Annotated in this window: 109 protein-coding genes and 6 pseudogenes (1 of these 115 running past the window's edge); 57 read left to right on the top strand and 58 right to left on the bottom strand. The window is 69.4% G+C overall.

Going from position 1 to position 107877, the window contains the following annotated elements; all coding sequences use genetic code 11:
- A partial coding sequence (locus KLK06_RS48655) for a hypothetical protein (RefSeq protein WP_374197200.1) occupies positions 1-296 on the bottom strand: 296 nt, incomplete at its 3' end.
- 439 nt (positions 297-735) lie between these two features.
- Here KLK06_RS48655 and KLK06_RS48650 point away from each other — a divergent pair.
- Together KLK06_RS48650 and KLK06_RS48645 are read left to right on the top strand one after the other, a co-directional pair.
- Positions 736-1602 (top strand): universal stress protein, encoded by an 867-nt coding sequence (locus KLK06_RS48650; protein WP_214642562.1) that lies wholly within the window; start codon positions 736-738, stop codon positions 1600-1602.
- A complete protein-coding gene (locus KLK06_RS48645; protein WP_214642561.1) occupies positions 1599-2372 on the top strand; it encodes a DUF6544 family protein in 774 nt (257 codons plus the stop codon). Before KLK06_RS48650 ends, KLK06_RS48645 begins: the two co-directional genes overlap by 4 nt.
- A 37-nt stretch (positions 2373-2409) precedes the next feature.
- Here the strand turns inward: KLK06_RS48645 and KLK06_RS48640 are convergent, their stop codons facing one another.
- The 3 genes from KLK06_RS48640 to KLK06_RS62005 all read right to left on the bottom strand — a co-directional run bounded on the left by KLK06_RS48640 (position 2410) and on the right by KLK06_RS62005 (position 3912).
- Positions 2410-3000: a CBS domain-containing protein gene (locus KLK06_RS48640; protein ID WP_214642560.1), complete on the bottom strand. Its 591-nt coding sequence runs from the start codon at positions 2998-3000 to the stop codon at positions 2410-2412.
- An 8-nt stretch (positions 3001-3008) separates the two neighbouring features.
- Complete coding sequence (locus tag KLK06_RS48635; protein WP_308168777.1) at positions 3009-3692, bottom strand: CBS domain-containing protein; 684 nt, start codon at positions 3690-3692, stop codon at positions 3009-3011.
- A gap of 97 nt (positions 3693-3789) precedes the next feature.
- Positions 3790-3912, bottom strand: coding sequence for a hypothetical protein (locus tag KLK06_RS62005; RefSeq protein WP_284735354.1), 123 nt, complete (start codon positions 3910-3912; stop codon positions 3790-3792).
- 128 nt (positions 3913-4040) lie between these two features.
- Between KLK06_RS62005 and KLK06_RS48630 the strand changes: the two genes are divergently transcribed.
- Complete coding sequence (locus tag KLK06_RS48630; protein ID WP_214642559.1) at positions 4041-5729, top strand: GAF domain-containing sensor histidine kinase; 1689 nt, start codon at positions 4041-4043, stop codon at positions 5727-5729.
- Between the two features lie 31 nt (positions 5730-5760).
- Here the strand turns inward: KLK06_RS48630 and KLK06_RS48625 are convergent, their stop codons facing one another.
- The gene (locus KLK06_RS48625) at positions 5761-6402 is read right to left on the bottom strand and encodes a response regulator transcription factor (RefSeq protein ID WP_214642558.1); all 642 of its coding nucleotides are present in this window, start codon (positions 6400-6402) and stop codon (positions 5761-5763) included.
- A 197-nt stretch (positions 6403-6599) separates the two neighbouring features.
- Positions 6600-7055 carry a MarR family winged helix-turn-helix transcriptional regulator gene (locus tag KLK06_RS48620; RefSeq protein ID WP_214642557.1) on the bottom strand — a complete coding sequence of 152 codons (456 nt, stop codon included), beginning with the start codon at positions 7053-7055 and terminating at the stop codon, positions 6600-6602.
- Positions 7056-7164: 109 nt separating this feature from the next.
- On the opposite strand from KLK06_RS48620, the gene KLK06_RS48615 reads away from it, so the two are divergent.
- The 3 genes and pseudogenes from KLK06_RS48615 (at position 7165) to KLK06_RS48605 (ending at position 9214) form a co-directional block, all read left to right on the top strand.
- On the top strand, positions 7165-8019 hold the full coding sequence (locus KLK06_RS48615) for an NAD(P)H-binding protein (protein WP_214642556.1): 855 nt from the start codon (positions 7165-7167) through the stop codon (positions 8017-8019).
- Positions 8020-8325: 306 nt separating this feature from the next.
- Positions 8326-8852: pseudogene (locus tag KLK06_RS48610) on the top strand (hypothetical protein).
- 77 nt (positions 8853-8929) lie between these two features.
- On the top strand, positions 8930-9214 hold the full coding sequence (locus tag KLK06_RS48605; protein WP_214642555.1) for a hypothetical protein: 285 nt from the start codon (positions 8930-8932) through the stop codon (positions 9212-9214).
- Here KLK06_RS48605 and KLK06_RS48600 read toward each other — a convergent pair.
- Complete coding sequence (locus KLK06_RS48600; RefSeq protein WP_214642554.1) at positions 9178-9357, bottom strand: hypothetical protein; 180 nt, start codon at positions 9355-9357, stop codon at positions 9178-9180. The genes KLK06_RS48605 and KLK06_RS48600 overlap by 37 nt on opposite strands.
- Before the next feature lie 149 nt (positions 9358-9506).
- Between KLK06_RS48600 and KLK06_RS48595 the strand changes: the two genes are divergently transcribed.
- Positions 9507-10862 (top strand): hypothetical protein, encoded by a 1356-nt coding sequence (locus tag KLK06_RS48595; protein WP_214642553.1) that lies wholly within the window; start codon positions 9507-9509, stop codon positions 10860-10862.
- Between the two features lie 135 nt (positions 10863-10997).
- Here the strand turns inward: KLK06_RS48595 and KLK06_RS48590 are convergent, their stop codons facing one another.
- The 5 genes and pseudogenes from KLK06_RS48590 to KLK06_RS48570 form a co-directional block, all read right to left on the bottom strand.
- On the bottom strand, positions 10998-11342 hold the full coding sequence (locus KLK06_RS48590; protein ID WP_214642552.1) for a VOC family protein: 345 nt from the start codon (positions 11340-11342) through the stop codon (positions 10998-11000).
- 190 nt (positions 11343-11532) lie between these two features.
- On the bottom strand, positions 11533-12522 hold the full coding sequence (locus KLK06_RS48585; protein WP_214642551.1) for a BtrH N-terminal domain-containing protein: 990 nt from the start codon (positions 12520-12522) through the stop codon (positions 11533-11535).
- Positions 12519-12740, bottom strand: a pseudogene (locus KLK06_RS62000) (trehalase-like domain-containing protein); the annotation flags it as partial. The gene KLK06_RS48585 and the pseudogene KLK06_RS62000, both read right to left, overlap by 4 nt.
- A gap of 32 nt (positions 12741-12772) precedes the next feature.
- Entirely contained in the window at positions 12773-13327 is a 555-nt protein-coding gene (locus tag KLK06_RS48575; RefSeq protein WP_214642549.1) for a hypothetical protein, read from the bottom strand.
- A gap of 8 nt (positions 13328-13335) precedes the next feature.
- On the bottom strand, positions 13336-14640 hold the full coding sequence (locus KLK06_RS48570) for a molybdopterin-dependent oxidoreductase (protein ID WP_308168776.1): 1305 nt from the start codon (positions 14638-14640) through the stop codon (positions 13336-13338).
- 200 nt (positions 14641-14840) lie between these two features.
- Between KLK06_RS48570 and KLK06_RS48565 the strand changes: the two genes are divergently transcribed.
- The 5 genes from KLK06_RS48565 (at position 14841) to KLK06_RS48545 (ending at position 19204) form a co-directional block, all read left to right on the top strand.
- Positions 14841-15869, top strand: coding sequence for an NAD-dependent epimerase/dehydratase family protein (locus tag KLK06_RS48565; protein WP_214642548.1), 1029 nt, complete (start codon positions 14841-14843; stop codon positions 15867-15869).
- A 46-nt stretch (positions 15870-15915) separates the two neighbouring features.
- The gene (locus KLK06_RS48560) at positions 15916-16443 is read left to right on the top strand and encodes a glycosyltransferase family 2 protein (RefSeq protein WP_214642547.1); all 528 of its coding nucleotides are present in this window, start codon (positions 15916-15918) and stop codon (positions 16441-16443) included.
- Positions 16444-16545: 102 nt separating this feature from the next.
- On the top strand, positions 16546-17856 hold the full coding sequence (locus KLK06_RS48555; protein WP_214642546.1) for a glycosyltransferase 87 family protein: 1311 nt from the start codon (positions 16546-16548) through the stop codon (positions 17854-17856).
- Positions 17857-17957: 101 nt separating this feature from the next.
- Positions 17958-18596, top strand: a complete 639-nt coding sequence (locus KLK06_RS48550; RefSeq protein ID WP_214642545.1) for a TIGR04282 family arsenosugar biosynthesis glycosyltransferase — start codon at positions 17958-17960, stop codon at positions 18594-18596.
- Positions 18593-19204, top strand: coding sequence for a bifunctional 2-polyprenyl-6-hydroxyphenol methylase/3-demethylubiquinol 3-O-methyltransferase UbiG (locus KLK06_RS48545; protein ID WP_214642544.1), 612 nt, complete (start codon positions 18593-18595; stop codon positions 19202-19204). The genes KLK06_RS48550 and KLK06_RS48545 overlap by 4 nt, the downstream gene beginning before the upstream one ends.
- A gap of 21 nt (positions 19205-19225) precedes the next feature.
- Here the strand turns inward: KLK06_RS48545 and KLK06_RS48540 are convergent, their stop codons facing one another.
- The gene (locus tag KLK06_RS48540) at positions 19226-20029 is read right to left on the bottom strand and encodes an SDR family NAD(P)-dependent oxidoreductase (RefSeq protein ID WP_214642543.1); all 804 of its coding nucleotides are present in this window, start codon (positions 20027-20029) and stop codon (positions 19226-19228) included.
- Positions 20030-20112: 83 nt separating this feature from the next.
- On the opposite strand from KLK06_RS48540, the gene KLK06_RS48535 reads away from it, so the two are divergent.
- Positions 20113-20760, top strand: coding sequence for a TetR/AcrR family transcriptional regulator (locus KLK06_RS48535; protein WP_214642542.1), 648 nt, complete (start codon positions 20113-20115; stop codon positions 20758-20760).
- Positions 20761-20857: 97 nt separating this feature from the next.
- Here KLK06_RS48535 and KLK06_RS48530 read toward each other — a convergent pair whose 3' ends face one another.
- Positions 20858-21244, bottom strand: a complete 387-nt coding sequence (locus tag KLK06_RS48530; protein WP_214642541.1) for a TIGR03618 family F420-dependent PPOX class oxidoreductase — start codon at positions 21242-21244, stop codon at positions 20858-20860.
- Between the two features lie 82 nt (positions 21245-21326).
- Entirely contained in the window at positions 21327-21920 is a 594-nt protein-coding gene (locus tag KLK06_RS48525; RefSeq protein WP_214642540.1) for a dihydrofolate reductase family protein, read from the bottom strand.
- A gap of 90 nt (positions 21921-22010) precedes the next feature.
- Here KLK06_RS48525 and KLK06_RS48520 point away from each other — a divergent pair, with 90 nt between their 5' ends.
- From KLK06_RS48520 to KLK06_RS48505, 4 genes are all read left to right on the top strand, one after another.
- On the top strand, positions 22011-22463 hold the full coding sequence (locus KLK06_RS48520; protein WP_214642539.1) for a helix-turn-helix domain-containing protein: 453 nt from the start codon (positions 22011-22013) through the stop codon (positions 22461-22463).
- Positions 22464-22537: 74 nt separating this feature from the next.
- Positions 22538-23134 carry a TetR/AcrR family transcriptional regulator gene (locus KLK06_RS48515; RefSeq protein ID WP_214642538.1) on the top strand — a complete coding sequence of 199 codons (597 nt, stop codon included), beginning with the start codon at positions 22538-22540 and terminating at the stop codon, positions 23132-23134.
- Complete coding sequence (locus KLK06_RS48510; RefSeq protein WP_214642537.1) at positions 23131-24327, top strand: FAD-dependent monooxygenase; 1197 nt, start codon at positions 23131-23133, stop codon at positions 24325-24327. The genes KLK06_RS48515 and KLK06_RS48510 overlap by 4 nt, the downstream gene beginning before the upstream one ends.
- A gap of 3 nt (positions 24328-24330) precedes the next feature.
- A complete protein-coding gene (locus KLK06_RS48505) occupies positions 24331-24807 on the top strand; it encodes a nitroreductase family deazaflavin-dependent oxidoreductase (protein WP_214642536.1) in 477 nt (158 codons plus the stop codon).
- Between the two features lie 49 nt (positions 24808-24856).
- Here KLK06_RS48505 and KLK06_RS48500 read toward each other — a convergent pair whose 3' ends face one another.
- Both KLK06_RS48500 and KLK06_RS48495 read right to left on the bottom strand, forming a co-directional pair.
- A complete protein-coding gene (locus KLK06_RS48500) occupies positions 24857-26446 on the bottom strand; it encodes an ABC transporter permease (protein WP_214642535.1) in 1590 nt (529 codons plus the stop codon).
- Positions 26443-27336 carry an ABC transporter ATP-binding protein gene (locus KLK06_RS48495; protein WP_214642534.1) on the bottom strand — a complete coding sequence of 298 codons (894 nt, stop codon included), beginning with the start codon at positions 27334-27336 and terminating at the stop codon, positions 26443-26445. Before KLK06_RS48495 ends, KLK06_RS48500 begins: the two co-directional genes overlap by 4 nt.
- A gap of 351 nt (positions 27337-27687) precedes the next feature.
- Between KLK06_RS48495 and KLK06_RS48490 the strand changes: the two genes are divergently transcribed.
- Positions 27688-28344, top strand: coding sequence for a CBS domain-containing protein (locus tag KLK06_RS48490; protein WP_214642533.1), 657 nt, complete (start codon positions 27688-27690; stop codon positions 28342-28344).
- A gap of 202 nt (positions 28345-28546) precedes the next feature.
- On the opposite strand, the gene KLK06_RS48485 is transcribed toward KLK06_RS48490, so the two are convergent.
- Entirely contained in the window at positions 28547-29362 is an 816-nt protein-coding gene (locus KLK06_RS48485) for a helix-turn-helix domain-containing protein (RefSeq protein WP_250907182.1), read from the bottom strand.
- A gap of 102 nt (positions 29363-29464) precedes the next feature.
- On the opposite strand from KLK06_RS48485, the gene KLK06_RS48480 reads away from it, so the two are divergent.
- From KLK06_RS48480 to KLK06_RS48470, 3 genes and pseudogenes are all read left to right on the top strand, one after another.
- Positions 29465-30307, top strand: a complete 843-nt coding sequence (locus tag KLK06_RS48480) for an alpha/beta fold hydrolase (RefSeq protein WP_214642532.1) — start codon at positions 29465-29467, stop codon at positions 30305-30307.
- Between the two features lie 75 nt (positions 30308-30382).
- Positions 30383-31876, top strand: coding sequence for a carboxylesterase/lipase family protein (locus tag KLK06_RS48475; protein WP_214642531.1), 1494 nt, complete (start codon positions 30383-30385; stop codon positions 31874-31876).
- Positions 31877-31903: 27 nt separating this feature from the next.
- A pseudogene (locus tag KLK06_RS48470) lies at positions 31904-32278 on the top strand (YciI family protein); the annotation flags it as partial.
- Positions 32279-32309: 31 nt separating this feature from the next.
- On the opposite strand, the gene KLK06_RS62720 reads toward KLK06_RS48470, so the two are convergent.
- The 8 genes from KLK06_RS62720 to KLK06_RS48430 form a co-directional block, all read right to left on the bottom strand.
- Entirely contained in the window at positions 32310-33734 is a 1425-nt protein-coding gene (locus tag KLK06_RS62720; RefSeq protein ID WP_214642529.1) for an ankyrin repeat domain-containing protein, read from the bottom strand.
- Positions 33735-33997: 263 nt separating this feature from the next.
- Positions 33998-35281, bottom strand: a complete 1284-nt coding sequence (locus KLK06_RS48460; protein WP_214642528.1) for an FGGY family carbohydrate kinase — start codon at positions 35279-35281, stop codon at positions 33998-34000.
- 2 nt (positions 35282-35283) lie between these two features.
- Complete coding sequence (locus KLK06_RS48455) at positions 35284-36054, bottom strand: class I fructose-bisphosphate aldolase (RefSeq protein ID WP_214642527.1); 771 nt, start codon at positions 36052-36054, stop codon at positions 35284-35286.
- A 35-nt stretch (positions 36055-36089) separates the two neighbouring features.
- Positions 36090-37082, bottom strand: coding sequence for an alcohol dehydrogenase catalytic domain-containing protein (locus tag KLK06_RS48450; protein WP_214642526.1), 993 nt, complete (start codon positions 37080-37082; stop codon positions 36090-36092).
- Positions 37082-37966, bottom strand: a complete 885-nt coding sequence (locus KLK06_RS48445) for a carbohydrate ABC transporter permease (RefSeq protein WP_214642525.1) — start codon at positions 37964-37966, stop codon at positions 37082-37084. Before KLK06_RS48445 ends, KLK06_RS48450 begins: the two co-directional genes overlap by 1 nt.
- The gene (locus tag KLK06_RS48440; protein WP_214642524.1) at positions 37963-38880 is read right to left on the bottom strand and encodes a carbohydrate ABC transporter permease; all 918 of its coding nucleotides are present in this window, start codon (positions 38878-38880) and stop codon (positions 37963-37965) included. The genes KLK06_RS48445 and KLK06_RS48440 overlap by 4 nt, the downstream gene beginning before the upstream one ends.
- Positions 38881-38946: 66 nt before the next feature.
- The gene (locus KLK06_RS48435; protein ID WP_214642523.1) at positions 38947-40308 is read right to left on the bottom strand and encodes a sugar ABC transporter substrate-binding protein; all 1362 of its coding nucleotides are present in this window, start codon (positions 40306-40308) and stop codon (positions 38947-38949) included.
- A gap of 82 nt (positions 40309-40390) precedes the next feature.
- Positions 40391-41206 (bottom strand): GntR family transcriptional regulator, encoded by an 816-nt coding sequence (locus tag KLK06_RS48430; RefSeq protein WP_214642522.1) that lies wholly within the window; start codon positions 41204-41206, stop codon positions 40391-40393.
- Positions 41207-41331: 125 nt separating this feature from the next.
- Here KLK06_RS48430 and KLK06_RS48425 point away from each other — a divergent pair, with 125 nt between their 5' ends.
- Together KLK06_RS48425 and dhaL are read left to right on the top strand one after the other, a co-directional pair.
- Positions 41332-42333, top strand: a complete 1002-nt coding sequence (locus KLK06_RS48425; protein ID WP_214642521.1) for a dihydroxyacetone kinase subunit DhaK — start codon at positions 41332-41334, stop codon at positions 42331-42333.
- Positions 42334-42344: 11 nt separating this feature from the next.
- Positions 42345-42944 (top strand): dihydroxyacetone kinase subunit DhaL, encoded by a 600-nt coding sequence (gene dhaL / locus KLK06_RS48420; protein ID WP_214642520.1) that lies wholly within the window; start codon positions 42345-42347, stop codon positions 42942-42944.
- Positions 42945-42978: 34 nt separating this feature from the next.
- On the opposite strand, the gene KLK06_RS48415 is transcribed toward dhaL, so the two are convergent.
- A complete protein-coding gene (locus KLK06_RS48415; RefSeq protein WP_214642577.1) occupies positions 42979-43191 on the bottom strand; it encodes a hypothetical protein in 213 nt (70 codons plus the stop codon).
- Positions 43192-43266: 75 nt separating this feature from the next.
- Between KLK06_RS48415 and npdG the strand changes: the two genes are divergently transcribed.
- Positions 43267-43902 carry an NADPH-dependent F420 reductase gene (gene npdG, locus KLK06_RS48410; RefSeq protein WP_308168774.1) on the top strand — a complete coding sequence of 212 codons (636 nt, stop codon included), beginning with the start codon at positions 43267-43269 and terminating at the stop codon, positions 43900-43902.
- A gap of 238 nt (positions 43903-44140) precedes the next feature.
- Here npdG and KLK06_RS63370 read toward each other — a convergent pair.
- A pseudogene (locus KLK06_RS63370) lies at positions 44141-44338 on the bottom strand (NmrA family NAD(P)-binding protein); the annotation flags it as partial.
- A gap of 301 nt (positions 44339-44639) precedes the next feature.
- Between KLK06_RS63370 and KLK06_RS48400 the strand changes: the two are divergent.
- Positions 44640-45563 (top strand): VOC family protein, encoded by a 924-nt coding sequence (locus KLK06_RS48400; protein WP_214642518.1) that lies wholly within the window; start codon positions 44640-44642, stop codon positions 45561-45563.
- A 5-nt stretch (positions 45564-45568) separates the two neighbouring features.
- Positions 45569-45736: an FCD domain-containing protein gene (locus KLK06_RS48395; protein WP_214642517.1), complete on the top strand. Its 168-nt coding sequence runs from the start codon at positions 45569-45571 to the stop codon at positions 45734-45736.
- Positions 45737-45817: 81 nt separating this feature from the next.
- Here KLK06_RS48395 and KLK06_RS48390 read toward each other — a convergent pair whose 3' ends face one another.
- The 4 genes from KLK06_RS48390 to KLK06_RS48375 all read right to left on the bottom strand — a co-directional run bounded on the left by KLK06_RS48390 (position 45818) and on the right by KLK06_RS48375 (position 50350).
- Positions 45818-46885, bottom strand: a complete 1068-nt coding sequence (locus KLK06_RS48390) for an alkene reductase (RefSeq protein ID WP_214642516.1) — start codon at positions 46883-46885, stop codon at positions 45818-45820.
- Positions 46886-47241: 356 nt separating this feature from the next.
- The gene (locus tag KLK06_RS48385) at positions 47242-49257 is read right to left on the bottom strand and encodes a pyridoxamine 5'-phosphate oxidase family protein (protein WP_214642515.1); all 2016 of its coding nucleotides are present in this window, start codon (positions 49255-49257) and stop codon (positions 47242-47244) included.
- Positions 49258-49586: 329 nt separating this feature from the next.
- The gene (locus KLK06_RS48380) at positions 49587-49910 is read right to left on the bottom strand and encodes a transcriptional regulator (protein ID WP_214642514.1); all 324 of its coding nucleotides are present in this window, start codon (positions 49908-49910) and stop codon (positions 49587-49589) included.
- Positions 49907-50350 (bottom strand): hypothetical protein, encoded by a 444-nt coding sequence (locus KLK06_RS48375; protein WP_214642513.1) that lies wholly within the window; start codon positions 50348-50350, stop codon positions 49907-49909. Before KLK06_RS48375 ends, KLK06_RS48380 begins: the two co-directional genes overlap by 4 nt.
- Before the next feature lie 271 nt (positions 50351-50621).
- On the opposite strand from KLK06_RS48375, the gene KLK06_RS48370 reads away from it, so the two are divergent.
- A complete protein-coding gene (locus KLK06_RS48370; RefSeq protein ID WP_214642512.1) occupies positions 50622-53279 on the top strand; it encodes a caspase family protein in 2658 nt (885 codons plus the stop codon).
- An 87-nt stretch (positions 53280-53366) separates the two neighbouring features.
- On the opposite strand, the gene KLK06_RS48365 is transcribed toward KLK06_RS48370, so the two are convergent.
- Both KLK06_RS48365 and KLK06_RS48360 read right to left on the bottom strand, forming a co-directional pair.
- Positions 53367-53582: an aldehyde dehydrogenase family protein gene (locus KLK06_RS48365; protein ID WP_214642511.1), complete on the bottom strand. Its 216-nt coding sequence runs from the start codon at positions 53580-53582 to the stop codon at positions 53367-53369.
- The gene (locus KLK06_RS48360; RefSeq protein WP_214642510.1) at positions 53582-53800 is read right to left on the bottom strand and encodes a tautomerase family protein; all 219 of its coding nucleotides are present in this window, start codon (positions 53798-53800) and stop codon (positions 53582-53584) included. Before KLK06_RS48360 ends, KLK06_RS48365 begins: the two co-directional genes overlap by 1 nt.
- A 195-nt stretch (positions 53801-53995) precedes the next feature.
- Here KLK06_RS48360 and KLK06_RS48355 point away from each other — a divergent pair, with 195 nt between their 5' ends.
- Positions 53996-56272, top strand: coding sequence for a DMT family transporter (locus KLK06_RS48355; protein ID WP_214642509.1), 2277 nt, complete (start codon positions 53996-53998; stop codon positions 56270-56272).
- Between the two features lie 162 nt (positions 56273-56434).
- Here the strand turns inward: KLK06_RS48355 and KLK06_RS48350 are convergent, their stop codons facing one another.
- Together KLK06_RS48350 and wrbA are read right to left on the bottom strand one after the other, a co-directional pair.
- Positions 56435-56863, bottom strand: coding sequence for a nuclear transport factor 2 family protein (locus KLK06_RS48350; RefSeq protein ID WP_214642508.1), 429 nt, complete (start codon positions 56861-56863; stop codon positions 56435-56437).
- Positions 56864-56910: 47 nt separating this feature from the next.
- Entirely contained in the window at positions 56911-57519 is a 609-nt protein-coding gene (gene wrbA / locus KLK06_RS48345) for an NAD(P)H:quinone oxidoreductase (RefSeq protein ID WP_214642507.1), read from the bottom strand.
- A 475-nt stretch (positions 57520-57994) separates the two neighbouring features.
- On the opposite strand from wrbA, the gene KLK06_RS48340 reads away from it, so the two are divergent.
- The gene (locus tag KLK06_RS48340; RefSeq protein WP_250907180.1) at positions 57995-58615 is read left to right on the top strand and encodes a hypothetical protein; all 621 of its coding nucleotides are present in this window, start codon (positions 57995-57997) and stop codon (positions 58613-58615) included.
- A gap of 89 nt (positions 58616-58704) precedes the next feature.
- On the opposite strand, the gene KLK06_RS48335 is transcribed toward KLK06_RS48340, so the two are convergent.
- From KLK06_RS48335 to KLK06_RS48310, 6 genes are all read right to left on the bottom strand, one after another.
- Positions 58705-58974 (bottom strand): CGNR zinc finger domain-containing protein, encoded by a 270-nt coding sequence (locus tag KLK06_RS48335; RefSeq protein ID WP_250907209.1) that lies wholly within the window; start codon positions 58972-58974, stop codon positions 58705-58707.
- A gap of 85 nt (positions 58975-59059) precedes the next feature.
- Positions 59060-60133 (bottom strand): hypothetical protein, encoded by a 1074-nt coding sequence (locus KLK06_RS48330; RefSeq protein ID WP_214642505.1) that lies wholly within the window; start codon positions 60131-60133, stop codon positions 59060-59062.
- Complete coding sequence (locus KLK06_RS48325; RefSeq protein ID WP_214642504.1) at positions 60130-61182, bottom strand: ABC transporter substrate-binding protein; 1053 nt, start codon at positions 61180-61182, stop codon at positions 60130-60132. The genes KLK06_RS48330 and KLK06_RS48325 overlap by 4 nt, the downstream gene beginning before the upstream one ends.
- Positions 61183-61215: 33 nt before the next feature.
- On the bottom strand, positions 61216-62193 hold the full coding sequence (locus tag KLK06_RS48320) for an ABC transporter ATP-binding protein (RefSeq protein ID WP_214642503.1): 978 nt from the start codon (positions 62191-62193) through the stop codon (positions 61216-61218).
- Positions 62190-62981, bottom strand: coding sequence for an ABC transporter permease (locus tag KLK06_RS48315; RefSeq protein ID WP_214642502.1), 792 nt, complete (start codon positions 62979-62981; stop codon positions 62190-62192). The genes KLK06_RS48320 and KLK06_RS48315 overlap by 4 nt, the downstream gene beginning before the upstream one ends.
- On the bottom strand, positions 62978-63748 hold the full coding sequence (locus KLK06_RS48310; protein ID WP_308168773.1) for an ABC transporter permease: 771 nt from the start codon (positions 63746-63748) through the stop codon (positions 62978-62980). The genes KLK06_RS48315 and KLK06_RS48310 overlap by 4 nt, the downstream gene beginning before the upstream one ends.
- Positions 63749-63937: 189 nt before the next feature.
- Between KLK06_RS48310 and KLK06_RS48305 the strand changes: the two genes are divergently transcribed.
- Positions 63938-64879: a LacI family DNA-binding transcriptional regulator gene (locus KLK06_RS48305; RefSeq protein ID WP_214642500.1), complete on the top strand. Its 942-nt coding sequence runs from the start codon at positions 63938-63940 to the stop codon at positions 64877-64879.
- Between the two features lie 12 nt (positions 64880-64891).
- Here the strand turns inward: KLK06_RS48305 and KLK06_RS48300 are convergent, their stop codons facing one another.
- Complete coding sequence (locus tag KLK06_RS48300) at positions 64892-65488, bottom strand: helix-turn-helix domain-containing protein (protein WP_214642499.1); 597 nt, start codon at positions 65486-65488, stop codon at positions 64892-64894.
- Positions 65489-65580: 92 nt separating this feature from the next.
- On the opposite strand from KLK06_RS48300, the gene KLK06_RS48295 reads away from it, so the two are divergent.
- Positions 65581-66204 (top strand): bifunctional 2-polyprenyl-6-hydroxyphenol methylase/3-demethylubiquinol 3-O-methyltransferase UbiG, encoded by a 624-nt coding sequence (locus KLK06_RS48295; protein WP_214642498.1) that lies wholly within the window; start codon positions 65581-65583, stop codon positions 66202-66204.
- A gap of 289 nt (positions 66205-66493) precedes the next feature.
- Here the strand turns inward: KLK06_RS48295 and KLK06_RS48290 are convergent, their stop codons facing one another.
- Together KLK06_RS48290 and KLK06_RS48285 are read right to left on the bottom strand one after the other, a co-directional pair.
- The gene (locus KLK06_RS48290; protein ID WP_214642497.1) at positions 66494-67219 is read right to left on the bottom strand and encodes a VOC family protein; all 726 of its coding nucleotides are present in this window, start codon (positions 67217-67219) and stop codon (positions 66494-66496) included.
- Positions 67220-67358: 139 nt separating this feature from the next.
- A complete protein-coding gene (locus KLK06_RS48285; RefSeq protein ID WP_214642496.1) occupies positions 67359-69548 on the bottom strand; it encodes a tetratricopeptide repeat protein in 2190 nt (729 codons plus the stop codon).
- A 163-nt stretch (positions 69549-69711) separates the two neighbouring features.
- On the opposite strand from KLK06_RS48285, the gene KLK06_RS48280 reads away from it, so the two are divergent.
- Both KLK06_RS48280 and KLK06_RS48275 read left to right on the top strand, forming a co-directional pair.
- The gene (locus KLK06_RS48280) at positions 69712-70845 is read left to right on the top strand and encodes a hypothetical protein (protein ID WP_214642495.1); all 1134 of its coding nucleotides are present in this window, start codon (positions 69712-69714) and stop codon (positions 70843-70845) included.
- Between the two features lie 30 nt (positions 70846-70875).
- Positions 70876-71373, top strand: a complete 498-nt coding sequence (locus KLK06_RS48275; RefSeq protein ID WP_214642494.1) for a hypothetical protein — start codon at positions 70876-70878, stop codon at positions 71371-71373.
- 161 nt (positions 71374-71534) lie between these two features.
- On the opposite strand, the pseudogene rox reads toward KLK06_RS48275, so the two are convergent.
- The 3 genes and pseudogenes from rox to KLK06_RS48260 all read right to left on the bottom strand — a co-directional run.
- Positions 71535-72961, bottom strand: a pseudogene (gene rox / locus KLK06_RS48270) (rifampin monooxygenase).
- 484 nt (positions 72962-73445) lie between these two features.
- Positions 73446-73700: a cytochrome P450 gene (locus KLK06_RS48265; RefSeq protein WP_214642569.1), complete on the bottom strand. Its 255-nt coding sequence runs from the start codon at positions 73698-73700 to the stop codon at positions 73446-73448.
- A 105-nt stretch (positions 73701-73805) separates the two neighbouring features.
- Positions 73806-74230, bottom strand: a pseudogene (locus tag KLK06_RS48260) (MFS transporter); the annotation flags it as partial.
- A gap of 247 nt (positions 74231-74477) precedes the next feature.
- On the opposite strand from KLK06_RS48260, the gene KLK06_RS48255 reads away from it, so the two are divergent.
- The 3 genes from KLK06_RS48255 (at position 74478) to KLK06_RS60825 (ending at position 75741) form a co-directional block, all read left to right on the top strand.
- A complete protein-coding gene (locus tag KLK06_RS48255) occupies positions 74478-75128 on the top strand; it encodes a TetR/AcrR family transcriptional regulator (protein ID WP_214642568.1) in 651 nt (216 codons plus the stop codon).
- 83 nt (positions 75129-75211) lie between these two features.
- Positions 75212-75376 carry a hypothetical protein gene (locus KLK06_RS60830; protein WP_250907178.1) on the top strand — a complete coding sequence of 55 codons (165 nt, stop codon included), beginning with the start codon at positions 75212-75214 and terminating at the stop codon, positions 75374-75376.
- A gap of 86 nt (positions 75377-75462) precedes the next feature.
- A complete protein-coding gene (locus KLK06_RS60825) occupies positions 75463-75741 on the top strand; it encodes a cytochrome P450 (RefSeq protein WP_308168772.1) in 279 nt (92 codons plus the stop codon).
- Between the two features lie 146 nt (positions 75742-75887).
- Here KLK06_RS60825 and KLK06_RS48245 read toward each other — a convergent pair whose 3' ends face one another.
- A complete protein-coding gene (locus KLK06_RS48245) occupies positions 75888-78356 on the bottom strand; it encodes a caspase family protein (protein ID WP_214642493.1) in 2469 nt (822 codons plus the stop codon).
- A gap of 153 nt (positions 78357-78509) precedes the next feature.
- Between KLK06_RS48245 and KLK06_RS48240 the strand changes: the two genes are divergently transcribed.
- The gene (locus KLK06_RS48240; protein WP_214642492.1) at positions 78510-79622 is read left to right on the top strand and encodes a CapA family protein; all 1113 of its coding nucleotides are present in this window, start codon (positions 78510-78512) and stop codon (positions 79620-79622) included.
- A gap of 27 nt (positions 79623-79649) precedes the next feature.
- A complete protein-coding gene (locus KLK06_RS48235) occupies positions 79650-80708 on the top strand; it encodes a class I SAM-dependent methyltransferase (protein WP_214642491.1) in 1059 nt (352 codons plus the stop codon).
- Between the two features lie 402 nt (positions 80709-81110).
- Here the strand turns inward: KLK06_RS48235 and KLK06_RS48230 are convergent, their stop codons facing one another.
- Positions 81111-82691, bottom strand: coding sequence for a multicopper oxidase family protein (locus KLK06_RS48230; RefSeq protein ID WP_250907177.1), 1581 nt, complete (start codon positions 82689-82691; stop codon positions 81111-81113).
- On the bottom strand, positions 82684-83109 hold the full coding sequence (locus KLK06_RS48225) for a hypothetical protein (protein WP_214642490.1): 426 nt from the start codon (positions 83107-83109) through the stop codon (positions 82684-82686). The genes KLK06_RS48230 and KLK06_RS48225 overlap by 8 nt, the downstream gene beginning before the upstream one ends.
- A gap of 105 nt (positions 83110-83214) precedes the next feature.
- On the opposite strand from KLK06_RS48225, the gene KLK06_RS48220 reads away from it, so the two are divergent.
- Both KLK06_RS48220 and KLK06_RS48215 read left to right on the top strand, forming a co-directional pair.
- Entirely contained in the window at positions 83215-84117 is a 903-nt protein-coding gene (locus KLK06_RS48220) for a LysR substrate-binding domain-containing protein (RefSeq protein ID WP_250907176.1), read from the top strand.
- Positions 84118-84361: 244 nt separating this feature from the next.
- Positions 84362-84796, top strand: coding sequence for an ester cyclase (locus tag KLK06_RS48215; RefSeq protein WP_214642489.1), 435 nt, complete (start codon positions 84362-84364; stop codon positions 84794-84796).
- Between the two features lie 152 nt (positions 84797-84948).
- Here the strand turns inward: KLK06_RS48215 and KLK06_RS48210 are convergent, their stop codons facing one another.
- A complete protein-coding gene (locus KLK06_RS48210) occupies positions 84949-85395 on the bottom strand; it encodes a MarR family winged helix-turn-helix transcriptional regulator (RefSeq protein WP_250907175.1) in 447 nt (148 codons plus the stop codon).
- 156 nt (positions 85396-85551) lie between these two features.
- Between KLK06_RS48210 and KLK06_RS48205 the strand changes: the two genes are divergently transcribed.
- Entirely contained in the window at positions 85552-85779 is a 228-nt protein-coding gene (locus KLK06_RS48205) for a hypothetical protein (RefSeq protein WP_214642487.1), read from the top strand.
- 11 nt (positions 85780-85790) lie between these two features.
- Complete coding sequence (locus KLK06_RS48200) at positions 85791-86438, top strand: nitroreductase family protein (RefSeq protein ID WP_214642486.1); 648 nt, start codon at positions 85791-85793, stop codon at positions 86436-86438.
- Positions 86439-86474: 36 nt separating this feature from the next.
- Here the strand turns inward: KLK06_RS48200 and KLK06_RS48195 are convergent, their stop codons facing one another.
- Complete coding sequence (locus KLK06_RS48195) at positions 86475-86780, bottom strand: LysR family transcriptional regulator (RefSeq protein WP_214642485.1); 306 nt, start codon at positions 86778-86780, stop codon at positions 86475-86477.
- Between the two features lie 168 nt (positions 86781-86948).
- On the opposite strand from KLK06_RS48195, the gene KLK06_RS48190 reads away from it, so the two are divergent.
- The 5 genes from KLK06_RS48190 (at position 86949) to KLK06_RS48170 (ending at position 92933) form a co-directional block, all read left to right on the top strand.
- Positions 86949-87533: a sugar phosphate isomerase/epimerase gene (locus KLK06_RS48190; RefSeq protein ID WP_214642484.1), complete on the top strand. Its 585-nt coding sequence runs from the start codon at positions 86949-86951 to the stop codon at positions 87531-87533.
- Between the two features lie 82 nt (positions 87534-87615).
- The gene (locus KLK06_RS48185; protein ID WP_214642483.1) at positions 87616-88287 is read left to right on the top strand and encodes an SDR family NAD(P)-dependent oxidoreductase; all 672 of its coding nucleotides are present in this window, start codon (positions 87616-87618) and stop codon (positions 88285-88287) included.
- Positions 88288-88313: 26 nt separating this feature from the next.
- Positions 88314-89129 (top strand): alpha/beta fold hydrolase, encoded by an 816-nt coding sequence (locus KLK06_RS48180; RefSeq protein ID WP_214642482.1) that lies wholly within the window; start codon positions 88314-88316, stop codon positions 89127-89129.
- A gap of 35 nt (positions 89130-89164) precedes the next feature.
- A complete protein-coding gene (locus tag KLK06_RS48175; RefSeq protein WP_214642481.1) occupies positions 89165-89914 on the top strand; it encodes an MFS transporter in 750 nt (249 codons plus the stop codon).
- Between the two features lie 85 nt (positions 89915-89999).
- On the top strand, positions 90000-92933 hold the full coding sequence (locus KLK06_RS48170; RefSeq protein WP_214642480.1) for a DUF6493 family protein: 2934 nt from the start codon (positions 90000-90002) through the stop codon (positions 92931-92933).
- A gap of 116 nt (positions 92934-93049) precedes the next feature.
- On the opposite strand, the gene KLK06_RS48165 is transcribed toward KLK06_RS48170, so the two are convergent.
- The 5 genes from KLK06_RS48165 to KLK06_RS48145 all read right to left on the bottom strand — a co-directional run bounded on the left by KLK06_RS48165 (position 93050) and on the right by KLK06_RS48145 (position 97906).
- Positions 93050-93967, bottom strand: coding sequence for an aminoglycoside phosphotransferase family protein (locus KLK06_RS48165; RefSeq protein ID WP_214642479.1), 918 nt, complete (start codon positions 93965-93967; stop codon positions 93050-93052).
- An 89-nt stretch (positions 93968-94056) separates the two neighbouring features.
- Positions 94057-94605, bottom strand: coding sequence for an NADPH-dependent F420 reductase (locus tag KLK06_RS48160; protein ID WP_214642478.1), 549 nt, complete (start codon positions 94603-94605; stop codon positions 94057-94059).
- 149 nt (positions 94606-94754) lie between these two features.
- Entirely contained in the window at positions 94755-95444 is a 690-nt protein-coding gene (locus KLK06_RS48155; RefSeq protein WP_250907174.1) for an Atu4866 domain-containing protein, read from the bottom strand.
- Positions 95445-95521: 77 nt separating this feature from the next.
- Complete coding sequence (locus KLK06_RS48150) at positions 95522-96913, bottom strand: amidohydrolase family protein (protein WP_214642477.1); 1392 nt, start codon at positions 96911-96913, stop codon at positions 95522-95524.
- Positions 96914-97063: 150 nt separating this feature from the next.
- Positions 97064-97906 carry a helix-turn-helix transcriptional regulator gene (locus KLK06_RS48145; RefSeq protein ID WP_214642476.1) on the bottom strand — a complete coding sequence of 281 codons (843 nt, stop codon included), beginning with the start codon at positions 97904-97906 and terminating at the stop codon, positions 97064-97066.
- A gap of 125 nt (positions 97907-98031) precedes the next feature.
- On the opposite strand from KLK06_RS48145, the gene KLK06_RS48140 reads away from it, so the two are divergent.
- The 10 genes from KLK06_RS48140 to KLK06_RS48095 all read left to right on the top strand — a co-directional run.
- Positions 98032-98883 carry a helix-turn-helix transcriptional regulator gene (locus KLK06_RS48140; RefSeq protein WP_214642475.1) on the top strand — a complete coding sequence of 284 codons (852 nt, stop codon included), beginning with the start codon at positions 98032-98034 and terminating at the stop codon, positions 98881-98883.
- Between the two features lie 229 nt (positions 98884-99112).
- On the top strand, positions 99113-99952 hold the full coding sequence (locus KLK06_RS48135; RefSeq protein ID WP_214642474.1) for an SDR family NAD(P)-dependent oxidoreductase: 840 nt from the start codon (positions 99113-99115) through the stop codon (positions 99950-99952).
- A 108-nt stretch (positions 99953-100060) separates the two neighbouring features.
- On the top strand, positions 100061-100837 hold the full coding sequence (locus KLK06_RS48130) for an SDR family oxidoreductase (protein ID WP_214642473.1): 777 nt from the start codon (positions 100061-100063) through the stop codon (positions 100835-100837).
- Positions 100838-100914: 77 nt separating this feature from the next.
- Positions 100915-101484: a flavin reductase family protein gene (locus KLK06_RS48125; RefSeq protein WP_214642472.1), complete on the top strand. Its 570-nt coding sequence runs from the start codon at positions 100915-100917 to the stop codon at positions 101482-101484.
- The gene (locus KLK06_RS48120; RefSeq protein ID WP_250907173.1) at positions 101457-103817 is read left to right on the top strand and encodes a helix-turn-helix domain-containing protein; all 2361 of its coding nucleotides are present in this window, start codon (positions 101457-101459) and stop codon (positions 103815-103817) included. Before KLK06_RS48125 ends, KLK06_RS48120 begins: the two co-directional genes overlap by 28 nt.
- A gap of 113 nt (positions 103818-103930) precedes the next feature.
- Complete coding sequence (locus KLK06_RS48115; RefSeq protein WP_214642470.1) at positions 103931-104611, top strand: alpha/beta fold hydrolase; 681 nt, start codon at positions 103931-103933, stop codon at positions 104609-104611.
- Between the two features lie 281 nt (positions 104612-104892).
- Positions 104893-105648, top strand: coding sequence for an SDR family NAD(P)-dependent oxidoreductase (locus KLK06_RS48110; protein WP_214642469.1), 756 nt, complete (start codon positions 104893-104895; stop codon positions 105646-105648).
- Between the two features lie 96 nt (positions 105649-105744).
- Positions 105745-106614 carry an ABC transporter substrate-binding protein gene (locus KLK06_RS48105; protein ID WP_214642468.1) on the top strand — a complete coding sequence of 290 codons (870 nt, stop codon included), beginning with the start codon at positions 105745-105747 and terminating at the stop codon, positions 106612-106614.
- Between the two features lie 169 nt (positions 106615-106783).
- Positions 106784-107752, top strand: coding sequence for a hypothetical protein (locus KLK06_RS48100; protein WP_214642467.1), 969 nt, complete (start codon positions 106784-106786; stop codon positions 107750-107752).
- Positions 107753-107848: 96 nt separating this feature from the next.
- Positions 107849-107877: the beginning of a dienelactone hydrolase family protein gene (locus KLK06_RS48095; protein WP_214642466.1), read on the top strand. The gene runs 721 nt beyond the window's last position; only the first 29 of its 750 coding nucleotides appear in the window; its start codon is at positions 107849-107851; its stop codon lies beyond the right edge, outside the window.

Genomic DNA, 107877 nt, shown 5'->3' with positions numbered 1-107877 from the left:
GACTGGGTCGGGACGTCCTTGCGCCCGGCCTGACGAGCCGCCTCTACCCGGGCCTTCCATTTCTCGTTCCCGAGCAGCCAGTCGAATGACTCGGTCTGCAGGGCGAGAAGGTCAGGAACTTCGAGGGTCTCCTGGATACGCGAAAAAGAGACGCGACGGGGACCGGCGGGTATGGCGGTGACGTTAGAAGCTGCCAACAGATGTCCTTCCGGAGGGCACGGATGGAATCGAACTGCGCGCACGCCAAACGCCCCGGCAGAATCCGGGACGTTAAAAGACGGCGCGAGGGGCAGCATAACGCAAATGAGAAACGTATGTCTACACTTAATATACGTGTCAACCTCGTTGCCGCCTTCAGCATCCCATACCCTGGCGGACTCGTCAACTCGCCGCCGTGGAGCAGGTGTCGACCAGGCCGGTGGCGATGGTGAGGTTGCGGATCCACAGATCTTCGAGGTGCGGGGTGGCGGGTGCGCCGTGCACGCCGATGTTGGCGACGTGACCGCCGGAGCGTACCAGGTGAGTGCGCAGTTCGAAGATCTCCGGGAGGCCGACGGCCTCGATGGCGACGTCGGCGCGGATCCGGCTCCGTGCCCGCGCTCTATCAGGGCCGATGGTCCCTGATAAGGCAGGACCTCGTCCTCTGGGAGCCGCGGGCCCGTAGGTGTGTGCTGGAGGTGAGGGAACCGGGGGCGGGTGCCACATCCGGCCGGAGCGACCCGAAGGAGGATGACGATGAGCAGAGCGATCGTGGTCGGCGTGGACGGATCACCATCGGCCGGATCGGCGCTCGGCTGGGCCGCCGACGACGCCTCATGCAGAGGGCTTCCCCTGCGGATCGTGCTCGTACGAGAGCCCTGGGCGGCGGAGCATCCGCCCACCGCGGCCAGTGACCGGCAGACGCTGACCGAGCGGTGCACGTACCTGGTCGACAATGCCGCCGACCAGGTACGGAGACTCATCCCCAACCTCGAGGTCTCAACGGCCGTGGTCACGGGCGCGGTGATCGAGCGGCTGAAGAGCGAGTCGGAGACGGCCGACAGCGTGGTCGTGGGCAGCAGAGGGCTCGGTGGGTTCGCCGGACTGGTCTTGGGCTCGGTCGGGCTCGGCCTGGCCGGGCACGCGCACAGCCCGGTGGTCATCGTCCGGATGCCCGTCCCCGGCAGCCACGGTGAGATCGTGGTCGGCTTCGACGGCTCCCCGTTCGCGGAGTCGGCACTGGACTACGCCCTGGAACAAGCCAAGGCACGGCGCATGCCGGTCCGCGTCGTGTACGCCCAGAGAACGCCGATGCTCACCCCACATCCCGCGGGGTACGGCCCGCTCCTGACCGGGACGCTGGGCGACGAGGCGGCGGAGATCCGGCTGCGCCTGGCGCCGTGGCACGAGAAGTACCCGGACGTCGAGGTGATCGAGTCGACCGTCCCGGGGCACCCGGTCCCGGTCCTGGTCAGGGCGTCCGAGACGGCGGCGCTGGTGGTGGTCGGATCGCGCGGCCTGGGCGGTTTCGCCTCGGCGGCACTCGGCTCCGTCAGCCACGGTGTCCTGCACCGGGCTCGCTGTCCGGTGGCCGTGGTACCGACTTCTTGGCGGCGGTCATGAGCGTCATCGTCGCCCCGCCGTACATGACCGAGACGGCCCGTCACGACTGGGACCTTTTGCAGGCGCAGACCGAGGACGCCCAGGAGTTCGACCCCGCGCAGGCCGGCCACCTGCCGGAACCGGCGCGCCGCTGGGTGCTGCACGCCATCGCTCCGGGGACACCCCTGCTGCGCGCGGTGGTGCTGGACATGCACGGCTCCATCCGGCTCAGCACCTGGCGCGACTTCCGCGCCCAGCAGGTACTCCTGCCGATGGAGGGCTTCGTGTGGTCGGCCACCGCCTATGTGGGACCGCTACCCGTGCACGGGTTCGACCGGTATCGCGCGGGTCAGGGGGAGATGCGCTGGCGGCTGCTGGACGTCATCCCCGTGATGTCGGGTGCCGGTCCGGACATCACCAGAAGTGCCGCGGGACGGCTGGCATGTGAGTTCGTCATGGCGCCCGCCGCCGCACTCGACCCGAGGGTTCGGTGGAAATCGATCGACGACCGCCAAGCGATCGCCGGCCTTCCCGTGGGGACCGAGGATCACGACGTGACCCTGACCATCGCGCCCAGTGGCGCGCTGGAGCGGGTCACCATGTCCCGTTGGGGTGATCCCGGGGAGGGCCGTTACCGCGAGCACGTGTTCGGGGTGGAGTGCGGGCGCGAGATCGAATTCGACGGGTTCACCATTCCGGCCTACCTGGCGGGCGGCTGGTGGCCCGGCACTGATCGGTGGGCCGAGGGCGAGTTCATCCGCTTCACCATCGACGACGCCCTGTTCCGATAAAGGCCGTCGGAACCCTCGTAGGACAGGAACCATGGGTTCACCTCAGATGCCTGACCCGGACGATGCCGGGCACCGTGCGGGCCAGCACGTCGGCGATGTGATCGGCGTGTTCGTGGGGCGACCCGCTCAGCTGGGCCACGCCGTCGCGGACGCTGACGTCCCAGCTGGGCCCGAAGGGGTAGTGCTCGCGCAGCGCGGCGATCACGTCCTGGCGCAGTCGCTCGTCCGGCCGGGCGAGCATGGCCAGCAGGTCGCGGCGGCTGACCATGCCCACGATCCGGTCCCCCTGTACGACCGGCAGGCTCTTGATCCGCTTGCCGACCATGAGGTCGATCGCCTTGGTGACGTCCGTCGTCTCGGTCACGGTGACGGCTTCGCGGGTCATGACCTCCATGACCCGGCGGGGCGGCGGTTCGGCAACCGGGCCGACGGGGCGTACCGAGGCACGGGGGTCGGGTTCGAACTCGCCCCGCAGCAGGTCGAGCTCGCTGACCACACCGACGAGCCGGTCGGTGTCGTCCACGACCGGAGCGGCGGTGATGTCATGGCCGTGCAGCGTCCGGATGGCCTGCCGCACCGGGTCGGTGCGGCGCACGGTGATGGGCGGCCTGCTCATGACCTCGCGCACGAGCATGACTATCGGGCTTCCCACTTGGAGTCGTCGTGCTTCCAGGCGAGCTCGTCGATGACGTCGACCACGCCGTCGACCCGGCCGGTCATGCGGACGGCGATCGAGGCCTCGGTCCTGCGGTCCATCCGGCCGCTCAGCGTCACGACGCCGTGGCGTACGTTGACGGTGACGCCGGAGGTGTCCACCCACAACCCCCGGTCGAGGACGTCCTCGCGCACCTCGGCGGCGATGTCGTCGTCGCCGCGCAGGAACACCTTGATCAGGTCGCGGCGGCTCACGATGCCGGCCAGCCGGCCGTCCGCGTCGACGACGGCGAGCCGCTTGACGTCGTGGGCGTCCATCAGCCGGGCGGCCGAGACGGCCGAGGCCTCGGGCGAGACGGTGATCGGCGGGCGGGTCATCAGCTCGCCCGCGGTGTCACCGGTGGCCTTCTCCTTGCCCTTGGGGTGGCGCAGCCGGGCGCGCAGCGGTGGCCGGTAGCCCTCCCGGTAGAACTGCTCGCGGAACTCCTCCTTACGGAGCAGGTCGGCCTCCGACACCATGCCGACGACGTGGCCGTTGCCGTCGACCACCGGGACGGCGCTGATGCCGCCGGCGATCAAGGTCTCGGCGATGTCCTTGAACGGGGTATTCGCGGTAACCGTGATGACCTTGGCGGTCATCACGTCGGCGACGGTCCTGAGCTTCACGGGTCAGCCCTTCTCGTCTGCTGTTCTTGTACCTTCATCACAGCCCCGCGGCAGTGCGGCTGGTAGGGCCGGAAGTCCCGAACGGGGCGGTCGTTGGTCAGCGCGGGCGGCGCAGCAGCGGAGCGCAGGGCGCGATCCTGATCCGCACGCCCACCGTCGTGGCGCCGTCGGCCGTGACGATGACCGGGTTTCGGCCACCTCGGATGGGCAGCTCGGGCACGGACCAGACCGTGCCCCCTCGCAGGCGTCGGCGGTCATTGCCTCCGAGGATCGCGACGCGGGCTGATATGACAAACCCGTGCCCCGACCAGGGAGGGCGTGGCGATGTCCAGGTGTAACACTGATCTTATGACCGAGGGCGAGCACCGCCTGTTGATGCCGAACATGCGGCTGGATGAGCTGCTGGCGGAGCTGCAGGTCCGGCTGAACGCCGTGCTGTCCACCCGCGACCGGGTGCACGCGCTGCTCGAAGCCGTCGTGTCGGTGGGCAGCGACCTGGATCTGGAGACGGTGCTGCGCCGGATCGTGGAGACCGCCACCAGGCTGGTGGACGCCAGTTACGGGGCGTTGGGCGTGGTCGGGCAGGAGAGCACGCTCGTTCAGTTCATCCCGGTCGGGCTGACCGAGGAGGAGATCGCTCGCATCGAGCACTGGCCGCACGGGCTGGGCCTGCTCGGGCTGCTGATCAAGGACGCCCGGCCGCTGCGGCTCGGCCGCATCTCCGACCATCCCGAGTCTTACGGGTTCCCGTCCGGGCACCCGCCGATGGGCACCTTCCTCGGCGTGCCGGTACGGGTGCGGGATGAGGTGTTCGGCAATCTGTACTTGACCGAGAAGCGGGGCGGGGCGGAGTTCGACGAGGAGGACGAGGCCATCGTCATCGCCTTGGCCGCCGCGGCCGGTGTCGCGGTGGAGAACGCCCGCCTGTACGAGGAGACCCGGCGGCGCGAGACCTGGCTGCAGGCATCCTCGGAGGTCACCACCAGCCTGCTGTCCGGGGCCGACCCGCGCGAGGTGCTCACCCTGATGGCCGCCCGCGCCCGTCAGATGAGCGACGCCGACCTCGTGGAGGTCCTCATGCCGGAGGCAGGCGGCCGGTCCCTGATGGTGGCGTACGTCGACGGTGAGCACGCCGAGCAGGTGGCGGGCCTGACCTTCGATCTGGTGGCCACCGCGGCCGGCCAGGTGTACACCCGCGGCGAGGCGGTGTCAGCGGAGGACCTGAACGAGACGGACTCACCGCTGCGCCACCTGGGCTTCGGCCCCGAGTTGCTGATGCCCCTGGGCGTGGGGGAGAAGGTACGCGGCGTGGTGGCCGTGGCCAAACACGCGGGCCGGCTGCCGTTCAGCGCCGCGAACCTGCGCATGCTGGAGGCCTTCGCCGGGCAGGCCGCCATCGCGCTGGAACTGGCCGAGGCCCGTCGCGACGCCGAACGCCTCAGTCTGCTCGAAGACCGCGACCGCATCGCCAAGGATCTGCACGACGTGGTCATCCAGCGGCTGTTCGCGATCGCGATGACGCTGATGAGCACGGTCCGGCTGGTGGAGAAACCCGAGGCGTCGGCCCGGATACGGCACGCGATCGACGAGTTGGACGAGACCATCCGGCAGATCCGCTCGACCATCTTCGCCCTTCAGGGATCACGTGCGGGTCTTGGCCCCAGCCTGCGCGCCCAGATCGTGGAGTTGGTGGAGGCTTCCCGTGGCCATCTCGGCTTCACACCGGGCCTGCTGATGGAAGGCCAGCTCGACAACCGCGTCCCCGAACCCATCGCCGAGAACCTGCTCGCCGTCCTGCGCGAAGCGCTGTCCAATGTGGCCCGCCACGCCCAGGCCTCCAAAGCGGACATTTCTGTCAAGGTGGCGGATGGCATGCTCACACTGGCCGTACTGGACAACGGCGTCGGACTGCGCGCGGATGGCGAACGCAGTGGCCTGCGTAACCTGCACGAGCGTGCCACCGCGCTCGGCGGCTCTTTCGCTGCCACCGCTCCGGAAGCCGGGGGGACCGCTCTTCGCTGGAGCGTCCCTCTCTGACGCTGGCCTGCTTTTGTCGGCGAAGTCCTGCTCATTCCCGTCGATCTGCCCGCAACCGTGCTGAGAGCGCCGCAGCCTGGGTACGGCGCTGCATGTCGAGCTTGGACAGCAGGTTGGACACGTAGTTCTTGACCGTCTTCTCGGCCAGGAACATACGCTCGCCGATCTGCCGGTTGGTCAGCCCTTCACCGATCAGGTCCAGGATGTGCCGCTCCTGCTCCGACAGCGCCGCCAGCGGGTCCTTCCTGGCGGCGTGCTCCCGTAGCCGCTGCAGCATCGCCGCGGTGGTCTGCGGATCGAGCAGCGACTGCCCCGAGGCGACCGTGCGCACGGCACCCACCAGATCGGAGCCGTGGATCTGCTTGAGCACGTACCCGGACGCGCCCGCCATCACCGCGTCGAACAACGCGTCGTCGTCGGCGAAGGACGTCAGCATCAGGCACGCCAGCTCCGGCAGCCTCGAACGGGCCTCGCGGCACACGTCCACGCCATTGCCGTCGGGCAGCCGCACGTCCAGCACCGCCACGTCCGGCTTGAGCGCCGGGATGCGGGCGATCGCCGACTCCGCCGTCCCGGCCTCGCCGATCACCTCGATATCCGCTTCGGAGTCCAGCAGGGCGGCCACGCCCCGCCGTACCACCTCATGATCGTCGACGAGAAACACACGAATCATGCTCTGACGCTAACCGGCCAGGACCAGCGCAGAGAAGGGGCGAAAGTCCCTAAGAGGAGTCGCCCGGCGGGTCATGCGTGTCACGAGCAGGGCTTCGCTGCTCTCTTGACGTCGACGATCCCGTCCAGTCGTTCGGCCGCGTGTACGGCGGCGGCTGCCTTACTGCGCCGTAGCTTTCGCCGCACGGCCCGGTGGTGTCAGGTGGTAGCCGGGTTGCGCTGATCGCTGGGGGTGTCCAGCAGGGCGTTCGCCGAGCGGTGGATCTTCGTCAGTGCGCTGAGGAGATGTTCGCGTTCGGTCTCGGTGAGGTCGGCGGTGACCATCTCTTCGAGGAAGCGCCGTTCCTTCTCGATGGGTGCTTGCAGGGCGCGCCCGGCGTCGGTGAGCCACAGCCGGACCAGGCGGTTGTCCCGGTCGTCGCGGCGCCGGGTGAGCAGGCCGGCCGCGGCCATCCGGGTGGCCGCCTTGACCACGTTGGGGGTGGTGACGTTCAGTGCGGCGGCGACCTCGCCCGGGGTGCGGCCGTCCTGCTGCCACAGCACCGCGAGTAGGTGATCTTGTCCCAGGTGCAGCCCATGGCGCCGCATAGCCGCGTCGGCCGCCGCCCGCAGCACCTTCGACGTCTTGCTGTGCATGTCCAGGAATTCAGGCACGTCGAGGCCTCCGGTGATGTCGCGGGCGCAGCACGGTGCGATTGACAGGAGATCGTGTACCGGTTAGCGTTCTCTCGATCGTTAACCGGTACACGACTTAGGGGTTTTCATGATACTGGTCACTGGCGCCACCGGGAACATCGGCCGCGAGCTCGTCCGCGAGCTGGACGAGGGCGGCGTGCCGTTCCGTATCCTGATCCGCGACCCGGCCCGCGCCGCTGCATTCCCCGAGCGGACCGAACGGGTCGTGGCGGACCTGAACGACCCGGCGACGCTGCCGCCCGCCTTCGCGGGAGTCGACCGGCTGTTCCTGCTCACTCCCGGCATCGGCCTCGACCACACCCGGCACGCCGTCGCCGCCGCCCAGTCCGCGGGGGTGCGCCACATCGTGCACCTGTCCTCGTTCAACGTGCTCGGCGACCCCATGCCCGCCATGGGCCGCTGGCACCACGAACGCGAGCAGGCCATCCGAGCTTCCGGCATCCCGGCCACCTTCCTGCGACCCGGCGGCTTCATGACCAACGCCTTCGACTGGCTGCCCACCATCCGCCAGGCGGGCTATGTCCTCGATCCGGTCGGCCCCGGCCGATACGCGCCGATCGACCCGGCCGACATCGCCGCCGTCGCCGCCCTGGCTCTTACCGATGACGGCCACCAGGGCCAGGAATACGTCCTCACCGGCGAGGAGGTCTTCACCATCACCGAACAGGTCAAGATCCTCGCTGCGGCGACCGGCCGGGATATCGCGATCCGGGCAGTGACCACCGCAGAGGAGGCCGTCGCCTCCCGATTCCCCAACGGGGCACCCCCGGCGCTGGCCGAGGCCATCATCGAGGGGTTCCACCTCATGCGCGCCGACACCGCCGGACTCCGTACCGACACCGTGGAGCGCCTGCTTCAGCGCAAGCCCCGCACCTTCGCCGCCTGGTGCACACGCAATGCCGACACTTTCCGGACCACCTGATCCGCGTCGATGTGGTGGTGTGGCTGGGCGCGCGGGCCGGCGCCTCAGCTCGCCGCCCGCTCCTGGCAAGGGCGTGTTGGTGCCGCGGCCGGTAACGGCCAGATCCGTCACCACGACGCCCGCTCCGGCGCGGCGCATCACGGCCCCCTGGGAGCCCGACCGGTCCACCCCGACGACCCCTTGCAGCGCTGACAGTCACGAAAGGGCGAATGGCCCGATACGGCGGGCACAAGGGCTCTGTCGGCGGCTGGTCGGCTGAGGTGTCCTGGAGGCAGGTGAGAGCACATCCTGTGAAAGGGGGTCATCATGGCTACTTCTCAGGCCAGGCCCGTCATGGACGCTGATCCGAGCGAGCGCGAGACCCGTCCGGTCGATCATGTCTGGGCGGTCGCCCGGATTTCGATCGGCTGGATCTTCCTGTGGGCGTTCCTGGACAAGACCTTCGGCTGGGGTTTCGCCACTCCGGCCAACCGGGCCTGGATCTCGGGTGGCAGCCCGACGACCGGGTTCCTGAAAGGCACCGGTGAGAACGCGCTCGGCGGCTTCTTCTCCGGCCTGGCTGGGCAGGCGTGGGTGGATTGGCTGTTCATGCTCGGCCTGCTGGGCATCGGCGCCGCGCTCATCCTGGGCGTGGGCCTGCGGATCGCGGCCGTCGCCGGCACGCTCATGCTGGTCCTGATGTGGGCGGCCGAGCTGCCCTTGGCCAACAACCGTTCATGGACGAGCACATCATCTACTCCATCGTGCTGGTCGGCCTCGCCCTGGCAGGCGCCGGAACGACCCTCGGCCTTGGCAACCTGCCCATCGTCCAGCGCAACCCGTACCTGAAGTAGTGCGCCCCGCGCTCGCGCCCACCTCGGTGCCCGGGATGGGCGCGCGGTTGCGGGTCACCATGCGCGGTGCGACGCATATGGGCTATTCAAGCGGCTGCGGCGGCCGTCGTGTGGGCGAGGTCGCGGGTTTCGCCCTCCCGGCCGTAGCGGGCGCGCTGGCCGCGAGCGTGCAATGGGTACAGGCGCCGGGATCGCGTGGACAGTCGGTCGGGGTGCTGCCCGTCGTGCTCGGAGAGCAGGTCATGAACCGGAATCCGGCGGCACCCACGGGTGCCGATCCGCTGCGCCATGGTGCGCAGTCGCCGGAGGACGGGGACGGCTTGCCTCAGTCGCTCGGGGCCAAGCTGGCCGAGCGGTGGTGAAGGTTCTCCACGGCCCTGACGAGTGTGAGGTTCGCGGTGGTCAGCGTGCGGACCAGCTCCTCCAGCTTGTCAACCCGCCTCTTCAATGACAGCAGTTCGGCGTCGAGCACTGACGACTCCATGATCATTCGTCCGCCGATCATGATCGGTTCACCTCCATCAAAACGGTACAAGCACATGGTGGGCGCCCGCTGCCGTCGCGCGACAGCGGCGAACGTCCCCGGTCGGCAGGACCAAAGGCACTGGCCGCACAGGCCCGGCGGGCGGACGTTCAGGGGGAAAGGAGGTGGCAGTGATCAGGCCGACCTGGAAGGACGCGCTGGCGGCAGTGGTCGCGGCGGCGAATCAGGTCAACCTCGGCCGGGTCCCCGGCGTCGTATCCGTTGTGGATCTTGCCAGGCTCAGGAGGCTGCGTGTCGCGGCCGCGGCCGTCACCCTGTTATTCACCCTCGGCGCCTTCGACCAGCTGAAGACGCCCGCCCTGCCGACGCCGGCACGCGCTGCCGCCTCAGTCGAGGAAATCGCCGACCGGCTGCGCGGGCGCCTCGACGACGACGTCACCTACGCCCACTACGTCGCCCTCCCCGACACTCCCTTTCTGGCTTGGTGCTGGCCAAAGAACATGGAGGCGCGGATGCCGCCCGACGGCGTGCCTGCCTACAGCGGCGAGCTGCTCTCTCCGGAGATAGTCGAGCCGCTGAAGGTGCGGTTCTGGATCACCTCTCCCGAGGCGGCGGTCCGCGCGGTCGCGGCGGCTCGCCGTGGGACCGAGGAGTGCGGCCACAGCAGCTCCGACGAGTTCGTGCTCAAAGACGTGGCCGGCTTCGACCAATGGGGGTGGCGCGGCATGCAGGCCCTGATCACCACGGATGCCTGGACGGAGGAGGGCGACTCGGGCGCCCAGGCGACGATCGTGGCCGCACGTGGTGGGCTGCTGGCAGAGGTGACGTGGGCCTGGCCGTTCGAAGCGGGCGGCGAGCCGGCTCGGCATGTGCTGCTGCAGGGTGCCATGTCGGCCACATCCGTGCTGGCCGCCATAGGCGGCGACCCTGCCCTGCCCGCACCCGCCGCCGCCATGGCGCCATCGGCCTCAGCCGCGATGGCCGCCGCCCTGCCGCCGCCGTCCGCGTACGGCAAGGACATGATGTCGTGGCCGGCCCCATGGGATGATCCCCGCTCGCACGAGTTGGTCTGCGGAGACTCCTTTTTCGAGCAGAACGCCTATGACGGCGCGCCCGCTGTCACCCGCCGCCTGATCGGTGAGGTCTCGGTTCGCGAGGACGTACTGTTCCTGCCCGACGAGCACGTAGCCGAACAGGCACGCACCCGGCCACTCAACTGGGGCGGCTCATGCCTCTCCGACGAGGGCAAGCAGCCCTACAGCATCAACCCCCGCCTCGAAGCCTTCACCCGGGGCCCGTGGACGGGCGAGATCAAGACCTTCGCCGTGCGGCGCCCCGACCCGCCGCACCGGCCCAAGGACAACTTCCGCCGCTCGGTCGCGCACGTCGCCATGGGCGTGCGCCGCGGCACGACCATGGTCTACCTCCGCTGGCAGGGACCGGCGGGAACCGACCCGGCCGCCGCCCTGCGCGCCGGCCGTGCCGCCCTCATCCGCACACTCGACCGCCTGCCCTCTGGGGGTTGATGTCATCTGTCGCGAAACCGTCAGTGAATCGGTCGCTTCAACGTTTGGTCTTCGCGTATTCCGCAGATGGCGGTGAGGTCGGCGTTTCGTCCTATGGCGGGCTGTGGCGGTGAGCTCGTGCTTGTCGAGCTCGGATTACTGGGCGGGCGCCTGCGCGAGAGACAGACTGTTGCCGTCCGGGTCGAGGACTTCCACGTGGCGCACGCCGTTGCCGTAGGTTTCCACGGGCTCGTGCTCGATGCCGTGCGCGGCGAGCCGGGCCACGATGTCGTCGAGGTCGGTCACGCCGAGCGTGATCATGGTGCCGCCCACCCGTGCGGCCCGTACGTGCCGGTCGTCGATGACGACCCACGCGTTCTCACCGACCTGCCACAGGTACTCCTCGCCGATGATCTCGTCCGCCGGCCGCCCGAAGAACACCTCGAACCACTTCTGCGATGCCGCCCGGTCACCCACGCACACGACGCTGTACAGGTCCACCGGAACCACTCCTTCCAGTCGTTTCGAGAGGGAGACCACTGCCGCGACTGAAACTCATCGGCGCCCGGCCAGGGCCATCCCGGGGGACTTGACCAGGAGGGCCCGTCGCGGGCGTAGACGTGCCGCAGTTGGACGGCGAGGTTCTACGGTTTCGGTGCGGTGTGTCGCCCTGATATCCGCGCTTGGGGTCTCACTCCTCCAGGCGGTTCAGTGCCTGCATGGCCTCGTGCTCAATGCGTGAAAGGTCGCTGAGGATGGTGCCTGCCTGCACGAGGCACTGCGCATCGCCTGATTCACCGGCTTTTGCGATCAGTGTTGCGGTTGCCGTCCACAGGGTGGCTGCCTCGGAGTACAGCTCGTGGCCGGTACGTAGGTGGCTGCTGTCGAGCAGTTCGGTGCATTCGGCGAGGAAGTCGCGGTAGAGGTTGCGGAACAGGGCGCCGCCGGTGCCGGCCTTCTCCATCAAGAGGGCGGCCTGCGGCAGGTCCCGCTGCGGGTTGTCAGTGCGCTGGAGCCATGTGCGTACCAGCTTGCCGGCCTTGTCAATGCCTCGGTGGCCGAGGTTGGCGATGGGCGGGTTGAGGAAGGCGTCGGCGCAGGCGGTGATGGCGGGAATGATCTGGCTCTGTGGGTGGGGCGGGTTCCTCGGAGCGGTGAGGGTGAAGGAGCGGTGCTTGGCGGACATCGGGCCGCGCGCGGCCCTGGCCTGGGCGAGGTTGGCCAGGCTGGTGGATACCGCTCCGCCTTGCTGGTCGGTGTCCACCAGGTAGGCGTCGTGGTCGTCATAGCCGTACATGGCGACGAAATGACCGCCGAAGTGGACCTTCGACCCGAAGTAGTCCAGGTAGTAGCTGTCGAGCTGCAGCCCGACGGGGTGGCCGGCGTCGATGGGGGCTACAACGTTCTCCCATGCCTTGCGGGGCGAGGCGGTTTCCTGGGCCAGGAGATCCAGCTTGAGGCTGGTGGCCAGGTTTCTGGTGAGGTCGAAAGGCTTGACCCGTCCCCCGAGGAAGGGAAAGCCCATGTTCTTGCTGTCCCAGTAGATGAAGGACAGGCCGGAGCCGAGGCCGAAGAGCATGGGCTCGGACAGATCGAGTCCTTGGTGTCGCAGCAGCACTCCCAGGGCTGTCGTCTCGCAGTGCTGCGTACCGCCGACATCGATGTCTATTGCCGTGGTCATGCCATGCTCTCCTGAACGAGGATGATCATCCGGGTCATCAGTTCTTCTTGCACGCCATCATGGTGGACTCTCCCACGGTGGGAGAGTCCACCGCTGTGCCCGGTGGGCCGGATGGACCAGTATCCGGCGTTCTCGTCGAGCAGCCGGGCGAAGATCGATGGGCTGTCGAAGCGCGGCATGCAGAGCCAGTCCACCGAACCGCCGGATGTGACCAGGGCCGCGGATCGGCCCGGTGCTCAAGGGAGCCTCATCATCCACTCGGCGAGGATCGCGGGGCTCGCGGCGCTGGGAGGGGAGGTGGCGGCTCGGCCGAGGTCTTGTGGTGGCGCAGCCGGATGGCGTACGCGAGTGCGGATGCGGCGAAGAGCACGCCGGTGACCAGCAGCCAGCGGCCGAGGTACGGGCTCGTGTCCAGCGCCGTTGACCGGTGGTAGTTGCCCTCGGCCAGCCGGAGAATGAGGGGGAACCAGATGAGGAGCAGCAGCCCGGACAGCGCGACCGGTACACGCAGGTAATTGATCGATGACGGCCAGGCGGAAGTGCCGGACGGTCGCCGGCGGCGACGCCACGGCCGCCGTTGCGCGGCGACGTCGGCGAGGGCGTACAGCGGGTACAGCAGAAGGTCGTGGATGACCGCGGCGCCGACGAACCACACCAGGAAGCCGACCCAGATGCCCGCGGCGACGACGCGGCCGGCGGCGTATCCGGCCAGGGCGAAGCAGGCGAGCAGCGCCAGCAGATGCAACGGGTCGGCCCCGTAGTGGGTGGCCAGCCTCCGGTACGAGCCGCGGATCCGGAAAGGCATGTCGTCACTCATTTCGCCGTCGGATGGAAGCTGAGTTCGCGGACCCATTTCGTGTTGTGGACGCCGGGGGCGTTCGGGACGATGATCCTGGCGGGATAGCCGTGGTCGAGGGACAGATCGGCGCCGTTGACCCGCAAGGCGAGCAGGGAACGGGGGTCGGCCACCTGGCCCGCGCTCAGCGACGCCCGGCTGAAGGAGCCGCCGCGTTGCAGGGATTCGACGAGCACCTCCGCCGTGCCGGGCGTCATCCCCGCCAGCCGGGCCAGATCGGCCAGCCGTACGCCCGTCCACGACTGTTCGGTGGACCATCCCTCCACGCACGCGATCGGCAGCGCGTAGGTGTGCAGCGGCATCGCCAGCAGTTCGGCGCGGCTCAGGCGCGCCGGATGCGGTCCGGCCAGCTCCAGCCTCCATGCCGGGCCGGTGTCCGCCAGGTGGACGCCCATGGCGGTGGCGGACTTGTTCACCTGGAAGTCGTTGGGGCCGGGGCCGTAGACCCGTCCGTGCGGGGCCAGGAGCGCGGTGCGGCGCAGTGGTCCGTCCAGGGTCTGGCCGGCGGACAGGCCGAGCGTGATCAGCGAGGCGCCGCCCACGAAGGCGAGCAGGCCCCGCCGGGACATGGTGGGCTCCGCCGGAGACGGGGGAACCAGGCCATCGGGATCGGGCGGCTCCGGCCGGGTGGCGTCCAGCCTGGTCCGCAGCTCACGGAGGAAGCTCCGCGATCGCAGCGATCGGACCATCTTCGGCAGCTTGAAGGCGACGTGGACGACGAAGGCCGCGAGGAAGATCCACGCCCCGTACAGGTGGGCCGGGTAGAAGGAGAACGGGAAGACGTAGAAGAGCTGGATGTTCAGGATGCCGGTGACGAACTCGAACAGCGCGCCGCCGACCAGGAGCAGCAGGCTGGCGCGCTCCACGGCTTCGGCGGGGGAGCGGGCCGGTGGCCAGGTGAACAGCTTGGGGATCACCGACCATAGCTTGGCCAGCAGCACTGAGGTCAACGTCAGCCCGAGGACGACGTGCACTCCCTGCGTGACCCGGTACAGCCAGGCCGGGTTTGTTGGCCAGTCGAACAGGTAGAAACCCAGCCATCCCTTTTCGGGGGTCGGGTCGTTGATGGGCAGCTGTGGATCGTAGGCGGCGTAGGACACCAGTCCTGTGATCGCGATGATCGGGATCCCGAACAGCAGGACGAGGCCGAAGACCGAGGTCAGCCATGGGCCGCGCAGCGGGCTGCGCCAGAACGCCGGCCGGAATGGGCCCGGTGGGGGATGGGCGCGCAGCCAAGCGTTGGCGTTTTGCCGATCTGACACCGAATCACCCCGAAACAAGCGCTCTGCCAAAAGCAGCTAAGGGCCAGTGGCCCTAAATAGGGCCGTTTATTCTGTTTGCCGGAAATACCCCTATTTGGAGTGGCGTAACTTGCCGTGTTTGGTGAGGAAGGCGGCCGCGACATGGTCAAGGGCGTGTGACGTTCAGTGCTCGCTGGAGGTTTGGGCCTAGCGTTGAGGCGGTGAAAGTACTGGTCACCGGCGCGGCTGGGTTCATCGGAAGTCATGTGGTCGAGGCGCTGCGGGCGGCCGGCCACGAGGTCACCGGCCTCGACCGCCGGGCAGGGGCCGGTCACGTGGTCGGTGACGTGCGCGACGCCGACGTGCTCGCGGGGTTGCTGCGCCGCGTCGACGCGGTGTCCCATCAGGCGGCAAAGGTAGGGCTCGGGTCCAGCGTCGCCGACCTGCCCGACTACACCTCGGTCAACGTTCACGGCACCGCCGTGCTGCTCGCCGCCATGGCGGAACACGGCGTGGGCCGCCTGGTCCTGGCCTCGTCGATGGTCGTGTACGGGGAGGGCGCCTACGACTGCCCGCGACACGGCCGGACCCGGCCGGGCCCTCGTGCTCGGGAGGATCTCGCCCGCGGCGCGTTCGAACCCCGCTGCCCGTGCTGCGGGGCGGAGCTGGCACCCGCCGCGATCGAGGAGGACGCGCCCCCAGAACCCCGTAACGTCTACGCGACCACCAAGCTCGCTCAGGAGCACCTGGCCGCCAACTGGGCGCGGGAGACCGGCGGCACGCCGATCGCGCTGCGCTACCACAACGTCTACGGCCCGAGGATGCCCAGGGACACGCCGTATTCAGGGGTCGCGGCGATCTTCCGTTCGGCTCTGGAGGCAGGCAGGGCACCTCGGGTGTTCGAGGACGGGCGCCAGCGGCGCGACTTCGTGCACGTGCGGGACGTCGCCCGCGCCAACCTCGCAGCCCTCGGCTCCCACGCTCCACCCGGAGCGCTGACCGCCTGCAACGTTGCCAGCGGCGAACCGCACACGATCGGGGAGATGGCCACCGCGCTCGCGGCCGCACATGGTGGTCCTGATCCGGTCACGACCGGCGAGTATCGCCTGGGCGACGTGCGGCACATCGTCGCCGCCGCCGACCGCGCCACGCGCGAACTCGGCTTCCGCGCGCGGATCGGCTTCGCCGAAGGAATGCGGGAGTTCGCCGTGGCGCCCCTGGGAACTGGCGATTTCTCTGAAGGCACGTGACCCTCTCATGGGGATCGTGCGCGTCCTGTGGCTCTAGCGTCGATCTATGAAGGTGGATGTGGTGCTGCCCTGCCTGAACGAGGAGGCGGCCCTGCCGTGGGTGCTCGGGCGGATGCCGGACGGCTTCCATCCGATCGTGGTCGACAACGGCTCGACCGATGGATCCGCACGGGTCGCCGCCAAGCTCGGTGCCACGGTGGTGACCGAACCCCGGCGCGGGTTCGGCGCCGCCTGCCATGCCGGGCTGGTGGCCGCGACCACGGACGTGGTCTGCTTCATGGACGCCGACGCGTCCCTGGACCCCGAACAGTTGCCGCTGGTGGCGGGGCCCGTCCTGGCCGGCGAGGCGGAGTTGGTCCTCGGCCGTCGCCTGCTCGGCCCCGGCGACCGGCGCTGCGGCTATCCCCTGGAGATGGTCCTGCGCGCGGCGTCCGCGGGCTGGCGGATAGGCGAGGTCGAGGTGAACTACCTGGCCCGGGCCGGCCGGTCGAAGGTGACCGGCACCGTACGCGGCACGCTGCGGGCCATCGGCGACATGCGCCGAGTCCTGGCCGGCCGAGAAGGAAGGGCCTGAGCGGGAGCGGCGACTTCTTACAGAGTGCGGACTTCTTACGGAGTGCGGACGAACCGTGCTGCCGCGGCCTCATGGGCGGTGGCCGGTGCGAGGCTGCGGAGCGTGAGCAGATACACGGTGTACGTAGGCGCGACACTCCTGGCGCTCGTCGCCGTCCTGGTCAGGATGGCGTTCGGGCGCCCTGGCCTGCTGCCGTGGTATCTGGTCGCGTGGGGGCTGTTCGTCGTGGCGCTGTGGCTGGCCAGGTCGGTGCCGGCGCGGCAGCGCGCGGTGCTGGTCGTCGCGGGCGGCGTCATCGTGACCGCTACCGGTCTGGTGGCACCGCCGAGCACCAGCACCGATTCCTACCGGTACGCGTGGGACGGCCGGGTGCAGGCGGCGGGCATCTCGCCCTATGACCATCCCCCCGCCGATCCGGCGCTGAGCCCGTTGCGTGATGGCTGGCTGTTCCCGGACGATTGTGACGCGCCCGATCGGGCCCGGGTCTCGCAAGGGGTGTGCACCCGGATCAACCGGCCCGCCGTACACACGATCTACCCGCCGCTGGCGGAGGGGTACTTCCTGCTGGTGCACTGGCTGACGCCGGAGGGTTCGCGGCACAAGGGGTTGCAGGTCGGCGGCGCGCTGATGGCGATCGCAGTGCTGCTGGCGTTGTGGCGATGGGCGGGCGCGGCCCGGGCCGCCTATTGGGCATGGTGTCCGGCCGTGCCCGCCGAGGCGGTGAACAACGCGCACATCGACATGCTGGGCGTGCTGCTCGTGGTGCTCGCCTTGTGCGTGGTCCGCGGCCGGGGGGCGCTGCTCGGCGCGGCCATCGCGGCCAAGCTGATCCCCGCGACCGCGCTGCCCGGCGCGCTGTCGGGGGTGCTCAAGGGCGGGGTGGCCTGGCGACGCATCGCCGCCGTCATCGTGCCCGCCGTCCTGGTGGTCGTACTGACCTATCTGCCCTATGTGCTCGTCTCGCGGGGCTCCGTGGTGGGCTACCTGTTGGGGTATGTCCAGGAGGAAGGGTACGAGGCGCCCTCGGCGAGGGGGCGGTATGCGGTGTTGCGGCTGGTGATGCCGGATTCGTGGGCGCCGTTCGCCGCGATACTGCTGCTGGCGTTGGCGGTGCTGTACGTACTGCGCTACGGAGATCCCGAGCGGGCCTGGGGTGGTGCGTTGCTGGTCAGCGGGTCGGTCCTACTGCTGTTCACGCCCGAGTACTCCTGGTACGCCCTGCTGGTGGTCGCGCTGGTCGCCATGGACGGCCGGTGGGAATGGCTGGGTGTGGCCTTGGCGGGAGCGGTCGGTTACCTCTTCGGCCCCGCGACGCTCGCCTACACGCTGGCGGCGCTGGCCGTGCTCGCGGGCTGGGTCGTACGCCGGGCCCGGCTCTCCCGCAAGGCCGTCGAGGTCGGAGCGGCGCGATGATTCGCCATGCCCGGCCCGTATTGTCCGCACTCCGTAAGAAATTGGTGCCGTAACGACCTTGTAAGAGTTGACGCAGGTCACAGCCCTTATCGTCAGAAGGCATGACGCAGATCGTGATCATTGCCAAGGAGCCGGTCGCGGGCCGGGTGAAGACCCGCCTGACCCCGCCGTACAGCCCGGCCCAGGCGGCTCGGCTGGCCGAGGCCGCGCTCGAGGACACCCTGCGCACCGTCGCGGCGACACCCGCCACCCAGCGGGTGCTGGCTCTGGACGGCCTGCCCGGCTGCTGGCTGCCCGCGGGCTTCGAGGTGATCCCCCAGCGCGGATCCGGTCTGGACGAACGCCTCACCGCGGCGTTCGCCGACGCCTATCGGCTCCGGCCGGAGCCGATGGTGCTGATCGGCATGGACACCCCCCAAGTAACCCCCGAACTACTGCACACGGCCATACACGGACTGAGCGAAGACGATGCCGTCTTCGGCCCCGCCACCGACGGCGGCTTCTGGCTGCTGGGGCTGCGCCGCCCCGATCCCGATCTGCTGCTCGGCGTGCCCATGTCGCAGCCCCACACCGGACGGGCGCAACTCCAACGCCTCAGCGAGGCGGGGCTGAGTGTGCGGCACCTGCCCGAACTGACCGACGTGGACACCGCCGCCGACGCCGCCCGGGTCGCCTCCGACGCGCCGGCCTCACGCTTCGCAAAGGCGCTCCACGAACTGGCGGCGGTCGCACTGCGATGATGGGCGAGATCTACGCCGACGCGCTGGCCGGAGCCGCCGCCGAGCTCGAGTACGTCGACGGCACCCGCACCCTCCTGGGGGCCACCCGCTGGTTCGAGCCCATCGAGGGCGACGAAACCATGCTGCGGCGGTGCACCGGGCCCACCCTGGACATCGGCTCGGGCCCAGGCCGGCTCACGGTCGCGCTCAACCGCCGCGGCGTCCCGGCCCTCGGCATCGACATCACCCCGCACGCCGTACACCTGACCCGCCGAGCGGGCGGCTTCGCCCTGCGCCGCAGCGTCTTCGACGAACTGCCCGGAAGCGGCCGCTGGGAGACGGCGCTGCTCGCCGACGGCAACATCGGGATCGGCGGCCATCCCGGCGTCCTGCTGCGCAGAGTCAGAGAGCTGGTACGCCCGGGTGGCCGGGCCATTGTCGAGGTCGACCCGCCGGGGGTGAGCAGCCGTGTCGACCGGGTACGGCTGCGCCGCGACGATGTCGTGGGCGACTGGTTCGCCTGGGCGGTGGTCTCCGCCGACGACATCAGGCGCACAGCCCGGCCAGGGGGCTTCGACGTGACCGACTGCTGGCCGGCGGCCGACCGCTGGTTCGCCGAGCTGCGCTAGATATGCTCACCACGGACTCGATCAACGGAATGCGGCCAGTGCGACCGGCTGCCACTTGCGCCACGTGGCAAGCCGTTCCTCATACTCGGCCGCGACCGGCTCGAGCGACTTGCCGAAGAAGATCCGGGTCGGCGGGTCGTCGGTGTCGGCCAACTCCAGGATCGGCCCGCGCGTCGCCTTCGGGTCACCGAGTTCCCACGCGATTTCGGTGTCCGCGCGGATCTCGGCGTAGGCCGGGTGCTCGGCACTGGTGCGGACGCTGCCGCCGCCGAAGTCGGTCGAATACGGGCCAGGCTCCAGACAGATCACGTCGATGCCGAAACGCGTGACCTCCTTGCGGAGCGACTCCGACAGCCCCTCCACCGCCCACTTCGAGGCGTGGTAGCCGCCGATGCCGGGGAACGCCCGGACGCCGCCCTCGCTGGTGACCTGAATGATCCGGCCGTGGCCTTGCGCGCGCAGCACGGGCAGGACCGCCTGCGTTACCCACAGGGTGCCGAAGAAGTTGGTCTCCATCTCGGCGCGGATCTCGCTCTCGGTCAACTCCTCGACCATGCCGAAATGGCCGTAGCCCGCGTTGTTGACCACCACGTCCAGCCCGCCGAAGTGCTCGGCCGCCTGCCGAACGGCGGCGAACACGGCGGCGCGGTCGGTGATGTCGAGCCGCAGGGGCAGTACGGCGTCGCCGTAATTCTCGGTGAGGGGACGCAGGTGGCCGAGGTCGCGTGCGGTGGCGGCGACCCGGTCGCCCCGCTCCAGGGCGGCCTCCGCCCACTCACGGCCGAACCCCTTCGATGTGCCGGTGATGAACCACGTCTTGGACATCGTCTTCACCTCTCTCCATTAGATACCTTTCGTAGTAACGGTAGCATGGACTGCATTAATTGCATGAGTGATACTCTTGCCGCATGGAAGGCAGGCGAGATCGGAAGAAGCGGCAGACCCGCGAACGGATCCAGGCTTCGGCACTGGAGCTGTTCACGTCGCACGGCTACCGCACCACGACCATCGCGGCGATCGCCGAACACGCGGACGTCGCGACGCGGACCGTCACGCTGCACTTCCCCACCAAGGAAGACCTGCTGTTCGCTGACGACCCGTTCGCCCCGCAGTCATTGGCCGCCCGCCTCGACACCCGGCCCGGCGACACCCTCGACGCCGTCGGCGAGTGGATGCGCGACACGATGCACGCCCTCGACGAACACGACGCCGACCAGGGCCGCAAACCGGGCGAGACCTGGTCTCTTCGCGTCAAACGCGCCACCCTGATAGCCGAGGACGAGGACCTCCGCGGTAGCGCCCGCGCGAGCTACTACGCACTGGAACGCCTGATCGCCACCGCCATCGGCAAGGACCTGGGCCTACCGCCCAACGCGCTGGCCCCGCGCCTGACCGCGTACACCGTGGTGGGCGGCCTGCGCGAGCTGTACATGACCCACGAGGCCCACCGCCGCGACGCCGCTACCGAGGAGCTGCTTCCCCTGGTCGACCGCGTACTCGACGTCGCCCGCGCGGGCCTGACCGAGCTCACGGCCAAACCCCTGTCGGCTCAATAGCCGGGACGCCGGGGCGGCTATCGCGTCGTCACCCCGGCAGGGTTCGAGAAGTTCTTCGAACCGACCGGTCCGGGAAAGCGTGCGGTGGACAGCCGTCTCAGCCCATGATCTGTCGGTCGAGCTCGATGAGCGCGACGTGCCGCTCCTCGCTGCGGGAGTAGGGGCCGCCGATGTACTTCGTGGAGATCCGGTCGATGACCTCCCAGGCGGCGTCGCCCTCGAGCCACTCGACGACCCTGCCGCGGACGATGACCGGCTGGAACGGGTTGTCGGCCGGCGTCAGGGAGAGCGCGACCCGCGGGTCGCGCCGCAGGTTGCGGGCCTTGCGGGTACCTGGGCCGGTGAGGATCGCGACTCTGTCGCCCTCCGTGCCGATCCAGACCGGAACGGAGTGGGGAGCGCCGTCGGGGAGGAGGCTGGCAAGGTGGGCGATCGAGGTGCCGTCGAGGACGCGGCGGATGTCGGGGTCGAGCATCGGGATCATCTCCTGTGAAGTCTGTGCTGGCTCTGGGTGGGTTTGTAGCGGGGCGGCCGGCGGATGTCTCCGCGGTGTCGGGTGGTGAGGATCAGCGCTCGACCTCGTAGTGGAGATGGGTGACGCCCGGCGCCGGGACGGCTTCGACCAGGCGCAGGCGTACGTGCTCGGGCAGCGCCTGGAAGAAGGGGCGGCCGCCGCCGAGCAGGATCGGCACCTGGTGGAGGATCACCTCGTCGACGAGCCCCGCCTTCAATGCCTCGGTCGCGACGCCGCCGCCCATGAGGCCGACGTCCCTGCCATCGGCGGCCTCGCGAGCCGCCGCGACCGCGTCCTCGATGCCGGTGGTGACCAGGGTCTGCCGTTCGGTCATCTCCGGCGCCGCCCGATGGCTGAGGACGAACAGCCGGGCCGTCGGGTGCGGGCTGCCGCCGCCGAAATGGTCGGAGTCCTCATAGGTGTTGCGCCCCGTCACGATCGCACCCACGCGTCCGGCGAGGGCATCGAAGACCCGGGCACTGGGCTCGCTCAGCCGGAACCCGTCGAACACCTGACTGGGCGTGTCGCCATCGAAGTACCAGTCGAAGAGCATCGTTCCGTCGCCCAGTCCGCGCCCGGCGCCCGGGTCGCGCCCGGTGAGGTAACCGTCGACCGACACCGCGTGGGCGCTGAAGACCTTGCTCATCTTGTGACTCCCTTTTGGGTTCCTTGAAGAGACTCTAATAGCGTAGCGCGATGAGTTCCGTAAAGGAACCCCAATTGCTAGACTGATGTCATGCAACGCACGAATTTCGGGGAGATGGCCTGCTCCATCGCGCGCACCCTCGACGTGATCGGAGAGCCTTGGTCGCCGCTGATCCTGCGTGACGTATGGGTGGGCATGAGTCGCTTCGACCAGCTCCAGGCCGACCTCGGGATCTCGCGCAAGGTGCTGACCGAGCGGCTCAACCACCTCGTCGACCAGGGCGTTCTCGAGCGCCATCCCTACGACAACCGGCCGCGCTATGAGTACCGCCTGACGGCGAAGGGTGTGGAGCTGGTCGACCTGCTCATGGTCATGGTCGGCTGGGGGGACAAGTGGCTCGCCGGCGAGGCCGGGCCGCCGGTGCTCTACCGCCATCACGCGTGCGGCGAGATCAGCCACGTCGACCTGCGCTGCGCCCACTGCGGCGAGCCGATGCACGCCGGCGACATCGACCTGCTGCCAGGCCCAGGCGCAGCCGCGTGATCGTGGCGGCCCTCCACAGCTCCTCGGCAGCCATGAAGACGTCGCAGTAAAGCTTCGCGTGCTAATTTGGCCACATGACCAACTTGGGCGATCGGCCAAGTTCAGTGCGCGGGGATCGGCGCCGGGAGCAACTGGTGGATGCCGGGATCGCGCTGCTGTGTGAGCGCGGATGGCCGGCCGTCACCACGCGCGGCGTGGCCGAGCGCGCGGACTCCCGTCCTGGCCTGATCCACTATCACTTCGGCGGCCTGCCCGGCCTGCACGCGGCGATCGCCAGGCGTGCCGCGGATCTGATCATCAACCCGCTGGTCGCCGAGCTCCTCGGCGCGATGGACGAGCGGGCGGCACTTGTCGTGGTCCGGCAACTGCTGCCACAGGCCACCGGTGATGAGCGGACGACCCGGCTGGCGGTGGAGCTGATCGCGGGGGCGATGCGCGACCCGGTCCTGGGGGAGGTTCTCCGGGACCAGTTGCGGGAGGCCCGCGTGCAGATCGCCGACCGTATCGGGCAACTCCACCCCGGCTGGCCGCCCGCACGGCTGATCGGCGCGGCCACCTTGATCGCCGCGTCGATCGACGGGCTGATGCTGCACTACATGCTCGACCCCGGCATGCCGGTCGGCGAGGCATTGGACGCGGTGGGGGATCTGCTGGGAGAGGGGCGGGCATGAGGGTTCTCATATGCGGTGGCGGCGTCGCCGGCTTGACGCTGGCGTACTGGTTACGTCGCCGCGGATTCGAGCCGGTGGTCGTGGAGCGCGCCTCGCACGGCCGCTTGGGCGGCTATGGCATCGACTTCTTCGGCACCGGCTACGACGTCGCCACCCGCATGGGCATCATCGACCGGCTGGCGCCACACCAGTTACCGGTCGACTCGGTCGACTTCGTCGACGCGTCCGGCAAGGCCACCGCCCGGCTGACGAACGAGCTGCTGGCCAAGGTCATCCAGGGGCCGCACCTGGGGCTGATGCACAGCGGTCTTGAGGGAGCGCTCCTCGACGTGGTCCAGGATGACGTGGAGATCCGCTACGGGGACACCGTCATCGCGGTACGCGACACCGCTGCCGCCGTCGAGGTCGACTTCGCCGGAGGTGACACGGAGGCGTTTGACCTGCTGGTGGGTGCCGACGGGATCCACTCGGTCACACGAGGGCTGGTCTTCGGCCCCGAAGCCGAGTTCGCGCGCTATCTCGGTTGCCATCTGGCCTCCTACGCGGTGCCGGATCGCTACGACCTTGGACGGATCCGGGCACATTACACGGAGCCCGGCCGGCAGGCCGTCGTTTATCCCACCGGGCGTACCGGCGAGCTGATCGCCTTGCTGCTGTTCAAGGCGCCCTACGGCGGGAGCGTCCCGCGTGGGCGGCGACTGGATCTGCTCCGCGCGACCTTCGACGGCATGGGATGGATCACGCCGTCGCTGCTGGCCGACGCCCCGTCCGGCGAGGCCGTCTTCATGGACACGATGACCCAGATCGTGATGCCCACCTGGCACCACGGCCGGGTGGCTCTGATCGGCGACGCGTGCGGCTGCATGACCATGGTGTCAGCGCAGGGCGTGTCGATGGCGATGGCCGGCGCCTACATCCTGGCCGAAGCACTGCACACCCAAGGCGACCACGCGCGCGCGTTCCGCAGCTATGAGGAGCGGATGCGCCGTGAGGTGACCCGGCGGCAACGCAACGCGCTGTTCTTCGCCCGGTCACTGGTGCCCGGCACCCGGACCGGTCTGATCGCGCAGAACCTCATCAGCCGACTCATCATGCGCGACGCGTTCGCGCCCGTGCTGCGCCGCCAGTTCGGCGTCGGCACCATCTTGCCGCCGCAGGACGCCATAACCGCCATCGACTTCAGAAGGGACTGACCCATGCAGATCATCAAAAAGCCCAGCCCGCCGACCGGGCTGCGTCGCAGGCTGTGGCGGCTCCCCATCCGGCTGTACCGGATCGGGCTGGGCCCGCTGCTGGGCCGCCGGATCATGCTGCTCGCCCACATCGGCCGCGTCTCCGGCCGGCAGCGCCAGGCCGTCATCGAGGTCATCGAACACGGAGAGCACGGCTACGTGGCCGCCTCTGGATTCGGAGCGGAGGCTGACTGGTACCAGAACGTCATGAAGACCCCGGAGATCACCATCCAGATCGGTGGCCGGACCCTCCAGGTGACCGCCACTCCGCTGCCCGCCGACGAAGGCGCGGAGATCATGGCCAGGTACGGGCCCCGGCACCCCGCCGCCGCCCGCCAGCTCTGCAGGATCATGGGCTTCGCGATCGACGGCAGCGCGGAGGACTACCAGGAGGTCGGTCGGCGCATCCCGTTCGTGCGGTTCGCGCCACGCGCCTGCTGACCAGGTCACGGAGAACAGCACCGATCACCGCAGGACATCTCCCGCCATGTCAGTAGCCGGCCAGGTCACGTCGCTGGAACGCGGCGACACCGACCAGAGCGAGCGCTATCGCGACGGCGGTCAACCAGAGCAGCGGCGCGGCGCTCACCTCGCCACCGGGCACCTGGGGGAGGTGAGCGAAGGGCGACAGGCTCCTGATCCAGTCATCGAGCTGGAGCAGCTCGCCGAGCTGGGCGAGCAGGGCGAAGGCCACCAGAGCCGCCCAGGCCAGTGCGGTCAGCCGGGGCAGCAGGCCGAACAACAGCATCGCGATCCCGGCCGGCACCCACGCCGCGGGCACCTGTACCCAGGCCGCGCCCAGCAGCCGGAGGACCTGCTCGCCAACCTCGCCCGTTCGCACGCCATGAGCCAGCCCGGCCGCCAGGCCGCCGGCTGTGATGATGATCGGGGTGCCGCCCAGAGCGATGACCAGGTGGCTGAGCGTCCACCGCCAGCGGGGTACGGCCGCCGCCAGCACAGGCTCGGCTCGGATGCCGGCCTCTTCGCCCTGCAACCGCAGTGTGGCCTGTACGGCGAAACCGCCCACGGCCAGGCCGAGCAGCCCCATCACGGCGGCCAGGAAGGTGTCCACCAGCGCCCCCGCGCCGCCTATCCGCTCCAGGATCGCCGCGAGCTGAGGGTTGTCGTTGACGATGTCGCCCACGCTTTGGGCCAGCGAGCCGAACATGGCCCCGCCGATCGCGAAGCCGATCATCCAGCCCAGCAGCCCGCCCCGTTGCAACCGCCACGCCAGCGCCAGCGCACTGGCCAGGCTCGGCGCCGCATCCGATGGGCCGAGCCGGGGCGGCAGCAGGCCAGCGCCCACATCTCGCCGCCTGGCCGGCAGCGCGGCCAGTCCGACCAGGAGGAGTCCGGTCAGCGCCAGCAGGCCGACCACCCACCAGCGTTCGCCGGCGAAAGCTCGTACCCGCTGAGCCCAGCCCAACGGCGACAGCCACGCCAGTGTCTCAACACCGGCGGCGTCACCCGAAGCCCGCAGCAGGTAGGCCAGGCCGAGTACCGAGATGGCCAGCCCGTTGGCGGTGCGGGCATGCTCGGTCACCTGCGCGGCCACCACGGCGATGCCGGTGAACACCCACCCGGTGCCGCCCACCGCGAGCCCGAACCCGAGCGCGCCGGAGCCGGGAAGTCCTTGGCCGATCAGAGTCACGGTGAGGAGGAAAGCGATGAGGAGGTTGGCGCCACCTGCCACGATCACCGCGGCCGCCGGGATCGCGTGGCGGCCGACCGCGCAGGCCCCGATCAGTTCGGCGCGGCCGGTCTCCTCCTCCGCGCGGGTGTGCCTGGTCACCACCATGATGCTCATCAAGCCGACCAGGCCGGTGGCCAGAGTGGTCGCTCGCCAGGCGGTCAGACCGCCCACCGATGTCGCGTCGAAGACCGGGCCGGTGAGCGCCTGCAGCGCGGGGGTCGAGCCGATGGTGACGCCCAGGGCGACACGCTGTGCCATGCCGGGGTAGAGCTCGCCGATCGCCGAGGCGGTGGCCGCGATGGCGCCCGTGATCATCATGATCCAGACCGGCAGGAGGAGGCGGTCACGGCGCAACGCCAGCCGTACCAGCGCGAACGTGCCCGTCATGACGCGCTCTGATAGTGCCGCAGAAACAGCTCTTCCAGGGTGGGCGGTTGGCAGGTCAGGCTGCGTACGCCCGCGTCGGTGAGTAGTCGCAGCGCGCCGCCGAGCCGGTCGGCCTCGACCTCGAAGCGCACGCGGGAGCCGCTGACGGCCAGCTCGTGCACGCCCGCCAGCTCGGCCAGGCCGTCAGGGATCCGGTCGAGCTCGGCGGTGATGGAGCTGCGGGTCAGGTGGCGTAACTGCTCCAGAGTGCCGCTCTCGACGGCTCGGCCGTCGCGGACGATGGTGACCCGGTCGCACAGGGCCTCGACCTCGGACAGGATGTGGCTGGACAGCAGCACCGTACGGCCGTTGCCGCGCTCCTCGGTGACGCACTCGCGGAAGGCGGCCTCCATCAGCGGGTCGAGCCCGGCGGTCGGTTCGTCCAGCAGCAACAGCTCCACATCGGAGGCCAGAGCCGCGACGAGAGCCACCTTCTGCCGGTTGCCTTTGGAGTAGGCGCGGCCCTTCTTGGTCGGGTCGAGGTCGAAGAGCTCCAGCAGCGCCTTCTTGCGCCGCTGGTCGAGCCCGCCGCGTAGGCGCCCGAGCAGGTCGATGGCCTCGCCGCCGGACAGCGTCGGCCAGAGCACGACGTCGCCGGGTACGTAGGCCAGGCGCCGGTGCAGCTCGACCGCGTCGCGCCATGGGTGGCCACCGAGGAGTTCGGCGTGGCCGGAGCCGGCCCGCAGCAGACCGAGCAGGATACGCAGGGTGGTGGTCTTGCCCGCGCCGTTCGGGCCGAGGAAGCCGTGGACCTCGCCCGTGTCCACGGTGAGGTCGAGTCCGTCCAGGGCGCGCACGCGCCCGAAGCTCTTGGTTAGTCCGCTGATGAGGATGGCAGGATTGCCCGACATGGGCGCCTCCCTGAAGCCGGTCCGATATGACGTTGCCGACCAGACTTCCCGGCGCTCCACGATCGACGTTAACAGCACCGATCCCTCCACACCAGATGCATTTCCGCGAATCCGTTGAACCGTCCGGCGAACTTTCCTGAGTCCGGCGATCAGATGTGTCGCCGACGCCGGGAACGCTCAGTCGCCCTGCGTGACCAGCAATCTGGATGTTGAGCTCTCCCACCGGCCGACCTCGGGGCAGAGGGCTCCTGCTGAACCGGGACCAAAGACTCGGCGACGAGGGACGTTCGCCCATGCTGGCCACAAGGCCCAAAGAGCATCGTTGCGGGGGAGAGGTGAGAGGAGACCGCCATGTCCGTCAAGGTCAGGGACGTCATGAGGAACGTCGCCATCGCGGTTCTGGAGGACGCGTCGTTCGCCGAGATCGTACGCACGATGCGGCGATACGCCGTCGGAGCGGTCAGCGTGGTCGACGCTGATTGCCGGCCTGTGGGGGTCGTTTCCGAAGACGATCTGCTGCTCAAGGAGGTGGACCCGGTACGGCACGGCGTCTCGATCTTCGAGAGCCGCAAGCGGCGCGAGGAACACGAGAAGGCAGCCGCGGTCACCGCCTCCACGCTCATGAGCACGCCCGCGATCACCGTGACCCCGGGAGCCCCGGTTCGCGACGCGGCGCGGTTGATGCACGAGAAACGGATCAAGCAACTGCCGGTGATCGACGCGGTCACCGGGCGCATCGTCGGCACCCTGCGCCAGTCGGACGTGCTGCGTGTCTTCACCTGGTCCGCGGGCCAGCTGGAGAGGGATGTCCAAGCTGTGATCGGTGACCTGAAGCCGGTGTCCGTCAGTGTCTCCGGCGGAGTGGTGACGGTCAGCGGCCGGGTGGCGCGCGGTTCCCAGGCCGTCCAACTGGTGGAGGAGATCCGCCGGGTGGAGGGCGTGATCGACGTCGTCTCCGAGCTCACCTACGACAAAGACGACCTCCTCATCGTCCCGCCGCTCTTGTAGGCGCGGACACCGCCTCCGACAGCCGACATGTGGCCGAACGTGCTGCCGACTCTCGACTGTTCCCGAAGACTGAGCGGGAGTCCTGCCGATCGCGACGGCGGCGGCATGTCCCACACTGACCCTCACCGACAGTGACCGTCATGGCTTGAACAGCCGGAAGGTGTGTTCCAGATCAAAGACGCTGTCGGGCAGGCATGGATCCTTAACGGGGGGCTCCGTGGCCGGCCCATGCGATGTCGTCAACCGCCAGAAATGGCTCGTCGGCCACGGTCGCGGGGGTTACCCCGGTGAACGCCACCACGTCGCGATGCAGGTGGGACTGGTCGGCGTAGCCGCCGTCGGCCGCGACTCGGGCCGCTCCTTCACCCGCGACCAGGCGGTGGGCGGCGTGGTCGAAGCGGACCAGCTTCACGGCGCGCTTGGGCGGCAGGCCGAGCTGCGACCGGAACCGGGACCACAGGCGTTTACGGCTCCATCCGACCTCGCCCGCAAGTCCGTCGACCCGGACCAGGCCCCGGCCGCCGACGATCCGGTCCCAAGCCCAGGCCACCTCCGGGTCTACCGGCGGCCCCGCCTCATGCCGGCGCGCGAGCAGCGCGTCCGTCAACGCGAAGCGATCCTGCCAGGAGGAGACATCGCCCAGTCGCTCACGGATCCGTGACGCCTCCCGGCCCCACAGGTCATCGAGGGCCACCACGGCACCGTCGAGGTCGGCGGGGGAGACGCCCAGAACCGCGCGTGCGATCACCGGGGACAGCCGCACCTGCACACACTCGACATTCTCCCCCCGCGCCCAGACCGCGCCGCCGGACCCGAGCCCGGGCCCGGCGACGACGCTTCCCCGCTGCTGCCGCCCGGCGGCATAGTCCAGGACGGGCGAACCGGTGCCGAACTCCACAAGCAGCGTCACAGCCGGGTGCGGGACCATCCGGAGCGCGTCCAGGTCACGGACACGGAACCCGGCCATGGTGACACCGGCCACCCGGCTGGGCCGCTGCGGGCATGCGACATCCCACATAGCCGCACCGTGCACGAACGTACGCACCGCACCATGCTACGCGGGCCGGCTGAAGGACATTCGTCCAATCCACCGCCGCGCACCAGCGGCGACAGTGGGCTCATGACCATTTCTGACGGCGGACCACAGGTGAAGAGCGATGCCGAGAGTACGACCCTGTCCCTGGACGACGGCGACATCTACGTGTGCCAGGACGGCCCCCGCGATGCCCCCGTACTCCTGCTCATCCACGGGTCCGCCTCCTCGACCCGCTCGTGGGACGCGCTGGTACCGCTGCTGACCCGATCCCATCGCGTCATCCGGATCGACCTGCTCGGCCACGGCCGGTCGGCCAAGCCGGCCGATCGTAGTTACGCGACCCCGGACCAGGGACGCCGGGTCGGCGAGGCACTGGACCGGCTCGGCATCGAGCACGCCATAGTCGTCGGCCATTCCAGCGGCGGCGCGGTCGCCACCGCCCTCGCCGAACAGCGACCCGACCTGGTGACCGCGCTCGCGCTCATCAACACCGGACCCAGCCTGAACGCCTTCATCCCATCGGAGTCCGCCGCGATCGAACCCGCGCAGTGGCCGCCGACCGACGAGCAGATCCGCCAGTTCGCGAGCACCGGATTCAGCCGCGCGGGCTACCAGATCCCACAAGAGCTCCTGGACGAGGTGCGCGCCATGACCTACCACACGCTCACCGCGACGATGCAGGGCACCCGCCACTACCTGGAGCAGCAGGCGCTCCCGGATCGGCTGACGGCCCTCGGCAAGCCGCTCCTGGTGATCTTCGGCGAGGACGACCGCAGATGGCGATCCTCCTCCGCCGCCGACTACCGCACCGTTCCAGGCGCGAACGTCGAGTTGCTGCCCGGTCTCGGACACTCACCCATACTCGAGGATCCGCCGCGGATCGCCACACCCCTCCTGGCCTTCGCCGCGACAGAACACAGCGGATGATCTTGGGGAGCGGTCGAGCTTATCGCAGTACCCCCTCTTACAACAGGCTCAGCGAACATCGCAAAGGAGCAACACATGGCCGAGAGCCCGCTCGTTCAGCTCAAGGACGGAGCCGTCCGCGGCAAGGTCAGGTCAGGGGTCTCCGCCTTCCTCGGCATCCCCTATGCCGCGGCTCCGTTCGGCGCGAACCGGATGCGATCGCCACAGCCCGTTCAGCCCTGGGACGGCGAGCGCGACGCCACCGCCTACGGCCCGACGGCGCCCAAGGGCAGCTACCCGCCGCAGTACGCACCGCTCTTCCCGGAAGTGGTGATCCCCGGCGAGGACTGCCTGAACCTCAACGTGTGGACACCCGACCCGGGCGCGACCGGGTTGCCGGTGCTGGTCTGGATCCACGGCGGCTCGTTCACCAACGGATCCGGGTCGGTCGGCGAGTACGACGGCAGCGCGTTCGCGCGCGACGGCGTCGTGTGCGTGACCGTCAACTACCGGCTGGCCGCCGATGGCTTCCTCTTCCTCGACGATGGCATCGCCAACCTCGGCCTGCTGGATCAGCTTGCGGCGCTGCGCTGGGTGCGGGCCAACATCGCCAGGTTCGGCGGCGATCCGTCGCGGGTCACCGTGGCCGGCGAGTCGGCCGGGGCCATGAGCGTGACCGCGCTGCTGTCGATGCCGCTCGCTGAGGGCATGTTCAGCCAGGCCATCGCGCAGAGCGGCGCGGCCGCGCACACGCTTACCCGCGACGAAGCGCTCAAGGTCAGCGGCTTCCTCGCCGATTCGCTGGGCGTGCCGGCGGATCGGGACTCGATCAAAGCGGTGCCGCTCGAGCGGCTCATCCAGGCCGCGTCGGACCTGGTCGTCGAGGTGCAGACCACCCCCGATCCGATCAAGTGGGGCAAGCTCGCGCTGAACTTGCTGCCGTTCGCGCCGACTGTGGACGGCGTCACGTTGCCCCAGGCGCCACTGCCGGCGATCAGCGCGGGGCAGGGCGCCGACGTCGGCCTGCTGATCGGATCGAACCGTGACGAAGCCCGGCTGTTCCTCGTCGCGCCGGGCGTCATCGACCTGATCGACGATGCGACGCTCGAGGCGGCTGCCGGAACGTACGGCCTGCCTGCGGAGTCGCTGGCCGCCTACCGGGCCAACCGGCCGGGAGCCGGCCCGGGCGACCTGCTGGCCGCCGTCGTCACCGACTGGTTCTACGCCATCCCGTCGATCCGGGTCGCCGAAGCCCGCGCTTGTCAGGGGACGGCGAACACATGGACCTACCGGTTCGACCACCCCGATCCCGAGGACAACAACCGGCTGGGCGCGTGTCACGGCGCGGAGGTGCCGTACGTGTTCGACACCATCGGCCGCGATGACGTCCGGCCGCGCCTCGGCGCCACGCCGTCGCAGGCCGTCGCCGACCAGGCGCACAAGGTGTGGGTGGACTTCATCACCCGCGGAGACCCGGGATGGCCGGCCTACGACACCAGCCGCCGCGCCACCGGCCTGATCTCCGATCGCATCACTGCCGTCGACGACCCGGCCGCCGCCGAGCGCACCTGCTGGGACCGCATCCGGTAACGGCAAGAGAACCCCGGGCGCGCCCACTGTCCGAGCGCTATGGATGGGTACGCGAAGGAGATGATCGCCCGAGGCCCGCCCATGGCCGACGACGGCGACACACCCACCGGCAGCGTGCACATCGTCGACCTGCCCGATCCCGTCGCCGCCCGTGCGTTCGCCTTCGACGAGCCGAACGACCAGGCTGGCGTATACCGGGACGTTCTCCTGCGACGGTGGCGCAACACGCTGGGGCGCACCATGTGGGATTTCCCCGGCGGCCGGACCGGCGGCAACCGGTACCTGGTGCCGACATCGAGCTGCACAACTGGCAGTTCGGCGGGCGGCCCTCCTAACCCGCGAACGGGCGGCTCCGGGTCGATGGCATGCGAAGGTGATCGGCTTTGGGGTGTCCAACAGTGAGATGTCCGCTGTCTCGTCGGCGAGCCGGCCGCTACCGGCTCAGGAGCTCCACCACTTTCGCCTGGCCGGCGGAGCGTGCCCACTCCAGCGGCGTGGCATCGTAATCGTGATCCCGTACCAACCGGTCAGCTCCCAGCTCCAACAGCGCTCGCACCATCGGCAGGTGGCCTGCCCGCGCCGCCTTGTGCAACGCCGTCGACGGAAGGCGCGCGTTCACGTCGAAGCCCAGCGCGCAGGCCAGCCGTACGGCTGGCACCCGGCCGTACTCCGCGGCGTTGATGAGCAGATCGCGGCGCCGCGTCAGGATTTGTCGGGCCAGTCCCGGATCGGCGCTCAGCAACTGCTCGACCTGTTCCCGATCCCCTCGCATGATCGCCGCTTCCGCGACGTCCAGCCCTCGGAGCGTGCCGGAGGCTCCCGCATCGGTCAGCAGCCGCGCGACCTCCGTATGCCCGCCCAGCAGTGCCAGCTCCAGTGCCGTGTGCCCGCCGAAGGACGGATGCCCGTCGCCCTTGACGTCGGCGGGCGCGCCGTGCGCCAGCAGGCACCGCATCCGGCCCGCCTGGCCACGCAACGCGACTGTCAGCACCGTGTTCTTCAGCATGCGGGCCGGCGAGTCCTGCACCTGGCCCAGCCTGGCCCGCCACGGCCCGCCGTCCCCACGGCCGAGCCCGAACTCCAGCAACAACTCCAGGTAACCGGTGTCATCACTCAGGAGTCCGCGGTTGTACAGGGCCTGGCCGTCGTTGGCGTCCGCCCCCGCCCGTAGGAGCACCCGGGCCAGCTCCAGGCCCCGCGGGTGCGGCGGTTGCCCCAGCTCTCCTCCGCCCAGCGCCCCGGTCAACGCGGTGAACGGCGGCGCCAGCCCCTCGGGCAGGTAGCCGGCGTTCGGATCAGCGCCCGCCGCCAGCAGGACCCGCACTGTCCCCACGGCATCGGACTGCGTCACCCGTGAATAGGTCAGGTACAGCAGCGGCTCCCAGCCGAACGGGCCGCCATGTGCCTGGGCCGATGCGGGGTCGGCCGCCACCGCGCGTGCCATCCCGGCGGCGTCGCCGACCGCCGCCATCGTCCACACCGACGCGTCGGCTATCCGCGGATGGGCGGCCAGCAGCCGCGCCGCGGTCTCGGTGCTCGCGGGTGCGTGGTAGGTCAGGCAGGCCAGCCGCAAGAACTCAGTCGCGGAGTCGGCCGACGGGCCCACCTCGTGTGGCCGGCGCGCAAACTCGTCCACCATCGCCAGGTGCGCGCGCAGCCGCGGCCAGCTCGTGAAGCCGTACTTGCGGGCCACCACCAGTTGGGCGCCGGCCAACCGCAGTTCGGACAGCTCTCCTGGATGCCACCCGCCCGCCGTCGCGAGCGCGCGGCTCTCGCCCGCGCGTACGCCGCGCAGCAGTTGCTTGGCCTCGTTCTTCAGATGGCCGAGACTGGGGTTTTCGGGCAGACGATTGGTCACGAAGACCTCCCTTTCGGATGTGCCCGACGTCCGCAGCTTCGGGCCGAAAAGGAGGAATGACGCAAAACGAGTGAGGATCGGGTGGGCTGAGCTCTTCCCGCGGACCGGTCGCGCCCCGAAAACGCGAAACCTGAGCGTACCCCATCATCTTATTTCCGGGTATAGCTGGTTGCGGCTGACGGACCCTGCACGGCCAGGCCTTCGGCGCGCAGCCGACCGCGCCCGGCCCATGAGCAGGCGCGGTCACCCTTTCACGGTGCGGGTCAAGGTCGCTGCGATGACTTTTGAAGCGCTACAGGCCGGATCGGGCCGGGCAGGCTGAGCTGGGCCGCGCCGAGGGCTGACAGCTCCGGTTCGACGAGGACGCGGTACGGCAGCCCCGCCGTCGCGGCCTTCAGCCGCATCCACCCCGGCGAGTGGGTCCATCCACCAGCCGCGTAGACGACCTGCGCCTCGGGTGCCAAGCGACGCAGAGCAGTGGTGCCGGCCCGCGCGAGTTGCCACACCGCGCCCGCCGCCCTTTGCTCGCTGGACAGCCGCTCGGCCGCCGGAGTCCAGCGGGGAGCCTCGCCACCTTCGGCACCCGGTACGAACACGTGTGCACCGGGGGGTGTCACCGTGAGGTCACCGGCCAGGACCGCGTCCAGGTGGGGGGCCAGGCCCGCGCCCCGCAGCCAGGACATGTTGCGGTCCAGTTCCAGTACGGTGAGCGCGGTCCGGCCGGTGCCGAGGATCGCGGGGGAGAGATCGGCGCCGGGCGGTGGCCGGTCGGCCGTGACGGTCCGCACGATGACCTCTGCCGTGCCCATCGAGTCGAGCGGCGCGCCCGGGTCCTGCCGGTGCACGACGGAGGCGGCGATCGGGTGGTCGTGGCCGCCGGCGACGACGACGGCGTCAGAGCCGAGCAGTCGCGCCAGCCGCGGGCTGCGCAGCTCGCCGACCACGGTGCCGGCGGGGACGACCGGTGGCAACAGCTCAAGCGGCAGGAACGGGGTGACCCGGTCGGGATCCCACCTGCCTGGTTCCAGCAGCCAGGCTCCGGTGCGGGCGGCGAGGCTGCTGGACATGACGGCGCGGCCGGTCCAGTGCAGGGCCGGGTAGTCGGTGCACGCCACCCAGCCGGTCGCCGCGGCGATCTGCTCGGACGGGAGCAGGGCCCAGGCCGCGATGGTACGGGCGGCGTCGAGTTCCAGCCCGTAACGGGTGCGGTCGTCCGGACGGCGTAGTTCGGCCAGCCGGTCGAGCACGCTGCGGCGGGACGGGTCGAACCACGGCAGCGCCGTGCCGAGCGGCCGGCCGGCGGCGTGCAGCACGCCGTCCTCGCCGACACCCGCGACGCAGACCCCGCGTAGCCGGGGGCGGGAGAGGCCGCGGGCGGCCGTGAGGATCAGTTCCTCAAGGGTGTCGACGAGGGTGCCGGGATGGGTGCGCGGCCCGGCCCTCGGGGTGGGCCGGGCCGCGCGGGCGAGTACGGTGCCGTCGCCGTCCGTGAGCAGCACCTTGACGTTGGTGCTGCCCAGGTCGGCGCCGGCCCAGACGTCTCCCATCGTCAGATGGTCTGCAGCGCGCGGCCGCCGGTACGCGAGAGCGCGGCCAGCCGCTCGACGATGGCGTGCGCCTCCGGCAGGGGGCGCTGCCAGATGTTGCGGCCGACGATGATGCCGCGAGCACCGGCCACGACGGTCTGCCGGACGGCCTCGACGGTTTCGGCAGGCTCACCCGCGCGAGGGCCGCCGGCGATGACGACGGGCAGACCGAGCTCCTCGACGAGGCGGTGGGTGCCCTCCTCCCCGGGGAACGCGATCTTGATGATGTGCGCGCCGAGGTCGAACGCGATGCGCGCGGCCTGCTCCTCGGCCGCGACGACCTCCGCGGTGCGCGGCGCGCCCAGCAGCACCGGCTCCAGCATCAGCGGGATCTGCCAGCGTTCGCAGTCGGAGATCACCTTGCCGACGCGGGTCACCAGCGCGGCCTGCTCGGCCTTGGTGGTGTTCCACGGCATCAGCATCTTCACGCAGTCAACGCCGAGCCGGACAGCGTCCTCGACGCTGTGCTGCAACGCCCCGAAGCCGGTGGAGGCGTCGGTGTAGTGGTAGAACGCGTCAATCGCCATGACCCGGGAAAGATGTGGGCGCTGGGCGAAGTACTGCTCGGTACGCACGACCAGGCCGGGGCTCATCATGAAGCCTGTGATGTCGTCGTCGCCGAACTCCTCGACCACCGCGGCCGGGTTCTCCAGGCCCGGCAGGCGGTCGAAGATGAGCCCGTGGTCGACGGGCATGATGATGGCCGTTCGATCTTGCGGCAGCGTCCGGGTCATGCGGTAAGCCATAGTCATCAGGGGTTGCCTTCCCATCAGTGGGTGATGTGGACCTTGAGCGCCTCGGGTGAGGCGGCGACCGCGAGCGCGTCGGCGTAGGACGCGAGCGGAAGTTCGTGGGTGACCAGCGGCCGGATGACCGAGGCCAGGTCGGTGATCTGCTCGACCGCCGCCGGATAGCAGTCGGCGAGGCTGTTCGAGCCGAGCACCGTCAGTTCCTTTTCGAAGACCTCGAACGGATGCAGGGGTACGGCCGTCTCCGGCGCGGTCACGCCCATCTGGACCAGGGTGCCGCGGACCGCGATCCGCTCCAGCGCGTCGGCGACGGCGGACGGATGACCGCTCGCCTCCACGACGATCTGGGCTCCGCCGGGCAGGTCGAGGCCGCCCGCGGAGGCGGCTGCCCGGTCGGCGCCGAGGCGGAGCGCGGTGTCGCGGCGGATCGCGTGCGGTTCGACGACCTGGATCCGGCCGGCGCCGCGCTGCTTCGCCACGGCGCACAGCAGCAGGCCGATCGAGCCCGCTCCGTACACCAGGATGTCCTTGTCCTTCAGGTCCCCGGCGCGGTCCAGGGCGTGCAGTACGCATGCCAGCGGCTCGATCAGCGCGCCCGTGGTGGCGTCGACGCCGGCGGGCAGGCGGTAGGTGACGCGGGCCGGGACGACCACCTTCTCGGCGCAGGCGCCGGCGCGGGTCACCCCGACGGGTTCGAGGCGTACGCACAGGTTGTAGGCCTTGATCCGGCACCAGCGGCACACGCCGCAGTGGATGTTCGGGTCGACGCCGACCAGGTCGCCGGGGGACAGGCCGCGCACGTCCGCGCCGAGCTCGACCACGGTGCCGGCGAATTCGTGGCCAGGCACGACGGGGTACCGGCCGGTGGCGTAGCTGCCCTCGACCAGGTGCAGGTCGGTGCCGCAGATGCCGACCGCCGCGGGGGCGATCACGACGTCCTCCGGGCCGGGTACCGGGTCGGGCAGCTCGGTCAGCTCCACGTGGCCGTTGCCGTCCAGGACGATCGCGCGCATCACTTCACCGCTCCGAACAGCAGGCCGCGCACCAGACTGCGCTGGCAGATCCAGCCGAGGATCACGACCGGGACGCTCACCACGGTGGCGACGGCCGCGACCTGCGCGGTGTAGAGCTCGCCGAACGACAGGAACTTCTGCATGAACACCGGCAGGGTGGAGGCGGTGGTGGTGAGGTTCACGGCGTAGAAGTACTCGTTCCAGGAGAACACGCAGGACAGCAGGGCGGTCGCCCACAGCCCGGGCCGGATCAGCGGCAGCACGATGCTGCGCATGATGCGCGGCCGGTCCGCTCCGTCCATCGCCGCGGCCTCTAGCACCTCGCCCGGAACCTCCTGCAAGAAGGAGCGGATCATCCACACGGCCAGCGGCAGGTTCATGCCGAGGTGCAGGATGATCAGCACGGTCACGGTGTTCAGCAGGTTGAGCTGCTGGGCGACGACATAGATCGGGATGATGCCCGCCGCGATCGGCATCATCTTCGTGCTGATGAAGAAGAACAACACGTCCTGCGCCTTGGGCACCGGCCGTACGGACAGGGCGTACGCCGCGGGTACGGCGAGCACCAGCACCAGGATCGTGGAGACCACGGCGACGGCGATCGAGTTACCCGCATACGCCCAGAAACCCGCGCCGAAGGCGTCCCGGTAGTGCCCGAGCGTCGGCTGGAAGATCAGCCTGGGTGCCGGCGAGGCCGCGTCGATCTCGCTCTGGAAGCTCTTGAGCAGCATGTACGCGATGGGAGAGAACAGCAGCAACGATCCGAGCCAGCCCAGCACGGCCACCGGCCAGCGGGCCGTGTCCATGTCCGGCCGGCGTCGAGGCTCGGCCCGGATCTCGGCGGGCGCGGCGACGGCGGTCGATTGTGGGGTCGTGACGGTCATCGCCGTCCCTCCTGCCGGAAGATGCCGGACAGCAGCCGCAGCGCCGGCATCGCGAGAGCGATCGTGAGCACCAGCGTGACCAGTCCGTACGCCGACGCCGTACCGAAGTCGAAGGAGTTGAACGCACGCAGGTAGACGTAGTACGTGATGTTGGTGGTCCCGTACGCGGGACCGCCGGCGGTGAGCAGGGCGATCTCGCCGAACGTCTGGATCAGGTTCATGCTCAGCAGCAGCGCCGTGAGCTCGAGGAACGGCCGCAGATGCGGCAGGATCACGCCGCGGAACTGCCACCACCACCCCGCGCCGTCGACCCGCGCGGCCTCGATCTGCTCGTCGGGCATCGCCTGCAGCCCGGCCAGCAGCACGAGCATCGCGAACGGCGTCCACCGCCAGGACGTGATCAGGGTGATGGACAGCATCGACTGCTCGCTCAGCCAGCTCACGCGCGGCAGCCCGGCCAGATCGGTCAGCCAGCCGAGCAGCCCGAACGACGGGTCGAACATCGCGCTGCGCCAGAACAGCGCGGCTGCCACCGGCATGATGAAGAACGGCGTGATGGCGAGCGTACGGGCGAGGCCACGGCCGGGGAACTTCTTCTGCAGCAGGATCGCGAGCACCAGCCCGATGGCCATGCTGACGACCGTCGCCCCGGCGGTGAGGACCACGGTGTTCCCGATGGACTTCCAGAAGGTGCCGTCGGTGAACGTGGCCTGGTAGTTGGCGAGCCCGGTGAAGCTCCGCTCGCCAGGGTTGAGCAGGTTCCAGCGCTGCAGTGAGTACCAGATCGTCAGGACGAACGGGATCTGCGTGAGCGCGAGCGTGATGACGAGAGCCGGCAGCAGCGGGGCGCGCCGGCTCCATGACCCGCGCCGGGTCGTCTTCGCCGGGCTCGCCCCTGTGGCGATGGCGGTCATGTCCTACCTTTTCCTGGTTGTCGGGTGGCGTCGCGGGTGGTGGCCTTCGCGACGCCACCCGGGCGGCTACTTGAGGTAACCGGCCTTCTTGACGGCGCTCTCGGTGTACGTCTGGGACTTCCGCAGCGCCTGCGGCACGGTCTGGGTGCCACTGATGGCGCCCGCGATCTGCTGGGAGACGTAGTCGCCGATGTCGGTGAACTCCGGGATCTGCACGTACTGCACCCCGGTGTAGGGCACCGGCTGGACGGTCGGCTGCTTCGGCTTGGCCGCGTTGATCGACTTCAGGGTCAGGTCGGCGTAGGACTTGGCCGCGTGCTGATAGTCCGGGATCGTGTACGTCGAGGCGCGCGAGCCGGGCGGGATCGAGTCCCAGCCGGCCTTGGTCCCGGCCAGCTTGATGTAGTCCTTGCTGGTCGCCCACGAGACGAACTTCCAGGCGGCGTCCTTGTTCTTGCTGGATTGAGTGATCCCCAGCCCCCAGGACCACAGCCAGCCGGAGGCCTCAGTTTTCTCCACCGGCGCCAGAGCGAAACCCACGTTGTCCTTGATCTCCGGGGTGGCCTGCTGCAGGACGGAGCCGGCGAAGACCGTGTCGTCGTACCACATCGCGGTCTTGCCCTGGGTGATCTGCTGCAGGCAGCCCTCCCAGCCGTCCTTGGCGGCGTCGGGCTGGCCGTGCTCGCGCAGCAGATCCACGTAGAACTGCACGGCCTTGGTGGTCTCGGGCGAGGTGAGCTGCGGTTGCCACTTCTCGTCGAACCAGCGCCCGCCGAAGGTGTTGATGACCGTGGTCAGCGGGGCCAGGTTCTGCCCCCAGCCGGGCAGGCCGCGCAGGCAGATGCCCGAGACGCCGGCCTGCTTGTCGTCCATCTTGGCCGCGGCCTCGGCGACCTGTTCCCAGGTGGGCTGCTCGGGGATCGTCACGCCGGCCTTCTTGGCGAGGTCCTTGCGGTAGAAGAGGAAAGAGCTGGAGCCGTAGAACGGAGCGCCGTAGAGCTTGCCGTCGGCCGAGACGATGTCCTTGATCGGCTGCAGTACGTCGCCCGAATCCCAGGCGGTGTCTTTGGCGACGTAGTCGTCGAGTGGAACGATCCATCCGTTCTTCGCCCAGATCGGCACTTCGTAACTGCCGATCATCGTCACGTCGTACTGGCCGGCCTTCGTGGCGACGTCCTTGGTGACGGCGGGGCGCAGGTCGTTCTCCGGCAGAGTGGTGAACTTGACCTTGATGCCGGGGTTCTTCTGCTCGAAGTCGGAGATCAGGCCTTCGGCGGTCTTCATCTGCGGGTTCGCCGCGAGCGCCACGGTGATCGTGACGTTGCCCGCGGCGTCCTTCCCGGCGGTGGGGTCTGAGCAGGCTGAGGCGGCGGCCATGGTGCCGATGACCAGCAGCGCCGCGCTGATTCTTCTGTTGCGGAGACGCATGGAGTCCTCCTGGAAACGGGCAGGGGTGGACCGGCCCGCCGCCTCGGCGGCGGGCCCGGGTTCGGTTACGTCCTCGGCGGGGTCAGGGGCTGACGATCCGGCCGATCTCGGGGGAGTGTGAGGTGGTGGAGGCCGGTGTGGGGGCGCCGACCTGGATCTCGACGTGGACGACATCGCTGCGTACCCAGACCTCGTGGTGATCGAAGGCCACGAGGTTCGTATCCCAGGAGGTCGACTTGATCTTCAGGAGCGGCGTGCCGGAGGACACCTGGAGCAGGTCGGCGATGCCACCCTCCGCGGCGACGGCCTCGACCGTGCGGGACGCGCTGGCGACGGCGTAGCCCGCCTTGCGCAGGGTGCTGTTGAGTGAGCCGCCGCCGGTCGGGACGTCGCTGCGCGACACCAAGGTCCCGATCTGCGGGGGCAGGTAGTTGATGGAGAACAGAGCGACCTTGCCGTCGAGCTCGCGGAGCCGCTCGAGGACGTAGCCGTGACTGCCCGGAGGTAGCTGGAGCGCCTCGACGGCCGACTCCGGCAGCGGCACCTGCTCGGCGCGCAGCACCTGAGTGATCACCTGGCGCTGGCGACCTTCGACCTCGTCCTCGAAGAAACCCTCACGACCCTGCAGCAGCCATCCCCGCTGTGGCGGCATCGAGGCGAACGCGCCGCGACGGGCGATGCGGGTGACCCAGCCCTGCTCTTCCAGCAGCCGGAGCGCCTCACGGACGGTGGCCCGGGAGAGGTTCCAGGTGGTGGCCAGTTCGCCCTCGCTCGGCAGGCGGTCGCCCATGGCGAGGGTGCCGTCCGAGATCTGCTTGCGGATCCGGTCGGCCAGCTGGAGGTAGTAGGGCTCGACCGAGACGCGGTTGATGGCTTTGCCGTCGTCGGGTCTGTTCACGGAGGACTCCATAATCTGAGGTCAGTGCCCTGGTACGTACAAGACGTACAGTCTGGACAAGGAGCAATGTAGGCGTTAGTTTTCCAGCACGTCAAGAGCTTGTTACACAGGAGACAAGGCTGCGCATGAGCCGACGACAGTTTCTCAACGACCCCGAACACGTGGTTCCCGAAGCGCTCGAAGGGCTGGTCCTGGCGCATCCGGGACTCCTGAGGCTGAACCCCGAGCCCGCGTACGTGACCCGGGCGAAACCCGCCACCGGCAAAGTCGCCCTCGTGTCGGGAGGCGGCTCCGGGCACGAGCCGCTGCACGCCGGCTTCGTCGGCACCGGCATGCTCGACGCGGCCGTGCCCGGCGCGGTGTTCGCCAGCCCGACCGCGTTGCAGGTGTCGGCCGCGACGACCGCGGTGGACACTGGTCAAGGCGTCCTGCAGATCGTCAAGAACTACACCGGCGACGTGCTCAACTTCCGGATCGCCGCCGAGATCGCCGGTGACGAGGGCGCCGCCGTCGAGCAGGTCCTCGTCGACGACGACCTGGCCTCCGAACGCGCCGACGGTGAAGGGCCCGGACGGCGCGGCACGGCGGCGGTCGTGGTGGTCGAGAAACTCTGTGGCGCTCTGGCCGAGCAAGGGGCCGAGTTGCCGCGGCTGGCCCGGTTCGGCCGGGAAGTGGTCGGGGACGCCCGCAGCATGGGCATCGCGCTGGCCGCCGGTGCGCACCCCGGCGAGCGGGCTCCCGCCTGGGAACTGGCCGACGACGAGGTCGAGCTGGGCGTCGGCATCCATGGCGAGCGGGGCATCGGCCGGCGGCCGTACGCGAGCGCCGACGAGCTCACCGCCGACCTGCTCGACCGGCTGGTCGCCGCGCTCGGCCTCGGCCGGGGCGACGGCGTGTTCGTCGTGGTCAACTCCCTCGGCGCCACGCACGGTCTCGAACTGGCGCTGGTGCACCGGGCCGTGCACCGGCAACTGGCCGGGCGCGGCATCGAGGTGGCGCGCAGCCTGGTCGGTCCGTACGTCACGTCGCTCGACATGGCCGGTCTGTCGATCACGCTGGTCCGCGCCGACGACACCCGTGTCGCGCTCTGGGACGCGCCCGTACGCACGCCCGCCCTGACCTGGTGAAAGGCTTTCACATGAACGGATCCGACGCGCGGGAGTGGATGGGCCGGTTCTTCGCCGCCTTCGACCGCGAGCAGCAGACTCTCACCGACCTCGACCGGAGAACAGGCGACGGCGACTTCGGCGCCAACCTGCGGTCGGCCCTCGGCCGTGCCCGCACCGCGCTCGACGCCACCGAGACCGCCACCCCTGGTGACGTGTTCGACGTGGTCTCGACCGCCTTCCTGAACACGGGCGGGACGTCCGGCCCGCTGTTCGGCATGTGGTTCCGAAACCTGGCGAAGGCGACCCGCGCCCCGACAGTCGGCGTGGCCGACCTGGCCCGCGGCTTCACCGACGGAACCTCGACCGTGCAGCGGCTCGGCGGCGCTAAACCGGGAGACAAGACCATGGTGGACGCCATGGCCCCCGCCGCCGAGGCCCTCGCGGCGGCGACCGGCGGCATCCACGAGGCCCTGGCCGCCGCGGCCGCCGCCGCGCGATCCGGTGCCGAGGCCACCGCGGAGCTGCTCGCCAAGCGCGGCCGGGCGAGCTACGTGGGTGAAGTGGCCCGCGGCGTCCTGGATCCGGGAGCGGTCGCGGTGGCCCTGCTGGTCGAAGCCGCCTGCGGATGAGACATGCCGGGTGTCCTGTGCGAGAGCGATCGAACTACTCGGTGCGGCCGGACAGCACTTCGACGAGCTTGAACAGGCCGGAGTGGTCGAGGTCGCCATCACCGCGCGCGACGAGAGCGGCGATCAGCTGGGCCACGGCGCCGCCGAGCGGGATGACCACGCCGACGTCGCGTGCTGCCGACGTGACGATGCCACGGTCGCCTTCGGGCATGTTCCCGGCGAAGAAGTTGAGCCCGACGAGTCGCACCCCGGCATCACGGACCGCCGCGACGAAGGCGTCGGCACCACGACGCCTGCCATCTCGCCAACGGGCGCATCGCCGGTGCCGGGCTGGACGAGGTCAGCAGGTGTCCGAGAGGGACGACGTCCTGCACCGCGCTGGGCCAAGGCCGGCATCAAGGTGATCATCGGCTCACGGAGTGCCGAGCGTGCCGAGACGGCCGCCGCCGAGCTGGGTGACGGCGTGACCGGCATGGACAACCAGGACACAGCCGCCATGGCGGACGTCGTGCTCGTCGCGGTGCCGTGGGAGGGCCACAGTGAGCTGCTGGCCTCGCTGCGGGACCAGCTCGCCGGCAAGATCGTCATCGACTGCGTGAACCCGCTCGGCTTCGACAAGCAGGGCCCGTTCGCGCTCCCCGTCGAGGAGGGGAGCGCCGCGCAGCAGGCGGAGAAGCTGCTGCCGGAGTCCCGGGTGACGGCCGCGTTCCACCACGTGTCGGCGGTACACCTCGCCGACCTGTCGATCCCCGAGCTGCACACCGACGTGCTCGTCCTCGGCGACGATCGCGAGGCCACCGACCTCGTGCGCGCGCTGGCCGACGCGGTGCCGGGCATGCGGGGCGTGTACGGCGGGCGGCTGCGCAACGCCCACCAGGTGGAGGCGCTGACCGCCAACCTGATCGCGATCAACCGCCGTTACAAGGCACACGCGGGAATCCGTATCACCGACGTGTGACGATCCCGCCGCCACCGTCACGCCGAGCGTCACTTCGCGAACGCCCAGCCGCTCGGCGAGACGCTGGTGAACGTCGCAATGCCGAATCGCGGCTCAGCGTCCGACCAGGGCTAGGTCGAGCAGCCGAGGTCTTCCGCGCGCTTGGCGAGCGCCGTCCATTCCTTCGCCGACCCGGACGGTCCGGCGAGGAAACCGAGTCGGAGAACGCGATCACCCATGTGACGCTCCTCGCCCCGAGACGCGCTGCGTACACGGAGTGCTCGACCTTGGCCCGCGCCGCCGCCTCGGCGACCGCGCGGCCCTGACGCTCCTCGCCCTCGATCCCGTCCGGGCCCATGAACGTCTGCACGCTGTAGACCCCGTACGCACCGCCGAGCGCGGCATCGAGGGAATGCGGATCATCGAGATCACCCTTGACCACCGGCGCCCGTGGAGATCGAGTCTCTGGTGCTGCGGATTAGACAGTTAGCATCCCGCCCGGTGCTGTGCCGGACGACGAATTATGAGGAAATAGCCCACATGAAGGTGGCTAACACGTGTCCGGGCGGCTCAGCTTGGTGACCGACGTCGCCTGGTCGTACGTGGCGGGCGTGCCGGTGGGGCAGGACATCTCTGAGCGCCAGGCTCGGTCGCACACCACAGCGCTTCCTCGCCCCCGGCGTCGAACTGGTCAGATGCGCCATCGCATGGTCGCCGGCCACTGATGTCGCCTTCCCGTCCGTTCCCAGGAGGTCGCAATGCCGTTACACGGGCTGTCGTCAATCACCGTCGGTGTGCCCAACATCGCGGACACCCGGAACTACTACACCGAGTTCGGCCTCGCCCCGGAGCCGGATGGCTGGCTGTCCACACGGGACGGGGGACGCCAGCTACGGCTGGTGCCCGCCGCGACCCGGCGGCTGGTCGAGGTCGTCGTCCGTGCCGAACACGGTGACGACCTCGACGCCGTGGCAGACCGGTTGAACCGGCTCAGCGTGCCGGTGACGTGCGACGCGGACTCGGTCACCGCGCTGGAGCCGGTCGCCGGGTTCCGGGCGGTGGTGCGGGTAGCCGAACCGGTGCGGCAGGCCCCGGTCCCGGCGGCCTCGTACAACGGTCCCGGGCGGTTCGAGCGGTTGACCAGCCGCGCGCCCGCCGTCCTGCGCACCGGACCGGTGCGACCGCGCAAGCTCGGCCACGTCGTCATGGGCTCGACCGACTACGAGGCCACCCGGCGGTTCTTCACCGACGGGCTCGGGTTCAAACTCAGCGACGAGATCACCGGCAAGGGCGCGTTCCTGCGCTGCTCCACCGACCATCACAATGTGCTCGTACTGGCGGCGCCGGTGGAGTTCCTGCACCACAGCTCGTGGCAGGTCGACGACATCGACGAGGTCGGTCGCGGCGCCACCGCGATGCTGGAAGACCACCCCGAACGGCATGTGTGGGGGCTGGGCAGGCATCACGCCGGGTCCAACTTCTTCTGGTACCTCAAAGATCCGGCGGGGAACTTCTCCGAGTACTACTCCGACATGGATTGCATCGTCGACGACCAACTCTGGACGCCGGAAGCCATCGAAGGCGCCAAGGGCCTGTTCAGCTGGGGGCCACCGCCACCGCCGTCGTTCCTGCGGCCAGAGGACCTGGCCGGGTTGATGACCGGCGCGCACCAAACAGGATGAGTTCGATGGGTGAGTCGGCGTTCCGTGGCCCGCGCCGGATCGAGACGATCTTGCAAGAGCACCTCGACATCGCCAAGGCCGTACGGGCCGGTGACGCCAACGCGGCGCTGGACGCCGTAAAGCGCCATCTGACCAGCACGTCATGCGCACTGGGCATGGCGACGGAGCCCTAGAGAGCGGCTGTGCGGTGAACCGTGATGACGCCCGGCCGGGATGACCGGCCGGGCGTCATGCTGATCGCCTCCGGGCAGGGATCAGGTGAGGACGGGGTAGTCGGTGTAGCCGCGGTGGTCGCCGCCGAAGAAGGCGACGGGGTCGGGGGCGTTGTACGGGCCGCCGGCCGCGAGACGGGCGGGCAGGTCGGGGTTGGCCAGGAACAGCGCGCCGAAGGCGATCATGTCGGCGGTGCCGTCCTCCACCAGTTCCAGCGCCTCCGACCCGGTGGGGGCGGGGTGGGTGAACGGGTTGAGGATGAACGCGCCGGGCCATTCCTTGCGCAGGCGGCGGGTCAAATCGCGGTCGGCGCTCTCCACCAGGTGCAGGTAGGCCAGGCCGAGCGGGGCCAGCCGCGCCACCAGGGCGCCGTAGGTCTCCTCCACGTCGTCCTCGGCGATGTCGTTGTAGGGGTTGCCGGGCGAGATGCGCAGGCCCACCTTGTCGCCGCCGATGGCCTGCACCACCGCGGTCGCCACCTCGACGGCGAAGCGGATCCGGCCGTCGACCGTGCCGCCCCAGCCGTCGGTGCGGCGGTTGGTGTTGGGGGCGAGGAACTGCTGGATCAGGTAGCCGTTGGCGCCGTGGAGTTCGACGCCGTCGAAGCCGGCGGCGATGGCGTTGCGGGCCGCGGTGGCGAAGTCGCCGATGGTCTGGGCGATCTCGGCCTCGGTCAGTTCCCTGGGAGTGACGAAGTCCTGGGGACCCTGGCGGGTGTAGACCTGCCCGTTGGCCGCCACGGCGGAGGGCGCGACCGGGTGCAGGCCGTCCGGCAGCAGGCTGGGATGGCCGATCCGGCCGGTGTGCATGAGCTGGGCGAAGATCACGCCGCCCGCACCGTGCACGGCGTCGGTCACCTGCCGCCAGGCGGCGACCTGCTCGGCGGAGTGCAGTCCCGGGGTGTCGGGATAGCCCTGGCCGATCGCCGACGGCTGGGTGCCTTCGGTGACGATCAGGCCAGCGCCGGCCCGCTGCGCGTAGTAGGTCGCCATCAGTTCGGTCGGGCTGGCGCCGGGGTCGTAGGCGCGGCTGCGGGTCATGGGGGCCATGGCGATGCGGTTGGCCAAGCGCTTGCCGCCCAGCTCGAAAGAGTCAAATGCCGTAGGCATGATCACATTCCTTGTTCCGAGAAGGTCGCCGCTTGGGGCGGCGCCACTTGCCTGGCGCTCATCGCGTCATTGATTGTCCGAACAAGTAAATTGTGATCGGCCATTCCCTGGTAGCTGTGAACTGCGTCACGATCCACTGATCAGGACAGGGCAAGACGCTCCTGCGGTTCGAGAAGTATTTGTACCTGTTCAAACAGTTCAAGGGTCATTCTGGCCGGGTCGGTCGCGTACACCGCAGGCGGCTTGAGTCACCCCCCGGTCAGTGTTTCCGGAGACCGGCCGATACGTGTGGCGGTCAGGACCACATCGGCCGTGCGTCCGGTAGCAGGATGTTCGTGGCGGCCGCCACGACGCGTTCAGTCCCGAGGTTCCGCCGGTCCGATCGCGACGGCGGTGTCGGTCAGCGGATAGGAGACGCAGGTGAGGACACCACCGTCCTCGACGGTGCCTCGCACCTCGCCACGGAGGAGCTGGATCCGGCATTCGCCACAGCTGCCGACGGTGCACGAATAGGGCATCGGTACGCCTGCGGCGAGGCCCGCGTCGAGCATGGTCTGGCCGGTGGAGACCACCACGTCACCGACGTTCTCGACCGTCATCGTCCGCGCGGTCAGCTCGGGAGCCGCCGCGGGCACGCTGGTGAACTGCTCCTCATGCAGGCGGTCCGAGGCGACGCCGAGGCCGGTCAGACAGTCGCGGACGCTGGTCAGCATGGCCGCCGGTCCGCAGACGTAGTAGTGGGCCCGCTCTGAGTGGATCAGGTGATCGGGGCCGATTCGGCCGGTACGGCCGGTCCAACCCGGGTCGGGGCGAGACAGCACGTGGTGGACCGTGAGACGGCCGGGATGGGCGTCCCGCAGCGCCGCGAGTTCGTCGGCGAAGATGATGTCGGCCTCGGTGCGGTTGCCGTATACCAAGGTGATCGTGGCGTCGGGCGAGGCGGCGAGCACCGTACGAATGATGCTCATGAGCGGTGTGATGCCGCTGCCGGCGCCGATCAGGACGTAGTCCGTGCCGGCCGCCGCGGGATCGGTCACGCCGAAGGTGCCGGACGGCCCGAGGACGCGCATCTCGGTGCCGACGCGGGCGTGGTCGTTGAGATAGGTGGAGCAGAGCCCGTTCCGTTTGACGGTCAGCGTGAGCCGATCCGTGCCGGGGACGGAGGTGGCCGAGTAGGCGCGCCGGACGGTACGCCCGTCGATCTCCATGATGAGTGTGTAGAACTGGCCGGGCGCGAACGCGGTGTCGGCCCCGGAGAACACCAGCGTGACCGCGTCAGACGTCTCCCGGATCACGTCGATCACCCGCACCGGCCGCCCGGGGCCGGTGTCGGTCGCAACGCCGTAGCCTTCCTTCTTGAGCGCGCGGCGGTAGGAGCCGTCTATGATCCGCCGGATCAGCGGGGATAACGCGGCGAGCGGCCTGGCCAGCCAGCGCAGCGCCGGCTTCTTCACGCCGAGTTGCCGTGTCGTCAACGCCATCAGCTCGGAGAGCGTGGCCGCGTCGACGCGGTTGGCGCGGTCCCAGACGTTCGCGGCGGCGACGGCCTGGTTGTGCCGCACTTCGGCCCGCTCCACGGTGACGATGAGGGCGGTCTGCGGGACGGCGCCGCCCAGCGCCATGTCCGCCAGCAGATTCGCGTCGTCCGTGACCACGGCGGTACCGCTCACGTGCAGCACGTCGGTACGGCCGGGAACGAGCATCGCCGCGGAGATCCGGTCGTCGGCGAGCAGGTTGTGAGAGGTGTCCGCGCGCTTGTTGCCGCGCCGGTCCGGGATGGCCAGCGTGTGCCCGTCGATCACCCGGACGAAGCCGGGCGTGTCACCGCGCGGGCTCGTGTCGCTGCCGCCGTCACGGTCCCAGGAGGACACCACGAAGAACGGTGTAGGCCCCAGGAAGGCGGCGACGCCCGCGCTGGACAGCGGCCCGTCGGCGACAGTGGGAACCGACACCGTCGGAACGACCGGATCCCACAGCCGGGACCGGAGAATCGCCCGCGCACAGTGGACATAGGCCTGGCTGACATCGACGACGATCCGACCAGCGGATCGCTCGGCGACCGAGCCGTTCACCCGGAGCGTCTCGCCGACGCCGGGCAGCAGGAAAACGAAGGAGACCGCGCCCGACGCGTCCACCTCGGAGGCGAAAGCGATCCGCGTCGGTGATTCGACCTCGGCGAAGCCGGGCTTTCCGCCGACCACCGTCGTCCGGGGCCGCCCGTCGTCATCGCGGTAGCCGAAGCCCGCGAGCGGCGCGAGGGCGAGCATGTGCCGGCAGGCATCGTCCAGCTCCGCGAGTTCCTTCAGCATCACCATCGCCGGTGGGCGTCCGATGATCGCCTCGAGCTGCGCCACGGTCGTGATCCGGTTCATGGCGACGATTGGTCGTCGGCCGCTTTCGGTCGTCGAAGATATGGTTCGCATCGTTTTGAGGCCTCCAAGGCATGGAAATGGCGTGGAGCGGGCGTACGGCTCACCCCGCCGGTGACTACTGCGCCGACCGCGCCCGAGCCGTCATCGGGTCGGTCGAGGGAACCCGGGATCACACATGAACATCGCGCTGCAGTGGAACGCCCGGCGAACCGGACAGATCGCGCTGGGGTACGGCTGCTACGCCCCCACCGGCGCGTCCGTGGAGTCCGTCATGGTCACACGCGGGCGATGGCTACCTGACCTGCTCCCGACCGCAGCCGTCACCGGATTCATCCGTGCGGCGCCTCTGGCGAACCAACCGATATGCCCGGAGTGTCGAGAAGCGCCTTGAGCGCCTGGACGTGCCCGGCATAGGCGCGCCGGCCCTCGGGGGTGAGGCTCACCCAGGTCTTCACCCGGCCCCGGCCGGTCGGCTTGGAGATCGCGAGGTAACCGGCGTCCTGCAGCACCTTCAAGTGTTTGCTCAGCACCGAGTCGGCCACACCGAGAATGTCCCGCAGCACCGCGAACTCGGCGCTGGACGAGGCGGCGAGAAGCGCGCAGATCCGCAACCGGTTCGGCGCATGCACCACCTCGTCGAACCGCCCGGTCATACGCCTGCCCTCAGATAGGCCCGCAGTGCGATGTCGAACCGCCGGCACAGAACGATGGTGCCGACGAACTGCGCCATGGCCAAGCACCACACCGGCCACAGCAGGTCGGTCAAGCCCCCGATTCCGAGGGCCGCGACGGTGGCCAGGGCTGTCAACCAGCCCAGCGCGCCGAGCCACCGGCCGGCGGGGCCCGCTTCGAAGCCGGACACCCAGAAACCGGTCAAGCGGCGATAGGCGCGAGCGAGCGCGGCGCTGCCGACGACGAGCAGCACGACGCCCCCGATCTTGACCGCAGCACCGCCGAGCCCGAACGCGAGGACGAAACCGGCGAGCAGCAGTCCGAGGATCGGGTGATACCACCACGGGGTGATCAGCCGGTCGGCGATGGCGGCGCGGGCTTCAGCGATGAGGGACAGGTCCTCGGCACTGTTCCTTTCCATGATGGAAAGTCAATCACATTCCAACTTGGAAAGTCAACGCACGGTCCAGGTCAGGTGCTGTAGGCGGCGTACGCACCCCGCCGGGTCACGCCGATGATCTCGACATTGGGGCAACGCGCCTGTGACGCGTGACGGCGCCTCGTGGCCACACACCTCTTCTCCAGCGGAGGGGCCGTACGAGTGCGGCGGGTGGTGGAGACGGTAACGGTATCGAGACGAACTCCGGCTAGGCTCCACTCGACGCAGCCCGTTCCTTCCCTTGGGAGCTGCCATGGCGGGTGGGACGAACCAGCTGAACCTGTGGGTGGTCGACGACTCTGCGGATCCGCAGGAGCTGGACGAGCTGACCGCCACGCTCCGCGCCGAATTGCTCGACTTGGATGTCGTGGTCGGCCTCTCCCAGGCCGGCGAGGCGCCGGAAGGCAGTAGGGCGATCCTGTCCTTCGCCATCGGCGGCCTGACGGTCGCGCTGGCGGGCACCGAGTTGCTCGGTGCCCTCGTGGAGGCGGTGACCGCCTGGCTGACGCGGCACAGGGATCGTTCGGTGAAGATGAGCCTCGACGGCGACCTGCTCGAGGTGACGGGCGTGGCGTCGCCGGATCAGCGCCGGCTGATCGATGACTGGCTGACCCGCCGCCGGTCGCGGCAGGAGCTCACCGAGGCCACGCCCCGCGGCGGCCGGCGGGTGGCGCTGATCGTGGCCTGCGACGACTACCGCGACTCGGGGCTGCGCAAGCTGCGCGCGCCCGCCACGGACGCCGACGCGCTGACCCGGGTGCTGGGCAATCCCGCGATCGGCGATTTCGAGGTACGTACGCTGGTCAACGAGCCCACACCGGTCATCACCGAGGCGATCGAGGGCTTCTTCGCCGACCGTGATCCCGATGACCTGCTCCTGCTGCACTTCTCCGGGCACGGTGTGAAGGACGACAGCGGGGATCTGTACTTCGCGACCTCCAGCACCAAGCTCAACCTGCTCGCCGCGACAGCGATATCGGCTGGCTTCGTCAACCGGGCGATGAGCCGCAGCCGTTGCCGCCGCATCGTCCTGCTGCTCGACTGCTGTTACGCGGGCGCCTTCGCGCGCGGCGCGACGCCGAGGGCGGGGTTCAGCACGCACGTCGAGGACCAGTTCGGCGGGCGCGGCCGCATCGTCATCACCGCGTCCAACGCGCTGGAGTACGCCTTCGACGGCCTCGACCTGGCCGATGACCAGCAGCCCTCTCCGTCCGTGTTCACCGGTGTGCTCGTCGAAGGGTTGGAGACCGGCGAGGCCGACCTCAACCAGGACGGGTACGTGGGCATCAACGAACTGTACGACTTCGTCTACGAGCGGGTGCGAACGATCACACCCAAGCAGACGCCGGGCAAGTGGACGTTCGACGTACAAGGTGATCTGGTCGTCGCCCGGCGCGCTCGCCCGGTCGAGCGGCCCAGCGAACTGCCCGCCGAACTGCGCGGAGCGCTCCAGAACCCGCTTCCCGCTGTGCGCGCCGCCATTGTCGGGGAACTGGAGCGCCTGCTGCACGGCGCACACGCGGGGCTCGCCCTGGCGGCGCGAATGGCTCTGCAGGAGCTGGCCGACGACGACAGTCGCATGGTCTCCACCGCCGCCACCCAAGCCCTCGCCGGGCCGAGCACCGCCGCTCAACCGACCCTCACCGCCAAGCCCAAACCCACCGCTGAGCCCGAACCCGCCGCCAAGCCCGAACCCGAACCTGCCGCCGAGTCCCAGGCCACCGCCGCACCGGTCCAGCCCTCTACCCCGCCTCAAGCGACCAGCCCAGCTCGGCAGCTCGTCACTCCGAAGGCACCTGCCGTCACAGGTTCGATCGGTGCGATGTGGCGGCGCTGGCGGTTACGGACCCGGGTCGCTCTCCTGGCCGGGCTGGCGGTGACTGTGGCAGCGGCGGCCATCACCACAGTGATCGTGAACGGATCACCTCGTGACAATGGCGGCCAGAGCAGCGGCGGGGGTGAGGCCCCGATGACGTCGGTGGCGTTCAGCCCGGATGGCAAGACCGTCGCGATGGCGAGCTACCTCAGAAGCGAGATCTGGTTGCGCGACGCGTCAACCGGAGCCGCCCTGTCCACGCTCAACACCTCCGGCAACACCAGTGGCCTCTATGGCCTGGCCTTCAGCCCGGACAGCAAGAAGATCGCCGCGAGCCGCGCCGACAACTCGATCCACCTCTGGGACGTCCGCACCGGTGAATCGATCACCGATCTGACCGGTCACACCGAGGGCCCGCTGGTCAACGGCGGTCGTGCCAGTGTCGTACGAGCCCTCGCCTTCAGCCCGGACGGCAAGACCCTCGCCAGCGGCGGCATCGATCAGACCATCCGGCTCTGGGATGTAGTCGGCGGCCGTACCCGAAACGTGATCACCGGTCACACGGGCGAGATACGGGCGCTGGCCTTCACACCCGACGGCAAGACCCTGGCCAGCGCCAGCGAGGACAAGACCATCGGCCTGTGGAACCCGGCGAACGGCCACACCAGGAGCACCCTCACCGGCGCCCAGGACGGCATCCACTACCTGGCCATCAGCCCGGACGGGAAGACACTGGCCAGCTCCAGCGGCGTCGCGTACACCATCCAGATATGGGACCTGACGACCCGTACCAGCAAGGACCTCAAACCCGGACACACCGACGGGGTCGGGCCGCTGGCGTTCAGCCCGGACGGCAAGACGCTGGCCACCGGCAGCTCCGACAAGACGATCGTGCTGACGGATGTCGCCACCACGCGCCCGATCGGCACACTGACCGGCCACAGCGGTCAGATCGCCGATCTGGCCTTCAGCCCGGACGGCAAGTCCTTGGTCAGCGGCTCCTACGACGGTACGGCGCGCCTCTGGGATGTCGCGACCCGTCGCTCCCTCGTCACCGTAGCCGTCTTCCCCACCCCGACCAGCTCCAGAAGCTGAGCGAGCCCCGACAGATCCACAGGTCGGGAGCCTACGCACGGCATATCCGCGCGTTTTTCGGCGACCTCTGCTTCCTCATGGAGGGCGTTATTTCGTAGGACGCTTGCCGCGGGACTGGCTGATCGGTTGGCCCATGTCGCGAGTGTCCGCCAAGCCCAGATCCTCGGCGTTCGCCGCGATCAGGTCCGCCAGACGGTGCAGGATGCGCCCGCGCTCGGCGGTGTAGAGGTCGACCGAGGCGAAGGTGGCGCCCGAGGCCGAGGCGGACTCCTCGCCGTCGATGAGATGACCGAAGAATTCCATCAGCTCGCCTCTCCTCCCGATTCTCTGGCTGCCTCCCGCTCGGCGATGGTCACGTCGCCGGCCGCCCAGTGCGTCGCCGGCAGCTCTCGTACGGCGACGCGGACGCTCTGCTGCGGCACCTCCAGCGCCCGTACGACCGCCGCGGTCACCTCGTGGATCAGCGTGCGGATCTGGTCCGGCGTGCGGCCATGGACCAGCGTCACCTCGATCAGCGGCATGTCAGCCTCCCGTTAGATGGAGCGAACCAAGATTGGTGAAATGTACTGCGACCGTGGTGCCCGGCCGCACGGGCACGGCGTCGGCCATTCCACGGCACCAGGTCCAGGGCCTCCGGTGCTTGATCATTTAGGTGGGGCTCGCTAGGGTTGGGCGCCTTTGCCAGATCCTGTCCGCTCGTGCCTGAGGGTGTTCCCGTGCGCCGCTACCGTTTCGGCAGAATCGCCATGCTGTTCGCCGCCATCTATGTGGCCGCGGTCGTCGTGTCCGGTGTTCTCGCGCTGGCCACCGGCGACCCCGCGCTGCTGCGCGAGATCGTCACCGGCGGGTGGGACCCGGAATTCGTGCCCTACACCTGGTGGGTGGAGCTCCTCATGGTCGCGGGCGGAGTCCTGCAAGGCTGGGCCTACTGGCAGGTGCTGCGCGGGCGGCCGACCGGCGCTGCGGCGGTCAACGAGCGGCCCGTCCGGTTGTTGCGGGCGGCCTTGTACCTCAGCATCGCCTGCACGCTGCTGTATCGGTTTCCGATCCCGTACCAGTGGTGGCTCGGTCTGCCCTCCGACCTGCTCCAAGTCGCCATCATTGGGTTGTTCTTCGTGGTCCTCGCCGGAAGCCTGCCTCGATGGCTGCGGCTGCTCGGGCTCGTGGCGGGGCTGGCGAACGCCGCCATGGGCATGGCCGCCACTTTCGCCGTTGGCCTCGGCCAGTACGACATCCTGCCGTTCGTCTCTCCGTACCAGCTCGGCAACACCGTCTACCTGCTGTGGCTGGTGCCGGTCCTGGCCGGCCAGGCCAGGGACGCGCGCTGGACCCGAGGCACCGTGCGGATGGGCGGGGTTTCGGCGGCGCTGTCGCTGCTGTCGACCGGAGGTCGTTCGATCATCTCGTTCGGTGGTTGGGGCATTGACTACCACCTGTTGCTGCTCATGGTCCTGAGCATTCTGGGCGTCTTCGGGATGGTGTGGCAGGCCCGCTCCGCCCACGACCTGGGCGGCCCGATCCCCGTGCCGTCTCCGGCGCCTCCGGTCCAGGTCGCACCCGCGCGGGCGTGGCCCCTCGCCGCCGTGGCCGTGGTGCTCCCGCTGATCCCCGCGGCCGTCAACCTCGCGGACGGCATGCCCGTGTGGATCGGCCCCAGGGGCGCGGTCGACGAGCTCTTCCACGGGTACCTGAGCTACCCGGTGACGGTGCTCTGGGTCGCCGTGGACCTGCTCGTCGGGGTCGGCGCCCCGGCCGTACTGGTCCTGATCGCGCTCGTACGCAGGACCAGACGGCTGCTGCGTGTCACGATGCTGGTCCTGACCCTCGGCGCGGCGGCAGGCGTCGTCACCGCGCTCACCACGAAGTCCGAGGCGGACTGGAAGACCATCCCCGAGATGACCGAGCAGCGGCTGGCCCTGTACCCGGACGGGCTGTTCGAGCCGAACGACAAGGGCGACATCCTCTTCGGACTCTCCCCGCTGTGGTACAGCGTCGCGCTCGCCGCCTCCGCCCTCGTCCTGCTCGTCCTGTACGGCGCCCCGTCCACCGCCCGCCTGCGCCACCACGTGCTCGTGACGGCGCTGGCCACCTCCGTGGCCCTGTGCTTCCTGCCGGCCGCCGACCAGTCACGCGGCCCGATCACCACGGCCGCGAGCTGCTCACCGCGCGAGCCCTGGGAGAACGGAGTGGCCACGGAGGAGCCCGCGCCGCCGACCGGTGAGCGCGCCTTCATCTGCGCGGTACGTCAGCACAACACCTTCGATTTCGCCGCCACCGCGCCCGACCAGGTGCTGCTCGCCCACGGCCGTCGCCTGTGCGCCGCCTACACCCGTAAAGACCGGCGCGAGCTGGCCCGCCTGCAGGGGACGGAAGGGGAGAATCTCCCCGGCCTGAGCGGGGTGCTCGCCGGGATCTGCCCGGCCGCGAACGCGGATGTCACGGCGGAAGCGGCCGCCGAGGATCGCGAATTCGACGAGATGATGGCCGAGGAGCGCCGCAAATGCGACGCCACCCCATCTCACCGCCCCCTCATCGAGCCCGCCAAGGCGATCCGCCTCAAGGATCCGGAGTGGCCCGAGGCGGGGCTGGAGCTGTACGACGAATTCTCCGAGGAGGGCAAGAGCACGACCGCCGGCCGGGTCATCGCCGGGCCCGGCAGCGTGACGGTGAACACGCATTCCGACTTCCACGTCTGTGTCACGCTGGAGACCTACACGCGCCGCCCACCGGTCGAGACCAAGGGCTGGGACGACGTCGTCGAGGTCGGCTACGCCAACCAGAGCGGCGAGATGAGCTTCATGGACGGCCTGAGCGGCACCGAACTGCCCGACCTGTCACTCAAGGGTCGCAAGGGGCACTACCGGATCCGCGTGCACTTCGCCTGGTCTCCCTGGAAAGGCGAGAAGTACGGCACCCAGCAGCTGCTGATCATGGCGTACCCGGGACCGGGCGACAAGGTCACCACCTACCGCAGACCGCCGAAGCGGCGTTGACGAAGTCCTCATCACTCGTGCTGATGTCGGTCGCGGTCACGTCTAGAAGATCAGGCCGGTCGTGTCCTGGGGCGCCGCAACCAGCGCGGCGCCCCATTCCGGTCCGCTACCCAGCTCGGCCAGGCCGGGGTCGCCGAACCGGATCTGCATCATCGGCCTGGCTCACATCCCCGGCGGAAACCAGGCTTGAAGGTTCTGAGGGTTGATCGGCACTGAGATATGTTCGTGCGTGATCAACCACTTGTCATTCGACCGTCGGCAACAGACGGTCGATCGTACCCATATCGCGCTCTGGAGCCCGTTCTTACGCGTTCCGCTGTCTAGGTGAAGCATGTGCGCGAACGCGACGTCTGCGCTCGTCACAACGGTGAGGTCGTGCGTTTCCAGGCCGATGGGGCCGTCGTATTCATCAAACCACCGCACAAAGTTGCCGCGGACTTCATCGGATCCCGCGAACTGGAGAGGTGGCACGACATCGTAATAAACGATGTCGGAAGAATAATGTGACATGAGTCGATCAATGTCCTTTTTCTGGCAGGCATCGACTCGACTGTCCAAGAACGCCCTAACCTCGGAATCGTTCGTAGTCATCGCATCCTCCGTTCAAGAATTCTGACCGCAACCAGACGCGTGCTGGATCAGGCGGCGCGGCCGGCCTTGAGCGCGGCCGCGGTGTCGACGACGCGGCGGGCCTGGTGGCGAGCCGCCTGCAAGGTCACCTCGCTGGGTGGGCCGTCGCCGGTCACGTGGGAGGTGCCGTAGGGGTTGCCTGACTGGAACTGGATGGGGTCGGTGTAGCCGGGGGGCACGATGATGCCGCCCCAGTGGTAGAAGGTGTTCCCCAGGGCCAGGAGGGTGGATTCCTGTCCGCCGTGGGCGGTGTTGGAGGCGGTGAAAGCCGAGTACACCTTGTCCGCGAGCTTGCCCTGGAACCACAGGGGACCGGTGGTGTCGATGAACTGCCTGAGCTGGTTGGCCGGGTTGCCGAAGCGAGAAGGGGTGCCGAAGAGCACCGCGTCGGCCCACTCCAGGTCGTCATGGCCGGCCTCGGTGACGTCGGCGGTGTCCTGCAGGTGCAGGGCCCACTCCGGCCTGGCGCTGATCGCCTCCGGCGGGGCCGTTTCGGCGACCTTGCGCAGTCGCACGTGTGCGCCGGCCTTCTCCGCGCCCTCGGCGAGGGCTTGCGCCAAGGCATGCACGGTGCCTGTCGCACTGTAGTAAATGATCGCGACCTTCACGGGTTCCATGATCGGTTTCCTTCCTTCGCGTTCGGTTCATCGGTACGACGACACAGCCCCGCACAATGTGAGGCGACGCGCCGACCTCACCATCCGGACCGAGACCATGCTCCTTTGCGATCTCAGGGATCTCCTCCGACAGGTACGCGTTCTGGATGCGGATGGGCGGCTTGCTGGGCCGGTGACGGCGCAGGAGACCTACATCTACGCGATCTACGCGAGAATCAGGACGTGCAGCGACCACGGCAAACTCCCGGCTGGGCCCTGTGGGTCACCGTCTGATTTACGTGTCGCGGCGGCCTGGCCGTATAGATCGCCGACCCGCCTGGTGAGCTTCAGAACACCGGCCGCGGCGGACAGGTCGCCGCACCACAGTCGCATTACGCACCCCGAGTCTGAAGCGCCCGATCCGCCGGGCGGAGGAGACCGCCCCTCTAAGAAATTCGAGTGCGCCGTGAGCGCGGCCGGGTGTTGCATGGATCGGATGATCGACGAACCGCTGGAACGACTCCGCGCCGCCGCACGACGCACCCGTGAACTGGCCCTGAACCGGGCGGCCACCGGCCTGGGTCACGAGGACGCCGACGACGACGTCGGCACGATCGGCACGGACGGTGCCCTCGGGTTCGACCCGTTCCCGCTGCTCGAAGCCCTCCACCGCAACGGCGTCCAGGCCGTAGTGATCGGGCAGGTCGCCGGCATCATGCACGGATCCACCGAACTGACCGGCGATCTGGACCTGCTCTGGGACGGCACCCCGGCCCACACCCCAGCCCTGGCGGCCGCCTTCACCTCCGTCAACGCCCAGCTCGCCGACGAAAAGGGCAACCCTCTGGCAACTCACCCGGATTGCTTTCTCCGCCCCAAAGTGCAGTTCACCTCACCCGAAGCCGGCGGCGACTGCTGCACCCCGGCGCTCCCCTGGGGCAACCTTGACGCCCGAGAGTTCCTCGACCGCGCGATCACCGCAGTCGACCCGGGCGGCCTGGAAGTTCACTACGTCTCCCGAAAAGACCTGATCCAGATGCGCCGCGCCATAGGCCGCCCCAAGGACCTCCGCCGTGCAGACGAACTGGACTCGTCCGCCTCCGACCGCCGAGGTTGACGGCCCACCTCTGCCGGTGCCGGCAAGCTCGTGGGCGGACCGCCGCCGGCCATGCATCGAGACGGATGAGCGCGTGGGCCGTACCGCGATCAAGGTCGCGCGGTGGATTTGCGGTGGTGCGAGGCGCGGGCTTTGGCGCGGTTTCCGCAAAGGTCCATTGAGCACCAGGTGCGGCGCCGATTGCGGGAGTAGTCGTAGTAGGCCCACCGGCAGCTCGGCTCCCGGCAGGCCTTGAGCCGCGTCCACGTGCCGGCCGCCATGGCCTCGGCGACGACGGCGAGCAGCCCGGCCAGCGCCGCATCCACCGGTACTCGGGTGCGGGCCACCAGCCGGGGCGGAAGGACCGTCGCGTCGAGCATCACACGCCGCTGTTAGGTCAGTTGCGTCATTGCTGGTCACGGCCCTTCGACGAGGACCGTGACCAGTAGCAGCTTCAGATGCCGATTACTCCGCGCCGGCGAGTTCGCCCTCAAAGCGCTTGCGCAGCGCGTCCTTCTCGGGCTTCGGCAGCCAGCACGCCTCCACCCCGGCCAGTGCCATCGCACGCAGCCGCTCATCCGGTACGGCGAGCTGATCGGAGAGGATCCGATACTCGTTCGCCAGCGATGTCGGGAACATCCCAGGGTCGTCGGAAGCGGGAATGACGTTGAGCCCGGCCTCGAGCATCGCCGCGATCGACGCCCGCCGCCACGGCCGCCACGAGCGCCGCGAGGTGGTCGAGATGACGGTGAACGGGATCTGCTCATCCCTGACCCTGGCGACGACCTCGTCGTCCTCGAGTACGAAGTAGCCGTGGTCGATCCGGTCGCACCCGAGTACGTCGAGACAGGTGACCGTGTTGACGGCGACGGGCGCGTGCTCGGAGGAGTGAGCGGTACGGCGCAGCCCGGCCTCACCGGCGAGCCGGAAGGCGGCCTCGAACCGCTCGGGCGGCCCGGCGGTCTCCAGGTTGTCCAGCCCGATGCCTGCCACGTAGTCGTGCGGGTGGTCCGCGACCGTGCGTATCCAGGAGAGCGCCTCCTCGCCCGACTTGCTCCGGTCGACGGCCGCGATGAGCCTGCCCGACATGCCGAAGTCGCGTTCCGCCATCCTGATGCCCTCGGCGTACGCCTCGATCACCGTGGCGTACCCGAGCTTCTCCTGATGTCCGGTCAGCGCGTCGAAGGAGACCTCGAGATGTCTGGTCGCGCTGGTCCGGTGGGCGTTCTCGAATGCCTCATAGGTGATCCTGGTGAGATCGTCAGCCTCGCGCAGGACCTGGACAACCCACGACGACACCTGGAACAGCGAGTAGGAGACCTCGGGCTCGTCCGCGCTCCTGCCCTGCGGAACCGGGATCCGGGTGTTCAGGTAGAGCGCCGGGTCCGGCGGCAGCGAGTTCACATCCGCGTAGATCCGCTCCGGCGTGTCGGGCAGGTCGAGCCTCTCCCGCCTGGCCAGCTCGGCGAAGGTCGAGGCGCGTACGGTGCCGATGAGGTGGCAGTGCAGATCGACCTTGGGCATCAGGTCAAGGTTCACTTGCCGGCCACCTCGCGGGTGAAGCGGTCGACCCAGGTGGTGCGGGTGTCGACGAGCTGGGCGGGGTCGAGGGTCTTGAACCCGGCGGCCACGGGGTCCTTCGCCGCCTCGCCCGTCACCTTGGCGATGTCGGCCGGGATCTCGGCCTTCAGGTTCGTGGGCAGGTCACCGACGGCCTTCGCCATGGCGCTCTGCGCCTCGGCCGACAGCATGTAGTCGATGAACTTCGCCGCTCCCTGTTGGTTCTGCGCGCCCTTGGGGATCATCGCCCGGTTGGTGGCCATGTAGCGGCCCTTGGCGGGAGCCGTCCAGGCGATCGGCTCGCCCGAGGTGACGAGCTTGGTGGCGAAGCCGCTCAGCGCGTCGGCAGCGACGATCTCGCCTTGGTTCAGCAGGTTCGTGACCTCGGTCGAGGAGGTGTAGAACTGCAGGACGTTCGGCGCCCAACCGGCCAGGGTCTTCAACGAGGTGTCGATGTCATAGGGGCCCTTGCCGTACGACTCACCCACCCCCGAGACCATGAGTTGTCCGGCGGTCACCGAAATATCGGGAAGCGCGACCTTTCCCTTGTTCGCCGCGTTCGCGAACAGCGCCCAGTCGGCGGCCTGCTTCTGACTGAGCTTGCCGGTGTTGTAGATGATCCCGTTGAGCTGGTGCGTGTAGGCCGGCCCCTCGTAGGTGCCCTCGGTCGCGAACGGCGCGAGCTCCTTGATGTTGGGCACGTCGACCTTCTGGAAGAGGCCGTCCTTCTGCCCGAGCGCGGCGAAGTAGTCGGAGATCAGCACCACGTCCGCCTCCGGCTTGCCCTTGGTGAGCTTCAGCTTCGACAGCCGGTCGGCGTTGGACCCGGTGTCCAGCTCGACCTTGATTCCCGTCTGCTTGGTGAACGGAGCGACGACCGCCTGCTCGAACTCCTTCACCCCGAAGGGGAAGGTGCTGACGACGATGGTCTGCTGATCGGCCTGCTTCTCACCGGAACCGGAGCCGGAGCATCCGGCTGCGGCGAGCACTGTCAGGGCAGCGGCCAGTACGGCACGGCGCGTGGGCATGGGGTTCCTTCTTTCAGCGGAATTCAGCGGGATTCAGCGGGGGAGTGAGACCAGATGGTCGTCTGGCGCGATCACCGTGACGCTCGATCCGGGTGTCAGGGTCGCGCCGCCGCGTACGTCGGCGAGCAGCCTGACGGTCGCGCCCGACGGGTCGACCACCTCGAGCGAGACCAGCAGGTCGACGCCGCGGAAGGCCACGTCGACCACCGTCGCGTCAAGGCCCTGACCTTTCTCGGCGAGGCGCAGATGCTCGGGCCGGATGGTCAGAGGGGTGCCGTCGGCCGCGGTGAGGAAGTTCTCGTAGCCGAGGAACTCGGCGACGAAGCGGTCAGCCGGGCGGGGGAAGATCTGCTGAGGAGAGCCCTGCTGCACGATCCTGCCCTCGTTCATGATGACCATCTCGTCGGACATCTCCAGCGCCTCGTCCTGGTCATGTGTGACGAGGATGACGGTCAGCTTGGTCTCCGCCTGGATGCGCCTGATCTCGGCCCGCATCTGGACGCGCAGGCGGGCGTCGAGGTTGGACAGCGGCTCGTCGAGCAGCAGGAGTTTGGGCCTGATCGCGATCGCCCTGGCCAGTGCCACCCGCTGCTGCTGCCCGCCGGAGAGCTTTTTCGGCTTGCGGTCGGCCAGGTGCGCGAGCCCGACCAGCTCGAGCGTCTCCATGACCCGCGACCGTCTCTCCGCGGACGGCACCTTGCGCAGCTTGAGCCCGTAACCGACGTTGTCGGCCACCGTCATGTGCGGGAACAGCGCGTACGACTGGAAGACCATCCCCAGATTCCGCTTCTCCGGCGGCGTGCGCGTGCTGTCGATCCCGTCGATGCGGATCGTCCCCGACGTCGGTGCCGAGTAGCCCGCGATCATCCTGAGCGTGGTGGTCTTGCCGCAGCCGCTCGGGCCCAGCAGCGTCGTCAGCTTCCCCGATGGCACGGCGAGGTCGATCTCATCGACGGCGGTGAAGGAGCCGAACCTCTGGGTGACTCCGATCAACTCGGCGGCGGCGGTCATTGGTTGATCCCTCCGAAGATCTTGGCGAATCCGACCGTGCGCTCGGCGATCACCGCGATGACCACGGTGGCGGCCAGGATGAGGGTGGAAGCGGCGGCGACCATCGGGTCATAGGACTGCTGTACGTAGTCGAGCATCGTCACCGGCAGCGTCCGGAAGTCGCGGCCCTGCAGCAGGAGCGACAGCGGCACGTTGTTGACGGACGTGACCATGCTGAGCAGCCCGGCAGAGAAGATTCCCGGACGCAGGACGGGCAACGTCACGTTGAAGAACGCGCGCAGCGGCGAGGCACCGAGACCCCGGGCGGCCTCCTCCAGCACGGGGTCGGCCAGCGCGAGCGAGGCGCCGGTCACGCGTACCGCGTAAGGCAGCATCAGCGCCGTGTGCCCGACCAGCAGGGTGCTGAAGTTGTCCAGGCCCAGGCCGACCATCAGCTGCTGGAACAGCGCGAGGCCGACGACCAGCTCAGGGACGATGAGCGGCGACAGGAACAACCCCTCGACCAGGCCCTTGCCAGGCAGCTTGCCCCGGTGGATGGCCAGCGTGACGGGCACGCCGAGCAGCAGCGCGAGCGCGGTGGCGAGCACGGCGAGCTCCAGGCTGGAGATCGCGGCCTCGATGAACGGCTCGTAGCCGAGCGCCTCGTCGAACCAGCGCAGCGAGATCCCGTCGGGCGGGAACCTCAGGGTGCTTCCCGCCGTGAAGGCGGTGGCGACCACGAAGATGATCGGCACGATCATGATGACGTAGCCGATGACCGCGAGCGCCGCTGTGATCGGCCGCTTCATGAGGTGGCCCCCTTCCGCCCGATCAGCGAGGACAGCCCGGAGACCAGGAAGACCAGGACCGTCATGATGAGCGCCGTCGCCGAGGCGGAGGCCCAGTCGACCGTGGTGCTGGCGTAGTTGAAGAGCTGCGTGGAGAGCATCCGCTGACTGGACCCGCCGAGCAGATAAGGCGTGGTGTAGGCGGTGACGGACCCCGCGAAGACCAGGGTGGCGGCCACCACGATGCCCGGCATGGTCAGCGGGATGACGATGTTCCACATCGTGCGGATCCTGCTCCCGCCGAGCCCGCGCGAGGCGTCGTCCAGGCCGGGATCGACCTGGGCGACGGCCGAGTAGCAGGAGATGATCGCCAGCGGCAGGAACAGCTGGGTGAGACCCAGGACGATCGCCAGCTTGGTGTAGAGCAGCTGCGGCGCCACGTCGACGATGCCGAGCTGAACGAGCAACTGGCCGAGCGCCCCCTTGGAGCCGAGGATCACCAGCCAGCCGAACGTCCGCACCACGTTGCTCAGCATCAATGGGAAGATCGCCACTGCCAGGAAGACCCCGCTCCAGCGTGACGGCGAGCGGGCGAGCCAGTAGGCGATGGGAAAGCCGAGGACGACGCAGATGATCGTGACAGCCAGGGCCAGCCCGACCGTGCGCCCGATCACCTCCAGGTCGTAGGAGTCCGTGAGCATCTCGCCCAGGCGTGCGAAGATCTTGCTGGTCGGCACGTCCGGCGGCGCGAAGAGCATCGCGGCGGAGGGGATGAGGAAACCTGCCACGAGAAGGACGAGACCAGGCACCAGTAGAAAGGCCGATTTGCGGGAGATGTCGGCGTCCTTTCTCAGTGGCGTACGCTTGTGTGGAACCGGTTGCGGAACCGGTTCCATGAAGCCTGACCATAGATTATGAGCGGCCCCGCGCACAAACCCCTGTGTGAATTCCGTGTAACGACGACTCAAGGAGGATCAGTGCCGACACTCGCGGACGTCGCCGCGCTGGCCGGGGTGTCCAAGGCGACGGCCTCCCGTGCCCTGGGCCGGCCTGACCTGGCCGCCCCGGAAACGGTGGCTCGCGTCCGCGCGGCCGCTGAGCAGCTCGGATTCGTCCCCAACCGGGCGGCCACCCAACTGGCCCGTGGGAAGACCGGGGTGGTCGCGGTCGTGGTGCCCACGCTCGACAATACCTTCTTCACTCCGATCATCGGCGGCGCCCAGGCGCGCGCGGCCGACTCGGGCATGCAGCTGACCATCGCGGTGCACTCTCTGGAGCACGCGGTTCAGCTCGCCGCGGTCGAGCATCTCGCGCACCAGGTCGACGGCTTCCTGCTCACCGCGCCCCGAGGTTCGGACGAGATCGTCCGCGCCGCCGCGTCGTACAAGCCGACCGTGCTCATCGACCGCGAGATCGAGGGCATGACCTCGGCGGTCGCCGACACGGCCACCGCCTTCGGCGCGCTCGTCACCTGGTACGTCGAGAAGGGCCACGAGCGCATCGTCTACATCGGCGGCCCCGCGGGCTCCTGGCAGGACCGCCAGCGCCAGGCGGCCATCCGCGCCGCGGCCGAGTCGAGCGGCGCGACGCTGACCATGCTCGGCCCCTACCCCTCGACGTTCGCCGCCGGCGTGGGGACGGCGGAGGCCGTGGTGGCCGCCCGCGCCACCGCCGTGGTCCCCTATGCGACCTCGATCGGCCTTGGCCTCATGTTCGCCCTGCTCAGCCGCGGAATCCGCGACGTCGTAGTCAGCTCGGAGCGCATGGTCGTCGAGAGCCTCGGCCTGGGCGACGTCCCCTCGATCGACGTGGACGGCGAAAGGCTCGGCGAGGTGGCCATGGACCAGCTCATGACCCTCCTCGGCGAACGCAAGGAGCCACCACCCACCAGGCGTCGCCTCACCGTCCCGATCAGCTAGGCGGATCTTTTCCTATTCGGCCGGCCCAGGTCTCGGCGCCGCACGGACGTGCGCGCGTTCGCCTTGTTTCCCGATGAGACTCAGGAACTCGACGGGGCCGGCGCTGGTGGCCCCGAACCAGTGCGGGGTACGCGTGTCGAACTCCGCGGCCTCCCCGGGCTTGAGGATGAGGTCGTGTTCGCCGAGTACGAGGCGGAGCGTTCCGTTGAGGACATAGGCCCAGTCGTAGCCCTCGTGGGTGCGCAGGTCGGGTTCGGCGTCGTCGCTTCCGGTCGGGAGGACGAACTTGTAGGCCTGGATCCCTCCGGGCCTCCGGGTCAGCGGCAGGATGACCGAGCCGTCGCCGCAGGGGATGGGACGCAGATTGACGCGGGGGTCGCCGGTCGGCGGCGCGTCGACGAGCTCGTCGATGGTGACCCCGTAGACGCGGGCGAGCGGCAGCAACTGCTCGAGCGTGGGACGGCGCAGGCCCGCCTCGAGCCGGGACAAGGTGCTGACGGAGATGCCGGTCTCCGCCGCGAGGTCGGCGAGCGTGACGTCGCGATGCAGCCGAAGGCGTTTCAACCTCGGGCCGACAGCGTCAAGAGTGCGGTTTATGGCTTCATCCACCCCGCCATTTTGCCATTCGGCAACAACGTTTGCGCATCCGCCTCCTCTATCAGCAGCATGAACGAACGCACCGCGAACGAGGGGGACGACCTATGACGCACGGATTCGACAAGGACTTCTGGGAGCGGCACTGGCAACAGGGCCCCGGCTCCATGGGCGGCAACCCGCCGAACCCGTACCTCGCTCGTGAGACCAGCGGCCTGACACCGGGCACAGCACTGGACGCGGGGTGCGGCGGCGGTGCCGAGGCGATCTGGCTCGCCTCCCACGGCTGGCACGTCACCGCCGCCGACATCTCCTCCGAGGCCCTCGCTCGCGCTGCCGAGCGCGCGGCGACGAGCGGGGCGTCCGAGCGCTTGCGGTGGGTCGAGGCGGACCTGAGTGTCTGGCGCCCGGACGAGCGGTTTGACCTGGTCATGACCCACTACGCCCACCCGGCGATGCCTCAACTGGACTTCTACCACCGCATCGCCGGATGGGTGGCTCCCGGTGGCACGCTGCTCATCGTGGGGCACCTGCACACCCCGGGCTCCACCGGCCACGGGCACCACCCTCTTGCTGAAGCGTCGGTCACCTCCGCGGCCGTCACCGCGCGCATGGACGGCATGGACTGGGAGATCGTCACAGCGGACGAGCATTTCCGCACGCTCACCGGCGACGGGGGCCGGGCGGTCCCGCTCCAGGATGTCGTCGTGCGCGCCACCCGACGCCGGTAACCACACCATCCGACAGCGCCAGAGCCCCGCCGCTCCGGCGCCGATTCCCCTTGCCTTCTTGAAAGGAATCCCATGAGTACGGAAGCCCCCGACCCGACCATCCAAGACCCACGACAGCGAGGTACGATCTTGGTCGCGGTCTGCATCGCGCTCATGGCGGTCCTGTTCGTCTACGTTCTCGCGCGCGGTCCGCGGCAACGGACCCCGGGTTCCGGTAGCGGCAGCCGTGAATCCAACGATGTAGTCGCCGACCTGCGCTGACTCACCGTCGACCCGCTCCCGGGCCTGGTCACGCTATTGAAGGCAGCACACAGAATTCATTGCCATCGGGATCGGCCATCACAACCTGACCGACCCCGTGCTGGCCGGTGTCGATTCGGGTCGCTCCGAGGGAGACGAGACGGTCGACCTCCGCTTGCTGATCGCTGTGCGCGGGCGGAGCGAGGTCGAAGTGCATCCGGTTCTTCCCGGTCTTCGGCCTCACGGGCGGACCGCCCCACGTGATCTTCGGACCGCCGTGCGGCGAACGGATCGCGGTCTCTTGGTCCTGGTCCCAGACCAAGGGCCAGCCCAGTGCTTGGCTCCAGAAGTACCCGACCTCCTGCGAACCGTCGGACGCGAGCGCGCCGATGAATCCGCAGTCGGCGAGGAAGTTGTTGCCCGGCCCGATGACGCAGAACTCGTTGCCTTCGGGGTCGGCGAGCACCACATGATCCTCTTCCGGGAGTTGCCCGACGTCGATGTGCTGGGCGCCGAGTTCGAGCGCCCTCGCCACCGTCTGCTCCTGGTCCTCGAGCGACGTGCTCGTCAGATCGAAGTGCGTCTGGTTCGGGTCGGTCTTCTTCTCCTGGGTCGCCAGAAATCGGATCCGGAACCCGGTGTCATCGTTCGGCAGGAGCGTGATGCCATCGTGAGAGTCATCGGCCATCTCCCAGCCCAGGACCCCGGCCCAGAAGCGCGCGAGAGGGAGGGGGTCGTTCGCATCGAAACTGAGCGCGACGAGCTGAGAAGCCATGGCGCATCTCCAATCCGCTGACTCACAAGCGCAGACAGGACGTGTCCTTCTGGCGCATGACGGAGCAACGCTAGCCCGCTCGAGGACGGCGACGCCAACGATTTTGCGGCAGAAGGCGAAACCACCGGCAGGCCGGTGACTACGACGACGGGCCGGGTGACTGAAGCTTGCGGCGCAGGTCGCCCGCCTGGGGGTGGCCGAGCTCGCGGAGGATCTCGTACGCTTCCAGCCAGCGTTCGCGGGCAGTCTGCCAGTCGCCGATGGCCTCGCTCACGTCGCCGAGATGCCCGAGCAGCTGGGCGCGCAACCCCGGGCTCTCCATCGTGCCGATCCGGCGGAGGCCGCTCTCGTAGTGCCTGATCGCCGACTCCGGGTCGCCCAGCCGCTGGTGGAGCACACCCAGTGTGTCCCAGGTGACCACTTCGTTGGCCAGGTCGCCCGCTCGTTGTTGCAGGTCGAGCGCTCGTTCGTGGTACGACAGGGCCTCCTGGCAGGCGCCGATCTCGGAGAGGTACCAGCCCACGGCGAGGCTGGCCTTGCCCGCCCAGAGCGGGTCGTCGAGCTCGGTGAAGAGCGACAACGCCTGCTCGGCCTGGTCGAGCGCCTGCTCACGGTCGCCCTGCAACCAATAGACGTAGGAGAGGACGAAACGGCTCTCCGCCTCGCCTGCCCGGTGTCCGGCGGCGAGGCTCAGGTCGAGCGCCTGCCGCATGTGGGCGTGCGCGTCGTCGAACCGGTCGAGGCGGCCGTGCACCGCGCTCAAGAAGCGGTGCGCGTGCGCCGCCGCGGGCCGGTCGGTCAGGGCGGTCGCCGCGCGCAGTGCCACCGCCCACGCCGCGCCCTCGTCCTGCCAGCGTCGCTGGTCGTTCAGGAACGTGTCCAGCGCCCAGCTCAACTGCCAGGCGTGCCGGTGCATGCCCTCCTCCTCGGCCTGCCGCAGCGCGGTGAGCAAGACCGCCTGCTCGGTTCTCAGCCAGTCCAGGGCGGCGGGGAGGTCGAACGCGCGTTTCGGCTCGGCGCCGTCCGTGGGCGCGGTGAGGGTCATCGGGATGGGTGCGCGCACCGGGTTCAGCACCAGTTCGGCGTGGTACGCGGTGTGCGTGTAGTGGTCGAGCAGCCGAGTCAGCGCCGCCTGCCGCGCGGCCTCGGACTCCTCGGCCATGGCACGTTCACGGGCGTAGGCGTGCAGCAGGTCGTGCGTCCGGTAGCGGCCGGGCGCGTGCTCGGTGACCAGGCTGGCGTGGGTCAGTTCGGCCAGCGTCCGCCGGACCTCGGACAGTGCCCGTCCGGCCAGCGCGGCCACCGCCGTCACCGCGATGTCGGCGCTGGTGGCGAGCCCGAGCAGCCGGAACAGCCGGGCGGAGGCCGGGCTCAGCGCGTCGTAGGACCAGGAGAACACGGCGTCGATCTCCAGGGCCGCGAGCCGGTCGCCCGGGTGGCGCAGCTCGGCGGCGATCGCCGAGGGCGGGAAGCCGGTCAGCCGCGCCCGCGCGCCGACCAGCGCCAGCGCCAGCGGAAGCCGTCCGCACGCGGCCACGATCGCCGCCACGCTGGCGGGATCGGTGCCCGGGCCCAGCCGGTGGCTGAGCAGTTCGACCGCCTCGTCGACCTCCGGCACGTCCAGGCTCAGCGCGGCGGCGCCGGTCTGCGCGACCAGATCGGTGAGCTGACGGCGGCTGGTGACGACCGTACGGGCGGCCGGGCCCCCGGGCAGCAGCGGCCGGACCTGGTCGGCGTCGCGGGCGTTGTCGAGCACGACCAGCAGGCGGCGGCCGACGGACCGGCTGCGGTAGAGCGCCGCCTGCGCGTCGAAGCCGGAGGGGATGCGGTCGGGCGGCACCCCGAGCGCGTCCAGGAATCCGCGGATCACCTCGGCGGGATCGACCGTCGTGTGGTGCGAGAAGCCGCGCAGGTCCACGTAGAGCTGGCCGTCGGGAAAACGCGGCGCGGCCAGGCGGGACCAGTGCACGGCGAGCGAGGTCTTGCCCACGCCGGCCGGGCCGGAGATGGTGACCACCGCGGCCGTGGCCGCGTCGAGGACGCGTAGCGCCGCGGCACGGCCGGTGAAGCCGTCGACTTCGCCGGGTAACTGCGCGGGCGTCGGCGGATGACCGGCGTCCGGTTGCGCGGCGAGCTGGAAGGCGGTGCGGTCCGCCGGGGACAGTTTCAGCGTCTCGGCCAGCACGCGGACGGTGCTGGCCCGGGGAACCGTGACGCGGCCGGACTCGATCTCACGGATCTGCCGCTCGCTGACGCCTGACAGCGCGGCCAGTTCCTCCTGTGTGAGCAGTGCCCGTACCCGGAACTCGCGCAGCGCGTCGCCGAACATCGATCCCCTTCCGGCCGGTCCACAGTACGCGATCACGTCCGCGCGCCCGCAGCCTAACCGCCGGTCAACCGCCGGTCGAGCGCCTGCCGTCCGAACTGCCGCGACTGGTTTCCTGAGGGAGCCTCACCCTCCAGCCTGATGGGATGCCATGGGCACCATTCGGATGAGAACCATCACGCTTCTGCTCCTGTTCATGTGCGCGCTGGTCGCGGCGCCGGGCGCCGCCGCGGCCACCACGACGAAGACGGCGACCGGCTGCGACGGCATCAGGGACCGATTACCGTCACTCGCCCGCCAGGGCAAGAAGAAGGTCCTGTGCGTCGCGCCGGTGGCACAACCGCCCCCCAAGCCGGCCCTGACCACGGCGAGCGCCGCCGCCACCCCGCCGCCCCTGCCCGCCTGGTGCATCGACCCTCCTGACGACCAGACAAAGAGCGCGTGGAAGACCAGGCGATTCGCCTCCTGCCTGATCAACTACGCGACGGTCAGCCTCTACGACACCGTGACGGGGTCCCTGCTCGGCCGCACCACCCTGAACTACATCCACTACATCGCCATGTTCTACGACAGCCTCGAACTCACCGACGTCTTCGCGATCGTGCGCTTCAACTCCGAAGGGGCGCTGACCTCGGATGACGCCATCAATTTCCGTCTGGCGGTCAGCTGTTCCTACGGCTGCACGGCGGGCGACTTCGGCCCTGCGATCACGCTGCCGGAGAACTCCCCCCAATACCTGACCCCGCCCATACCCCATCTCGTGAACGTGCCCGCGAACGGGCAACGCACCATTCACACCACCTACGACCTGCAGGTGGCGCATCCGGGCGGCGACACGGAAGTCGTCAACGTCTTCCCGCCGGAGAAGGGCCCCTACCCCTCGCCGGACATTCGCTGCGACAGGATTCTCAGCGGCGCCGGCTGCGTCATACCGACCTTCTTCCCCACGCTCGACGGGCTGACCGAATATCCGCAGGTCAGGGCGCACATCAGGACGGCGCAGGCCGGCGGGCTCCCCGGGGCCCCCGGGACCACCCCGCTCCACCGGCTGGCCGACGAGGCCAAGGCCGTGAAGAACCGGGAGATCGCCTGCCCCGACTGGCGGCCCCGTCCCACGGGATACACCTGCGACGAATATCCCATGGCGCGTACGCGGGAGGGCGCCTGGACGAGCGGCGGCGCGTTCAGCTGGGCCATGGTCCCCAAGGACGAGAACGAGGGCGCCGGAGGGAAATACGGAGCGCTCGTCCGCTATCAGCGGCTGCTGGACTGGGACGCCTTCTGGGTCGATCCCAACTGATCACGCACATTCGCCAGTGAAAGGACAGTCATGAGTGCTGGAAAGTCGACGACCTCGAACCGATTCGTGAAGATCCTCCTCGCCGTGATCATCGGCGCGGCGGCCGGGGCCGTCGTTCCGGTCTCCGCCGCGAGCGCCACCCCATCCGAGTGCGACCAGTCCGGGGTTCCCGACTACTACCAGGTCGTCGTTGGCTCGAGCCCCGATCTGGGCGACCGTCGCCTCCAGTTGTGGAACGGCGGCGCCTTCAACTACAGCTACGCCAGGCTCTCACCCCGCAATTCGGGCGAGCAGGTCTGGGTGGACCGCAGCCTGCAGGGAATGCCCAGCAGCCTGCCCATGTATCCCACCACCGAACAAGTCAACGCGAACGGCGGCTGGAAGCAGTGCGGTCCTTTCTCCAGTTCGGAGAGCAGCCTCGTCCTGAACTGGAACACCAGCCAGCAGCGGCACTACGCGGCCCGGGCCTGCGCGCGCACCGCGATACTCGGTAGCTTCTGCGGCAACTGGTACATCGACCGGAGCTGACCGCCGCAGCCACCATCGCCGCCGGCGCCCTCCTGGCCGGTCCCGCGCGAACAGCGGGTTCCAGATCACCTGGCACAAGTGACCCACCTCGCTCCACGGCCTCGTTCCCATACCGGGAACGGGGCCTTCCCGTTGGTGGCCGGGCGCCCGCCGCTGCGCGCTCAGCCGGCGGCAGCGCCGAACCACTTGGGCAGCCGGCTGAGCAGCCCCTGCTGATCTCCACCGACCCACGCCACGTGACCGTCCGGCCGCAGCAGCACCGCGGGCACGTCCAGTTCCTCACTGACGTCGACGACGTGATCGACCGGTCTGCCCAGCCCGCCACCGAGAGCCGGCCGGTCTGGTCGAGCAGCAGCCCGCGGCCGCCGTGCATCAACTCGTAGAGGCGCCCGCGCTTCAGCTGCACGTCCCGCAACCGCCGGCCGAGCAGTTCATGCCCCTCGCCGAAGTCGTAGCGCACCCCGATCCCAGTGATCTTCTCGATCAGGTACCGGTTCACCTCCTCGAAGTCCATCAGTTCCGACACCAGCCGGCGCACTGACCGGGGGCCCGGCTCGAGGGACAGCAGCTCCATCTGCGCGCGGGTGTTGTCCAGCACGTCGGCGGCCACCGGGTGCCGTTCGGTGTGGTAGCTGTCCAGCAGCCCCTCCGGCGCCCAGCCGCCGACCTCGGCGGCCAGTTTCCAGCCGAGGTTGAACGAGTCCTGGATGCCGAGGTTGAGCCCCTGCCCGCCGGTCGGCGGGTGGATGTGCGCCGCGTCGCCGGCCAGCAGCACCCGGCCGGTGCGGTAGTGCTCGGCCAGCCGGGTGGCGTCGCCGAAGCGGGAGAGCCAGCGCGGTGAGCGCACGCCGAAGTCGGTGCCCGCGTAGGCCCGCAACTGCTGCTTGAACTCCTTGAGGGTCGGCGGAACCGTGCGGTCCTCGGCCACCCCTTCAGCGGGCACGACGACGCGATACACCCCGTCCCCGAGGGGAATGGCGCCGAACCGCAGTTGCGTCTTGCGGACCTCCGTGACGACGGCGGCGACCGTCGCCGGATCCTCGGTCAGCTCCATCTCGCCCAGCAGCGTCTCGACCTTGGCGGGCTCGCCGGGGAAGCCGACGCCGAGCAGCTTGCGCACCGTGCTGCGGCCGCCGTCGCAACCGACGAGGTAGCGCGAGCGCACCCGCGTGCCGTCGGCCAGCTCGACGGTCACCCCGTGCTCGTCCTGGCTCAGCCCGACCAGCTCGCAGCCGCGCCGGATCTCGACGCCGACCTCGGTGGCGTGCTCGGTCAGCAGGCGCTCGGTGGTGGTCTGCGGGATGCCGAGCATGTACGGATGCGCGGTGTCCAACCGGTCGGGCCACGGCTTGGTGATGCCGGCGAAGAACCCACCGTTCGGGTACTGCTGGCCGAGCGCGAGGAACCGCTCCAGCAGACCGCGCTGGTCCAGCACCTCGATGCTGCGCATGTGCAGACCGAGCGCGCGGACGTACGCGGTCGGCTCCGTCTCCTTCTCCAGTACGAGAGCGTGCACGCCGTGCAGCCGCAACTCGCCGGCCAGCATCAAGCCGGTCGGTCCGCCACCGGCGACGATCACGTCGATCATGAACCCCCCCATTCGACGTCCCGCGAGGCCTATACGTACTTCACGAACCTCTGATTTCCGCAGGTTCTGGCCTCGGCCGACGATTCTGCAGCACGACCCGGGTCTTGCCGCAAGCCCCCCGCTGCGCTATACGTTGAGAGTGGCAGGGAGTTGCGAAACCTCCTTGCCTTTGCTTTTTTGCCGTCCGTATCGCGGCGACCACGCCGACCGGCTCCGAGGTCACCAGCGCGGCGAGGCCGCCGGAGCGCACCACGCGGTCGAAGGCGTAGGCACGGATCAGCTCGGCGGCGCGGACCAGGACGTCGGCCCGCTCCTGCGGCGTGGGGCCACGGGCCGTGGTCGAAGGCGGCGCGGGCGGCCGCCGGCTTGACCCACTCACCTCCGATGTAGAACTCACACCGGTACATCAGTGATCGTTCATTGCGCTCGCCTTCCTGCTGGGGCTTGGTTCACGAGGAATTTGCGCAGTTCGCGGTGGGGGTTGTCACCAGGTGACGGGCAGCTCGTAGGCCCCGTAGACGAATCCGTCGTGCTTGAAGGGGATCGGCTCCACCTCGGTGGCGAGTGCCAGGGTGGGGATCCGCCGCAGGAGGGCGGGGTAGGCGACTTGCAGTTCCATCCGCGCCAGGGGCTGGCCCAGGCACTGGTGTACCCCGTACCCGAAACTCACGTGGAGCCGGGCGTTGCGCTGGAGGTCCAGCAGGTCCGGGTCGGGGAAGACGGACGGGTCGCGGTACAGACGATGTGGGTATGCGTGCGCAGGTCCTCGTACTCACGCACCTGGATGATGTCGTTGATGCGGAGGTCGCCGTCATCGGTGGGCGGGTGAGCGTCGGCGGGGCAGGAACAGTACGTGCCAGTCGGCGTGATCGGCGATCAGCGCCGCGGCGGGCAGCCCGATGGCACCCCGACGCCCATGGAGGAGCTCATGGTCGCGGTGGCCGCGCCGAGCCGTTCGGGCGGCAGTTCGTCGCGCATGATGCTGATGCCCAGCGGGATGACACCGGCCGACAATCCCTGTAACGCTCGTCCGACGATCATCGGAGTCAGGTCGGCGGACAGGCCCGCGATCGCCGAGCCGACCGTCAGCAGGGCGAGGCTGATCAGCAGCATCCGCCGCTTGCCGAACATGTCGCCCAGCCGCCCCACCACCGGGGTGGCCACGGCGGCGGCGAGCAGGGTGGCGGTCACCGCCCAGGTCGCGTCGGAGGCGGAGGCGCCCAGGAGCGAGGGGAGTCTGGGGACCAGCGGGATCACCAAGGTCTGCATCGACGCCGTCACGATCCCGGCGAAGGCCAGGACCGCCACGATCGCGCCCGACCGCGGCGGGGCGGATGTCCTGGGATCAGCGGATCCGGCAAGGACTTGGGACACGGGGAAGCCTCCATCTGGGTGGTCATGCAGACAGCAAAGTAAACCATACGATTGACTTAATTAAGCCAAATGATTGACTTGGGTGGGCGTGAAGGTTCCCTACGATGCGGTGACGGTCGAGATCGAGATCGAGGAGACGGCGATGGCGGGTAGGACGGCGCGGCCCGAGCGGGGCGGCGCGACCCGGGAGTTGATCCTGGCCACGGCGGAGCGGTTGTACGCCGAACATGGTGTGCACGCGGTGTCGAACCGCCAGATCAGTGAGGCGGCGGGGCAGGGCAACAGCGCCGCGGTGGGTTACCACTTCGGCACGAAGGCCGATCTGGTGCGCGCGATCGCCCGCAAACACGCCGATCAGATGGAGGAACTGCGGATGTGGATGGTGGCCGACGCCGCCGGCTCCACGGATGTCCGCGATTGGGTGGCTTGTCTGGTGCGCCCGTTCATCCGGCATCTGGCGGCTCAGGGCAGTCCCACTTGGTACGCGCGGTTCCGCGCCCAGGTGATGGCCGATCCGGCGCTCTACCAGATCACGATCGAGGAGTCGCTCCCGTCACCGTCGCTGCGGCTGCTCGTGGACGGCCTGAACCGGTGCATTTCCGATCTTCCGCCCGAGGTACGCGAGGCGCGCTGGGCCATGGCGCGTCATGTGATCGTGCACATGTGCGTCGAGCGGGAACGTGCCCTGGCCGAGGGCACGCCCACCCTCCAGCCGAGCTGGGACGACCTCGCCGCCAGTCTGATCGACGCGATCGTCGGACTGTGGCTGGCCCCGGTGACACATCGTTCGTGAACGGCCCGCTGCCACGCCGCGGCTTCGCACCGCGGTCGCGTGGCGCTGTCGACAGAGAAAGATTCGCGGAAGGACGGACAACCATGACCAGCACCCTGCATTCCGCCGATGAGAGCCCGGCTGAGGTTCCGGAGTTCCCGATGGCGCGGGCGGCGGGCTGCCCGTTCGACCCGGCCCCTGGCCTGTACGCCCAACGAGAGCAGGGTCCGCTGACCAGGGTCCGGCTGTGGGACGGCAGCACCCCCTGATTGGTCACCGGCTACGCCGAACAGCGGGCCGTGCTGGGGGCTCGCAGGTCAGCGCCGATCTCAGCCGTCCCGGCTACCCCGCCACGGTGCCGCTTCCTGCCGGTGGCGTGAAGCGCAGCGACCCCGATGTGTTCTCCGACCCGGACCAACTGGACATCCAGCGCGACGCCCGCCGCCACGTGGCCTTCGGCTTCGGCGTCCGCCAGTGCCTGGGCCAACCGCTGGCCCGCATGGAGCTCCAGGTCGTCTACAGCACCCTCTACCGGCGCATCCCGACGTTGAAACTGGCGACTGAGCTGGACCAGGTTCCGTTCAAATACAACGGGATGGTCTACGGCGTCCACGAACTCCCTGTCACCTGGTGACTGCCCAGCATGCGATCCGCCACAGGCAGCGTTCACTCGATGACGGAGCGAACTACCTCGACGGCCAGGTTCGCCTTGTCCGACGAATGGAACGACATCAGAGCCGAAATTCGCCGGACGATACGCGATGTGAGCAACCGCGCGGGCTATGCCTCACCCAGGTAGCGCGGTTCGCTCAGGAAGTCATCCTGAACTCGCGTAGTGACCCGCGCCCGGTCCCGTGCTCGCGTGAGGTACGCGGCAGCACCCGCGAACGCCGCCGCGATCAACAACACCACCAAGAACCCCGCCCCCGTCGGCACCAGCGCGAAGTTGTGGATCAAGCCCGCGATCACCACGAAGTGGAGGCCGGCCAGCAGTTCCAGCCGGTCGTGCGTCACCTGGGACTCAACGACGAACAACACCAGCAGGACCGGCAGATAGGCGGGTACCCACGAACTTCGAGGATCGTCGCCGATCTGAAGGCTGATGACGCCGCAGGTGACCAGAACTGTGGCCGTCATGCCCAGCACGATCGGCCGCCAGGCTCTTTGCCGCCCCGAGTCCAGACCCACGCGGAAGATGAGCGCGCCGAGGAGGGCCAAGGTCGTCATCGATACGGTTGTCGGGCCGTCCACCTCGGCCACCGAGATGGGAACCACCAGGTCGATGATCATCGCTGTGACTGCCAACAGGCCGGCGACGGCCGCGACGGCCCTGGCCGGGCCCTCCAGGGCCAAGGCCATCTCCAGGAGCACCACCAGCAGGATGAGCACGGTACCCGTGAGGGTCATCATCGCCTCGAACGGGGCGTGGAGCCGATTGACCGCGATGATCTGAGCGAACAGCCCCACATGGAGCGCGGCCAGGCCGGCCGCGGCACCCAGTAGCGCCGTACGTGGTCGGCCTTCTCTGAGCAGGCCGATCACCATCGCGGTGCCCACGAGCAGCAGGAACAACGTCGGATGGGCGCCGCCCTGCAGCCACAGGTATCCGATGCCGGACTCGCGATCCCTCGGGCCGACCAGCAGGAGGAGCACGGACAGGAAGGCGAGGGCGCGCAGGGCCGGAGTCCACGGGCGACGCCGGCTCGCGAAGGCATCTCGGGGAACGATCTCGTCTTCGTCTCGCCGCGAGGAGGATCGCCGGTTGATCGCCGACTCGGTTGTGGGAGCGGGCTCCCCTGCAGGCGTCGTTCTCGGCTGGGCGCCTATGCCCTTCGCGGCCACCGGTCTTACGGGTGGTACCGCCGGCGGAACGGCGGGCCCGGCAGGTAGCGAGGCGGTGTCGGCGCTGAGGGCCTGGGCCGCGGCGGCCGAGACCATCCGGCTGTCGTCGTCGGCCAGCCTTTCCAGCGTCAGCCGGGCCGCCAAGGCCAGACCTGCGTGGCGACTGCCCCGCAGCCGGGCCAGCGCGTCGATCGTACCGGCCCTGATATCCGCGATCGGATGGTCGACGGCCTCCTGAAGCTCGGGCGGCAACGGCGCCGGCCGACTCACGGGGCGGCTGCGTCGCGCGATGACCAGGTCCCCCTGCACGTCGAACGTCCACTTGCCCGGCGTCTGCTTGGGCGTGCCGGTTCGTACCTTGTCGTACACATAGTCGTACAGCTCGTGGATGCCCACGTAGCCGTCCTGGTCACGGTCGGCGTCGCCCGTCTTGAGCCCTTCCACGAGCGCGCTGGTGAACACCGAGGGCGACGTGTCCCGGGCATCGGCCAGCTCGGGTCCGTCGAAGGCGTACTCCAGAGCGTTGGAGGCGGTGATGACCACCCGCCCGCGCCCGCCGAACTGCTCCTCGACGTGGAGGTCCGAGCCCGCCCGTGGTAGCGCGCCGCGCCCGAAGGCGCCCGCGTAGCAGCAGTCGAGCAGCAACACGATGCGCCGGCATCGGCTGCGGCTCATCAGCCGGTTGACGAACTCGGCGGACACAGCGGTGGCGCCGAGGCGGTTGAGCTTGGTGGTGGGGGTGGCGAAGTACAGCTCGCCGTTGTCGTTCTTGACCCCGTGGCCGGAGAAGTGCAGCAGGAGCAGGTCGTCGGGGTGCCGGTCGGCGAAGAACTCCTCGACGGCCTCGTTGATGACGGCGGTGGACTCGTTCAGCATCGTACGTACGTCGAACCCGCCGATGGCCGCGTCCCCGAGCACCCCGGCCAGCGCTTCGGCGTCGAGGGCCGGCGCCCGCAGCCGCCGCAACCCGGGATCACGGTACTCGTCGCCGGCCACGATCAGCGCCATCCGCCGACCTGTCCGTGCGGGTGCGTCCGGCTGTCTACGGTGTAACCACACGTCGATGAGCTCGCGCTGCTCCTTGGACGCGATTCCGGTCACCTCCAGCACGTCACCCTCTACGTCCAGCTTGACCGAACGGTGCTGGTTGCGAGAGAGCCAGGCGGTCACCGCGTTCAGGATCGTTGCCAGCACCTCCGTACCTGCCAGCCCGATCACCAGTCCGCCGAGCGTGAACGTCAGGTCCCCCCGGGCGCCCTCCGGAGCTTGCGCCCCTTCTTCAGCGCTCACCATCACGTCCAGCTCCAGCAGCTCGTCCTTGAGGCTGGCAGCGGCCTGGTCCAGGTCCTGCGCATCGGCGGCGGCGTCGATCACCTGAACGCGCAGCCGGGTCGTCTCACTCGCCATGGGCCCACCCCCGCTGAGACAGGACGCCTCGAGCAAGGCGCCTAACGCATATTACGCACTATGTGACGGTGAGTCACTGCGCATTCTCATTGCGTTGACTACTTGAAGGAAGGTGGGTCAACGCGCAGGCGCCGGGCCGCCTAGCATGGAGGCATGGTCGCTGGCTTGGTGACCCTGTTTCTCTGTGGCGACGTCATGCTCGGCCGCGGTGTGGACCAGGTCCTGCCGCATCCCGGTGATCCCGCCCTGTGTGAGCCGCACGTCGACGACGCGCGCACCTACGTCGAGCTCGCCGAGGCGGTCAACGGGCCGATTCCGCGCCCCGTCGACTTCTCCTGGCCCTGGGGCGACGCGCTGTCGGTCCTGGATGCGTACGCGCAGGACGCCCGGGTGGTGAACCTGGAGACGAGCGTGACCAAGAGCGATGCGTTCGCACCGGGCAAGGCGCTCCACTACCGCATGAACCCCGACAACCTTCCGTGCCTGGCCATGGTCCGGCCCGACGCCTGCGTACTGGCGAACAATCACATGCTCGACTTCGGTCGCGCCGGGCTCGCCGAGACGCTCGACGCGCTGGCCTCCGCCGGGCTCGCGGCCGCCGGGGCGGGGCGAGACCTGGACGAGGCGCGCCGCCCGGCGACCGTGTGCCTGCCGGGAGGCCGGCGCGTGCTGGTGTTCGCGTTCGGCATGCCCTCCAGCGGCGTGCCGCCGGACTGGGCGGCGGCCCCGGACCGCTCCGGCGTCGACTTCGTGCCGGAGCCGTCGCCGGCCGCCGCGGCCGCGATCGTCGAGCGGGTACGGGGGGAGAAGCGGCCGGGGGATATCGCGGTGGCCTCCGTCCACTGGGGCTCCAACTGGGGGTATCCGGTCTCCCGGGAACAGGTCCTCTTCGCGCACGCGCTCATCGACGGCGGCGTCGACGTGGTACACGGGCACTCCTCGCACCATCCGCGCCCGATCGAGGTGTATCGCGGCCGGCTGATCCTGTACGGCTGCGGAGACCTGATCGACGACTACGAGGGGATCAGCGGGTACGAGGAGTACCACGACGACCTGCGGCTGCTCTACCTCGCCTCGCTCGAGGCGGACTCCGGACGGCTTGCCGCCCTGCGCATGGCGCCCGTGCGGGCCCGGCGCATGCGGCTCTGCCACGCCGAACCCGGCGACGCCGAGTGGCTGCGCGCGACCCTCGACAAGGCCGGACGCGGTTTCGGGGGACGGATCCGCAGCGAGCCCGGCGGCATGCTCGTCTTGGCGGAGGCCTGAGCGTGGCGGGCTCCCCGCAGGGCGCCGATGGCGGGCGACACGATCTGTCGCATCGGCTCGATGACAAAGCCGATCGTCGCCGCGTGTGCGATGACGCTCATCGAGGACTGCCCGCTGGCCGGTTCTCATGGCTGCGCTGGCCTTTATCGTGCTGCTCGGGCTGGGTCGTCAGGGTGCTCGGACATCACCAACGTGAAGGCCGCCGCTCAAACCCTCGCCGAACGCGTCGAAGAACAGTGGCGCACGGAATCCCGGCACCGCCTGGTGCACGACCCGCGTCCCATGCCAGTGCGCCGGCGGCGCACCGCCCATGAGGCGCTGATGAGCCCACCCCATCTGATCACTACGTCACCCCGCTCCACCGGCCATGCTGAGAAGCTGTCCGCAGTGAGCACGCCCTTGAAGTTCTTGATCACTGAACTAGGGTGTCAGCGCATGAACACGGACAACTGGCTGGAGGACACCCGGTCCTCCTATGACACGGTCGCATTCAGCTACGCCGACCAGATGCGCGAGGCGCTGGGCGAGTACCCGTATCTCCGGGCAGCCCTGTCGTTGTTCGCTGAGCTGGTTCGCACCGGCGGAGGCGGACTGGTGGCTGATGTGGGTTGCGGACCTGGGCATGTCACGGCTCACCTGCAGGAGTTGGGCCTCGACGCGTTCGGAATCGACCTTTCTCCCGTGATGATCGACGTGGCCCGGCGTGACCATCCCCATCTGCGGTTCGAGGTGGGGTCTATGACCGATCTCGACCTCCCTGACGCCTCAGTCGCCGCCCTGATCGCTTTCTGGTCGCTGATTCACGTCCCCGACGACGCGGTTCCCACGGCCTTCGGTCACTTCAAGCGGGTGCTACGGCCCGGCGGGACGCTGCTGCTCGGGTTTCACGTCGGCGACGAATCACGGCTGAAGACGCGGGGGTACGGCGGCCATCCCATGAAGGTCCATGTTAACCGGCGTCAGCCCACGCAGGTGGCGGGCTGGCTGGGCGATGCCGGGTTCACGGTCGAGGCCCAAATGCTGCTCAACCTCGACGAGAGCGCTCCAGAGGCGGTTCTCTTTGCGCGCGTCCAGGCGAAGACCTGAGACAGCGGCGAGATCTTCAACAAGCAGACTTGAGGGGGAAGGGCGCGCCAACCTTACTTGCCTCACATGACTGACAACTAAGAATCACGCAAGTAGCCGCCACCTGTAACCGGTGGTCGCAATTCGCGATCGTGCTTCGGCGGCGTTATTAATCTACAATGTAAAGGCGGTCGGCGGCTAGGTCGAGAGAGGTGGCGGGGGAGCCGAGTGCCAGGGTGATGTCCTGGTCCGCGTAGAACCCCGGCTCCAGGACATCGAAGTCGCCGACCTCGGTAGTTGCCCAGGAGATAGCCCTTGGACGGCGCGGGGTGGAGATGCGGCGCTGGCTCCGGCCAGGCTCGCCCCGATGATGACGATGCCGGCATCGGCAGACATGACAATGCTCTCCTAGATGCTGATATGTCAGATGATCTCGAGGTTGGCCATCATGCCCATGTCCTCGTGCTCGGCGTTGTGGCAGTGGAAGAGGTAACGGCCTCGGTAACCGTCGAAACGGGTGATGATCTCCACCGATTCGCCCGGCCGCAAGGAGACGGTGTCCTTGAGACCCGCGTCGTGCGGCAGCGGCGGCCGGCCGCCGCGTGAGAGCACCCGGAAGCCGACCAGGTGCAGGTGGACGGGATGATGAACGTCGGCGATCAGCCGCCACACCTCGACATCGCCCAGACTGGCGGTGACATCGGAGCGGCTTGGGTCGAACGGCAGGCCGCCGATCAGCCACCCGTGACCACCGCGCATCCGCCCGGTACGGAAGGAGAACTCGCGCACCCTGACGGCGTCCGACCTGCGCCAAGCCGGCAGATCGTCCGAGAGCGTGCGCGGGATGCGGCTGTCGTCGGTGGCGTTGCGCGCGATGCGGAAGGCCATCACGTCGCGGGTACGGCCAGAGCCGAGCCGGTTGACGACTCTGACGCGGCTGCCGATCGCGACACCGGAGAAGTCGATGATCACGTCGTAGCGTTCGGCCGGCGCGATCGGCAGGGCGCGGTGGGTGACCGGCGCCGCGAGCAGTCCCTGGTCGGCGCCGATCTGGACGAGGTCGAGCCGGTGCCCGTCGTCGGTGACCGCTTCGAGTTCGTAGTGCCGGGCATTGGAGGCGTTCAGGATGCGCAGCCGGTAGCGGGCCGCGTCGGCCTCGTGTACGGGCCAGGGGGCGCCGTTGACCAAGATCACGTCGCCGAGGACGCCGGCGAGATACGGGTCGGTCACGCCCGGCCGCTCCCGCAGGGTGGGGTCGAGGGCGGGGTAGGCGAGGCTGCCGTCGGCGGCGAACGTTCGGTCGGCGATCATCAGAGGTAGTTCGCGTGGCCCCGTGGGCAGGCCGAGTGCGTCCTCGGCGTCGTCGCGGACGATGTGCAGCCCGGCCAGGCCGCGCCAGATCGCCGGGGCGGTGAAGTCCATCCGGTGGTCGTGGTACCACAGCAGCGTCGGCCGCTGGTCCAGCGGAAAGGTGTAGTCCCGTGTCAGCTTGGTCACCACCGCACGCGGATCGTGCATGCCGTGCCCCGTGTGCATGGCGGTCTCCGGCCAGCCCTCGGGCAGGACGAGGTCGGTCGGGTACCCGTCGGAAGCCGCCGGGGTCCGTCCGCCGTGCAGGTGTACGACGGTCGGCACGGGCAGTTCATTGCGGTGCGTCACGGTGATCGGCCGGCCGCGGCGCGACTCGATCGTCGGCCCTGGGAAGGTGCCTTCGTAGGTCCATAGCGGGGTCCTGATGCCGGGCAGGATTTCCATGCTCGCTTCGCGCTGGGTGATCGCGTAACGGTCGGTGCCGCCCGAGGTGCTGACCGGTGCCAGTACGGAGGGGATCGGCAGCGGCACCTGGAAAGGCGGCGGTAGCGGTAGGGCACTGCGCGACTCGGCACCGGTGATCGACGGCCTGCGCGCCAGCGCCGCCGAGGCCGACAGCCCGGTGGCCGCCATCAGCCCGAGCGCCCCGCCGATGCCCAGTACCTGCCGCCTGGTCATGTCACGCTCACGCATCGCGGGCCTCCCGCGCTCGACGCGGCAAGGGTTGGCGCCAGAGGGCGATGAACAGTACGACGAGCGCGACGACGGTCATCACCCCCAACGGGATGTGCAACCACAGCGCGCCGTCCAACCCGGCGAAGTACTGCACGGTCTCGGCCGCCACCACCGCCAACGTGGCAAGGAACGGCCAGACCTGACGCAGCCGAATCCACACCACGATCGCCACGATCACCTGCAGATAGCCGATGGAGGTGACCACGTCGGCGCCGACCGCGTGCCAGCGCAGACTGTCGAAGTCACCGGTCAGGTACGCCCCGGCGAACACCGGCTGGCCGACGATCGCCACCACATGCGCGCTGACGGCGGCCCGTAATGTCCACCCCGTGGGTGTCGTCCGATGCGCGGCATCGGATCCCAGGCGGTTGGCCATGAGGGATCCTCCTCACTCTGTCCCATGTGCAAACGCTTAGACACTATGGCTTGTGAGTTATCTTGCCTAAGATCAATATTGCTATGGCGTTATGTATGGGGAGGCATGATGGACCTCAACACGCTCAGGCAGTTCCTGGTGGTGGCGCGGCTGGAACACCTCAGCCGGGCGGCCGACGAGCTGCGCATCGCCCAGCCTTCGCTGAGCCGTACCATGGCCCGCTTGGAGAACGAGCTGGGCACGCCGCTGTTCGATCGGAGCGGCCGGCTCCGACTGAACGACACGGGCAAGCTCTTCCGCGGTTACGTCGAACGCTCCCTGGGTGAGCTCGACGCGGGGCGGCGAGCCGTCGCCGAGGCCACCAGCGAGGGTGTGGGCACCGTGAGGCTGGCGTCGGAAACCTTCCTCACGCTCACCGGACCGCTGGCGGCCTACAAGCGAGCTCATCCCGCCATCGAGGTCGAACTCCACTGGATGCCGGCCGAGGACATGGCCCGCCGCCTGCGGGCCCAAGAGGTCGATCTGTGCATCGCCTCACAGCCGATCCACGCCGAGGGCTTGGCGGCGACGCAGCTGCTCGATGAGGCGGTGGGGGTGGCCACCCCACTGGATCATCCGCTGGCGGGCCGTACCTCGGTGAGCATGGACGAACTCGCCGATCAGCCTTTTATCACCGCACGCCAGGGGCACTGGCAACGCCGGCTCCTCGATCGGCTCTTCGCCGCCAGAGGCCTGACACCGAAGATCGTCTGCGAGAGTGATGAGCACAGCGCCATAGCCGACCTCGTCAGCGTGGGACTCGGCATCGGTCTCATCCCCGCCATCGCGCGGCGGGCCACCACCCGTGCCCTCCTCGCCTGGATCGCCGTCGACAGCCCCGACTGCCGGCGCGCGCTCACCCTGTTCTGGGGCGCCGACAGTCACCTGTCAACCGCCGCCTGCCTGATGCGTACCACGATCACCGGCTGGGACTGGGTCGCCGGCGAACCGCAGGAGAGGCTCGGATGATCGTCAGCCTGTCGGGGTGAAGGTGGCGCCGGGGCTGGTGTGCCGGCTGGCGCCGCTGCTTTTCCGGGTCGCCCCGTTCCCAGGTCAAGGCCCGAATTCGTGGTCCCTGTCTGCGCACCGACTGCGAAACTCGGCGAGCTCCCGCATCACATTCCGAGGGGCTATCTCGTCATTAAGTATCGAGACGCTGGTTTCACCACCAGCGTCATATCTATGACCGCATCTCGATCTAAGGCGAGGCGACATGTCAGCAGGCCAGGAACTACGCAACAAGGAGACGTACCACCACTTCCACGACGCCATCAACAGTGGCGATCTGGAGGTCATCTCGAAGGCGATCGACGAGTTCATTCACCCGGACGGGCGGTTCCACACGGCGGAGCCGACTGACGTGACCGCGGTGCAGGCACAAAAGCGCGTATGGGAGATCCTCCTGCGCGCGTTCCCCGACATTCACGTAACGGTCGAGGACCTGCTTGCCGAGGGTGACAAGATCGTCGCTCGGCAGACGGTCACCGGGACCAACTCCGGTGAGTACCGGGGCATGCCGCCGACCGGCAAATCCGTCACCTACCAGGAGATTTTTATCGCCCGCTTTGCCGACGGCCAGATCGCCGACATCTGGGGAGTCGTCGACATCTACTCACAGCTGCGGCAACTCGGCTTCATCCAGGCGTAGTACCTCGTCGGCCTACCGAAAGCGCCGGGAATGTCGGCGCCCATATCGTCCGCCGGGCATTCCTGTCTCCCGTCCGCAATGGTCCTCCAAGTCGTACGGCAGGCTGACTCTCCTTGCCCAGGACGGTGTCGTAGGCGGGCCCCGGGACGGCGTCAGCGAGGGTCGCCGGCGCCGACCTGCAGGAGTTTGGCGAGGATCGCGCTCAACTGCCCGCGCTCGTCGGGGGTGAGGGCCTGGAAGGTGTCCTCAAGGAAGGCCGGGATCAAGGCTTGGGCCTGGGCGAGCCGCCGGCGGCCCGAGTCGGTGATGGTGACGGCGTAGGAGCGCCGGTCGCGGGGGTTGCGTTCTCTGCGGACGTGGCCCGCCTGCTCCAGATCGTCGCAGACGCCGACCATCACGCTGCGGTCGATCCGGAGTTCGTCGCTGAGCGTCTGCTGAGAGCAGGGGCCGACGGCGTCGAGCATCTGGAGTACGAGATGTTGCCCGACTCCGAGCCCTTCCCCGGCGGCATGAACGTCGGCGGCGCGGGCCACGGCGGCCGACGCCCGGCACAGCGCGATGTCCAGCCGCTCGGCGGCGAGTCGCGGAAAGTACGCCATCCCGCGATCCGTCGTTCTCGTCGTTGTCGCCATCACTCTCCCTCTTGCGTTCAGGCGTCAGCCTACCGCAACTCCATCTCCACGCAGATTGTTTGACAGCAGATGATTTGTCGGCATACGGTCCGAACCGTCTGTCCACCAATTGTTTGCATGCAGATGGAGAGTGATCGTGACCCGAACCAACGCCCCCAACAGGTGGCCCTGGTGTTGCTGTGCGCCGCGGTGTTCCTGGACTCGATGGACCTGTCGTTGATGGGCGTGGCCCTGCCCGCGATCGGGCGTGATCTGTCGCTGCCGGAGAGCACCCTGCAGTGGCTGACGTCCGGCTACGCGGTCGCCTTCGGCCTGCGATTGCGCCGCCCCATGCCCGTACCCACCGCCTGAAGGAGATCATCATGACGTTGAACCTCACCCCCGACGAGCTGCTGAGCACCACCCGTGCCGTACGCAAGCGTCTCGACTTCACCCGTCCGGTGCCGCGCGAGCTGATCGAGGAGTGCGTGGACCTGGCCGTGCAGGCGCCCACCGGGCGCAACCGGCAGCGCTGGCACTTCCTCGTCGTCACCGAGCCCGAGCAGCGCCGGGCCGTGGCCGATATCTTCCTGCGCGCCCTGGCCGTGGCCGGCGGCCAGCCGCTGTCCGAACGTGATGTGTGGCGCATGAACTACCACTCCGGCTCCACCGAGCGGGTCTTCGACGGCCTGCGTCACCTGGCCGCCAACATCCACCGGGTGCCGGCGTTCGTCATCCCCGGCGTGGAGGGGCGCACTGACGGCGCCCCGGTGGCCGTGCAGGCCGGTGCGTGGGGGTCGATCCTGCCCGCGGTGTGGAGCTTCATGCTGGCCGCCCGGGCGCGGGGCTTGGGCACGGTGTGGACAACGGCGCAGGGGCCGCTCGAACGCGAGCTGGCACGGGTGCTCGGCGTGCCGTACGACGAGATCATGCTGGCGGCCTTCATCCCGCTGGCCTTCACCATCGGCACCGACTTCAAGCCCGCTCCCCGTATCCCGCGGGAGGAGGTTCTGCACTGGGACCGTTGGTGAGCGGGCCCGGTATTCCTCACCGGAGCACGGGCACGATCACGCCTGGTCAGGCCGGTACGGACCGCACCACGCCGGCCACCTCGTCCACGCTTCCGAGACGATCTTCTGAGTGGTCGCGGCGAGGCCGAGGATCTGCCGGGCGTGCTGCAGCAGCGCCTGTCCGCTCGGCGTCAGCCGCACCCCCCGGGACGTGCGCTCGAACAGCCGCTGGCCGAGCCGCCGTTCCAGATCCATGATCTGCCGGCTCAATGACGGTTGCGAGACCAGCAAACGCTGGGCGGCCTGATAGAACGAGCCCTCCTCTGCCACTGCGGCGAAGTAGCGCAGGTGCCGAAGTTCCACGGTCCCTCCTCACCTGGCTGCTCTGCTATGCCTGCGGAACATAGCAGAGGTGCCTAGAAGGACTTGGACCGCGAGGTGTGTCCGGCCCTGTACTGATGTCGACGGCCATCACTGATGGTGACACGGAACGGTGAGCAGCTCTGCATGCTGCGTTCTTCGAGGAGCGAGATGAGGCTTGGCGTGTGTTCGGCCTGCCTGCCGGAGCTGACGCCGCATCAGGCGGCTGAGGCGGCGGCCGCGGCCGGGTATGCCGGAATCGAATGGCGGGTCTCAACCGAGGCCGGTTCGCAAGGACCGGCGCACTTCCTACGGAACAACCGCTGCACCCTGCGCCCGCTGCGACAGCGGACGATCTGCCCCAGTGCCGCGCTGGCCAAGCAGGTCGTGGGACACCTGCCTCCGCACCTCGTAGGCGTCATCTACGACCCCGGCAACACCGTGGTGGAAGGGTCGGAGGATCCCCGGCTGGCGCTGCAGATCCTCGGCGAGCACCTGGCTCACGTACACCTCAAGAACGCCGCCTACGAACGTGCCGAGGGCGGCGGCCCGTGGCGGCCCCGATGGACGACGATGGACGACGGTGTGCTCGACGTGCCCGCGATCCTGCGGCTGCTCGAAAGCGCGGGCTACCGCGGATGGGTGTCGGTGGAGGACTTCAGCACGGATCGGCCACCGCGCGAGGCCCTCGCCTTCAATGCCGCCTACCTGAGCGATCACACCACGTTCGAGTCCGCGGCGGGAGGTCGGCCGTGAGTGCGAAAGGAGCGATCGTCACCGGAGGGGCGGGTGTCCTCGGCACGGTCATCGCCGCCCAACTGGCGCCGACGGATTCGAGGTGACGCTCTTCGACGTCGACGAAGCGGCCGTCGCCGACGCGGCGAGCCGCCTGTCGGCATCCAGCGGCGGGAACGTCGCCGGGTGCCCGGTGGACGTGAGCGACCCCCATGCGGTCGGCGAGCAGATCGCCCGGCTGCAACACGCGGGCCGGCGTCTGGACTGCCTGGTGAACAACGCCGCCGTCAATCCGCGCCTGCCCCTGTCCGGGCAGACCCCTGACGCCTGGGACACGACGATGGCGGTGAACGTGCGCGGGCCGATGCTGCTGTGCCAGGCGATGCGGCCCTGGTGGCAGCGTCATGGCGGCGGCCGGGTGGTCAACGTGAGCTCGCGCACCTGGCTCGCAGGCGGCCCCACGGCGTACGTCACGTCCAAGGCGGCCATCGTGGGGCTGACCCGGACCCTCGCCGTCGAGCTGGGCCCCCTCGGCGTCACCGTCAACGCCGTGGCGCCCAGCGTGGTGGAGACCCCCTTGACCAGGGCGGGGCGTACCGATGAGGAGTTCGAGCAGTTCACGGCCCGCCATCTGGCGATGACACCGCTCGGCCGGCTGGCCCGTCCTCAGGACGTGGCCGACGCCGTCGCCTTCCTCGCCGGCGACCGGGCCGCCTTCATCACCGGCGAGGTCCTGCACGTGTGCGGCGGGGCCCAGCTCGCACCGCCGGCCTGACGATCAACGGACTGAAAGAGCATTCCGTGCCCTACTTCGAACGCTCCGGCGTGCGCCTGTTCTACGCCGAGTACCCGCCCGCCCTCGGCCTCCGGCCACCGCTAAACCTCCTCCTCGTGCACGGCCTGTGGGGCGCGGCCGAAGGATGGATCCACCAGATCCCCGCCCTGCGGACCCACTACCGCACCGTGGCCGTGGACCTGCGCGGACACGGACGATCCAGCGCCCCGCCGTCGGGCTACGACCTCGGTGACCACGCCGAGGACCTGGCGGCCCTGATCCGGCACGCCGATCTGGCACCGGTCGTCCTGCTGGCCCATTCGATGGGCTGCTCGGTGGCCACCGTCCTGGCCGCCCGCCACCCCGGGCTGGTCCACGCCCTGGCGGTGATCGACCCCGACTACGCTGGCGATCCGGGCGAGCGGGAGTGGATGACCCGCCTGGCCGACGACCTGGAGGGACCGGACGCCGACCAGATCGCGCAGGATCTCATCAGCGATCGTTTCCACACCCCCGCCACCCCTGGACATCTGCGCACCTGGCACTTGCTGGAGGTCCTGGCCCGACCGGCGTGGCTGCGGGCCCAGACCTTCCGGCACAGCGCCTTCGGCCCCAGCAGCCTGCGTTTCCGCCCGCAGGCCGAGCCCGTCCTGCGGCAACGCCACCAGCCGGTGCTGGCCTTCCACCGCCACACGGCACGGGCGGAGGTGGAGCGCCTGTGCCTGCCGCCCGACCACAGCCGGATCATGCAGCGCCCCCAGGCGGGCCACTTCATCCACCAGGAACAGCCCGACGAGGTCAACGACACCCTCATGCAGTGGCTGGCCGCCCTTCCCCGATAGCCGCCCGCCCCCCGCAGAAAGGCAAGCGAACAGCCGTGGCAGTCAACGACAGCCTGGCGCCACACGGCGCCGCCCTCCCCCCGTCATCACCCCGCTTCGAGGCCCGCGCCTGGGGCGTCACCGCCGTACTGGTGCTCTCCTCGGTCGTGGTCTTCCTCGACAAGGCCCTGCTGGGCCTGGTCGCAAAACCGATGAGCGCCGAACTCGGCATGTCGGCCGCCGGTTTCGGCACCCTGGGCAGCGCCTCCTACGTACTGTTCGGCGCCACCTGCATCGCCGTCAGTTTCGCCGCACAGAGGATCTCCCCGCGATGGGTCCTGCTGGTCTGCGGCCTGTTGTGGGCCGTCGGCCAGGTGCCCGCCGTCGTCGCCGCCACCAGCGGCATGCTGTACGCGAGCAGAATCCTGGTCGGAGCCGCGGAAGGACCGGCCAACCCGCTGTCCATGACCGTGCTGTACTCATGGTTCCCCAACGAGCGGCGCGGCCTGCCGCAGGCGCTCTACACCGCGGGGGCCGCCGTCGCGAAGATCGCCCTCGCACCCGTGCTGACCTTGATCATCATCGGGTTCGGATGGCGAATGCGCGCTGATTCCCGTCGCCTGGACGATCGGCACGCAGTTCAAGCCCGCCCGCCGCGTCCCGGTCACCGAGGTCGTTCACTGGGATCACTGGTAGAGCTCACAAGCGTTGCAAGTCCCTTGCTGACACAGGTCACAGAGAACCTGGCGGGAACGAGCTGCCCGGACGGCTTCTGTCGGGGACGATCTCTATGGTCTGCGTCATGACCACTGCCGTGTCGGCGCCTGGCGCCCGCTTCTGCACCCTGTACCCCCGCGCCCTCCGGCGTGACGGCCTCGCGGGGGTGGGCGCGTGAGCGGGTGGGAGCGCGTGGCGGAGGCCGTCGGCGCGGGTGACGCGTCCAGGACGGCCGATGAGGTGTTACGCCTGGATGCGGCCGGGTGCCGCGAGGCGGCCCGTCGGCTGCCCCGCCACATCGGCTCTGCGCGGCAGGCCACGCACGAGCGCTTCGACCGTCTACGGGAACAGGCCACAGCCGAGGAGGAACGGGGTCGCAAGACGTTCATCGCGGCTGAGGTGGCCCGCGGCCTGTCCGAGGAGGAGGCGTTCCAGCGGTGGTGGTCGACGGGCAATTACCACGCCCACCACCGCGGCGTCGACTGGACGATGCGCGACGACTGGATCGCCCCCATGCTGGTCGCGGGTGCGGGCACGCTGGGCGGCGCGGCCGCGGTCGCCACCTGGATCTTCCGCCGCGACTTCGCCGACCGGAATGGAGGCCTCCCCTTGGAGCCGCTGCTGCGGGTCATCGCCGCGCGCCCATCCGAGTGGCAGGCCGACCTTGCCGTACGCGTGGCCGGACGTCTGCGCGGCACCCGCCGGCAGGGGGCGGACGGCACCGTCGCGCTGGCGCTGGAACTGCTGCGCCGCACCGGATCCCCGCTTCCCGACCACGAGCCGCTGGTGGCCGCCTGGGTGTCCACAACGCCAGACCTCCAAGGCGATCCGCTGGCCGAGCACCTGATCCCGCGGCTCTTCGAAGCCGAGGGTGTGGGCCGGGTGCTGCGCGACGACCGGGGAGAGGAGGGGCAGGACGGCCGCCGGTCCTGGCTGCACGCGCTGCGCGACCTGGCCGACGGCGGGCGTATCGAGCGGGAGGCGCTGGTCGACGGGTGCGTGCGCCGGTTCCTGCGCGGCGGCAGCGCGACGGACCTGCGGTTCTTCGTGCGCCTGCACGAGCTGCTGGAGCCCCGGCACAGCCCGGAACGTGTGCGCGACTACCTGCGCCTGCTGCCCGCCGCGCCGGGTCCGGTCGCCGAGCTGGCCCTGCGGCAGCTGCGCGGCGTCGGCGGGCCGAGCGGGGAGGGTGGGCTGAGCGGGGAGGGTGGGCTGAGCGGGGAGGACGTCAACGATGCGGTGGCGGCGCTCCTGTTCCGCCCCGAGGGCAAGCTCGTGCGCGCCGGGCTCACCCTGCTCGACCAGGCCGCTCGTGCGGCCGGCGATGACCTCGACCACCTGGCGCCCGCGCTGGCCTCGGCCTTCCTGTGCGAGTCCTACGAGGTCAGGGAGCGGTCGGTCCGGCTGGCGGTCAAGCACGCGGGACGGTTCACGCCGGTCGGAGCCGAAGCGGTACGGGAGGCGGCGGGCGCGCTGCCCCCGGATCTGGCAGCCCGGCTGACCGAGGCCTACGGCGCCACCGCGACACCGCCCAGCTCTTCCGAATCCGGCTCCTTCGATCCCGGCGGCTTCGAGGCCGTCGAGCTGCCGGTGTTCAGTGTGCCGAGCCGCCGGTCCTTCCCCGGCCCGATCGAAGACCTCGCCGACACCTTCGACCAGCTCCATCATGAATACGCGCTCGATCGGTGGCTCGACGGCTTCGTCCGCAATCCCCACAACAGGAAGCATCCGCTCCGCTCGACCGACCTGTACACCCGACAGGAGTGGTCGAACCTGACCGACTGGACCGAGGCGCTGCTGCGTGAGGCCACCAATCCCGGAGGGGAACCGCGTCGGGGCACCACGGCCCGTTCCGGTCCTCTCGCCCCGGGCGTGCTCCACAACCTCGCGGCAAGCCTGGGCGCGCTGGGCCTCACTCTTCCGGACGCCGAGAGCCTCGCCGGGCCACGACCGGAAGGGGAGCGCGTCTTCCTGGCCACGGTGCGCCAACGCGAGCCGAGTCCGCAGGAGGCCAAGCCGCACGAACGGCTGCCCCACCGAGAGCGGGTATCACCGTCGTACTGGGCCGTGCTCCTGCGCTGCGCCGAGATCCACAGTGCGCTGAAGGAAGGGACGCTGCCGCCGTACCTCCTGGCCACCCCGACGCGCATCTCCGGCCACATCGACCCCGCCGAGCTGGCCGACCGTATCGAGGGCTACCAGAAGGCGGATGTACGGCCTCTGCCCGCCGACCTGCAGCAGGCGCTGCTGCGGCTGCCACGCGAGGTGGATCCCGAGGTGAGCGCCCGTGCCGGCCGGCTGGCCCGCCACTCCGAGGCGGGCGCCGCGCTGGAGCGCTGGCTGAGGCAGCGGCCCGAACCCGAGACGCGGCTGGAATGGCCGCCGGCCGATGCGCCCCTGGGGGCTCGGGGGTGGCCGGCGCCTTTCCCACGCGCCGTCGTCTGGCTGGAGCCGACGGGGATGGCGCTGGTGGACGCGCTGCTGTCCGACCCGCCCTCCACGATCTGGAGTGTGCCCGGCGGCAATCTGGCCTCGGTGCGGCTGATGCTGCCCTCCGACCGGGAGGCGGTGGCCATGCAGCTCATCCCGCAACTGGTCCACAGCTGGCAGCACCCGGGCTACCTGCACACGTACGTGACCGCGCTGTGCTACCAGGACGGCCCCGTGGGGGAGGGGATGGCGCTCCTGTTCGGCATGCTGCTGGCTGAGCGCGGCTGGCACGCCGAACGCTGCCGGGAGCTGCTGCTGCGGGCAGCCGCCGCCAAGTGCCTGCCCGCCGAGGAGTGCGGTCGGCAGCTCGGCCTGTGCGTGCGCAGGATCGGGATTCCCATGAGTCAGGTCTGCGCGGGCCTGGAGGACATAGCGCGCAAGGGAGCGCACCGGGAGGCCTGGGCGATCATGCGCGGGCTGCTGCCGGTGTTCCTGCCGGGGCCGGGGGAGCGGGGCAGCTCCGCCCATACCCGGGCCCTGGAGCTCGCCGTCTGCCTTGCCCGCTGGGCCGAGGGGCGCGGGACGATCCCCGAGGTCGCCGGGATCGCCGCCCGCAAGGGGTCGAGCGGGCTCGTCCGCGCGGCCCGCCGGTTGGACGAGCACCTCGACCGGGCATGACATCTCACGACCCGATGAACTCTTGCCCGTGATCCACTCCAGCTCGCCGGCGCCTGCCGGGATACCTGTGGCCCGGACCGGCGCGAAGGTATCCGAGCGCGTGGGGAAGCGATTGATCAGCGATGGGCCGTTGCGATGAGACGTCGCAGTGCCGCCTGGGCAGGTGGGCCCCATGTGGCCTTGCCGCCTGGGCGGCCGCGAACGCCGGCTTCTCCGATGCGGATGCCGCCGAGGGCGCGTCGCACCGCCCATCCGCGGGCGCGGCGCAGGGTCGCGGCGTCCGGGGACGGCTGGTAGGCGGAATGGAAGCGGTCGGCGGTGCCGTCCGGCAGGAGATTCCACGCGGCAGCGAGGTCGCTGGCCGGGTCGCCCACGAAGAGGTCGCCGAAGTCGATCACGCCGCAGATCGTGCCGTCCGCGGTGAGGACGTTGGCCGGATGCAGGTCGCCATGGAGCCATAGCGCTGGGCCTGCCCAATCAGGCGCGGCGACGGCGTCTTCCCAAACCGCGCGGACGGCGTCTGGGTCAGGGATGAGCCCCATCTCGGTGGCCGAGGCGAGCCCCTTGACGAAGTCCTCGGAGTAGGCGGCCAACCGCCCCCCGCGGTCCCGGCCGGCGGGGGCTCCATCGGGGGCAGGTTGGTGAAGTGCCATCAGGAAGGCGGCCAGGGTGTCGGCCGCCTCTGCGCCACGCGTGACGGGGGCGCGGTCGGCGGGCTCGCCCTGCACCCAGGTGGTGACGATCCAGGGGCGCGGGAACAGCGCGGAGGGCTCGCCGAGGCGTTGCGGGACGGGAACCGGCAGCGGGAGGCGCGGGGCGAGGGCCGGCAGCCAGGTGTGCTCCTTACGCAGCAGCTCGTCCGCGTCCTGCGTCGCCCAGGGTAACCGGACGGCGAGGTCGTCGCCGAGCCTCCATAGCTGGTTGTCCCAGCCGCGCGCGCCGAGCCTCACCGGATGATCGGCCAGGTCGGGGTGCTGGTCGCGCAGCAGATCCCGCACCAACTCCGCGGTGATCTCGATCTCGGTGTGCGTCATGCGGAGCAACAGTAGCCGGATGGCCACCCGCCCATTCCGACTACTGGAGGGGGAGTAAGGCGCGGGCGCACCCCGGATGTCGATGTTGATCAGAGTTGTCCGGGGCCGGCCATGCGGTAGAAGAAGGGTCCGAGCCCGGCGGAGGCGACGGCTTGGATGAGCGGAAGGTGGTCTTCCAGCATGCGGGCGTGCTCCAAGTCCCCGACATAGACGGGGTCGAAGCCGGCGTCGACGATGAGTTGCTCGGTGACCTGCCGAGCGTCCGGGTCGGCTGCGAAGAGGTTGCTCGGGCGGACCCGCTGCTGTCCGATCTGGTCGTAGATCACCGCCCAGTTGGTGTTGAAGCTCTTGGCGGTCGGCCCACCGATGATGGACTTGATCTCGTGCGCCTGGGATGCGAACGGGGCGGAGCGTTGTCCGTAGGCGTTGGTCGCGTCGATGGTCACCTTGCCGGCGATGCCGGTCACGTTCGCCAGCGCCGCCGCGATCGCCGACCCGGGCACGGCGATCAGGACCACGTCGGCCGCCGATCCGTCACCGCCGTCACGGCCCAGGGTGATGACCTCGTGTCCAGCCTTCGACCAGATCCCGGCCAGCCCACCGCCGATGCGGCCCCGACCCACCGTGACGACCTTCATGAGCGCCCCTGTCTGGTTGCCTGACCACGACCCCTCGGGCCGGTGTTCAGATCCTTTCACGGTCCACCAGGACAGATCAGCTGTGGTACGGCTGCCGGTAGAGCACGCGGCGGTCAGCATGGTGAACATTGTCTTCATGGTCGTGGCTGTCAGTGGCGGGTGAACCGGTAGCCGGCGTGGTGCAGTTCGCCGTCCCGGAATTCTCCATAGGCCCAAAAACCCAGGTCGTCGAGATAGTCGATACGGGTTCCGTTGATCCAGTAGCGTCCCTGGTAGGCGCTGGGGCGGTCGCCGCGGGCCTCGTCGTAGCGGCCGTCGGGCAGGAGCCGCTGGCGGACGAAGTCGTTCTCATCCACCCACAGGCCGAGGTAGGAGTGGTCGGCGCCGGCCTCAGGCGGCGCGGTCTCGGAGACGGGCTGGGGGTCACTGGCCGGGTGTCCGTCCCATACCGTCACGCGCCCGTCGTGCAGGAGAACGTCCAGATGGCCGTCGCGGGCGATGGCCGGGCCGCCCGGGGCGCTCTCGGGGTCGGCGATCCTGATCACCGCGATGTCGGCGCGGTTGCCCGGGGTCAGCGTGCCGGTGGTGCCGGTGTCGGTGAAGTCGGCGCGGGAGGGCAGTACGAGACGGCCGGCGCAATCGATGATGATCATCCCGTCGTCCTCGGCGGCGGTGAGCAGGCCGGGGCCGACACCGACGATCGTGGGACCGCCGATCAGGATGTCGGCTTGTGCCCAGTCACCCAGCATCGGGTTCATGCTGATGACCGTGCCGCCGGTCAGCAGGAGGGGGCGAACGTTGTCGTTGTTGATGACGTTGAGCTGTTCCGGAGTGCGCATGTCGAGACACTTTCTTTCAGTGATCGAGTAGGTGATCGAGCTCGGTCGCGGCTCGTACGACTCGGCGGAAAGGGCGTTCAGCGACCGGCGGCGCGCAGGACGCGGTCGCGGGACTCGCGCACATCCTGACCCAGCTCGGCCAGATCGACGCCGAGGACGGTGCCGGCCCACTTGCGCACTCGGCCCGCGATGAAGACGGCCTGGATGTTGCGCGGGTCTGAGCCGAGAACGAGGGTGCCGATCGGGTCGTTGAGCGGCATGTTGTTGAGGTCCTCGGCGCCGACGATGAGGACGTCGGCCTGCTTGCCGGGGGTGAGTGAGCCGGTGACGTCGCCGAGGCCGACGGTTCTGGCACCTTGCAGGGTCGCGAAGTCCAAGACGTCGGCCACGCCGATCCGAACGGGGGTGGCGCCGGCGCCGTAGGCGGCATTGACGGCGCGCATCCGCTGGATCGCGTGCAAGGCGCGCATCTGCGTGAACATGTCGCTGGCCAGCGCCACTTCGACGTCGATGCTCAGCCCGGGGCGGATGCCGGCCGCGAGCGCCTCGTCGACGGCCGGGACCGCGGTCTCCAGGCCGATCTGCGCGTCGGAGGTGGGGGCGAGCGACACCGTGGTGCCCGAGTCGCCCATGGCCCGCCAGGCGTCGGCGGTCAAGCCGGTGCTGTGGATGAGCGTCACGTCCGGGCCGAGCAGCCCATCGGCCGACCAGCGCAGAATGGCCCGCGAGGAGGGGATGCCGAAGACGGCGTCAACGCTGACGCCGATGCCGAACTCGCGGGCGACGCGGGCGAGCGCGGGCCCGTAGGCGAGATCGGGGCCGGCGATCTCATCGGTGGCCAGGGTGGCCAGGCGCAGCGTGAGCAACTGGTCGCCGGAGGCGAAGTACTTGTCCTGCAGCCGGGTCAGGTCAGCCGGCCACTGGCCGTCCCAGTCTCCGAAGTGCGGCCGCATGGAGGCATGCACACCTCGGATGCCGGTGTCGATCAGGGCCTGGATGGCGCTGTCGGAGTGGGCGGTGGTGCGGGAGTTGTGGGAGAAGTCGAGCATCGTGGTGATGCCGCTGTCGATGGCGGTCAGGGCGGCGAGCTTCGTCCCGATGTACATGTCCTGCGGCTGATAGGCGGGAGCGATGCCGGACAGGGTGGACATGACGTACTCGCCGAGGTCGTTCACGTCGGGCATGATCCTGCGCAGCTGCGCCTCCCAGGCATGCCGGTGGGTGTCGACGAAGCCGGGGGCCAGGATGGAGCCGGTGGCGTCGATGACGACCGCGCCCGTGGCAGCGCCGGCGGTGCGCAGGTCAGGGGCGACGGCGGCGATGGTGCTGCCCTGGATGAGCAGATCGCCCTTGGGCAGAACGCCGAGATCTGGATCCATGGTGACGATCGTGGCGCCGGTCAGCAGAACGCGCCGGTCGCGATCGGTGTCCTGGCGGCGTAGCTGGTCGAGGGTCGTGTCGGCGTTCATGGGGCCTTCTATCCGTGGGTTGCGGCGGGGTTCCGCCGCTGACAGATCCGAGTCTGTCCACGTCGCCGGGGGCGAAGAAGGCCGCTGATTTCCTGGGAGTGCCATGCCTAGGATGGAAGACGCGTAAAGCGCGGGTGCGACCGTCTGGAGTTACACGGACGGGCCGCGCTCGCCGAGATCCGACGCGGCCAGGGTCGCCAGGAGGGCCAGCGCGTCCGCGGACGGCGAGCCGGGCTCGGCCTGGTAGGTGACCAGGCGCTGGCCGGGCGCGCCGGCGATCAGGAAGACCGCCCTGCTCAGGCGCAAATCGTTGACCTCCGGGGGGGAGAGCCGGATCGTGCGGCGAAAGGTTTCTCCGGACTTCCGCTCCGCCCACAAGCGCCGGAACTGCGGGCTCTTGATGGCCAGCTCGCCCACCAGCTCGGCCAGGCCGCGCTCGTCGGGCGCCTTGAGCGCGATCTCGCGCAGGTCGGCCACGGCCGCGCGGGCCGTCTCGCTCCAGTCACGGAAGAACTCTCGCCCTGCGGGATCGAGGAAGATCATGCGCAGCATGTTGTCGTCGTGGGCGAACCGGCTGTGCAGGGCACCGGCGAGCGGGTTGCGCGCCAGCACGTTCTGCGACCAGCCCAGAACGTAGGCGGGGACGTCCGTCCAGCCGTGCATGAGCCGGAGCACCTCGGGGGCTACCCGCTCTACGCGCGCCGGGCGCTGGCGGCGGACGGCCGGACGGGCCAGCCGGTACAGCTCGGCCGCGGCCGGCTCGTCCAGCCGCAGAGCCCGCGCCAGGGTGGCCACCGTCTGCCACGAGGGGCGTCGCTGCCTGCCCTGCTCCAGGCGCGCGTAGTAGCCGGTGCTGAGCCCGGCCAGCCTGGCGACCTCATCACGGCGTAGCCCGGGCACCTGGCGGCGGCCCGCTGCCTGCTCAGGGCGTGTCAACGCGCGGTGGCGGCGTAGGAACTGCCCCAAGGCGTTGCTCATGTCGGCACCGTCCATGGCACCGAGGCTAGGCGAGAGCGGCGGCAAAGGGATCACCACCGCCAGGGCGAACTTTTCCTAGGAAACCACCACCACCTATTCATGTCATGGCTCATCGGGCATTTGTCATCTAGCCTGACGAAATGTCGCAAAGCACGCCATTGGGAGAGTTCCTCCGAGCCCGTCGCGAGGCTCTCAAACCGCAGGACGTCGGCCTGCCGGAGTACGGGCGGCGCCGGGTCAAGGGCCTGCGCCGCGAGGAAGTGGCGATGCTGGCGGGCATGAGCAGCGACTACTACGTGCGGCTCGAGCAGGGCCGGGAGTCGAGCCCTTCGCCGCAGGTGGTCGAGGCGGTGGCGCGCGCCCTGAGCCTGGACGAGGAGGCCACCGAGCACCTTCACCGCTTGATCCGGCCGCCTGTTCAGCGCCGAGCCGCCGCCGACGACCATGTCAGCCCGCAACTGCTGCAGCTGATGGACAGCTGGCCCACCTCGCCGGCGTTCGTGCTGGGCCCCGCTCTGGACATCCTGGCCGCCAACACGATGGCCACCGCCCTGCACGAAGGGTTCGCCGCCACCGACAACCTGGCCCGCATGGTGTTCACCGACCCCGCAGGGCGGGAGTTCTATCGGGACTGGGAGCGGGCCGCGCACTCCTGCGTCGCCGAGCTGCGGGCCGCCTTCGGCCACGACCCGGAGTCCGCGCGCGTCAATCAGGTCGTCGACGAGCTCTGCTCGGCCAGCCCCGCGTTCGCCGAGCTGTGGGCCCGCCACGAGGTGAAGTCGAAGACGCAGGAGGGCAAGCACCTGCGGCACCCCCGCGTGGGCGACCTGCACATCCAGTTCTCCGCCTTCACCGTCAACGGCGCCCCGCACCAGCAACTCGTCGTCTACCAGGCCCAGCCCGCCTCGGCGACCGCGGCCGCGTTCGAGCAACTGCGCGCCTCAGCCGCGCGGGTGACGGCGAGGACGCTGCACCACAACGACGCCATCTGACTGCTCCCACCGCACCGCGTCAGAGAGGTGGCCCAAGCACGCCCAGCTCGTACCGCCTCCGGTTCGAGCCCGGCCTTCACCCGACGTTCCCTTCCTAGGTGTGTTCCTCCCAGGAAAGTCCCGGCCTTCATCCCCGCCCGTGAGCTGCACAGACTCGGATCTGTCAGCGACGGGAGCCGACTCCGCCGGAACTCTCGACGAGAGACACGCCAAGGAAAGAGACGACATCATGACTACGTGGTTCATTACCGGCGCTTCCCGTGGGCTCGGCGCCGAGATCGCCCGAGCCGCGCTCAAGGGCGGCGACAACGTGGTCGTCGCCGTGCGCAACCCTGACCGGCTGCCCGGTGACCTGCAGAACTCCGACCAGGTCCTCGCCGTCGCCCTGGACGTCACCGACAGCGGCGCCATCCCCGCCGCCGTCCAGGCCGCGACAGACCGCTTCGGCGGCATCGACGTGCTGGTCAACAACGCCGGCCGCGGCCTGCTGGGCGCCCTGGAAGAGATCGGCGACGACGAGACCCGCTCCCTGTTCGACCTCAACGTGTTCGGCCTGATCAACATGACCAGGGCCGTGCTGCCCGGTATGCGTCGCCGGGGCTCGGGAAAGATCGTCAACATCGGTTCGCGCTCCGGATTCGAAGGCGAGCCCGGAGTCAGCCTGTACAGCGCCTCCAAGTTCGCCGTCGCCGGGATCAGCGAAGCCCTCGGCGCGGAGATGTCGCCGTTCGGCATCCAGTCCATGGTCGTCGAACCGGGCGTACTGCGTACCGACTTCCTGGACGCCAGCTCGCTGTCGCTGGCGCGCGAGCGGATCGCCGACTACGACGGCACCCCCGCGCACGTCACCCTCGACTGGGTCGACGACGCCAACCACACCCAGCTCGGCGACCCCGTCAAGAGCGCGGCCCTGATCTACGAGGTCACCGGTCAGACCATCCTGCCCCGGCACCTGTACCTCGGGCCCGACACCATCGATCGGCTCCAGGTCAAGCTCGAGCAGATCCACGACGACCTGAACGCCTGGCGGGACAAGTCGGCGGCCACCGCGCACGACGACGCCGCCTGACCCGCGCATCAGCTGAGCTCATCTGCGGCGCCAGACGCCACTGCCGACTGTCGCCGATCCCACGAAGGCAATCCCACGAAGGCAATTGTCAGAAGAAAGGCACGACTCATGTCTGCTCTGCTCACCGGCACTCCGCTCGCCGGCCGCGTGGCCGTGGTCACCGGAGCCTCCAGCGGCATCGGCGCCGCCACCGCGCAGCGCCTGGCCCAGCTTGGCGCCAAGGTCGCCGTCATGGCCCGGCGCAAGGACAAGCTCGACACACTCGTCGACAGCATCCAAGCCGCCGGCGGTGTCGCCATGGCGCTGCCCGTCGACGTCACCGACCGCGAAGCCGTCCACGCCGCCGCCGACCAGGTCGCCGAGCAGCTCGGGCGGGCGGATCTGGTCTTCAACAACGCCGGTGTCCAGTTGGTGTCCGCCATCGATGAGCTGCGACTCGACGACTGGCAACGTCAGATCGACCTGAACATCACCGGCGTGATGAACGTCATCGGCGCCTTCCTGCCACAGCTGAGCACCGCCGCCGAGGCGGGAAGGCCGGCCGACCTGATCACCACCTCCTCTATCGCCGCCACCCGGATCCTGGAGAAGTTCTCGATCTACTCCGGTACGAAGGCCTACATCAGCCACCTCACCAGGCTGCTGCGGGTGGAGCTCGGCCCGAAGAACATCCGCGTGGCCACCATCGAGCCCGGCATGGTCGACACCGAACTGCCCGACCACGTCACCGACCCCGACGCCAGCAAGCTCATGGCCGACCTGATCGAGCAGGTCGACGTCCTGCAGTCCAGTGACATCGCCGAGACCGTGGCCTTCATGGCCGCCGTGCCCCGCCACGTCAACCTCACCGAGATCACCATCCTGCCCACCGCCCAGGCCATCTAGCAGCCCTGGGAAGGGGGGCCGATGGCTGAGCACCGACCAGCCATCGGCCCCCACTCGCGCACAAGGAAAGGCCCGACATGAGCCCCACAGGATTCTCCGAATACCCGCTGGACCTCGTGCACCGGCTGATCGAGCCCGGGCCGGTCATCATGGTGTCCACCTTCGACGGCGAGCGCGCCAACCTGATGACCAACGGTTTCAACATGCCGATCGCGCACGGGGCCCTCATCGGGCTGATTCTCGGCCCGTGGGACCACAGCTACGACGCGCTGCGCGCCACCGGCGAGTGCGTCATCGCCATCCCCTCCATCGACCTGGCCGAACAGGTCACCGACGTCGGCAACATCTCCGGCCGCGACGTCGACAAATGGGACAAGTTCGGCTTCACTCCCGCACCTGCGGCTGTCGCTCGGGCGCCTCTCGTCCAGGAGTGCTTCGCCAACATCGAATGCACCGTGGCCGATGACAGGCTCGTCGACGACTACAACCTGTGGATTCTCCGCGGCGAGCGCGCCTGGTTCGATGCCGGCAAACGAGGAGCGGGCGAGTTCCATCATCGTGGCGACGGCACCTTCTCCGCCAACGCCGACACCCTCGACCTGCGGCACCGCATGACCAAATGGCAATACCTGACGCGCGACCAGTAAGGGCACTTCGCGGCCCTTGGGCTGGGCAGCGTTGGACCGTAAGCTCGGAGCTGCCTTCAGCCGGTCATGAGGAGGAGCGACCCATCTCTACCCCGCCCAGCTTCGCGGAGTTGCTGCGTCAGCATCGGCAAGCGGCGCGTCTGACTCTGGAACAGCTCGCCGAGGCATCCGGAGTCAGCGCCCGGACTCTGTCGGACATGGAGCGTGGGCGCAGCACAGGCCCGCAGCATCGGACGGTCACCGCCTTGGCGCAGGCGCTCTCGCTTGGGGAGGACGATCATCAGCAGTTCATCGACCTGGCCCGAGAGGGCCGCCTGAGGGATCACTGGGCGCGTCCGACCGGTCTGTGTGAGTTGCCGCGATCGGTTGACGACTTCACCGGCCGTGCCGCCGAGCTGGCCTGGACGGACGACTTCGTGAACGCCGCCGAGTCGCCGGGTGCCGCCGGCGTCGCCCTCATCACCGGGGCGGCCGGGCTGGGCAAGACGACGTTGGCCGTCCGCGCCGCCCACGTGCTGCGGCCGAACTTCCCGGACGGAGTGTTCTTCGTCGACCTGTTCGGCATGTCCTCTCGGCCGCTGTCCGCGCAGGACGCTTTGACGCAACTCCTGCGCGCGCTTGGCACCGCCGAGCGGCACCTGCCCCACGACCCGCTTGACCGCGCCTCGTTGTACCGGTCGCTGTTGCGGGAGCGCCGCGTTCTGGTCGTGCTCGACAATGCCGGGTCGGAGGAGCAGATACGCCCGATCCTCCCGGGTGGCGGCCCCAGCAGAGCGCTCGCCACGAGCCGGCGGTTGCTGGCCGGTCTGGAGGGTGTGCACCGGTTGAGTCTGGGCCCGTTGCCGTCGGCGGAAGCAGCCGAGCTGCTGACCGGGATTTTGGCGAAGCGTGGTTCCCTGGATGACGGGGCGGCGATCGGCGAGCTTGCTCAGTTCTGTGGTGGCCTGCCGCTGGCCTTGCGGATCGTGGGGAATCGGCTGGTCAGTCGGCCTAGCTGGCCGGCCGCCGCGTTCGTGGACCGATTGGCGGACGAGGAGCGGCGCCTCGATCAGCTCAGAGCCGGTGACCTCAAGATCGCGACCGCGTTCGGGATGTCCTATGAGCAGCTCGCGGTGCTCGCGCAGCGGGTGTTCCGCCGGCTGGCCCTGGTGCCCGGCCGGGACTTCGACGCAGCCCTCGCGGCGGTGCTCGGCGGCGTCTCGGTCGAGGACGCCTGGGACGCCCTGGACGAGCTCGTCGATCTCGGTCTGCTGCAGGACAGCAGGTCGGGTCGTTACCGCTTCCACGATCTGGTACGACTGTTCGCCCGCGATCAGCTGCACGCGGAGGAACCCGCGGCCGATCGCGACACGATCGCCGCGACGATGACGTCGTGGCTGCTGCGGATGGCCACCACCGCCGGACGGTGGTTCGAGCCCGCGTACGGCAGTCCCGACCGGCCTGACACCGACCTGTCCTCCCCAGAAGAGGCCGACCACTGGCTGCGCGCGAATGTGGACAATTGGCTGGGTGCCTTGCGGACGGCGGCCGGTGGCGGCCGGCACTCCGCGGTCCTCGACTGCGCCGAGTCGATGTACTGGTTCTCCGACCGGTGGATGCACGCGCCGCACTGGCACGAGGTCTTCACCCTCGGCGCCGAGGCCGCCGCCGCCTTGGGCGATCCGGCCCGGCAGGCCCGGCAGCTGAACTCGCTGGCCTGGGTCCACCTGCTGCCGCGAGACGACCCGGAGACCACACTGCGGTACACGGCCCAGGCGATGGACCTCGCCACCCGCAGTGGCGCCACGGCGCAGATCGCCTCGGCCCACCACGCCGCGGGAGGCGCGCTTCGCCGGCTCGGACGGCTCGATGAGGCCACTGAGGCGGAGACCCAGGCGGCGGAGATGTTCAAGGCCATCGGCGACATCGATACGTACGGCCAGTGTCTGGGCGCCCTCGGCACGTGCCTTCGCGACGCCGGACGCTACACCGAGGCGCTGGAGCGGTACCTCGACCTGTTGACCCTGCTGAACGACGACCGGTCGGGGATGACGCCGAGCGTCGCGGCGTTCACCCGGCCGATCGCGCTTGCTCGCGTCGGCGAATGTCTGGGATCGCTCGGCCACCGGACCGAAGCGATCACCAAGCTCACCGAGGCGATCAGCCTCATGGAGCAGGCGCAGGTGCCCGTCCCGCAGGCCCGCTCCCTGGAGACACTGGCGGCCTTGCTGGCCGACGAGGGCCGGACCGGCGAGAGCCGCGATGCCTATGCGCGGGCGGCCGAGGTGTACGAGGCCCTCGGCGACGCCGATGCGAGCAGCCGCTGCCGCGACCTGCCGAACGCCGCGCCCTGACCGTTCCGCGCCACTTCTGCGTCCTGTTCTGCGTGGACGGGCCGCGTGCGCGCGACTTGGATGGAGTGCACACGGACAGGCGTCGGGCCTGTCCACCCAGGTCAGGAGCGACCATGACCACCATCAAGAACATCGTGCTCGTGCACGGTGGCTTCGTGGACGGATCCGGCTGGCAGGGCGTCTACGACGAGCTGACCAGGGACGGCTTCCATGTCTCCATCGTGCAGAACCCGACGCTGTCGCTGGAGGACGACGCCGCGGTGACCCGCCGGGTCCTGGACGGCCTCGACGGCCCGGCCGTCCTGGTCGGCCACTCCTACGGCGGGGTCGTCATCAGCGAGGCCGGAACCCACCCCAACGTCGCCTCACTGGCGTACATCGCCGCCTTCGCCCCGGACAAGGGCGAATCGGTGAACACCCTCATCGCCGACCCGCCGCCCGGCGCGCCCGTGCCGCCCATCCTCCCTCCCGTGGAGGGCTTCCTCTTCCTCGACCGTGACAAGTTCGCCGCCTCCTTCGCCGCCGACCTGCCCGGCCAGGTGGCCGCGTTCATGGCCGACGCGCAGGTCCCCTGGGGTGTGAACGCCCTGGGTGGGGCGGTCACCGAGCCGGCCTGGCGGCACAAGCCGAGCTGGTACCTGGTGGCCACCGAGGACCGCATGATCCCGCCGCCGGCCCAGCGCGCCATGGCCGAGCGCGCCGGAGCGTTCGTCGTCGAAGCCGTCGGCAGCCACGCCGTCTACGTCTCCCAGCCCGCCACGGTCGCCGACCTCATCCGCCAGGCCGCCGCCTGACAACCACCCACCTGGCTGACCACACGTAGCCGTTATCACGACCAACGCGCCCCCAGAGGAGCTACCAACCGTCCTCCTCCGGGTTTCACCGCATCCGGGCACATAGCCCCGCGTGCCCGGAAAGCGTGCCTTGGTAGCGTAGAGGTGCGGAGCCACCATGGGCAGCGCGCTGACGTGACCGTGGAGGCGGTCGGCCGGCTGTTCTTCGCGCCGGCTTTCGCGTGGGCGAGCATGGACGATGTCATGCCGACAGCCCGCGATGATGGGCAGGAGGTGGGCCCGTGGCTGGAGCAACCGGCAGGGTGGCATTGGTGACAGGGGCCAGCAGCGGAATCGGTGCGGCCACCGCGCGCCTTCTGGCCGCGCGAGGGATGCGGGTGGTGGTCAACTACCTCCATAGCGGCTCGGCGGCCAAGGAGGTCGTGGCCGGCATCGAGGCCGCGGGCGGCCAGGCGATGGCCGTGCAGGCCGACGTGCGCGAGGCAGCCGCGGTCGAGAGCATGATCGAGCAGGTCCAGGCGGCGTGGGCCGGCATCGACGTGCTCGTGCACAACGCGCTCACCCCCTATGTGATCAAGCCGTTCCAGGACATGACGTGGGAAGAACTGGGCGGCAAGCTCGACGACGAGATGCGTGCGGCGTTCGCGGTCACCAAAGCCGTCCTGCCCACCATGACCGAACAGGGCTGGGGACGCATCATCTATCTCGGTACCGGCCTCAGCCGCGCGCCCCGGGATGGCATGATCGCGCTGGGCACGGCCAAGGCCGCACTGGCGCAGTTCGCCCGGTACCTCGCCCAGGAACTGGGCCCGCAGGGCATCACGGTCAACGTCGTCGAGCCCGGCCCGGTGGAGGACACCCGCATGGCGGGTGTGCTCGACGAGAAGCAGAAGCAGCGGCAGGTGGCCGCTACCCCTCTGGGCCGCCTGGCGCACCCGGGCGACGTCGCCCAAGTGGTCGCCTTCTACGCCAGCGAGGACAACGCCTTCATGACCGGCACCTCGGCCGCGGTCAACGGCGGGATGTCCATGTACTGACGCATATGGGCCAGTCGGACCGTATCCGGCGCACCGTCACGTCAGCAGCCGGGCACGCGCGGGCGCATGGCGGTGACACGATCAAGGAAAACGTTCATGTACACGATCGATCTCGCCTACGTGGGGCGGGGCCTGCACGAGGAGCTGGTCGCCTACATCGCCGACCAGCAGGGCTACGACGCCGAGGAAGGCGTTCACGTCGCGCTGCGCGACGGCTGCTCCTGGGACGAGGAGCGGCTGCGCCACGGTGCCACCATCGGGCTCGGCCGGGCGCTGCTGTCCCGACTGGCCGATGGCATTCCCTGGGTCGCACTCAATGTCAACACCCACCGCCCGCTGTTCTGGTTCCTCGCCCGCTCCGGCCTGACCTCCCTGGCCGACCTGGCCGGCCGACGGCTGGCGGTGCACGCCCCCCACACCGCACCCGGCTGCTTCGCCCGGATCGTGCTGCGCCGGGCCGGCCTCGACCCGGACCGCGACATCCACACCATCGTCCGCCCGCCCGGCGACTACGGCATGGACCTGCGCTGGCTGCACGACGGCAGGATCGACGCCGCCCTGGTCGGCAGCACCATGGCGCCGGAGGCGATAGCCGCCGAACACGGCTGGCAGGTGCTGGCCTGGGTCGGCGACCACTTCCAGGTCCCCACGGTAGGTGTGGCCGTCGACCCCACCTACATCCAGCCGGACGACCCCGCGGTCCAGGCCGTCGTACGAGCCCACCGGCGCGCCCTGCGGGTGATCCAGAACGAACCCGACACCACGGCGCGGTATCTCCAGACGTTCCTCGGCGGACACACCGCAGACGAAGTCCGAGCGCACTACGAGAAGTTCATCGCACCGTACTTCACCACCGACGGCCAAGCCGACCTCGCCGTCGGCGCCAGCGCGATCACCGCGGTCGCCGCCGAACTCGGCGTCCCCGCCACCGTCACCGCAGCCGAGTTCTACCGCACCAAACCTTAAGAGCCCGGTGCTGCCGAAGCGCACGCCGTACCTCAAGACCGCCCCCGCAGAGACGCCCGCCTCTCCAGTGCCCGGCGAACGGCTCCATGGTGTCCTGAGTTGATCCGCGTTCCGGCTTCCCCGTGATCTTGTAGGATCCGCTGGCGCACCCGAGCCTCCAGGAGCAAACATGATCATGAACTTAGCCGCAGCCCTGGCCATGACCGCCACGCTCGGCACCGCCCCCGCCCAGCCGCCGGTCGGCAAGCTGCCGGGCACCTCGGCCAAGGTCGTGGCCAAGATGGCCGGTCGGCCGATCCAGCTCACCTCCTACTCGACGCCGTCGACCAGGCAGCCCTTCAAGAAGCGGGTTTGGGATCCGGCCAAGGGCGCGTTCGTCGAGACCGCGGGGGAGGTCGCCGTGTCGCCCGACGAGCGCTGGACGGCGACCCTCGCCGAGACTCAGCCCTCCGGCGCGCCGACGATGGCGTTCGTGGATCGCAAGTCCGGCGACCGGACGAACGTGGAGCTGCCCGTCCCGGCCGATCCCGAGCAGGAGGGCCAGCACCTGCGCACGCTCTGGCCCACCTGGTCTCCGGACGGCCGCCACCTGCTGCTCAACGTGTTCGAGCCGGGGTTCGAGCCCCATTCGGAGGGCATCGTCCTGATCGACGTGCCCACGCTGAAGGCCCGCTTCGTCCGCATCGAGAAGGCCCTCATCACCGTCGGCGGCTTCCAGTGGACCCGCGATGGCAAGGGTGTCGTGGTGCGCTGGGGCAAGAACGGAAAATCCTCCATCCGCCAGTACGACCTCACAGGCGCCGTCAAGCGGACCTGGCACGTACGCGGACGCCCGGCGGCTCAGGGCCAGGGGACGTTCACCCCGTCGGGCCGCCGCTTCGTCACCGCCTGCACCCCGCTGGAGAAGTCCGCCTGCGTGTGGGACACGGCCACCGGCAAGGCCGTCACCAGGATCAAGCTGGCCTTCAGCCCTGTCTGGAGTCCGGTGCTGGGCTGGTACGACGAGCGCCATCTGCTCGCGCCGACCTCCGAGGGCGTGGGCATCGTGGACCTCAAGGGCAAGGTCGTCGAGACCCTGCTCACGGTGCCGAAGAAGCAGGGCCTCTACCTCCGGTTCGAGGCGCGCGGCAACGGCTGACCTCGGCTGGGTTGATCGTCACTGCTACGGTTCGTACCGGTTTGCCCGGTGATCATAGGTCATCTCTGGTTGACCCCCCAGGAAGGAAGATCCGCCATGCCCACCAAGGCGCTGCAGATTCCCAC

The organism is Nonomuraea sp. NEAU-A123 (genome assembly GCF_018603905.1).
In the GTDB taxonomy this organism is placed as follows: domain Bacteria; phylum Actinomycetota; class Actinomycetes; order Streptosporangiales; family Streptosporangiaceae; genus Nonomuraea.
Note: the sequence above shows the minus strand (reverse complement) of the source record. Positions and strands in the feature narration are given on the sequence as shown.

Bases quoted from the DNA above. Each gene is read 5' to 3' on its own strand.
- KLK06_RS48650 (WP_214642562.1), top strand. From the start codon at position 736: ATGAGCAGAGCGATCGTGGTCGGCGTGGACGGATCACCATCGGCCGGA.
- KLK06_RS48645 (WP_214642561.1), top strand. From the start codon at position 1,599: ATGAGCGTCATCGTCGCCCCGCCGTACATGACCGAGACGGCCCGTCAC.
- KLK06_RS48630 (WP_214642559.1), top strand. From the start codon at position 4,041: ATGACCGAGGGCGAGCACCGCCTGTTGATGCCGAACATGCGGCTGGAT.
- KLK06_RS48625 (WP_214642558.1), bottom strand. From the start codon at position 6,402: ATGATTCGTGTGTTTCTCGTCGACGATCATGAGGTGGTACGGCGGGGC.
- KLK06_RS48615 (WP_214642556.1), top strand. From the start codon at position 7,165: ATGATACTGGTCACTGGCGCCACCGGGAACATCGGCCGCGAGCTCGTC.
- KLK06_RS48605 (WP_214642555.1), top strand. From the start codon at position 8,930: ATGGGCTATTCAAGCGGCTGCGGCGGCCGTCGTGTGGGCGAGGTCGCG.
- KLK06_RS48600 (WP_214642554.1), bottom strand. From the start codon at position 9,357: ATGATCGGCGGACGAATGATCATGGAGTCGTCAGTGCTCGACGCCGAA.
- KLK06_RS48585 (WP_214642551.1), bottom strand. From the start codon at position 12,522: ATGACCACGGCAATAGACATCGATGTCGGCGGTACGCAGCACTGCGAG.
- KLK06_RS48575 (WP_214642549.1), bottom strand. From the start codon at position 13,327: ATGCCTTTCCGGATCCGCGGCTCGTACCGGAGGCTGGCCACCCACTAC.
- KLK06_RS48560 (WP_214642547.1), top strand. From the start codon at position 15,916: ATGAAGGTGGATGTGGTGCTGCCCTGCCTGAACGAGGAGGCGGCCCTG.
- KLK06_RS48550 (WP_214642545.1), top strand. From the start codon at position 17,958: ATGACGCAGATCGTGATCATTGCCAAGGAGCCGGTCGCGGGCCGGGTG.
- KLK06_RS48545 (WP_214642544.1), top strand. From the start codon at position 18,593: ATGATGGGCGAGATCTACGCCGACGCGCTGGCCGGAGCCGCCGCCGAG.
- KLK06_RS48540 (WP_214642543.1), bottom strand. From the start codon at position 20,029: ATGTCCAAGACGTGGTTCATCACCGGCACATCGAAGGGGTTCGGCCGT.
- KLK06_RS48535 (WP_214642542.1), top strand. From the start codon at position 20,113: ATGGAAGGCAGGCGAGATCGGAAGAAGCGGCAGACCCGCGAACGGATC.
- KLK06_RS48530 (WP_214642541.1), bottom strand. From the start codon at position 21,244: ATGATCCCGATGCTCGACCCCGACATCCGCCGCGTCCTCGACGGCACC.
- KLK06_RS48525 (WP_214642540.1), bottom strand. From the start codon at position 21,920: ATGAGCAAGGTCTTCAGCGCCCACGCGGTGTCGGTCGACGGTTACCTC.
- KLK06_RS48520 (WP_214642539.1), top strand. From the start codon at position 22,011: ATGCAACGCACGAATTTCGGGGAGATGGCCTGCTCCATCGCGCGCACC.
- KLK06_RS48515 (WP_214642538.1), top strand. From the start codon at position 22,538: ATGACCAACTTGGGCGATCGGCCAAGTTCAGTGCGCGGGGATCGGCGC.
- KLK06_RS48510 (WP_214642537.1), top strand. From the start codon at position 23,131: ATGAGGGTTCTCATATGCGGTGGCGGCGTCGCCGGCTTGACGCTGGCG.
- KLK06_RS48505 (WP_214642536.1), top strand. From the start codon at position 24,331: ATGCAGATCATCAAAAAGCCCAGCCCGCCGACCGGGCTGCGTCGCAGG.
- KLK06_RS48500 (WP_214642535.1), bottom strand. From the start codon at position 26,446: ATGACGGGCACGTTCGCGCTGGTACGGCTGGCGTTGCGCCGTGACCGC.
- KLK06_RS48495 (WP_214642534.1), bottom strand. From the start codon at position 27,336: ATGTCGGGCAATCCTGCCATCCTCATCAGCGGACTAACCAAGAGCTTC.
- KLK06_RS48490 (WP_214642533.1), top strand. From the start codon at position 27,688: ATGTCCGTCAAGGTCAGGGACGTCATGAGGAACGTCGCCATCGCGGTT.
- KLK06_RS48485 (WP_250907182.1), bottom strand. From the start codon at position 29,362: ATGTGGGATGTCGCATGCCCGCAGCGGCCCAGCCGGGTGGCCGGTGTC.
- KLK06_RS48480 (WP_214642532.1), top strand. From the start codon at position 29,465: ATGACCATTTCTGACGGCGGACCACAGGTGAAGAGCGATGCCGAGAGT.
- KLK06_RS48475 (WP_214642531.1), top strand. From the start codon at position 30,383: ATGGCCGAGAGCCCGCTCGTTCAGCTCAAGGACGGAGCCGTCCGCGGC.
- KLK06_RS48460 (WP_214642528.1), bottom strand. From the start codon at position 35,281: ATGGGAGACGTCTGGGCCGGCGCCGACCTGGGCAGCACCAACGTCAAG.
- KLK06_RS48455 (WP_214642527.1), bottom strand. From the start codon at position 36,054: ATGACCCGGACGCTGCCGCAAGATCGAACGGCCATCATCATGCCCGTC.
- KLK06_RS48450 (WP_214642526.1), bottom strand. From the start codon at position 37,082: ATGCGCGCGATCGTCCTGGACGGCAACGGCCACGTGGAGCTGACCGAG.
- KLK06_RS48445 (WP_214642525.1), bottom strand. From the start codon at position 37,966: ATGACCGTCACGACCCCACAATCGACCGCCGTCGCCGCGCCCGCCGAG.
- KLK06_RS48440 (WP_214642524.1), bottom strand. From the start codon at position 38,880: ATGACCGCCATCGCCACAGGGGCGAGCCCGGCGAAGACGACCCGGCGC.
- KLK06_RS48435 (WP_214642523.1), bottom strand. From the start codon at position 40,308: ATGCGTCTCCGCAACAGAAGAATCAGCGCGGCGCTGCTGGTCATCGGC.
- KLK06_RS48425 (WP_214642521.1), top strand. From the start codon at position 41,332: ATGAGCCGACGACAGTTTCTCAACGACCCCGAACACGTGGTTCCCGAA.
- dhaL (WP_214642520.1), top strand. From the start codon at position 42,345: ATGAACGGATCCGACGCGCGGGAGTGGATGGGCCGGTTCTTCGCCGCC.
- KLK06_RS48400 (WP_214642518.1), top strand. From the start codon at position 44,640: ATGCCGTTACACGGGCTGTCGTCAATCACCGTCGGTGTGCCCAACATC.
- KLK06_RS48395 (WP_214642517.1), top strand. From the start codon at position 45,569: ATGGGTGAGTCGGCGTTCCGTGGCCCGCGCCGGATCGAGACGATCTTG.
- KLK06_RS48390 (WP_214642516.1), bottom strand. From the start codon at position 46,885: ATGCCTACGGCATTTGACTCTTTCGAGCTGGGCGGCAAGCGCTTGGCC.
- KLK06_RS48385 (WP_214642515.1), bottom strand. From the start codon at position 49,257: ATGAACCGGATCACGACCGTGGCGCAGCTCGAGGCGATCATCGGACGC.
- KLK06_RS48380 (WP_214642514.1), bottom strand. From the start codon at position 49,910: ATGACCGGGCGGTTCGACGAGGTGGTGCATGCGCCGAACCGGTTGCGG.
- KLK06_RS48375 (WP_214642513.1), bottom strand. From the start codon at position 50,350: ATGGAAAGGAACAGTGCCGAGGACCTGTCCCTCATCGCTGAAGCCCGC.
- KLK06_RS48370 (WP_214642512.1), top strand. From the start codon at position 50,622: ATGGCGGGTGGGACGAACCAGCTGAACCTGTGGGTGGTCGACGACTCT.
- KLK06_RS48365 (WP_214642511.1), bottom strand. From the start codon at position 53,582: ATGGAATTCTTCGGTCATCTCATCGACGGCGAGGAGTCCGCCTCGGCC.
- KLK06_RS48360 (WP_214642510.1), bottom strand. From the start codon at position 53,800: ATGCCGCTGATCGAGGTGACGCTGGTCCATGGCCGCACGCCGGACCAG.
- KLK06_RS48350 (WP_214642508.1), bottom strand. From the start codon at position 56,863: ATGACTACGAACGATTCCGAGGTTAGGGCGTTCTTGGACAGTCGAGTC.
- wrbA (WP_214642507.1), bottom strand. From the start codon at position 57,519: ATGGAACCCGTGAAGGTCGCGATCATTTACTACAGTGCGACAGGCACC.
- KLK06_RS48340 (WP_250907180.1), top strand. From the start codon at position 57,995: ATGATCGACGAACCGCTGGAACGACTCCGCGCCGCCGCACGACGCACC.
- KLK06_RS48335 (WP_250907209.1), bottom strand. From the start codon at position 58,974: ATGCTCGACGCGACGGTCCTTCCGCCCCGGCTGGTGGCCCGCACCCGA.
- KLK06_RS48325 (WP_214642504.1), bottom strand. From the start codon at position 61,182: ATGCCCACGCGCCGTGCCGTACTGGCCGCTGCCCTGACAGTGCTCGCC.
- KLK06_RS48320 (WP_214642503.1), bottom strand. From the start codon at position 62,193: ATGACCGCCGCCGCCGAGTTGATCGGAGTCACCCAGAGGTTCGGCTCC.
- KLK06_RS48315 (WP_214642502.1), bottom strand. From the start codon at position 62,981: ATGAAGCGGCCGATCACAGCGGCGCTCGCGGTCATCGGCTACGTCATC.
- KLK06_RS48295 (WP_214642498.1), top strand. From the start codon at position 65,581: ATGACGCACGGATTCGACAAGGACTTCTGGGAGCGGCACTGGCAACAG.
- KLK06_RS48290 (WP_214642497.1), bottom strand. From the start codon at position 67,219: ATGGCTTCTCAGCTCGTCGCGCTCAGTTTCGATGCGAACGACCCCCTC.
- KLK06_RS48285 (WP_214642496.1), bottom strand. From the start codon at position 69,548: ATGTTCGGCGACGCGCTGCGCGAGTTCCGGGTACGGGCACTGCTCACA.
- KLK06_RS48280 (WP_214642495.1), top strand. From the start codon at position 69,712: ATGAGAACCATCACGCTTCTGCTCCTGTTCATGTGCGCGCTGGTCGCG.
- KLK06_RS48275 (WP_214642494.1), top strand. From the start codon at position 70,876: ATGAGTGCTGGAAAGTCGACGACCTCGAACCGATTCGTGAAGATCCTC.
- KLK06_RS48255 (WP_214642568.1), top strand. From the start codon at position 74,478: ATGGCGGGTAGGACGGCGCGGCCCGAGCGGGGCGGCGCGACCCGGGAG.
- KLK06_RS60830 (WP_250907178.1), top strand. From the start codon at position 75,212: ATGACCAGCACCCTGCATTCCGCCGATGAGAGCCCGGCTGAGGTTCCG.
- KLK06_RS48245 (WP_214642493.1), bottom strand. From the start codon at position 78,356: ATGGCGAGTGAGACGACCCGGCTGCGCGTTCAGGTGATCGACGCCGCC.
- KLK06_RS48240 (WP_214642492.1), top strand. From the start codon at position 78,510: ATGGTCGCTGGCTTGGTGACCCTGTTTCTCTGTGGCGACGTCATGCTC.
- KLK06_RS48235 (WP_214642491.1), top strand. From the start codon at position 79,650: ATGGCGGGCGACACGATCTGTCGCATCGGCTCGATGACAAAGCCGATC.
- KLK06_RS48230 (WP_250907177.1), bottom strand. From the start codon at position 82,691: ATGCGTGAGCGTGACATGACCAGGCGGCAGGTACTGGGCATCGGCGGG.
- KLK06_RS48225 (WP_214642490.1), bottom strand. From the start codon at position 83,109: ATGGCCAACCGCCTGGGATCCGATGCCGCGCATCGGACGACACCCACG.
- KLK06_RS48220 (WP_250907176.1), top strand. From the start codon at position 83,215: ATGATGGACCTCAACACGCTCAGGCAGTTCCTGGTGGTGGCGCGGCTG.
- KLK06_RS48215 (WP_214642489.1), top strand. From the start codon at position 84,362: ATGTCAGCAGGCCAGGAACTACGCAACAAGGAGACGTACCACCACTTC.
- KLK06_RS48210 (WP_250907175.1), bottom strand. From the start codon at position 85,395: ATGGCGTACTTTCCGCGACTCGCCGCCGAGCGGCTGGACATCGCGCTG.
- KLK06_RS48205 (WP_214642487.1), top strand. From the start codon at position 85,552: ATGGAGAGTGATCGTGACCCGAACCAACGCCCCCAACAGGTGGCCCTG.
- KLK06_RS48200 (WP_214642486.1), top strand. From the start codon at position 85,791: ATGACGTTGAACCTCACCCCCGACGAGCTGCTGAGCACCACCCGTGCC.
- KLK06_RS48190 (WP_214642484.1), top strand. From the start codon at position 86,949: ATGAGGCTTGGCGTGTGTTCGGCCTGCCTGCCGGAGCTGACGCCGCAT.
- KLK06_RS48165 (WP_214642479.1), bottom strand. From the start codon at position 93,967: ATGACGCACACCGAGATCGAGATCACCGCGGAGTTGGTGCGGGATCTG.
- KLK06_RS48160 (WP_214642478.1), bottom strand. From the start codon at position 94,605: ATGAAGGTCGTCACGGTGGGTCGGGGCCGCATCGGCGGTGGGCTGGCC.
- KLK06_RS48155 (WP_250907174.1), bottom strand. From the start codon at position 95,444: ATGCGCACTCCGGAACAGCTCAACGTCATCAACAACGACAACGTTCGC.
- KLK06_RS48150 (WP_214642477.1), bottom strand. From the start codon at position 96,913: ATGAACGCCGACACGACCCTCGACCAGCTACGCCGCCAGGACACCGAT.
- KLK06_RS48145 (WP_214642476.1), bottom strand. From the start codon at position 97,906: ATGGACGGTGCCGACATGAGCAACGCCTTGGGGCAGTTCCTACGCCGC.
- KLK06_RS48140 (WP_214642475.1), top strand. From the start codon at position 98,032: ATGTCGCAAAGCACGCCATTGGGAGAGTTCCTCCGAGCCCGTCGCGAG.
- KLK06_RS48135 (WP_214642474.1), top strand. From the start codon at position 99,113: ATGACTACGTGGTTCATTACCGGCGCTTCCCGTGGGCTCGGCGCCGAG.
- KLK06_RS48130 (WP_214642473.1), top strand. From the start codon at position 100,061: ATGTCTGCTCTGCTCACCGGCACTCCGCTCGCCGGCCGCGTGGCCGTG.
- KLK06_RS48125 (WP_214642472.1), top strand. From the start codon at position 100,915: ATGAGCCCCACAGGATTCTCCGAATACCCGCTGGACCTCGTGCACCGG.
- KLK06_RS48120 (WP_250907173.1), top strand. From the start codon at position 101,457: ATGGCAATACCTGACGCGCGACCAGTAAGGGCACTTCGCGGCCCTTGG.
- KLK06_RS48115 (WP_214642470.1), top strand. From the start codon at position 103,931: ATGACCACCATCAAGAACATCGTGCTCGTGCACGGTGGCTTCGTGGAC.
- KLK06_RS48105 (WP_214642468.1), top strand. From the start codon at position 105,745: ATGTACACGATCGATCTCGCCTACGTGGGGCGGGGCCTGCACGAGGAG.
- KLK06_RS48100 (WP_214642467.1), top strand. From the start codon at position 106,784: ATGATCATGAACTTAGCCGCAGCCCTGGCCATGACCGCCACGCTCGGC.